We start from the raw sequence: 114792 nt of genomic DNA, 5'->3' as shown, positions 1-114792 counted from the left end.
GTATGTCACTTTCACAGAGGAAAGTGTTGTTGTTTGGCATTAATATAAGCGACTTTGTTGCCGGTTGTCGCGCGCCTGCCACCAAATTCATCAAAGAGTTACTGAAAAATTACGTTTCATGAAAAACGGATCGTCTGTGCGGCGCAAGGTCGCCAATAGATTCATCGTATTGGTCCGGGCGTTGGTATCGATATCAACCTTGGCAAAGCGATCAGTCATTCCTGTTTAAAATCGAAAAAATCGATACATCGGCGCCGCGTGCCACCGATGTTTCTGCGACCCTGTGCGGCACGGCCGCGGCGATGCCGAGGGTCGCGACGGCGCCACAACCGGCAAGTTTCCAGTCAGACATACGTTGTCGCAGCCATGCCATTGCTGGTATGCTTTTGACGAGGCGCCCCGACCGATGGCGCCAATTCGCGTGCGCTACGAATGAAAACGACGATTCTTGCCGCACTGTTGGCCGCGGCATGCCTGCATGCGCAGGCGGCGCCGGCGCTGTACATCACGACCGAGATCTCGGCACCCTTCGCCATGTACGAAGCCGGCCGGGTCGTCGGCATCGGGACCGACACCGTCCGCGAGATCATGGCCCGCACGGGCACCGCCTACACCATCGACCTGCTTCCCTGGAAGCGCGCCTACATGGCGGCGCTGGACCGCCCCAACGGCTGCGTCTACTCGACCACCCGCACGCCCGAGCGCGAAGCCACCTTCAAGTGGATCGGCCCGATCGGCGAGGCCGACTGGATCCTGGTGGGGCGCGCCGACCGCAGTTTTTCCTTGCGCACGCTGGAAGACGCGCGCGGCTACCGCATCGGCACCTACAACGGCGACGCGCGCGACCAGTACCTGCGCGCACGCGGCTTCGACGTCGACCCTGCCACGGACGACCAGGCCAACCCGCGCAAGCTGATCATGAACCGCGTCGACCTGTGGGCCGCCAGCATCATCCGCGGCCTGCCGCTGGACCGCCTGGGTTACGGCAACAAGCTGGCGCCGGTGCTGACCTTCAACACCATCCGCGTCTACCTGGCCTGCAACCGCGCCATGCCCGACGCCATGGTGGCGCGCATGAACGAGGCGCTGGCGACGATGGAGCGCGACGGCAGCCTGCGCGCCATCCAGCTCAAGTACGACGACTGGGGTCGCGGGCGCTAGCGCCACGGCCCGCGCACGCCGATACCGGTTGACGCCGGGCGTGCCGGATGGCTATCGTGGCATTTTCGTCCACCACAGGCTGCCCCATGTCCACCCGTTTCCTCGGCGTTTCCCCCCTGATCCCGGCCCGCGACGTCGAGGAGGCGGTCGCCTTCTACCGCGACAGCCTCGGCTTTGCGCTGGACTACCGCGACGCCGAACCGGCGCAGTTCGCCATCGTCAGCCGCGACGCGGCCCGGCTGCACCTGTTTTCCAGCCAGGACAAGCACCTGGCCGACTGGACCAGCCTGCGCATCGGCGTGGACGGCATCGAAGCGTTGTACGAACGCTGCCGCGCGGCAGGATGCGTGCATCCGAACGGCGCACTGGGCAACCGGCCATGGGGAACGCTGGAATTTTCGGTCCTCGATCCGTCGGGAGTGTGCATCGCGTTCGTGCAGGACACGCAATGACGAGGTGAAGCGTGGGACGGGTGAGGTGCTTGCGAATGGTGCCTCCGGCCGGAATCGAACAATGGTCTGAAACCCGCATGAATGCTGAGTTTCTTCTTTTCATCCGGCAGAGATACCGCCAAAAATACCGTCAAATCTTCGCGTAGCTACCCGCTCTTACCTCGTGTCATCGAGCCTCATCTGGCGCGACGACCGGAGTTTACCATGCTGAAAGTGGCCAGCATATAGCCGATCACCGCCGCAGTATTCTGGCGATGCAAGTGGCTTGCACAGCCATGGACCTACGCCATCTACTACTTAGATAGCATTGGGGAAGGTGCCTGGCTAGTGCGCCCGTCGTGAAGCCATACACAGCCTCTTGTTTTACAGGTCCGCTGCGGCGAAAAGGTCAGCCGTGGTCACGCCCAGGGCGGCAGAGATCTTGATGATCGTCAGCGCGGCCGGGTTGTTGTCCCCACGTTCGACTCGGCCCAAGTAACTGCGATCCACACCGGCCAACAGGGCAAGCTGCTCCTGTGAAACGTCGCGCTCCATGCGCAAGCGCCTGATCGCACCTCCCAGTGCGAGTAGTTCGGCCGACTGTCGATTTTGTGAAAGGTTGGGCACATGGCAATCATCCAGATATAATTTCGTCCAGACGACGGTACATGTACCGCAATGATGGTTCACCTCTGTTCCATTCAACTAGCAAAGGACTGCAATTGAAGCGCCTGATTCTCGCCCCCGTTTTTATGCTGACTGCCTGCGCCAGCAACACCGGCATCGTCCCCATCGGCCAGGACACCTACATGGTAAGCCGGCAAGCCGCCACCGGCTTCAGTGGCTCTGGCAGCCTGAAGGCCGAAGCGTTCCAGGAAGCGAACGCCTATTGCATGGGCCAAGGAAAATCGCTCCAAGTCGTTAACGCGGTTGAAGCGCAGCCGCCATTTGTACTCGGCAATTATCCGAAGGCGGAAGTTCAGTTCACATGCTTGAAGGCTGATGACAAGGGGATGTCACGTCCTTGACTAACGGTATGACGGAATAGTGCTTCTAATTTGAGAGTGTGGTGCGGTATGCAATCTGCTTCGGAGCAGGGTTAATTTTGTGAGGACGTAATGGACATCAAGGTAAAAGGATTATTGACGGCGGAACGGCTTAGAGAAGTCTTGGCATTGGTAGAGGCCGGCGCCGGTATTAACTGCTACTTTGAAGGCCGCTTGCGTCTTCAAGCCACAGGCAAAGTTGTTGGCTGCAGTACAGACACTAGCGACACTGACCTTGACGATGTGGAAGACGTTGGCCCGACCACAGATCACGAAGACGAAGAGGATCGGTGGGAAGGACCATTGCCAGCGTATATGAGTGGGATTGAAGATAACAGTCCTGAGGCGGTGGAAAGGCGGCGTTTGCACACGGAGCGACAGCAGAGCGAAGCAATCCGAACCGTACAAGCAAGGGAGATGAGGGAGCGGCTGTCCCGCGAACATAAGATGAGCAGAGAGCTGTTTGGACGTTTGCGGTTGCAATATGGTCAGATGTTCATCGACTCCATCAATGCGGGGATTGCGGCTGTCTGGGACGAGGTAAAGCCAGTGTTCTCGGCCAACAGCAAGGACGGCAAGGCCGGCCAACCACGCCTCATGCCGCAACTGGAAATGCGTGGTAATACAGTTTACTTCCATGGTTTTAATTTGAACGGCACGACCAAGAGCATCACCACGCCTGTCTCGACGACGGACACGCTGCTGGGTGCACGCCCGATTTGGAAGTATAAAGAATGGGTTGAGTATGCGGTGCCGCGAATCATTGCAATCATTGACGAGTATGCAGAAAAAGCTCATTTGGTGAGAGTCGGCCTCGCCAGCGCCAGCGGTCGCGTAGAGTGACGGCGAATGTTGGCACAACGAGGTAGACACGACCCATATGGATAACCCCGCGAACCTCGCTCAATGGCGTATCCGACTCGACCGCGTACTTTTTAATATCCGCTGGAAGCTGTTCGGCAGTGGCGAGAGTAGTTATCGCTGCTTGACTGTTCGGATGCCAGTCGACGGTGACATCCCAAACGACGGTCAGCACCTCACGCTTCGTCAAGTTCTTCGCGCCCGGCGTGGCCGCTGAACGCTTGAACATTCGCGTGTCGCCCTATGTCGAATGCTATGCTTGTTGCACAAGCATCAGGACTTTTGGAAACACGGCCGCGATATTAGCTGCCGAAGCACGGTTCTGTACGTCCGCTATCGACCCTTTGCGGACGTTCGTCTTGAACAATTCACCGAGGAAGAGGGGTCATATCGAAAGCCCAATCGACTATTTGCTCTGGGCTCGGATCGTAGTCGCTCATCGGTTTGCCGCCGCCCCAGGTGCCGCTACTGTGGTCGTAGTCTGCTGGCCAGAAAATGAGATTCGAAGCATGAGGTCGCGGTACGTTGCAATCAAAGATAGCCATATACGACTCATTTAACCCAGCCTTGTCGGGTTTCATCGCACGCCGGACAATTTCGACTAGCTCATCTCGGGTGACATCAGGTACGGGCTTAATACGTTGTTCGCGCAGGACCCTCCGCACAAAGTTCGCATGATCTTCGCTCTCGTACACCCCTTGAAAAAGAATCATCGGAACGTCCGTGCCCGCGAGTTTATTGAACTCAGCCCGCAACGTCTCGCTCGGGTTGCCGTCAAGAGCATTTGCTAGCTCAGCGAGACGAGCAATTAGTCGCTCGTCGACAGATGGAGGAGTTAGTTCTTGCCGCAGGTTCATATTACGATTCTTGAAGCCGACGTTTAAGGAAGTCCGCTTTTGGCCGAAAGCGGACTGTCGGGTCAGAATAGCAGGTTGCTGAGCTGGAAAAGAGCGCGGATTCGTTTTCTATTGTGATGCCTTTTTGGGGATTGTATCGACGGCATCGATTCTAGCCCGTTCGCGACCTTGGGTGCGCGCCAGAAATGCCGTATCAGGTAACGCCTACCTCACCCGCATAGGAGGGCGTCGCCAGAACGGCGCGCATGGCGCCCGCCAGTTCTACCCGGCCATAAGGCTTGCTCAGTAAGTTAATGCCCTCGTCGAGTCGACCGTTGTGGATCACCGCGTTTTCGGTGTAGCCCGAGGTGAACAGCACACGAATGTTAGGATGCCGCCGGCGCGTGCGCTCGGCTAGGCTAGTGGCGCTAACGCTGCCTGGCATTATCACGTCGGTGAACAGTACGTCGATCCGCTCCTGACTCTCCATCACTTCGAGCGCGGCATCAGCGCTGCCAGCCGTCAGCACTCGATAGCCGAGGTCGCGCAACATGGCGGCGACATTATCGAGAATGTCCTGCTCATCGTCGACGGCTAATACCGTTTCGGTACCGCCCCGGATAGCTAGACTGGGCGCCGCCGTCTTTTCCGGCGCGCGCTTGTCGGTGCGCGGCAAAAGGATATCGATCGTCGTTCCCTTCCCCACATCGCTGTCGATATCGATATGGCCGCCGCTTTGCTTGACGAAGCCGTATGCCATGCTCAAGCCTAGTCCGGTGCCCTTGCCGACGCCCTTGGTCGAGAAGAAGGGTTCGAATGCTCTTGCCTTCACCTCGGCGGACATGCCGTGGCCAGTGTCGGTGAATGCCAGGCGCACGAATTCGATGTCATCCCTGCAGACATTGTCGACCCGGATAGCCAGTGCACCTCCCGAGGGCATTGCGTCACTTGCATTTAAGCACAGATTGAGGATGACGTTTTCCAATTGCTGCGGATCGACCAACACGTTCCACACCCCAAGGCAGGCAACGAAGCTCACCTCGATCTTCTCGCCAACGGCGCGCTTGAGAAGCAGATCGATGGCGTTGAATACGTCGGGAAGGTTGACGGCGTCCGGCTGTAGCGGCTGCTTGCGAGCGAAGGCCAGCAACTGCGACGACAGCTTCGCGCCGCGCCGGATAGCGGTTCGTGCAGATTCGCAGCGCAGGCTCACCTTCTCGTTGCCCGGCGTGCACATTTTGATGAGATCGATGTTGCCGTTGATTATGTGAAGGACGTTGTTGAAGTCGTGCGCCACGCCACCGGTCAGCTTGCCAATCGCTTCAAGTTTTTGGGCGTGCAGCAAGGCGGTTTGCGTGTCTTCCAGCTTCTGCGTGCGTTCGCGAACCAGTTGCTCGAGATACTTCTGCTGCCGATTGACCTCCTGGCGTGCCTGCCACTGTTCGCTGACGTCGTTGCCCTGGATGAAGATACTGCCGGCCTCGCCATGAAGGCCGCCATTGGGCTGGAACAGTACGTCAATATACAGGTCCTCCAAAGCAGCATGCTCGTCGCGCCGCAGAGACAGCTTCAGGCCGGCGCCAACGTAGGCCCTTCCTTGAAGGCGTACACCTTCGATCAGGTCGAGATACCCTTGTTCCGCCAGTTCAGGCAGCGCTTCGCCGATTGGCAAGCCGATTACGGCGCGGTCGCCGACCAAGCGCTGGAATGCCGCATTCGCGATCTGGACGCGATACTCGTGTCCGGTTAGAACCGCCATGAATCCGGGCGCCTGCTCGAACAGGCTGAGCATGCGTGCATGTTCGCCCTCAAGACGCTGGTTGGCAAGGGCCAACTCATCCGCCATGGACGCCGCGCGCAGGTAGACGCGGTTAACTTCCTTTAGGTATAGCACCAGCATGACTAGCCCAGACACGAGGGCATTGATGCGGCCAACGTACCAGCCCGCCGTCAAGCGCGCTCCGCCAGCCATGGTGATTGCATTGTCGAACGCCATGGCAACGATCGCCACGCCGAGCCAAGCGCTCATCGGCGTGGCAAAGCGCGTCGCGCGCCACAGCATGAACAGCGCCAGCACGATGATGACCTGGATCAAGGGCGCGTAACCGGAACTCGTGATACGGCTGAAGTCGCCCGCGACATCAACTACGGGCAGCCTGTCGTGGAACAACGTCACCGCGAGCACGCTCAGCGCTAGCGCGCCGGCAGTCAGTATGGCGCAGGTGCGGAACGCGGCGATAGGGTCCGGTGCCAGGCGACCTCGCACGCGCCATTCCGACCAGGCATAGCCGAACAGCATGCCCGTCGAGCCGAGGTGCCAGAAGAACCAGAGCCAGCTAGGCGTTTGCGTCCCGCCTACTAGGCGTACGTCGTTAACGAACGCGGAAGGAAAAGAGAAAAATTGTATTAACAGGACAGCGGAGGTGTACACGCAACCACCCCACAAGTAAAGCAAGGCATGCAGCCGAGTCTGTCTGAAGTAACCATAAATCAAGTAAGCCACGGTGGCATAGCTGACGACCGTCGTCGCCTGGTAGACCGGCAGGAAAGAGGCTACGCTCGGCCATTTGACAGACGCGATCGGCATGAGCGCCAGAGTGAATACGGCAATTGCTAGCGCTGTCATCAAAGCGGTGCGCTGGAAGGGCGCCATGCGCGCGGCGATATGGCTTTCGGTGGCCGCAGCCGGGAATATCCTGTTGTTCATGAGCGCATCTTTCGTAAGCGGAGGCGTACGCATGTCATGCGTACAGCTGATGAACAACTAGAATACCCTAGTTCACTGCCGTCAGACCGAGCGACTACCGTACCAGAACCCAAGCTTGCAAGCTTATCAACGTTGCATATCATGCTGGCTCGGAGATGGCATTCTGGACTTCCCCCACTCCGGTAGACGTTTCTGGCCAATGATTGAACCGTTCACTATTTGGCTCAGTCGTAGCGTCATTGCCATTACTTGGGTCTCCCCAGAACGACTGCTTCTGGCCGGGTGCGGACCTAATGTTACGTCTGCTTCCGACCCATTGCGGACACTCACAGGTGTAGGTCCTGGTCTCTTCGCCAAATCCCATGCCCAATGTCTCGAGCTACGGACATCTCGAGGTCGAAAACACCCATTATCAAAAGGAGACACTCGTGTCGTTTGAATCCGTCCTCCCGAGCCTGCCGATATACCTCCTCGGCGGATGCGCCGCGCTGCTTCATTGCCAGGTAGGGGGATGGATCTTGGTCCATGTCACGAGTTCATCCTGAGGGAAAGTGAGTATAAGCGGGACGTCTGCTCATGGCCGAGCTCGGTCATTCGAACCAGCATACCAGCTTGTTAAGTTGCGTAGTTCACGGACTGTCACGGTAGGCCGGACTCGACCTGAAACGCGCGCTTAACAACGTAGGTATTACGTATGCCCCACACTTTGCTGAGTGATCAGTCTACAGACTATTGCCTCGTAGAACTTTTATCAATCAGTTTTTGTGCCATTTGTGCAATGAGCGGAGTTTTGCTGGGTGGCGGATAGACCAATTCCAGAGCATGCTCCAAGATTTCGTAGCAAGAAAGAATATCCTCGCGGGGAACTTGGCCTAAATCATGTGATCCGTCATTGCCGACGAGCTTGATTGCCTCCAACATCTGTTGGACATGGGGATATTGCACGCTATCGATCCGTTCGATGCGCTGATGCAAGGTCAGCTCCTTCGTTACGTTTGGATTTACTTTCCGGACAACAGCCATGCTGTCGAGGAGCAACTCGATTGCTGTTCTTAGTCGATTGGCACAGGAGTCTAGATTGCTCCAAAACACCGAAAAAGATGCTGAGATCGCTTTTTCCATATCTTTTGGTATGGATGCGTGTTCTGGCATACCAATTATTTTCAGCGCTGGATAAAAGAAACGAGGTACGTAATAGTTGACCCATTCGTAGTCATCATTTTCGTGAGAATATTCGCGTTCTACGCCGCCGCTGCCAGAGAATACAACTGTTTCCCCGCAATTAGCGCAGCATAGGGCACCGGTAAAAACCCGACTGATCTGTTCAGCGTCGAAATAGTCCTCATTAATATCTCTGCGCGTTGCAGCATTGTCAGCTACAAAAAGCTTTTCATGTAAAGTTAGTCTTCCTGTTAAGCAGGTTGGGCAGCGCCACTTTGGGATTTCCCCCTCATTGAAATACGTGCGCTTATAAAGCTCTCGTTGCATAAGCGTTTGCCTCTCGTTATTGTGCTTAAACAATATTGTCATCCAGTTATTAATGGCGGAACTCGGTCGTTGAGCAAGGATCACTTGTTGCCATGGGTTTGGCTCGGCCATTCACGTTTGGAACTGAAGGTTTGCTCCTGGCCAGTTGCAGTCGTCCAATGCGTGCCGCTTTCGACCCATTACAGGCGTTCACAGGCGACGTAAACCGGGCCAAAGGGACGGACGGAATATAAATTTGTCCCCTTCTTGGTTGATGTTCAGTTACTCGGTAATCAAACCGCGCGTTCTCCAACGCGCACGGACGAAGTCCTCGAAGACATAGTTGCCCTGCATCGGCAGGCCATCTGCGTGATCACAAACAATGATCTGCGGGTTGACGCCGGTTTCCCTGAACGTCGTGTCGCAGAAGTTAGCCAGGTTAGTAAACATCTTCGATACAGCGTCTACGTCTTCATCGACCGTCTTGGTGGTACTCCGATCCCCGCGTAGCTCATCGGCCTTGAAGGCTTCAGCATTGTCGGTGGAAGGGAAGTAGACTTGCGTCGGCTGATCCAAGAAAAGGATTGGCGGCACCTTGCACTTGGGATGCGCAGCGAACTGGTAATGCAGTGCCATGAACAGCGTCAGGTGCGAGTACAGCCAGTTTGCACCGCTGCCCATGGAGCGCAGAAACACCTTTTTCACATGCCCCCCAGCAATGGGCTTTTCATGCCAGAGATCGAAGGTATCGACATCAAACTTCAGAGAGCCATTTTTGTATGTCTCTTCGAAGTCGAAGTGCTTGCCGAACGCCTTCATTTTCTGGTTGATGTCGTTTCCCAGCGCCCACAGCTTCGACTCCACATCGAACTGGGCCATCTGCAGATCGTACTTTTCAACCTCCTTTTCCCAGAAGTCGACCATCGCCTTGGCTTCTGACGGTGGGTTCGCAATCCGCTTCTCAATGGTGAGCTCCAACTTGATCTTGGTCTTCTGAGCAGCACCATCCACGGACTTAGACTTCTCAAGCCGGTCAGCTTCCTGATCAAGCGGCTTCAGTGCCTGCTCAACCAGTGCCAATTCCTTGCGAAGTTTTTTGAGTTCCGCATCGACTGCCCGGCGCTCCTCTCCAAAACCTTCGCGAGCATAGGTGGACACCTTGAGCTCGTCGTTCAGCCAGTGAATCGCTGCCGACAGCTTGTTCGCTTCATCCTCAGCCACATCCGACTGCGCCGCGCAAACGGGGCAGACCGCATGTTCAAGGTTGGCGGCCTTAGGTATTGGTAGCGTGGTTACCGAGTTGGCAAAGCCTGTAGCCTGCTCAGTAGAGACGTTCAGCAGGTAGCGGGTATTGAGCGCTTTCTGAATGCTGGCCATCAATTCAGCTTTGCGGTCGTGCAGTTCGTTGCGTCGAGTTTCAAATGCATTGGACAGGCCATCTACCCGGACCGAAGCACCAGTGAGGCGCTCCAGTGCTGGCTTAGGCTTCGTCCAGATTTCCTCAGCCGTGAGCTCCGTTAACGGCAGGCCGGCCAAAGCCTGATACTCCTTCAGCAGGGTGTCGATCTCGGTGATGTAATCAGCCTTAATCTTGTCCTGCTTTGGGATCTGCGCCTTGGCACGCTTGAATTCATACATGGCCTCGGTGCGCAGCTTCGCAAGGTCGAAGTAGTCCTCACCAACGATGTCCATGAAGATCTTGAAGTGATCGATGGCTTGGTCGCGTTTGCGCTTTTCTTCAAAGCGGTAAAAGACCGCATGCCGGTTAGCCACCAAGTTCTGATGCTGCAGCATGAAGGATGGGAAACTCCGAACGGAGGGCGTCGGACTCCATTTGCCAGTCATTTCCTGCTGCAAAGGATCGGTGTCGATGTTCTCTAGAGTAACACCGAAATACCGACCCAAGCTCTTCAGAAAATCGGCCTTTGGCTGAAAGAAATTCGAGGCAAAAAAGGTGTCTACGTCCTCAACCAGAGGAAGAACGTTGTCCACTGCTGGCCCGGAAATCTCGCGCAGAAAGCACCGGTTGCTGGCCGCTACCCGCCCTACGACAACGGCCATGGTCGCAAAGCGCAGCACGGTGAAGAAGTACTTGGCGCGATCCGTGATGATGCCCTCAGGGATCGTGTCCTCCGAGCTGCCCAGGCAGTAATCGAAGATATCGAGGATGGCACTCTTACCTTTAGAGGACTTACCGGTGATGATATTGAGACCTGGAGCGAGAAGTACGTAGTGAACGTCATTATCCTTGTCCACGACACCGAGGTAGCTTACGTAACACTTCATAGCGATTTAACTCCCAACATCCTGTAGATAGAAACAACGTTTTCACCAGAAAGCACCATGGCCAGCTTCTGGCTGTACTTCAACAACGATTTGTCCGAATTGATGGATTGCGGCTTCTGGAGCGACCGTACCGACAGCTCGGGGGTGATCTCCAAACTGTTCTCAGCAGTCAGAATCAGCATGGCAGCGTTGGTGATGGGTTTAAACTCCTCCACACGCATCGCCAGGCCGATAAGCCTCTCAGCATCTGAAGCCATGGTTCGAATCGAGCTGTCACGCCGAGCCCTGTTCAAGAAGGCATGCATTGGCTTGTAGGTGACGATGGGAAGGATCAGATAGCTGAGCAAAATATCCTTCTCAACCGGTTCCCAGTGCTGATAGAAACTCTGGATGACGGGTGCCAGTGCGAAAGGCGTTCTGTGCAGGGTGTACAGGTGGTCAGAGACTTGCGTGGTCATCACCAGAGCCTCCAGTGAAACTCATCATCCTCATCCTCAGGTTGTTCTCCTGCAAGCATGTGATAAATGCCATTACGGAATTCGGGCATCGTGTGTTCCAGGCCGCAAAACGAATCGGTAGGCAAGCCGTTGCGCATAAGAAAAAACTTCATGGATCTGGTGCTTAGCTCGGTCGAACAGGTGATTCCAGCACAATCCACCATGGCTAGCTCACGCCCATACTTGTGTTGAGTTAGATGATTGCTGAGGTAGAGATCCATCATAGGTTTGAACAGCACACCGTCGGTGTACAGATCGGAGATCGTGGTCTGGGCGACTACCCTGTGCAGCGCTGCCCTCTTCAACTGCTGTTCGCCGCCGATTTCCAGAATTTTATGCGCAAATCGCATGGGCCGAATTTCCTCGATGTCGATGCTCTTCTTGAGCGCCGCCATGTCCACTGAAGGAAAGGTTTTTGGGTGTTTCATGTACCGGTGCGTTAGCTCTGACAATTTGTCAGTAAATGCTTGGTACGTGATCTGCCATCCATTGATCACAAGATCTGGGCTGCACATGAATCCCAACAACTCGTGGATGAGGGGCCGGTATTTAGACGGTCGGATAGGCTTGAGGTGGCGGGTCTCATAGCTCTTCAGGCGTTGCTCCAGTGATTCTGCACCGGTCGTGATCTGCATCCGCTCCAACACTTCCATCAATGCATCCCGGCGCTTAGGATCCATTACGTACTGTTGAAGCTTCTGAGATTTCGAGGGCTTATTGGCCCCCTCGTCTACCTCCGGCTCGTTTGATGCCTGATTGCCGGCATTGGCCTGCGAGCCCGCAACGATGTGCTCCATGATCGACAGCCGTTCTGCTGCTGAAGCCGCGTTCCATCCCTTAAGCAAGGTTTGTGCACCGAATTCCTGCGTCGTCAGCAGCACCAGCGTCTTGAAGGACGTACGATCAAAATTCTCATGGAGCCAGTTTTTCAGGGTGTTCCAGAAATTGGCGTGACTGTCAGTGAGATTGTCAGAGTAGAGCTTGACCTCGGTCTGTGTTTTGCCAGGAACCGTGACATCACCCATAACTTCAAGCCACAGAGACTCATCGGGCGCTAGGTCGTAGCAGTACTCTACGGCGACGAGCAGCTGGTACTGGAGCGCCTTGAATAGCAAAGTTGCGTCGAACGGCAAGGGAGCGGCGCCAGGTAGCGTAGTATTCAGGGATTGTGTCGTATCCATACATATTTTAATGATGGGCATGCTTCCACGACCAACGACTTGATAGCAGACTGAGCACGCGCATCGCCTCGTGACACATCAGCAAATCAATTAGATACCACTTGGCGTGAAGGGTACATACCGTTATTTATTTACTGTATATAAATACAGTATTTAATCAATATTCGATATATGCTAACAGCACTTGCATTATGTAGTCGATAAAAACCATTACTCCTACCCAAGGAATTCAAGCGAGTTTTGTAGACGCGCGCCAAAGAAATTTTTCGACTTTTCTATGGCCGAAAAATTTTTGACGGGAGCGTCGATAAATGTTCACGAGGCCGGGGGGGGCTCGAGCCTCCCCCCTCGGGGGTGGGGGTCGTCCGCCACGCTGCCTCGACGGCCGCGAGGGCGTCGGGCGGGTGGGCGGCCGGCTGGCCGGCGAGCGCCACACGGCGCTGTACTTGCGGCCGAAGCGCACGACGAGGCCGGCGTCGATAATGCGGCCAAGGGTGTCGATGGCGGGCTTGTAGGCCACGCCGGCCCGTTGGGCTACGTCGCGGCCTGCGATGCGCATGGCGAGGCCTTGGCGATGGCGTCGGATTCATGCCGGCACCTCGAACAGGGCGAAACCTCGATTAATAGGTGTAGTGCACTCGGTTTGATGCCTGGAGTGCATCCGGTCGTTTTTTCAAGCTATTCGGCATAACGCATTGCCCAATTCCTAAATTAGGAAGCCGGCAGTTCAGCATTCATGAGGGTTTCACACTGACTTGTGTAAAAATCTGTGTGAACTGGCAGAGTTATGGGGGAATCAGCAGCTCGCGGCCAAGACAATAAGCGGGCACGTCTGCCTGAGCAAATTGAAAACGAAGACACAGGCGGTCAGGACACAGAGGCTACAGATTGTAGGCACACGGGGGCAGGTCGCCGCGCGCGCGCGTGAGGCACATCGTGGGCCGCATCAGTCCTCCACCCCCCAAATTCACCGCCGCGCTACAGGCACGAGAACGCAACCCTCTCCAGCATTCTCATAACCTTCTGAGAATGCAATTAGCGGGGGCTGTCATAGGGGAAATGAGGTAAATAATACGTAAAAAACCTCTGAATTCTCTAATTCTCCCACCCCCATCTTTTCCACATCGCCGCCGTTTCCCCCTTGTCTTTGACCCTGATGCTGGATTCTTGCCCAAGAAAAAATTCGTCGTGATTGTGGCAGCCTGCTCGACTTTTCCTTGGCCGCGCTGCTACTGCTATTCCTGCGATTCTGCGACGACGATTCAGGTTGTAGATGCTTCCTTTAGCAGAATCGCAGGAATCGCTGTAGCAGCGGCTCGCGTCGCGTGGATCTATTTGTTCGGCGGGCCTTCCTTCAGCAATGCCGGGTTGACGTGCACCATGCGGGGTGCACCAACCGTCATCTTGACGCGGCCCAGTTCAACCAGGATATCGAGGACCGGATTCAAGTCTTCCTTTTTGCGCATCCCGGCGGGACCATTGTGCTGGATGTCCGTGAACGACATTTTCACGATATCTTGTTGTTTGAACTTGGTCACGAGCCAGTCGTTCAAGCGCTTTGCTTTGCTTGCCGCAGGAGTGGCTGGGGTGTTGAGCAGGCGTCGCGACTCGTTCAGGTGCCAACGTGCGATGCGGCAGGCATTCCTCATGGTGTTGTCATCGATATCGCCCGTGGCTCCTGCAACAACGTGGAAGAGCGCAGCCAATCGAGCGGCGTTGTCCGCGATTTTGCTGGCGACGTCACGGACGTCACGCAGCTCGCCGTCGTCATCCAGTTGCACTTCGATCTCGTCATGGAAAGTGATCCATACGCGTTTCGCTTCTTGCGTCAGATGCAAGAGGGCAGGATTCACGCGGCAATCCTCGATATATTGCGGCAGGTTCAGCAGCTCGGTGATACGTGCGCGATAGCGCTCCAGCATCGGCCAGTGCTCCGGGGCTTCGGTGAACATGCGCTTACCTTGGGTCGACTCGGGAGCCGCGACCAAGAATCGTGCGAGAAAGCCGCTGCCACGTGCTTGCTGGGCGCTCGCATCAAGGAATGCATTCAGCACGGAGTGCTGGACTTGAATGGCGACAGTCAGGCGGCCATGAGCGCTATACGACGAGTCGGCAGCACGACGGTCCGTGCGAATCGTCTTGCCGTCCCACAGCTCATTGATAGTGGCGAGGTTGCGCATCATGCTTTCCTTGCTCATGCCGTGACCACCGAACACAATGCCGCCTTCAGACGACATCAGGGCAGCCGACGGCCATTCCTTGGCGATGCAGTGGAGCAATGCTTCAGGCGTGGCGTCGCGATAGATGAGACGAGGAATGACGGGCGCAGCGGGTTTTTGCTGCTCATGCTCACGGAGCCGTTGCCGCAAATCTTTCTCGCTGCTTTTCCCTTTGTCGGAGTGTTCTGCCCCCTTGGTCGCCGCCTGCTCAAGCCCTTTCTTCACGCTCGTCCAGTGGGCCAAGTCCGCCGTGTATTCCTTCATGTTAGCTTCGGCCTCCTTCGCTTGCCGTTGTTCGTAATCGCGAATCGGCTTCGAAAAATGGCCGTCCAGCGTGCTTTTACGTTCGCCCGAGTCAGCCACCGACAAGAAGTACAGGCTGCTCGGTCCATCCAGCCCACGAGCACGCTCGACGTCATTTCGAGCTTGGCACGCTGCCGAGACCGAGGCCATCGCCGAGCAGGCCACCATTGCCATAGGAGCTTGGACGAACTGCTGCACTTCGATCGCGGCGTCAGCGACAATCGCCGGCAAAGCGTCGATGGGATACGGAATGTTCTCGACTTCCAGCGTGAGAGGCTCAGGGGGAAGCCATGCGATCACGCCGTCCAGGCTTTTCAGCAGGAACGAGAGATCCACCTTTTTGGCCTCGTCTGCATAGGCTTTGCGGCCCATGTCGATGAGCGTACCGAGCGTGATACCGCCTTCCGGCTTGATCTGTTGCCACTTTTGGCGCATGCCTTCGACGGTGTACTTCGGGCTACGGCGGCTCCATTGATCTGCAATTGCAAATCCCTGGACTTCGTCGCCCGTGCTTTTCAAGGCCATCAGCACACGCATCCAATCGTAGTAGTCATCGGCTTTGATGTACACCAGCGCACACCGAATCTCGATCAAGTCCTTGTCCGACAGCGTGTTGGTTCCGACAGCGACGGCGAAGCGGTCATCGCGCAGCCCTTTTGCAAACTTGTCGACGATCCATTGCGGGAGGTCTGCGATCTCTTGGTTGTCGAACAGGTCGCTGGATGCCTCCCATTCGTAGCGTTTGCCGGACACATGCAGCGAGCCAGGACCAACGACATAGCCATTGACCTTGAACTCGATATTACGGCCGAGCTTGCCTGCAAAGGCCAGCTTTTTATCTGCCCAGAAGTACAAGTGACGGCCGCCGCCGCCCGTCAATACTTCAGCGGTTTCAGGCAGGACGCTATTCTCGGCAATCAACGCATCGAAGTCATCGGTGCCGCTTTCCTTGTAGTCATCCATGTCGGCAACCACAAGCATTTTGCCGCTGTCGAGAATTTCAACACCGGTGCGTACGCCGACATTGAGATTAGGTGCCCTGAACCAGATGTTGATGACGGTCGGATCGGTAGTCGCTTCCTTGAACGAAGCGGTGCGGTGCGGGTGTTTGGCCGGGTGAGGGCAGCTTGCCTCACCGCACGCGCATTTGCCATCGATGGCACCCCACAAAGGAAATACCGGGATCCCCAAGGAAGCCATTTGGAGCGCAGACTGGTGTGCCGGCGACATGGTGGCGTTGGTTGCAAAGGTGCCGTTCACTTCGACGACTCCTTGCGGCACGCTGCGACGAATGCCTCGATTTCATCGGAGTGCCAGCCGGTCACGCTGGCACCGAGTTTGAAGGGCTGGGGGAACTTGCCATCACGGACCCAGCGCCAGATGGTGGCCGGGCTGACAGGCAGGATGCCGGATTTTTTCGGGGTGGTAGCGAGCTGTGCGATGCGGATGATACGGGGGGACATTTGATGCTCCTTTGTAATAGAACAACGAGGAGTATTTCAGTCCCGCCGTTTAAAGGCACTGGCAAGTCGTGTCACGACTTGCCATGACTGATGAGCCGGCTCACCGTTCGGTCATCAACATTCAGATCGTCCGCCACTGCGCCCACCGCCTCCTCGAAGCTCAAGCCGTTTTTGCGCAGGCGGCTCACCTCGCTGCGAATGACCATTCGGTTGATGTCCCAGTCTGCGCGAAAATGATCGCCGTGCTTGCCGAATCTTTCCAACGCACGCAGCGCATATTCCAGTACCTCATCAGCGTGTATATAGGCACGCTCCTCTAGGGGCGCCTCAGGATTCACACAGGCACGCCTTTCTGGACTGCTCAATGCCTCACGGCAGACGGCAGCAAAATCTGCGACCTCTCGGCGAACCTCTGGCTTCGGTAGACGACCGATTTTTCTCTCTGGTAGCATTTTGATTTCTCAAATTTAGTTTTGTTAGGCCCGAAGCTGCACAATGTCAGCGCCAACGCGCAGACCACCCAGGTAGTCCGCCCAACGCTGCATCATTGCCCGACGCGCAGGCAGGTGCGCCGTACGGTTATACGCTCGTCCGTTCGCATCCTTGACGGTATGCGCTAGTTGATGCTCGATGTAGTCGACGCGCTCTTCTAGCACCTCGTCGAGGATAGTGCGCGCCATGGCACGGAAACCATGGCCGGTCATGACATCCTTTCCGAAACCGAGGCAGCGCAAGGCCGCATTAATTGTGTTTTCGCTCATGCAGCGGTCTCCAGTGCGGATACTCGGGAAGACATACTTTCCGTGCCCCGTCATGCGGTGCATGGCGCGCAGGATGTCGACGGCCTGTGTGGCCAACGGAACGACATGGTCGTTCCGCATTTTCATTTTGTGTCCAGGAATGCGCCATTCGGCCGCGTCCAGATCGATCTCGACCCACTCCGCGCTACGCAGCTCTCCGGGGCGGACGAACACCAGCGGCGCCAGCTTCAGCGCGGCAGCAGCATAGGGATGGCCGCTATAGCCGTGGATCGCCTTGAGCAGCTTGGCTACCTCATGAGGCTCTGTAATCGCGGCGAAATGGTTTGCTTTCACCGATGCCAGCGCGCCTTTGAGGTCGGCCGTCACATCGCGCTCCGCCAAGCCAGTGGCCACCGCGAAGCGAAACACCTGCCCACATAGCGATTTGACGCGATGTGCGGATTCATTGGCGCCGCGCGCCTCGATCCTTTGGACTGCGACCAGCACATCGCGAGGCTTGATGGTGGAAATTGGTAGCGCCCCGATGGCAGGGAAGAGGTCCTTGGCCAGCCAGTTCTGCACCTTCTCCTGCGTCGTCGCGGCGCGTTCGGACTTGGTCTTTTCGAGCCATCGACGGGCCACTGCCTCGAACGTGTGTTCGCCGGCGATCAGTTTGGCATTCTTGGCATCGCGCTTGGCGGCACCGGGATCGATGCCGTCTGCAAGCAGCTCGCGCGCCTCTTGGCGCCGTGCACGCGCCTTGGCGAGACTGACGTCGGGGTAGACCCCCAATGCCAACGTCTTGCGCTTCCCAAGGAAGCGATAGTCGAGGCGCCAGTATTTGCCGGCAGCGTTAACGAGCAAGTACATGCCTTGCCCATCACTATGCTTATCCCCAGCCGGTTTAAGTTGTTTGACTTGTCGTACGAAGGTATCGCTCAATCCCATAGTTCATCTCACCGTGACGGTATGTGTTTATCGGTAGCCAGAGATACCGCCAAAAATGACGGTATCTTGTCGCGATGAGATGAGAGGAGATGAGACGAGGAGAGATAGCAAAAAACCCGCTCTCCCTAGGAAGGATGCGGGTTTTGAGCTGGGATGAGACGGTGTGCGTCATGCTAGTGGTGCCTCCGGCCGGAATCGAACCGGCACGCCTTTCGGCGCTTGATTTTGAGTCAAGTGCGTCTACCAATTCCGCCACAGAGGCGCAAGCGCAGGCGCGCATCTTAGCATATGTCATGCCAAACTGACCAGTCCATGCGTGGCGTCCGTGGCGCGCCCCGCGCTGGCGGTTCAGGCATCCATGCGCGCGCGCAGCGCCCGCAGCGCCGGCATCGGGCCGGTGACTTCGAGCGCGTGCTCGTGCACGGCCACGGTGACTTCGGCGGCACGACGCCGTGGCCAGCGCGCGCCGCGCGTGCGATACCGGACCGTGCCCGGGCCGCGTTCGGTCGGGACGTAGCCGAGCCGGTCCATTTCCTCGTCCAGCGTCCCGACCAGGTGGCAGGCCGAGAAGCGCGTGCTCACTTCGAGGCGTCCCGGCAGCACCCGCGCCAGCGGCAGCAGGCCGCCCAGCAGCAGCGGCAGCACGATATAGCCCAGCGGCGTGGCCGGCGCGCCCAGGTGGACGACGGTGGCCAGCGCGCCCAGTCCCAGCGCCAGCGTCAGCGCGAGCGCCGCCAGGCGCGGCGCGGGCAGGGCGGCCGGCAGGCGCCGCGCCCGTTCCTGGATGTGCTGGATGTCGGAAAACGTCACGCTCTTCATGGTGGGGCTCCCGGAATCGGATAGCGGCCTCGACTGGCCGCACCTGCCATTGTCGGCAAGCGCCCCGTTTCGGATTTGATCATTCTCAAAGCTGCTTTTTCTTGAATGAACTGTTTTGAGAGCAAGAGTTCATGGGGAAACCCGCCGATGAATGTGCGAAAAATGGCTGAGATTTGTGCGCAATCTAACGGTGGGTGTGGTGGGTCGAACTTAAGCTGTGACCAAGAATCGGTATAAGGACGTCATCGCCGGTTCCCCGGAAAGTGAGTCCCTGATAACTTATCAACGGAACTATCATGAAACTGACATCTCTCGTTCTGAGCTCGCTGCTGGCCGGCGCGGCCCTCGTTACGCAAGGCGCGTACGCCCAGGCCATCGACCGCAGCGCGCCGCTCGTGACGGTGGACGACGGCGTGGGCGGCTTCAACGCGCATTTCGGCGACAGCTTTGCCGCTTCCACCACGGGCAGCACCTTCACCGATATCTTCACCTTCAACGTGGGCACGCCGTTCGACGCGGCCGGGTCCGTGACCTCGTCCTACCTGAACACCCCGCTCACCAAGGACCTCCTGATCACGGGCCTGAACCTGTACCGCTACGACCCGCTCACCAACGCCATCCTCGGCAGCGCCATTTCCGGCATCAACAATACCGGCTTCGGCGAGCATCCGACGGATTCCTGGTCGCTGGAAGCGTTCGGCCTGCAGGCCGGCTACTACGCCGTGCGCGTCGACGGCCAGGTGCTGGGCGCCGGCGGCGGTGCGTTCGGCGCCGACTTCACCATCTCGCCGGTACCGGAACCGCAGACCTGGGGCATGCTGCTGGCCGGCCTGGGCCTGCTGGGCACGACGGCGCTGCGGCGCCGGGCGCTCGTCCGCGACAGGGCCTGAACGGCGTCGCAGCGGAAAGAAAAAAGCCACCCGGACCCGGGTGGCTCGTGTCGTGGCGCGCCCGCTCAGCGGGCCCGGCGGTACAGGCGGAAGCGCTCGTCGCGGTCGGACGGCCGCCGGCCTTCCCACAGCAGCGTCCAGTCGCGTGCGCGGAACGGTTGCGCCGCGCCGCCGCGTACCAGGGCGCCGTTCTGCATCGGTCCCGGCAGCGTCGGCGCCTTGATGCTGTCCTGCAGCAGCAGGTAGCTGCAGGTGCCGCCGTCGACCGGGGCGAACGGCAGGTGGCCGAAGTAGGCGAACGAGGCGCGCTGGGCCGTGCCGACGTTGGTGTCGATGCAGTCGGCGTCGGCCGGCAGGCGCGCGGCGATCTGCTGGGCCACGCTGGCGTAGCTGCGGGCATAGTTCAGGTCCGGCAGGAATAGGGTCATCAGGAGTACCCACAGCAGGATCAGGCCGCTCGAGGACAGCACCACGGCGCGCCACAGCACCGAGGGCTGGCGCGACAGGCGCCAGTGCACCAGGAAGAACCAGCCGATGGTGGCGGCGGCGGCGACGGTGACGGCCACGATGCCCACTTCCGGCCTGAAGCCCGGCACCAGCTTGAGGGCGTTCTTGGCGAGCTGGGCGGGCCAGCCGGTCAGCTTGGCGACCCAGAACAGCCAGATGATGCCGCCCAGCAGGGTCAGCACCATCACCGAGAACCAGTCGATCGCATTGATCGCGCCGCGCTTCATGGTCGGCAGGCCGAACGCGGCCATCAGCGCCAGCGGCGGCAGCAGCTTGAGCAGGTCGCCGCTTTCCGGCACCGGATCGCACAGGATCAACAAGGCCAGCGCGCCGACGAAGCCGGTCGGCAGGATGATGTGCAGCAGCCCGTGCTGGCGCCGCCAGGCCCAGGCGGCCCAGGCGGCGAACGGCCAGGCCGGCCAGAAGTACCAGATGCCGACGCGGAAGAAGGCCTTCAGCGATTGCCAGCCCGGGATGCTCAGCTGGCTCGCGTTCCAGGCCAGCCATTCGCCGACCGGCGACACGCCGTAGGGCTGGACGACGGCCGACGGCAGCACCCAGACCATGGTGACCAGCAGCCCCACGCAGGCGGCCTGGCCCAGGTGGCGCAGCACGGGCGCCGACGGCATCTTGAGCAGGCGGGTGCACAGGTACAGCGCCGCGATCACCACCAGCGGCGGGGCGAAGCCGCGCGTCAGCGACAGCAGGCCGAGCGCCAGGCCGGCCAGCAGCGCGTTACGGGTGGTCATGTCCTCGATCAGGCGCACCGAGCGGAACAGGAACCACGACAGCAGGGCGCCCTGCAGCGTGACGGCCAGCGTCTCGTGGCTGTGCAGCAGCAGGCCCAGGGAACCCAGGTAGATCAGGACCGCGGTGTCGGCCAGCGTGCGGCCGTAGTCGTCCGGTTCGGGCTGGCCGCCGAAGGCGAGGCGCAGCGGCTGGGCCTCGGCGCGCCGGCCCAGGTGGAAGGCGGTCTTCCATAGCGACAGGGTGCCGATCACGAAGATGCCGATGGTGGACATGCGCGCGCCCATCACGTCGCCGACCAGCCAGCCGAACAGCTTGATGCACAGCGCGCCGAGCCAGAACGCCAGCGGTCCTTCGTCCGGCATCGGCAGGCCGGCCACGTGCGGCAGCAGCCAGTCCTGGAAGCCGCCGTGCGCCATCGTCCACATGATGCCGAAGCTGGCGGCGTCATCCTTCCACGGATCGCGCCCGATCAGGCCCGGCAGGATATAGAGCAGGCCGAGTCCGTAGAGCGCCCAGCGGGGCAGGGCGAGGGTGGCGGCGGCGGGAAGGCGGACTGGTTTCATCGATAACTGATCCCGTAATAAGTGATGCAGGGAATGAGTCGCGTAGTATAAGGGACATCGGCATGCTGCCGCCGGCGGGCGCGGCGCCGGTGGGCGGCGCGCCGGCGCCGGCGAAAACGCGGCAAAAAAAAAGGAAGCCCCTGGGCTTCCTTCTTGGAAGCCCGCAGGCTTCCTTGGCGATCGCTCGTCGGGACTTAGCCGTTGGCGACGGAAGTCTTCGAACCGACCGAACCGAACTTCTGGCGGAACTTCTCGACGCGGCCAGCGGTGTCGACGATCTTGTGCTTGCCGGTGAAGAACGGGTGCGACTCGGCCGAGACTTCGATCTTGACCAGCGGGTAGTCCTTGCCTTCGAAGTTGATGGTCTCGCGGGTAGCGATGGTCGAACGGGTGATGAACTTGAAATCGCACGACAGGTCGTGGAAGACGACTTCGCGGTAATCCGGATGGGTATTAGCTTTCATGATGCGCCTTGATTAAGTTGGTAGCCAAACGGCACTTCGTCGGTCGACCTGCTTCTTGACCCGATTGCCGATCACTTGCCAGGGTTGGATACGGAACCGGAGATTATAAGGCAGGCTGGTTCGCGAGGCAACCGATGGCGCCCGGATACCGGCGCGGCGCGTTCAGCCGGCGTGCAGGCGCGACAGCATGGCGACGATCATGCCGGCAAAACCGATGGCCATGGTGATGGTGGTGGCCGCGATCCATTTGCTCAGGTGCGCGGATTCGCCGTGGATGTCGGCCTTCAGTTCGGCTTTCAGTTCCGCCAGGTCGGATTTGTTCGGCAACATGGTGAGGGTGGTGTCGAAACGGGTTTCGAGGACCGTCAGGCGCCGCTCGATCTGGTGGTTGCCATGGCGCTGGGCGGACAGGTCGTGCACGGCGTCGGTGGTCATCGTGGTCTCCTTGGTGGCATCGGGAAGGATTGTCTCCCCTTGACCGTCGCAAGAAGTTGACCTGCATGAAGCGTCGTGCATAAAAAAGAAAAGGGCGAGATCGACTCGCCCTTTCCTGGATGCCAACGGCTGGGATCAGCCGCCGCGACGCATCAGGTCGAAGAATTCGACGTTGTTCTTGGTCGCGCGCATCTTGTCGAGGATGAACTCCATCGCCTCGATCTCGTCCATCGAGTACAGCAGCTTGCGCAGGATCCAGATCTTCTGCAACTGGTCCGGCTTGATCAGCAGTTCTTCACGGCGGGTACCCGACTTGTTCAGGTTGATCGCCGGGTAGACGCGCTTCTCGGCCAGGCGGCGCTCCAGGTGCACTTCCATGTTGCCGGTGCCCTTGAACTCCTCGTAGATCACGTCGTCCATGCGCGAGCCGGTCTCGATCAGCGCGGTGGCGACGATGGTCAGCGAGCCGCCTTCCTCGACGTTGCGGGCGGCGCCGAAGAAACGCTTCGGACGCTGCAGCGCGTTGGCGTCGACACCGCCGGTCAGCACCTTGCCCGAGGCCGGGATCACGGTGTTGTAGGCGCGCGCCAGGCGGGTGATCGAGTCCAGCAGGATCACGACGTCCTTCTTCATCTCGACCAGGCGCTTGGCCTTTTCCAGCACCATCTCGGCGACCTGCACGTGGCGGGTGGCCGGTTCGTCGAAGGTCGAGGCGACCACTTCGCCGCGCACCGAACGCTGCATCTCCGTCACTTCTTCGGGACGTTCGTCGATCAGCAGGACGATCAGGGTGACGTCGGGGTGGTTGGCGGTGATCGCGTGGGCGATGTGCTGCAGCATGACCGACTTGCCGGACTTCGGCGAGGCCACCAGCAGGCCGCGCTGGCCCTTGCCGATCGGCGAGATCAGGTCGACGATGCGGCCGGTGATGTTTTCCGCGCCGTTCATGTCGCGCTCCAGGCGCAGCGGGACCGACGGGTGCAGCGGGGTCAGGTTCTCGAACAGGATGCGGTGCTTCGAGGCTTCGGGCGATTCGCCGTTCACCTTGTCCACCTTCACCAGCGCGAAGTAGCGCTCGCCGTCCTTCGGCGTGCGCACTTCGCCTTCGATCGAGTCACCCGTATGCAGGTTGAAGCGGCGGATCTGGGACGGCGAGATGTAGATGTCGTCCGTCGAGGCCATGTAGCTCGCATCCGGCGAACGCAGGAAACCGAACCCGTCCGGCAACACCTCGAGCGCGCCGTCGCCGAAAATCTGCTCGCCTTGTTTCGCGCGCTTCTTGAGGATCGCGAACATCAGTTCTTGTTTGCGCAGGCGGGCTGCGTTGTCGATATCCAGGCTGATCGCCATCTCCAGAAGGGCGGAGACGTGCATTGCCTTCAGTTCAGATAAGTGCATGTGTCGGGTGTCCCGTGACGGGAAAGTAAAGGTAGGGGAGGGAACTGCGTGGGTTAATCAAGTGGATGGGACCGGTCGATCGCCTATCCGTTCCGGACAAGGCGGCAGTGCGGGCGCGCTGCCGCCACCTGTGACTAGTGTATCAGATGTTGCTATCGATGAAAGCCGTCAGTTGACCCTTGGCCAGGGCGCCGACCTTCTGCGCAGCCACTTGGCCGTTCTTGAACAGGATCAGGGTCGGGATGCCGCGAATGCCGAACTGGGCCGGCACGGCCTGGTTCGCGTCGACGTCCATCTTGGCGATCTGGATCTTGCCGCCATATTCCTTCGCCACTTCTTCCAGGATCGGGGCGATCATCTTGCAGGGGCCGCACCACTCGGCCCAGAAATCGACCAGCACCGGCAGGTCGGCCTTCAGCACGTCGGTTTCGAAAGATGCATCGCTGATGTGTTTGATGTTTTCGCTCATGTTTTCCTCAATGTGAGGTAGGTCAGTTAATGCCTGAAAGGGTATCGAAAATCTCGATGCTTCCGAGATCCCTGTCGCCGGTCCCGCTCGGCAGATCCGGCCGATCCCATGCTTGTCAGACTGGTTTGCCTCACAATGGTGGAGACATTGTGCGCAAGATCAATAGTGGAAGAGCTGCAAGAGAATATCAGGCGGGGATTAGTCGGAATAATAACCGATTTTTTTCGAACGTGTTCGTGAGCGTTGTGCAAAATCCCGGCGGCCTGGCGAACGGGCCTGGACGGGGAGCACGGCGGGCGGGAAACGGGGGCGAACGTCGCATTATCCCGCAAAACGCCGGCCCGTGCCTGCGCCGGACGGAAAGATGTGGCGGCATGGTCGAAACGCCATCGCCATGCGCGCCGTCCACGCCGTTCAGCCGACGCTGCCCGTGAACTTGTACAGGTCGCCGGGATGCCACATCGTCACCACCGAGGCCACCCGGCCCTGCGAGGTCGTGCGGCGCTTGAGCACCAGGCAGGACGTGCCCACGGCGATGCCGAGCATTTCGGCCACTTCGCGCGGGGCCGGCAGCGCCTCGATGCTGTAGGTGGCGCCCTGCAGCGGCGCGGCGACCATCAGGTGCTCGTTCGGCGTGATGCGGCTGAAATCCTGCTCCAGGTAGGCCGGCGCGCAGGCCGGGTTGACCCAGCGGTCCTCGACCTGGATCGGCTGGCCGTTCTCGTCGTGCACGATCAGCGAGTGGAACAGCGGCGCGCCGGGCGCCAGTTCGAACTGCAGCGCCAGCGCCTCGCTCGCCGCGCCCTGTTCCAGCAGGCGCGGATGGCTGGCGTGGGCGTGGCCGCGCGCGTGCACCTCGTCGGCGATGTTGCGGATCTCGACCAGCGTGGCCTGGTACTTCTGCGGCGCGACGTAGGTGCCGGACCCCTGGCGGCGCGTGAGCACCTGTTCCGCGGTGAGTTCGCGCACGGCGCGGTTGACCGTCATGCGCGACACCCCGAACTGGCGCACCAGGGCCTGCTCGGACGGTACCAGGTCGCCCTCCTTCCAGCGGCCGGCGGCGATTTCGCCGACCAGGTAATCCTTGATGCGCTGGAAAATCGGTGTGCTGTCTTGCGCGATCTGTTCGTCCAAACTACTCTCCGGGATTCAGGGATGTCATTGCGGCACTGACGGGACATTCTAGCATCGCGCACCGCGCGAATTCGAAAGCAAGACCCGAAGTGTTCGCCGCGCCGCCGGCGCGTACGATGGCGTCATCGCGAACCTGGAGACCGAGATGCCTACCGCCACCCGCCATCCCGCAGCGCCCGCCTACGCCACCGACGACGAACGCTGGGCCGCCGTCTGTGCCCGCGCCGCCGACGCCGACGGGGTGTTCTACTATTCCGTGCGCAGCACCGGCGTGTTCTGCCGGCCTTCGTGCCCGTCGCGCACGCCGCGCCGCGCCAACGTCGCCTTCCATGCCAGCACCGGCGCTGCCGAGGCGGCGGGCTTTCGCGCCTGCCTGCGCTGCCGTCCGCGCGAGGCGCCGCTGGCCGTGCGCCAGGCCGAGGCGGTGGCGCAGGCCTGCCGCCTGATCGACGCCGCCGAGGACGCGCCGGACCTGGCCAGCCTGGCCGCGGCCTGCGGCATGAGCCGCTTCCACTTCCACCGCGTCTTCAAGGCGCACACCGGGATCACGCCCAGGGCCTATGCCGCCGCGCGCCGCGCCGAGCGCCTCAAGCGGGGACTGGCGCAGGCCCCCAGCGTCACCGTCGCCGCCTACGACGCCGGCTTCCATTCCAGCGGCCGCTTCTACGCCGCCACGCCGGGCGTGCTGGGCATGACGCCGCGCCGCTACCGCACGGGCGGCGCCGGCGAGGCGATCCGCTTCGCGGTGGCCCAGTGCTCGCTGGGCGCGCTGCTGGTGGCCGCCACCGGCAAGGGCATCTGCAGCATCCTGCTGGGCGACGATCCCGACGCGCTGGTGCGCGACCTGCAGGACCGCTTCCCGCGCGCCGACCTGGCCGGCGCCGAGCTGGACTTCGAGCGCACCGTGGCCCAGGTGGTCGCCTTCGTCGAAGCGCCGCGCATCGGCCTGGACCTGCCACTGGACGTGCGCGGCACCGCCTTCCAGCAGCGCGTGTGGCAGGCCCTGCGCCAGATCCCGGCGGGCAGCACCGTCGGCTACGCCGAACTGGCGGCGCGCCTGGGCATGCCGCAAGGCGCCCGCGCCATCGCCGGCGCCTGCGCCGCCAACCCGGTCGCCGTCGCCATCCCCTGCCACCGCGTGGTGCGCAACGACGGCGCGCTCGCCGGCTATCGCTGGGGCGTGGAACGCAAGCAAGCGCTGCTGGACCGCGAACTTGAGCAAAACTAAACCGGGGTCAGAGCCGGGGTCAGAGCCCGGTTTTTGGAAATGGTCCTAGGTCAATGGACGGCCAAGGATGAGCGCGGGCTGGTGCGGCGGCGCCGTGCCGAGCGGGCGGCTGCTGTTGCTCGCATAGCGAATTTGCTCCAGCATGTCGGCCGCCAGATCCTGCTCGAAGAACTTGCGGTATGTCGCCTGGCGTGCCGGTGGGTCGGCCGCCATGTCGCTGTACACCGGGTGCGGCGTGATGATGTCGCTGTCGTCGCCCAGGGCATTGATCCGGTAGCTCGACCAGGGATAGTCGGACGGCGTTGCGACCATGCCCGCGCGCACAGGGTTGAGCTCGATATAGCGATGGCATGCCATCAGGTAGTGCGCATCCATCACCAGGCAGGAACGGAAGCGTCCTTCCCACAGGGTGCCGGTACGCGCATGGCGGCGATTGAAATACTGGACGTAGCGTTGGCCGAGCCGTTGCATCAACCTGCTGGGCCCGTCGGTGTCGCCCGGCGACATCAATAGATGGACATGGTTGGTCATCAGGACGTAAGCGTGGACCGCGCAATCGCAATCCTGTGCGCATTCGCGCAACACGTCGAGGTAGACCAGGTAATCGGAAGGATGCCCGAAGCACGGTATCCGGTTGTTGCCGCGCTGGATGATATGCAAAGGGACGTCGGGCATCACGGTGCGGGTCGGGCGTGGCATGGTGCGTCGGGATCGTGGGGTGGGAGCGACACCGTATAACGCCGGGCGAATCGGTGCGCGAGGAATGTCAAGCTTGCGAGACATTTCCAAAAACCGGGCTCTGACCCCGGCTCTGACCCCGGTTTGATGTGGATTGACCAATGTGCAGATTTCGCTACACTCGGCGTTTGCTGATCTTTACTGGAGACCCCGATGCGCCTGCGCCAGCTTTCCCTGCAGTGTTCCCTGTTCGTCCTCGCTTCCTGCGGGACGCTGTCCGCGGCCCTGGCCGATACCGTGATCGACAACGCCAACGGCTATACGCTGAACGCCAGGGGGGACATCGTCCAGTTTTCCTCGCTGGCCTTCGGCGACGACGGCAGGATCATCGCGGTCGGCGCGGCCAAGGAGGTCGCGGCGAAGGCGCCGCGGGCGCGCCATGTCGACATGAAGGGCCGCACCGTGCTGCCGGGGCTGATCGATGCGCACGGCCACGTGTTCGGGCTGGGCGAGATGCTGATGCAGCTCGACCTGTCCGCCACCACCTCGCTGCCGCAGGCGCTCAAGGCCATCGGCGACTACGCGAAGGCCACGCCGAAGGCGGCCTGGCTGCGTGGGCGCGGCTGGAACCAGGAGAACTGGAAGCTGGGCCGCTTCCCGACCGCGCAGGAACTCGATGGCGTCAGCGGCGACCGCCCGGCCTGGCTGGAGCGCGTCGACGGCCACGCCGGCTGGGCCAACAGCCGCGCGCTGGCGCTGGCCGGCATCACGAAGGACACGCCGGACCCGGTCGGCGGCAAGATCGTGCGCGACGCGAGCGGCGCCGCCACCGGCGTGCTGGTCGACGCGGCGCAGGACCTGATGCGCAACGTGCTGCCGCAGCCCACCGAGCAGGACGGCCGCGCGATGCTCGACAAGGCGCTGCAGAAGATGGCCAGCGTCGGCCTCACCAGCGCCCACGACGCCGGCATCGGCGTCGCCCAGGACCGCCTGTACCGCGACTACGCCGACCACGGCAAGCTGACCGCGCGCATCTACGCGATGATCGGCGGCACCGGCGCCGACTTCGACCAGCTCGCGCAGAACGGCCCGCTCGACAGCTACGGCCACGACATGTACGCGCTGCGCGCCGTCAAACTGTACTCGGACGGCGCGCTGGGCAGCCGCGGCGCCGCGCTGCTGGCGCCCTATACCGACGATCCGCACTCGCACGGCCTGCTGTTCAATACCAACGAGCAGATCGACGCGATGATCGCCAAGGCGATGCGCAAGGGCTACCAGGTCAACGTCCACGCCATCGGCGACGCCGGCAACAAGCAGATCCTCGACACCTTCGCCAAGGAGATCCCGGCCCTGCAGGGCGCGCTGCTGCGCCACCGCATCGAGCACGCCCAGATCGTCGCGCCCGAGGACATCCCGCGTTTCCGCGCCATCGGCATCATCCCGTCGATGCAGCCGACCCACGCCACGTCGGACAAGAACATGGCCGAGCAGCGCGTCGGCCCGAACCGCATCAAGGGCGCCTACGCCTGGCGCAGCTTCCTGGCCCAGGGCTCGCGCATCGCCTGCGGCTCCGACTTCCCGGTCGAGGCGCCGAACCCGTTCTTCGGCATCCACGCCGCCGTCACGCGCCAGGACGCCGGCGGCCAGCCGGTCGCCGGCTGGTATCCGGAGCAGGAGATGTCGTTGAAGGAGGCGTTCCGCTGCTTCACGCTCGATGCCGCCTGGGCCGGCCACCAGGAACGGGACCTGGGCAGCCTCGAGACCGGCAAGTACGCCGACTTCATCGTCATCGACCGCGACCTGTTCAAGATGTCGCCGTACGACATCGCCAGGACCGCCGTGCTGGAAACCTGGGTCGGCGGCCGCCAGGTCTACAAGAAGCGATGAGCGCAGGTGCGCCCCCGTGCGCACCGAACGAGCCGGTGCGCTGGCCGGGCGCGGGACGGCCACGAAAAATGGATTGACGAGGTTGTATAGACAACCTAGACTGATTCCTGGTCGGGGTGCCGCCGCACCCCGCGCGTCCATTTTCGAGGAATCGCCATGACCCACGCCACGCCGCCCCAGCAGGACCCGCGCTTCGATCCCACCCGCGTCATCCGCGCCCCGCGCGGCAGCGAGCTCGCCTGCAAGAGCTGGCTGACCGAGGCGGCCTACCGCATGCTGCAGAACAACCTCGATGCCGAGGTGGCGGAGGATCCGCAGCGCCTGGTCGTCTACGGCGGCATCGGCCGCGCCGCGCGCGACTGGGCCTGCTTCGACCAGATCCTGGCCTCGCTGCGCGCGCTGGAAGACGACCAGACCCTGCTGGTCCAGTCGGGCAAGCCGGTCGGCGTGTTCCAGACCCATCCGGACGCGCCGCGCGTGCTGCTGGCGAACTCGAACCTGGTGCCGAAGTGGGCGGACTGGGAACACTTCAACGAGCTCGATCGCAAGGGCCTGTTCATGTACGGCCAGATGACGGCCGGCAGCTGGATCTACATCGGCACCCAGGGCATCGTGCAGGGAACCTACGAAACCTTCGCCGAAGCCGGGCGCCAGCACTTCGGCGGCGACCTGCGCGGCCGCTGGATCCTGACGGCCGGCCTGGGCGGCATGGGCGGCGCCCAGCCGCTGGCGGCGACCTTCGCCGGCGCCGTGTCCTTGACCGTCGAGTGCCGCCAGAGCAGCATCGACTTCCGCCTGCGCACGCGCTACCTCGACAAGCAGGCGCGCGACATCGACGAGGCGCTGGCCATGGTCCGCGACCACAAGGAACGCGGCGAGGCGGTGTCGATCGGCCTGCTCGGCAACGCCGCCGAGGTGCTGCCCGAACTGGTGCGCCGCGCCCGCCGCGAGGGCGGCCTGGTGCCGGACCTGGTCACCGACCAGACCTCGGCGCACGACCTGGTGCACGGCTACCTGCCGTGCGGCTGGACCGTCGAGGAGTGGCTGGACGCCCAGCGCGACCCGGCGCGCCACGCCGAGCTGCGCCATGCCGCGGGCGAATCCTGCGCCGCCCACGTGCGCGCGATCCTCGACTTCAAGGACCTGGGCGCCCGGGCCGTCGACTACGGCAACAACATCCGCCAGGTCGCGCTCGACCACGGCGTGGCCGACGCCTTCGACTTCCCCGGCTTCGTGCCGGCCTACATCCGCCCGCAGTTCTGCGAGGGCCGCGGCCCGTTCCGCTGGGTGGCGCTGTCCGGCGACCCGGACGACATCCGCAAGACCGACGACAAGATCAAGGAACTGTTCCCGCAGCACGCGCGCGTGCACCGCTGGCTCGACATGGCGCGCGAGCGCATCGCCTTCCAGGGCCTGCCGGCGCGCATCTGCTGGCTGGGCCTGGGCGAGCGCCACCTGGCCGGCCTGGCGTTCAACGAGATGGTGCGCAACGGCGAACTGAAGGCGCCGATCGTGATCGGCCGCGACCACCTCGACACCGGCTCCGTCGCCAGCCCGAACCGCGAGACGGAAGCCATGCGCGACGGCACCGACGCCGTGTCCGACTGGCCGCTGCTGAACGCGATGCTGAACACGGCCGGCGGCGCCACCTGGGTGTCGCTGCACCACGGCGGCGGCGTCGGCATGGGATACTCGCAGCACGCGGGCGTGGTCATCGTCGCGGACGGCAGCGCGGCGGCCGACAAGCGCCTGGCGCGCGTACTGGTCAACGATTGCGCCTCGGGCGTGATGCGCCATGCCGATGCCGGCTACGAGCTGGCGATCGCCACCGCGAAGCGCTTCGGCCTCACCCTTCCCATGATCCAGCAACACGACGAGTAATATGAACCATCAACTGACCCTGGAACCCGGCTCGCTGAGCCTGGCCGACCTGCGCGCCGCCTGGAGCGCGCACGGCACGCTGGCGCTGGCCGCCAGCGCACGCGCGCCCATCGAGGCGTCCGCCGCCGCCGTCCAGGCCATCGTCGCCAAGGGCGACCCGGCCTACGGCATCAACACCGGCTTCGGCCTGCTGGCCAAGCGCCACATCCCGCCCGAGCAGCTCGAGCGGCTGCAGCAGAACCTGATCCTGTCGCATGCCGTCGGCACCGGCGAATTGCTCGCCGACGACGTGGTGCGCCTGGTCCTCCTGACCAAGATCGGCAGCCTGGCGCGCGGCTATTCCGGCGTGCGCCCGCTGATCGTCGACACCCTGGTCGCGCTGTATAACGCCGGCATCATGCCGGCGATCCCGTCCCAGGGCTCGGTCGGCGCGTCCGGCGACCTGGCGCCGCTGGCGCACATGACCCTGGCCATCCTGGGCGTGGGCCAGGTGCGCGTGCACGGCGAGCTGCAGCCGGCCGCCGCCGCCCTGCGCGCGGCCGGCATCGCGCCGGTGACGCTGGCGGCCAAGGAAGGGCTGGCCCTGATCAACGGCACCCAGGTGTCGACGGCGCTGGCGCTGCACGGCCTGTTCCTGGCCGAGCGCCTGCTGGAGGCGGCGATGGTGGCCGGCGCGCTGTCGCTGGACGCCGCGCGCGGCAGCGACGCCCCGTTCGACCCGCGCGTGCACGCCGTGCGCGGCCAGCCGGGCCAGATCGCGGCCGCGCGGATCTACCGCGAACTGGTGGCCGGCAGCGCGATCCGCGCCTCGCACCTGGTCGGCGACGAGCGCGTGCAGGACCCGTACAGCCTGCGCTGCCAGCCGCAGGTGATGGGCGCCGTGATGGACCTGGTCGGCCAGGCCGGCCGCACCCTGCTGATCGAAGCGAACGCCGTCACCGACAATCCGCTGGTGTTCCTCGGCGACGACGGCCAGGCGCGCTGCGAGGTCGTCTCGGGCGGCAACTTCCACGCCGAGCCGGTGGCCTTCGCGGCCGACACGCTGGCGCTGGCCATCGCCGAGATCGGCGCGCTGGCCGAGCGCCGCATCGCGCTGCTGATCGACGCCACGCTGTCCGGCCTGCCGCCGTTCCTGGTGCGCGAGCCGGGCGTGAATTCCGGCTTCATGATCGCCCACGTGACGGCCGCCGCGCTGGCTTCGGAAAACAAGTCGCTGGCGCATCCGGCCAGCGTCGACAGCCTGCCGACGTCGGCCAACCAGGAAGACCACGTCAGCATGGCCACGTTCGCGGCGCGGCGCCTGGGCCAGATGGCGCAGAATACCGGCGTCATCGTCGGCATCGAACTGCTGGCGGCGGCGCAGGGCATCGAGTTCCACCGCCCGCTGACGAGTTCCGCGCACCTGGAGCACGTGCACGCGCGGCTGCGCGATCGCGTGCCGGCCTTCGACGCCGACCGCTTCTTCGCGCCGGACATCGAGGCCGCGCGCGCGATGGTGATGGACGGCGAGCTGTCGGCGGCGTGCAAGGACCTGTTCGCGGTGCTGCATCCATGAATGGCAGGGTGGGCATGCGAGGCCCCCGGCCTCAGATGCCCACCCTGCGCCTGGCGACATGAATCACAGGAGGGACGATGGATTACACGTTCAAGGCGGGATCGGTCCCGCTGCTGCTGTCGATGCCGCATGCCGGCACCGACATTCCCGACGAGATCGCGGCGCGCATGGCGCCCTGCGCCCTGGCGCGCGCCGACACCGACTGGCACCTGCCCGCGCTGTACGCCTTCGCCGAGGAGATGGGCGCCTCGACGCTGGCGGCGCGCTGGTCGCGCTATGCGATCGACCTCAATCGCCCGCCCGAGGACACCAACCTGTACCCCGGCCAGGACACCACCGGCCTGTGCCCGGTCGACACCTTCGGGCGCGAACGCCTGTACCGGGAAGGCATGGAGCCCGACGCCGACGAGGTCGCGCGGCGCCTGCAACGCTACTGGCGTCCGTACCATGCGCAGCTGGGCGCGGAACTGGAACGCCTGCTGGCGCTGCACGGCAGGGTGGTGCTGTGGGATGCCCATTCGATCGCGTCGCGCGTGCCGCGCTTCTTCGAGGGGCGCCTGCCCGACCTGAACTTCGGCACCGCCGACGGCAGGTCCTGCTCGCTGCAGCTGGAAGGCGCGATGATCCAGGCCGCCAACGCCCAGGACCGCTTCTCCTTCGTGTTCAACGGCCGCTTCAAGGGCGGCCACATCACGCGCTTCTACGGCGATCCGGCGCGCGGGGTGCACGCGATCCAGCTCGAGATGTGCCAGTGCCTGTACATGGACGAGACGCCGCCGTTCGCCTGGCGTCCGGACGTCGCCGCCGAGGTGCAGCCGCTGCTGCGGCGCCTGCTCGGCACGGCGCTGGAGTGGGTGCGCGCATGAACGCCGCCGGTGCCCTGTTCGCGCGCCACGCGCTGCTGCCCGAAGGCTGGCGCCACGACGTGCTGCTGGAATGGGACGCGCACGGCGACCTGGCCGCCGCGACGCCGGACGCGCCCGCGCCCGCGGGCGTGGAACGGGCCACGTACGTCGTGCCCGGCATGGTCAACCTGCATTCGCACGCCTTCCAGCGCGCGCTGGGCGGCCTGACCGAGCGCGCCGGCGACGGCCAGGACAGCTTCTGGACCTGGCGCGCGCTGATGTACCGCTTCGCCAACCGGATCTCCCCGGACCAGGTCGAGGCCATCGCCGCCCAGCTGTATGCCGAGTGCCTGCGCCATGGCTACACGGCGGTGTGCGAATTCCACTACCTGCACCGCGCCCCGGACGGCGCGCCGTACGCGGCGCCGGCCGAGATGGCGCTGCGCATCGCCCGGGCGGCGCAGGCCGGCGGCATCGGCCTGACGCTGCTGCCGGTGCTGTACGCCTGGGCGGGGTTCCAGGACATGCCCTTGCGGCCGGAGCAGCGGCGTTTTCGCAGCGACCCCGACCAGGTGCTGGACATCGTCGCGGCGCTGGAACCGCTGCGCGGTCCGCAGCTGGAGGCGGGCGCGGCGCCGCATTCGCTGCGCGCCGCCTCGTCGGCCCAGCTGCGCGCGCTGGCGCAGGGGCTGCCGGCTGGCCGGCCGCTGCACATCCACGTCGCCGAGCAGCAGGCCGAGGTGGCGCAATGCCTGGACGCCACCGGCCGCCGCCCGGTCGAATACCTGATGGAGCAGGTGGCGGTCGATGCGCGCTGGTGCCTGGTGCATGCGACCCACCTGGCCGACCATGAAGTCGGCATGCTGGCCGCCAGCGGCGCCGTCGCCGGCCTGTGCCCGACCACCGAGGCCAACCTGGGCGACGGCCTGTTCCCGCTGGAACCCTATCTCCAGGCGGGCGGGCGCTTCGGCATCGGCAGCGACAGCCACGTGTCGCACAGCCCGGTCGAGGAATTGCGCTGGCTGGAGTACGGACAGCGCCTGGTCCTGCAGCGCCGCAACATCGCCGTGGACGGCAGGCAACGCGACGTCGCCGCCTTCCTGTGGACGCAGGCCCTGGCGGGCGGCGCCCAGGCGGCCGGGCGCCGCGTCGGACAGTTGCGCGTCGGACACCGCGCCGACCTGCTGGTGCTGGATGACCTGCACCCGAACCTGGACGGGGCGGACACTGGCGAAGTGCTGGGCCGGTTCCTGTTCTGCGGCAACGACAATCTCGTGCGCGACGTGCTCGCCGGCGGGCGCTGGGCCGTGCGCGGCGGGCGCCACGTGGACCAGGACGGGATCGCGCGGCGCTACGCCGCCGCCATGCGTGAGCTGCGCGCGGCGTGATCGGGTTATGCTGTCGGCGACATGCTGGATGACCGAAAGGGGATGACCATGACGATGCTGATTCCGTTTGCCGGCCTGGCGCCGGTGTCCTGGAAGAATGGCGGCGGCAGCACGACGTCGATCGCCGTCTTTCCGCCCGATGCCGGCTTCGAGGACTTCGACTGGCGCGTGAGCCTGGCCACCATCGCCGCCGACGGCCCGTTCTCGACCTTTCCCGGCGTCGAGCGCACGCTGGCGCTGGTCGACGGCCCCGGCATGACGCTCGACATCGACGGCGACCCGGCCATGGTGTCGGACGCCCAGCCCGTGATCGCCTTCGACGGCGATGCGCAGGTTTCCGCCCGGCTGAGCCGCGGCCCCAGCACGGACTTCAACGTGATGACGCGCACCGACCGCTGCTGGCACCGCTTCGGCCGGCGCATGCTCGACGGCGCCTCGACCTTCGTCGCGCGCGCCGACGTCACGCTGCTGTTCCTGGCCGAGGGCGAAAGCCTGGAGCTGTGCAGCGACGACCAGCGCATCAACCTGGTGCGCTACGACGCCGTGCTGCTCGACCCGGACACGACCTGGAAGCTGCAGGCCGACCAGGGCACGATCTTCATCGCCGACATCCATTACTACGACGACGAGGACGACCTCGCCGCCGCCGAGGGCGACTATGACTGAGGCGGACGGTCTTCTGCTGGTCAACGCCCGCCTGGCGACCATGGCGGCCGCGGACGGCGGCTACGGCATCGTCGAGGACGGCGCGCTGGCGCTGCAGGGCGGCCGCATCGCCTGGGTCGGCCGGCGCGCGGACGCGCCCGCAGCGGCGCGGGCGTTGCCCGTGCACGATTGCGGCGGCCTGTGGATCACGCCCGGCCTGGTGGACTGCCACACCCACGTGGTCCACGCCGGCAACCGCAGCGACGAATGGGAAGCGCGCCTGAACGGCGCCAGCTACGAGGACATCGCGCGCGCCGGCGGCGGCATCATGGCCACGGTGCGCGCCACCCGCGCCGCGTCCGAAGACGCGCTGCTGCGCCAGAGCGCCCTGCGCATCGCGGCGCTGCTGGCCGAGGGCGTGACGACGCTGGAGATCAAGTCCGGCTACGGCCTCGACCTGGAGAACGAGGCGAAGATGCTGCGCGCGGCGCGCCGCGCGGGAGAATTGCTGCCGGTGCGCGTGGCCACCACCTTCCTGGGCGCGCATGCGCTGGCGCCGGAATACGCGGGCCGCGCCGACGACTACATCGACGAAGTCTGCGCGCGCATGCTGCCGGCGCTGGCGCGGGAGGGACTGGTCGATGCCGTCGACGCCTTCTGCGAGCGCATCGGCTTCACCCATGCGCAGACGGCGCGCGTGTTCGCGGCCGCGCGCGGCCTCGGCCTGCCCGTCAAGCTGCACGCCGAGCAGCTGTCCGACCAGGGCGGGGCGGCGCTGGTGGCCGAATACGGCGGCTTGTCGGCCGACCACCTCGAATGGCTGTCGGACGCCGGCATCGCGGCCATGGCGCGCGCCGGCACCGTGGCCGTGCTGCTGCCGGGCGCCTACTACTTCCTGCGCGAGACGCGCATGCCGCCCATCGACGCGCTGCGCGCCGCCGGCGTGCCGCTGGCCGTCGCCACCGACTGCAATCCGGGCACCTCGCCGATGACCTCGCTGTTGCTGGCGCTGAACATGGCCTGCACGCTGTGGCGCCTGACGCCGCTGGAGGCGCTGCGCGGCTGCACCGTCAACGCCGCGCGCGCGCTGGGCCGCGCCGACATCGGCACGCTGGCGCCGGGCCAGCGCGCCGACCTGGCGATGTGGGACATCGCGCGCCCGGCCGACCTGGCGTATGCGATCGGGGCGAATCCGTGCCGCGCCGTGGTCAACGGCGGCGTGCTGCGCGCACCGCGGGTCGGCTTGCCCCCGGCCTGAGCATCGCCGCCGCCGCGCGGCCATGCGGCGCAATCGGTTATCCTCATGCGCATCCCGATCCCCCGATGGAGTCGTATGACCAGGTTCGCCGTGCTGCTGCTCGCTTGGGCCAGCCTCCTGCTTTCCGTGCCGGCCGCCGCCGCCGACCCGCTGCGCGTCGGCTCCAAGCGTTTTACCGAATCCTACGTGCTGGGCGAGATCCTGACCCAGGCCGCCCGGCGCGCCGGCCCGGCCGAGCACAGGCAGGGCCTGGGCAACACCGCCATCGTGCTGGGCGCGCTGCGCTCGGGCGCGATCGACGTGTATCCGGAATACCTGGGCACGATCGACCTGGAGATCCTCAAGAACCCGCAGCCGACCACGCTCGCGCAGATGCGCGCGGCCCTGCGTCCGCTGGGCCTGGGCGTCGCGGTGCCGCTCGGCTTTTCCAACGGCTATGCGCTGGCCGTGCGTGGCGACGCCGGCATCGCGCGCCTGTCCGCGCTGGCGCAGCAGCCCGGCTGGAAGATCGGCCTGTCGCACGAATTCCTGGGGCGCGCCGACGGCTGGCCGGGCCTGGCGCGGCGCTACGGCCTGCCGCAACGGCCGCGCGGCCTGGACCACGGCATCGCCTACGAGGCGCTGGCGCGGCGCCAGGTCGACGTCATCGACATCTATTCGACCGACGCCAAGATCCGCCAGTACGGCCTGCGCGTGCTGGACGACGACCGGGCCTATTTCCCGCGCTACGACGCGGTGCTGCTGTACCGGCTCGACCTGCCGCGGCGCCTGCCGGCGGCCTGGCGCGCCCTCGCGGCGCTGGAAGGCACGATCAAGGCGGACGACATGATCGGCATGAATGCGCAGGCGGAAATCGACCGCCGGCCGTTCGCCGACATCGCGCGCGACTGGCTGGCCTGCGCCGATCGCAGGGTGGACGGCGCCGCCGTCCACGCGTCCAGCACGCGCGTGAACTGCCAGGACAAGACTGCGAAGCCCGATCCAGGCGCCGCGCCGGCGCCCGCTGGGCGCACCGACGCAGCCCCCGGCCTGCTGGCCAAGACCTTCGGCGACGGCTTCGGCGCGCTGGCGCGCCAGCACCTGCTGCTGGTGGGACTGGCGGTGCTGCTGGGCTGCGCCGCCGGCATCCCGCTGGGCATCGTGGCCGCGCTGGCGCCGCGCCTGCGCCAGGCCGTGCTGGCCGTCGCCGGCGTGCTGCAGACGGTGCCGTCGCTGGCGCTGCTGGCGATGCTGATCCCGCTGCTGGGCCGCATCGGCACGGTGCCGGCGCTGGTGGCGCTGTGCGCCTATGCGCTGCTGCCGATCGTGCGCAATACCTGCACCGGCCTGCTGCAGGTGCCGGCCGGCCTGCGCACGGCGGCGCTGGCGCTGGGCATGACGCGCGCGCAGGCGCTGGCCCAGGTGGAGCTGCCGCTGGCGGCGCCGGTGATCCTGGCCGGCGTCAAGACCGCCGCCGTGATGAGCGTGGGCACGGCCACCATCGCCGCCTTCATCGGCGCCGGCGGCTTCGGCGAGCGCATCACGACCGGACTGGCGCTGAACGACAACGACATGATGCTGGCCGGCGCGATCCCCGCGGCCCTGCTGGCGGTGCTGACCCAGGCGGGCTTCGAGGCGGCCGAACGCCTGCTGGCGCGCCGCCGCGCCTGAGGGCGACGTGCGGGCATAACAGGGTCTACAGGGCCTACAGCGACTGCAGCTTGGAACGCGTGGTGGAAATGGCCCGGTGCAGCAGGCGCTCCGCGTGGAAGTCGTTCTCGCGCTGCGCCGCGATGGCGTGCAGGCTGCGCGTGTAGTTGTCGATGCGGGAACGCAGCCAGGCCCGGTAGGCCCAGCGGCAGATCGTTCGCGCGAGTGGCACGTCGCTCGGTTTCATGTGATATCCCCCTTGAGGCCACATTGTCTTGGCGCCCCGGGGCCTTGCATTTGTGATCACGCAACCGGATGCTGCGCGCACGGCGGCTTGGAGATCGCGCAAGATGCCGTGATCCTGCAAGGATTTGGCTTTCTGTTACCGACGTAAGCATTTGTAAGGAATCTGCACGCGCCGCAACCGGGAGACTATATTGAAACCGTTGGATTCAAGTCTCCCCTCCCCATCCTGAATGGGTTCACCCGCGGCGCTGCAGGCAGCAGCCCGCGGGTTTTTTCTGTGGGCCGCGCTCAGTCGCCGGCCAGCGCCGCCAGCGACGGTCCGGTGACGCGGCAGGTGCGCCAGTCCGGCAGGATTTCCGCGCCCATGGCCTTGTAGAAATCGATGGCCGGGGTATTCCAGTCGAGCACCGACCATTCGAAGCGGCCGCACTGGCGTTCGACGGCCAGGCGCGCCAGGTGGCGCAGCATGCGGCTGCCGTAGCCCTTGCCGCGATGCGCCTGGCGCACGTACAGGTCTTCCAGGTACAGGCCTTTCTTCGTCAGGAAGGTCGAGAAATTGTGGAAGAACAGGGCGAAGCACACGACCTCGCCGTCCGCTTCGCCGATCACGGCCTCGCAGGCCGGCCGCGCGCCGAACAGGCCTTCGTGCAGCAGGGCCTCGGTGGCCACGACCAGGTGCTCGAGTTTTTCGAACACGGCCAGTTCGACGATCATGGCGTGGATGTGGGCGACGTCGGCGGGCGTGGCGGGGCGGATGGCGAAAGTGGTAGCAGTGGTCATGGTGTTTCGATGGGATCGTTCAGTTGGACGGAAACGGGTTGCGTGGCCGGGCCGCGCATGGCCCAGGCCACGCTGCCCAGGCAGACGGCCATGCCCAGCCATTCGGCCGGGCCGGGGCGGTAGCCTTCGAGCTTGATCGATAGCAGGACCGACAGCACGGGCGTGATCACGCCGATGTACACGGCCCTGTTCGAGCCGATGCGGTTGATCAGCGTGAAGTAGCAGATGAAGGCCACGACCGAGCCGAAGATGGCCAGGTGCAGCAGGCCGAAGACGTAGCCGGGCGCGCGCGGGATCGCGAATTCCTGGCCGGTCGCGAGGCACCAGGCGGCCACCATGGCCGTGCCCCAGAACATCGACCAGCCCGTGGTCAGGAGCAGGTTGCCCGACTGCGCGCGCACCTTGCCGACGACGATGGACCCGGCCGAGCTGGCGATCGAGGCGCCGATGCCGAGCAGCAGGCCGAGCAGGAAATGGCCCTGGCCGCCCTGCCTGACGTCGTGCAGCGCGTTCCAGATCGGATGCCAGAACAGCAGCAGCACGCCGGCCATGGCGGCCGCGCCGGCGCCCCAGGTGCGGCGCGGGATCGGCGTGCCGAAGGCGATGCGCGCGCAGATCGGCGTCCAGAACACCATCAGCGCGAACAGCACCGCCACCAGGGCGGACACTACGTATTGTTCGGCATTGTAGGTGCAGACGTAGGACAGGCCGAAGGTGAAGAAGCCTTGCAGCAGCGTCCAGCGCTGCACGCGCCAGGGCAGCCACAGGCGGTCGCCGCGCAGCAGGCACCAGGCGAACAGCGCCATCGAGGCCAGCGCGAAACGATAGACGACCGATACCGCGGGCGCGATCTCGCCCAGTTGCAGCGTGATGGCCCAGAAGGTGGATCCCCAGATCAGGGAGGCGATGGTGAAGAGGGCGTAGGAGGGCATCGCGAAAGTATACGTGCTTTCGCGATGCCGCTGTGACATTAGATGGCGACAGTTTGCAATCGGATCGCCAGCCTTAGACCGTCGTCCCGGCGCAGGCCGGGACCCAATTTTCTGGCGCTGCCGGGATGCATGCAAATTGGACCCCGGCCTGCGCCGGGGCGACGGCGTTGCTGCCAGCGATTCCGGTTCAGCTAGTGCACGACTAGTGCGTCACCCGGGTCGCGTACCCATTGCTCAGCAGGCGCACGCGCTCGCCCGGCCGGAACGCCTCGTCCGCCAGCTGGGTGACGGCGCGCAGTTCGCCGTTGTCCAGCCGCACCGTGATCTCCAGGCCCGGCTTGCGGTTGACCTGGCCTTCGACCCGGTTGCCGACGATGCCGCCGGCCACGGCGCCGAGGATGCCCATCGCGGCCTCGCCGCGGCCGCTGCCGGCCGCCGAGCCGGCCAGTCCGCCCAGGGCGGCGCCGGACATCGTGCCCACGCCCGAGTCGGGATTGGCGATGACGACGTTGCGCACCGATTCCACGGTGCCCATGCGTACCACCTGTTCGTTCATGGTCTGGTAGCTGCCGTAGACGCTGCCGGAGGTCCCGGGGTCGGCGCAGGCGCCGAGCAGGACGGCGGGAAGCGACAGCAGGAGGATGGGAAGGTGCAAGGGAAGGCGCAAGGGAAGGCGAAAGGGGAGTTTCATGGTCGTCTCCGGCAGGTGGATGCAGGACCCGGCCAGCTTACTCCCGCCGCGCGCCGCGGCCCGGACCTGCGTCAATAGGCCAGGTGCAGGCGCCGGTACAGGAAGCCGAGCACGAACAGCGGACCGACCAGCAGGAAACGCAGGTCGTCGAAGAACGACGGTTTCTTGCCTTCGATCTTGTGGCCGATGAACTGGCCGATCCAGGCGGCGACGAAGACGGCGAGCGACAGCGGCAGCACCGTCGCGGGCGGCATCAGCGCCAGCACGGCCAGCATCGCCAGCGCCAGCGCCAGCATGCCCAGCGCGAACGGGCGCGACAATCCGAGGTAGTAGCACAGCGCCCCCGCGCAGGCGGCGACCGCGAGCGACGGATGCAGGCTCCACAGCATGCCCAGCAGCGTGAACATGATCAGCGGCACGCAGACGAAGTGGATGCGTTCGTTGGCCGGATGGCGGTGGCTGTCGGCATACTGCGCCAGCAGCACGTCGATGGTGCGGGTGGGGGTCATGCGCTGTCTCCTGTCCGGCGTCGCGGCCTGTGCGATCGATTCTACACCCGCGGTTCAGGCCGCGGCCGGGGTGCGCCGCGGCACCGCGTCGACGTTCATGTACGGGTTGGCGGCGAACAGTTCGGCCACCCATTCGACGAACACGCGCACCTTGGCCGACAGGTGGCGGTTCTGCGGATACACGATGTGGAGCGGCAGCGGGTCGCTGCGCCAGTCGGCCAGCACCTGCACCATGCGCCCGCTGGCGACGTGGCGCTCGACCAGGTAGTCGGTCATCTGGATCACCCCCAGGCCGGCCAGCCCCGCCTCGATGTAGGCGTTCGAATCGTTCAGGGCGATCACGCCGCGCATCGGTATCTCGATGCGTTCGCCGTCGCGGTGGAAGTCCCAGTCGAACAGCTTGCCCGTCTTGGCGGAGAAATAATTCACGCAGCGGTGCCGCGCGAGGTCGCGCGGGTGCTGGGGCACGCCGTGGCGCGCCAGGTAGGAGGGCGCGGCGGCGGTGAGGAAGTTGACGACGCCGACGCGGCGCGCGATCAGGCTGGTGTCGCCCAGCGCGCCGCCGCGCACGGCGCAGTCGACGCCTTCCTCGACCAGGTCGACGATGCGGTCGGAACTGCCCAGTTCGAGCATGATGTCCGGATAGCGCTCGAAGAAGGCGGGCAGGGCCGGCACCAGGATCTCGCTCGACACGCCGGTGGGCACGTCCACGCGCAGCCGGCCGCTGGGCGAGAGCCGCGTGCGAGACAGCGATTCCTCGGCGTCGCGCACGTCGGACAGGATGCGCAGGCAGCGCTCGTAATAGGCGGCGCCGTCGGTGGTGACGGTGACCTGGCGCGTGGTGCGGTGCAGCAGCTTGGTCGACAGCGCCGTTTCCAGCGACTGCACCAGGGTGGAGACGGTGGCCTTCGGCATCTGCAGCATCTCGGCGGCGCGCGTGAAGCTGCCCGCGTCGACCACCTGCACGAAGACTTCCATGGCCTGTAGTTTGTTCATCACACAACCTTTTGAAAGGGCGTCAACCCGTGACGTCCGGAAAACTGAGCGATTGTTCAAAAATATGAACAATCGATTCGTAATTGGGCTATTTATTAGATTGTAGTTGAAGACTATAGTGTCGGAACGGTAGATGATTCAATGTGAAACGATTCAGCCAGCAGCAGATTGTCAGGAACACGGGAGATGGTCATGAACACGCAACGGGATACAGTCGCAGCAACACTCGGGCTCGTGCTCGGCGTGGTCGCCATGGTCGGCTTGCTCTTTACCGACGAGTTCGCCCATGCCGCCAGCGCCGAGGCGCGCGGCTATGACGCCCTGTTCCACGTGGTGGCATCGGAACCGCGCGTGGTGGGAGACTTGCCCGCCACGGCGGGTCCGGCCACGCTGCTGGCATGCAGCGAGGTGAAGCAATGAGCGCGATGCAGCAGGCCGGCCTGGCCGTGCGCGAGCTGGACGTCGGCGGCGCCGAGGGTCCGCTGGCCGCGCGCCTGTACAAGGCCGGCAGCGACGGCAAGCGCGACGTCCTGATCGTGTTCTTCCACGGCGGCGGCTTCGTCGACGGCGACCTGGAGTGCGGGGACGAGTTCCTGCGCCACCTGGCCGACGCCAGCGGCTATCCGGTGGTGCTGTCCTCCACCTACACGCTGGCCACGGTGCGGCCGTTCCCGGCGGCGGTCGAGGATGCGCACGCGGTGCTGCTGTGGGCCAAGAAGAACAAGACCAAGCTCGGCTGGACCGGCAAGCGCATGCTGGTGGCCGGCATCGAGGCCGGCGCCAACCTCGCCGCCGTATGCGCCCTGATGGCGCGCGACCGCGGCGCGCCCAAGCTGGCCGGCCAGATCCTGATCATGCCGATGCTCGATCCGGGCCTGTCGACCTGCTCGATGCGCGAGATGCCGACCTGCTCCGACCAGGCCAAGGCCGTCGGCGAGTGCGAGGCGGCCTACCGCGGCTACCTGCCGAACGCGGCCGACCGCAGCCATCCGTATGCGTCGCCGCTGCAGTCGAGCCGCCTGAAGAGCCTGCCGCCGGCATTGATCATCTCGGCCGAGGACGATCCGCTGCGCGACGAGGCGCAGGCCTATGGCGACAAGCTGGTGCAGTCCGGCGTGACCGTCATGCTGCGCCGCGTGACCGCCGCCAAGCTGCGCGATCCGAACGGGCGCACCGAATGCGCCTGCCGGGTCCCGGTGCTCGAGGCCATCGCCGGCTTCATCGCCAGCCTCGAGGTGGAACAAGCCGACACCCCCGTCAGTTGATCCCGCACGCCGTGCACTAAATCCGCAACCCCCAAGTCACGTGCCCGCAGAGGCACGGGAGACCTGTCTTTTCCAAAAAAAGCCTGGGAAGGACCGTGCTCGTCTTTTAATTAATAAATTATCAACATTCTCGAAACCGGAGGGCATACAACATGAAAGCGATTCAACAACTCCACACCGCGGCGCGGCCGTTGGTACTGGCCCTGGGCGCGGCCGGCGTGGCCGCCCTGATCGCGGGCTGCTCGGACGCCACCGGCAAGGCCGCCGACGCGGCGGCGGCACCGGCCGGGCCGCCGGTGTCGGCCGCCGCCGTGGTGGAAAAGCCGGTCGCCGAGACCCAGGAATTCTCGGGCCGCCTGGAAGCCGTCGACCGCGTCGAGATCCGCCCGCGCGTGTCCGGCTTCATCACCGCCGTCAACTTCAAGCCGGGCGCCGAAGTCAAGAAGGGCGACGTGCTGTTCGTGATCGACCAGCGTCCCTACCAGGCCGAGTACGACCGCGCCGAGGCGGCCGCGAAATCGGCGCGCGCCAAGGCCGACCTGGCCAAGATCGAACTGGCCCGCGCCGAGCGCCTGCTGGGCGACAAGGCGATCGCGCAGCGCGAGTACGACGAGCGCGCCGCCGGCCTGAAGGAACTGGACGCCACCGCGCGCGCCGCCGAAGCCCAGGCCGACAGCGCCCGCCTGAACCTGACCTATACCCGCGTGACCTCGCCGATCGACGGCCGCGTGTCGAAGGCCGAGATCACGCTGGGCAACCTGGTCGACGCGTCGGCCGTGCTGACCTCGGTGGTGTCGCTGGACCGCATCTACGCCAGCTTCGACGGCGACGAGGAAACTTACCTGCGCGTGAGCGGCCAGGCGCACGGCGGCCAGGCGGTCGCGGTGAAGGTGGGCCTGGTCAACGAGGAAGGCTTCCCGCACGAGGGCAAGCTGGAATTCGTCGACAACCAGCTCGACACCCGTACCGGTAGCGTGCGCATGCGCGCCACCTTCGACAACAAGGACCGCAGCATGGCCCCCGGCCTGTTCGCCCGCGTGCAGATCGGCGGCGGCGCCGAGAAGAACGCCATCCTGATCACCGACCGCGCCGTCGGCACCGACCAGAGCCGCAAGTTCGTGTTCGTGGTCGACAAGGAAGGCAAGGCCGAATACCGCGCCGTCACCCTCGGCCCCGTCGTCGACGGTCTGCGCGTCGTGCGCACCGGCCTGAAGCCGGGCGAGAAGATCGTCGTCAACGGCCTGCAGCGCGTGCGCCCGGGCGCCCCGATCACGGCCAACACGGTGCCGATGGTGGCCAGCGCCGGTACCAGCCCGGTGGCCAAGGACGGCGCCAAGCTGGCCATGGCCGAGTCCAAGTAAGCCGGACCCTCCGCAGGGAACCAAGCAAGGAACAATAACAAATGAATATTTCACGCTTTTTCGTCGACAAGCCGATCTTCGCGGCCGTGCTGTCGGTCATCGTGTTCGTGGCCGGCCTGATCTCGATCTTCCAGCTGCCGATCTCGGAATACCCCGAGGTCGTGCCGCCGTCCGTCGTGGTGCGCGCCCAGTATCCGGGCGCGAACCCGAAGGTGATCGCGGAAACCGTCGCCACGCCGATCGAACAGGAAATCATCGGCGTCGAGGACATGCTCTACATGACCTCGCAGAACACCTCGGACGGCGCGCTGCAGCTGACCGTGACCTTCAAGATCGGCACCAACGTCGAGCAGGCCGAGACCGCGGTGCAGAACCGGGTCCAGCGCGCGCTGCCGCGCCTGCCGGAAGAGGTGCGCCAGATCGGCGTCACCACGGTCAAGAGCTCGCCCAACATCACGATGGTGGTCCACCTGAATTCGCCGGACGGCCGCTATGACGACCTGTACCTGCGCAACTACGCGACGCTGAACGTCAAGGACCAGCTGGCCCGCATCAACGGCATGGGCGACGTCCAGGTGTTCGGCTCGGGCGACTATTCGATGCGCGTCTGGCTCGATCCGCAGAAGGTCGCCGCGCGCAACCTGACCGCCAGCGACGTCGTCAACGCCATCCGCGAACAGAACGTGCAGGTCGCGGCCGGCGTCGTCGGCCAGGGCCCGTCCAAGGGCGCCGACTTCCAGCTGACCGTCAACACCCAGGGCCGCCTGGCCAGCGTCGAGGAATTCGGCGACATCGTCGTCAAGACCAACGCCGACGGCGCCACCACGCTGCTCAAGGACGTGGCGCGCCTGGAGATGGGCTCGAACTCGTACGCCCTGCGCTCGCTGCTGGACAACAAGTCGGCCGTCGCGCTGCCGCTGTTCCAGTCGCCGACCGCCAACGCGCTGCAACTGTCGACCGACGTGCGCGCCAAGATGGAAGAACTGTCGAAGGACTTCCCCCAAGGCATGACCTACAGCATCGTCTACGACCCGACCCAGTTCGTGCGCGAGTCGATCGACTCCGTCATCCACACCCTGATCGAGGCGATCGTGCTGGTGGCCATCGTCGTGATCGTGTTCCTGCAGACCTGGCGCGCTTCCGTGATCCCGCTGCTGGCCGTGCCGGTGTCGGTGGTCGGCACCTTCGCGGTGATGCTGGCCTTCGGCTTCTCGATCAACACGCTGTCGCTGTTCGGCCTCGTGCTGGCGATCGGCATCGTGGTCGACGACGCCATCGTGGTCGTCGAGAACGTCGAGCGCAACATCGAGAACGGCCTGAACCCGCACGACGCGACCGTGCAGGCCATGAAGGAAGTGTCGGGCCCGATCATCGCGATCGCCCTGGTGCTGTGCGCCGTGTTCGTGCCGATCGCCTTCGTGTCCGGCCTGACCGGCCAGTTCTACCGCCAGTTCGCGCTGACCATCGCCATCTCGACCGTGATCTCGGCATTCAGCTCGCTGACGCTGGCCCCGGCCCTGTCGGCCGTGCTGCTGCAGCCGCACGGCGCCAAGAAGGACTGGCTGACGCGCGGCATGGACGTCGTGTTCGGCCGCTTCTTCAAGGGCTTCAACAACTTCTTCAACCGTTCGGCCCACAAGTACGAGGGTGGCGTGCAGGGCGTCCTGAAGCGCAAGAGCCTGTCGCTGGGCGTGTACGCGATCCTGGGCATCGCCGGCGTGTTCATGTTCAAGGCCGTGCCGCCGGGCTTCGTGCCGGCGCAGGACAAGGCCTACCTGATCGGCTTCGCGCAACTGCCGGACGCCGCCTCGCTGGACCGCACGGACGAAGTGATCCGCAAGATGTCGGACGTCGCCAAGCAGATCCCGGGCGTGGAATCGTCGGTCGCCTTCCCGGGCCTGTCGATCAACGGCTTCACCAACGCGCCGAACGCCGGCATCGTGTTCACCACCCTGAAGCCGTTCGACGAGCGCAAGGGCAAGGAGCAGAGCGCCGACGCCATCGCGGCCGAGATCAACAAGCGCATGGGCGCCATCGAGGACGCCTTCGTGATGGTGCTGCCGCCCCCGCCGGTCAACGGCCTGGGCACCACCGGCGGCTTCAAGATGATGATCGAGGACCGCGGCAACCTGGGCTACGACGAGTTGAACAAGGCCGTCCAGGCGTTCATGGCCAAGGCCGCCGCCGACAAGCGCCTGCAGGGCGTGTTCTCGGGCTACCAGATCAACGTGCCGCAGCTGTTCGCCGACGTCGACCGCGTCAAGGCCAAGCAGCTGGGCGTGCCGCTGGCCGAGATCAACCAGACGCTGCAGATCAACCTCGGTTCGCTGTACGTGAACGACTTCAACCAGTTCGGCCGTACCTACCAGGTGCGCGTGCAGGCCGATGCGCCGTTCCGTTCGCAGCGCGAGCAGATCGCCCAGCTGAAGGTCCGCAACGACAAGGGCGAGATGATCCCGCTGTCGTCGATCATGAAGATCAAGGACACCTATGGCCCGGACCGCGTCCAGCGCTACAACAACTACGTCGCCGCCGAGATGAACGGCGGCCCGGCCCCGGGCGTCTCGTCGGGCCAGGCCCAGGCCGCGATGGAAGAGATCGCGCGTGAAGTGCTGCCGAAGGGCATCGCCTACGAGTGGACCGACCTGACCTACCAGGACATCCTGGCCGGCAACACCATGATCTACGTGTTCCCGCTGTGCGTGCTGCTGGTGTTCCTGGTGCTGGCCGCGCAGTACGAGAGCTGGACCCTGCCGCTGGCCGTGATCCTGATCGTGCCGATGTCGATCCTGTGCGCGCTGATCGGCGTGAAGCTCACCGGCGGCGACAACAACGTGTTCACCCAGATCGCGCTGTTCGTGCTGGTCGGCCTGGCCTCGAAGAACGCCATCCTGATCGTGGAATTCGCGGTCGAGCTGGAACACCACGGCCGCAGCATCGTGCAGGCCGCGCTGGAAGCCTGCCGCCTGCGCCTGCGTCCGATCCTGATGACGTCGATCGCGTTCATCATGGGCGTCGTGCCCCTGGTGTTCTCGCACGGCGCCGGCGCCGAGATGCGCCACGCGATGGGCGTCGCCGTGTTCGCCGGCATGCTGGGCGTGACGTTCTTCGGCCTGTTCCTGACGCCGGTGTTCTACGTCCTGCTGCGCACGCTGGCCAAGCGATTCGACAAGCCGAAGCATGCACCTGCCCACGGCACTACCCCGGCTTCGGGCGTGGTTCCGGGCGACGACGTGCCGGCACTGGAAGGAAACTGAAATGACATCGATGATTGCACGGGGCGTGGCCCCGAAGTTGGCTCCGCTGTTGGCGGCGCTGCTGCTGACCGCCTGCGCGGCGCCCAGGTTCGAGCAGCCGAGCGTCGCCACCCCGGCGGCGTTCAAGGAAACCCAGGCCGCGCCGGGCGCCAATGCGGTGCGTAGCGCCGCCGACGGCACCACCTGGAAGGTCGGCCAGCCGGCCGAAAGCCAGCCGCGCGGCGAATGGTGGCGCGCCTTCCACGACGGTTCGCTCGATGCCTTGATTGCCGAGGCGACCGCCAACAACCAGAGCCTGACGGTGGCCGCGGCCCGCGTGAAGCAGGCGCGGGCGATCGCCGGCATCGCGGAAAGCGACCGCATCCCGCAGGTCGGCGTCGGCATCGGCGCCCAGCGCGCCCGCCTGTCGCCGCTGGAAGCGCAGCTGCCGGCGGGGTCGCCGGTGGCCGCGACCAACACCTACCAGGCGCAGCTCTCGGCCAGCTACGAGGTCGACCTGTTCGGCCGCGTCTCGTCCAACGTGGCGGCGGCGCGCGGCGACGCCGGCGCGGTGGAAGCGACCTACCGCTCGGTGCTGCTGTCGCTGCAGGCCGACGTAGCCCAGACCTACTTCCGCCTGCGTGCCCTGGACGCCGAGCTGGACACGGTGAACCAGACGGTGAAACTGCGCGAGGAAAGCGTGCGCGTCACCGGCCGCCGCTTCGAGCTGGGCGACATCGGCGAGTTCGACCTGTCGCGGGCGAAGACGGAACTGTCGACGGCGCGCGCCGAGGCCATCGGCCTGCAGCGCCAGCGCGCCACCGCGGAACACGCGCTGGCGGTCCTGCTGGGCAAGCCGGCGTCCAGCTTCAGCGCGCCGGCCGCCCCGCTGGTCGACGCGGCGGCGCTGCCGGTGATCCCGGCCGGCCTGCCGTCGGCGCTGCTGGAACGCCGTCCCGACATCGCCAGCGCCCAGCGCACGATGGAAGCGGCCAATGCCCGCATCGGCGTCGCCCGCTCCGCCATGTTCCCGGCGCTGAACATCAGCGCCGCGGGCGGCGGCGTCGGCACCAGCATGGCCGAGGTGTTCAAGTGGAGCAGCCGTTCCTGGCTGCTGGGCGCGGCGCTGTCGATGCCCCTGATCGACGGCGGCCGCAACCGCAACAACGTCGTGCGCAGCGAAGCGGCGCTGGAAGAGGCGGTGGGTTCCTACCGCCAGAGCGTCCTGACGGCATTCGCCGAGGTCGAGGACAACCTGGCCGGCCTGCGCATCCTGGCCGGGCAGAGCGCCGAGATCGAGGCGGCCGTGGTGTCGGCGCGCCGCTCGGCGGACCTGGCGCAGAAGCTGTACGACGCCGGCCGCGGCAGCTACCTCGAACTGCTGGACGCCCAGCGCAACCTGGCGGTGGTGGAACGCAACGCCGTGCAACTGCGCGGCGACCGCGCCATCACCACGGTGGCGCTGATCCGCGCGCTGGGCGGCGGCTGGGATGCCGGTGGCACCGCAAGCCGCGCCGACGATACGGCGCAGGCGCGCAACTGATGGCGTGATCGATTCGAGCGTGGACTTGGACGAAGTCCCTGGCTAGCCGATGCTGGACCGGTAATGCCCTTTGCGGCGGTACGTGCAAGCGTACCGCCGCTTTTTTTTGACGGTCCCGGCCACGGTGCTGTCGGAAAAATTGACAGGAATCGTTCGCTGGAAGCCAGGAATCCCCGGAATCGACAGCGATTTTTCGTATTGGGCGAGCACGCGGCGGTCTTTGCATGGTGCAACTTATGCATTTCGACAATTTAATGTCGGAAAATTTTACATGGTATGGCGACGTACCAGCCGTGAGATGGATAAGTTGATGATTATCAAGGAGATGTTATGCCTGGCACTGGAATTGCTTTAAAAAGTGCATTGAGGTAATAATCATTAATAATTGGAAATGAAATGCGCACTCTTCTCCTGACCGCCGCCACCGCTGCCATCCTCGCCGCCGGCAGCGCCCAAGCCCACTATATCCCGGTTGCTACGGGCAAGAGCGACATCGGCTCCGACGCCACCAGCGTCGTCTCGGACGGCCAAGGCTACAGCAAGACCTGGGGCCTGGGCAGTGCCCAGTACAGCGACGTGACGCTGACGATCTGGGCAAAGGGCGACTACGACAATATCTTCAGCAGCAACGAATACCTGAACCTGTTCATCGACGGCACCCAGTACGCGCACTGGAGCCTGACCAGCAACCAGGGCGTCAGCTGGAGCGGCCTCAGCTACACCATGGTGGGTACGGTATCCCTGAGCGCCGACCAGTGGGCGACGATCGCGGCGGACAAGTTCATGACGGTGTCGTGGGCCAACACGCCCAACGTGCAGGCGTCGAGCGGCGACTACGTGAGCTACAGCGTGCAGGGCACCCTGAAGCCGGTCACCGCGCCGACGACGCCGGGCACGGGCACGGGTTCCGGCTCGGGTTCGAACGCGAACACCGGCACCGCCGTCCCGGAACCGGGCACGCTGGCCCTGTTCGGTCTGGGCCTGGCCGGCCTGGGGCTGCTGCGTCGCCGCAAGGGCTGAGGCGGCACGACGCGGTGGACGGTATGCCGTCTGCCGCGTCCGGCGTATCCGGACTATGATCTCGATCATGTCCGATTCGCTCCTCACCGGGCTCGCGCCCGTCATCGATCCCGCCACCCGCATCCTCATCCTGGGCAGCTTCCCGGGCGCCGCGTCGCTGGCGGCGGGACAGTACTACGCCCATCCGCGCAACCAGTTCTGGAAACTGGTCGGCGCGCTGGTCGGCGAAGACCTGTATTCCCTGCCGTACGCAGAACGCCTGCCGCGCCTGCTGGCGCACCGTTTCGGCCTGTGGGACGTGCTGGCCGCCTGCGAGCGCGCAGGCAGCCTCGATGCCGCCATCCGCAAGCCGGCCGCCAACGACTTCGCACGCTTGCGCCTGCTGTGTCCGGCGCTGGAGACGGTGGGATTCAATGGCCGGACGTCGGGAAAATTCGCGCCGCAGTTCGCAGCGCACGGTTATCGCACGGTGGTGCTGCCGTCGTCGTCGCCGGCCAATGCCGCCATGTCCTTCGACGGAAAGCTCCAGTACTGGCGGCAGCTGATGGAGAACGGCCAGGAGCCTGCCTCGCGGCCACGCTCAGTCCTGCGGCTCGACCAGGGCGCGGATGCGTGAAGCCAGGGCCTGCATGTCGAATGGCTTGGTCATCACCTGCATGCCGGGCATCAGGTGCCCGTTGCCGACGGCCGCATTCTCGGCGTAGCCGGTGATGAACAGTACCTTCAGTTCGGGGCGCACCTGGCGGCCGGCGTCGGCCATCTGCCGGCCATTGAGGCCTCCCGGCAGGCCCACGTCCGACACCAGCAGGTCGATCGGCACGTCCGATTGCAGGATCTTCAATCCCGTCGCGCTGTCGCCCGCTTCCAGCGCGGTATATCCCAGGTCGCCGATCGTTTCCATGACGAGCATGCGGATCATCGGCTCGTCGTCGACGATCAGCACACTGCGCGGCTTCTCCACGGCGGCGGGCAAGGCCGTGACGGCGCTTTCCTGCTCGGCCTGCACGTCGCCGACATGCCGCGGGAGATACAGGCACACGGTCGTGCCCACGCCGGGTGCGGAGTCGATGCGGGCCTGGCCGCCGGACTGCCTGGCGAATCCGTACACCATGGACAAGCCGAGTCCCGTACCCTCGCCGACGGGTTTCGTGGTGAAAAACGGTTCGAACGCCTTGTCGAGGATGTCCGGCGCCATGCCCACGCCCGAGTCGCTGACGCTGAGAGAAAGATAGGGGCCCGAGGGAATATCGTGCAGGTGCGCAGTGTGCTCGTCCAGCCAGCGGTTGCCGGTCTCGATCGTGATGTGGCCGCCGTCGGGCATGGCATCGCGCGCGTTGATGCAGAGATTCAGGAGCGCGTTTTCGAGCTGGGATGGATCGACGAGCGTGTGCCACAAGTCCGGCGCACTGATCACGTTCACGGCAATGCCGGGGCCGACCGTGCGCTGGACCAGTTCCAGCATGTCGGCGACGAGCCGGTTGACGTCGGCCGGCCGCGGGTCCAGCGTCTGGCGGCGGGAAAAGGCCAGCAGCCGGTGGGTCAGGGCGGCAGCGCGCTTGACGCCGCTTTGCGCGGTCAGGATGTAGCGCTCGACATCCTTGAACTGGCCGTTCAACGCGCGCAATTGCATCAGCTGCAAGGCGCCCGAGATGCCTGCCAGCAGATTGTTGAAATCATGCGCCAGGCCGCCGGTCAACTGGCCGACCGCTTCCATCTTTTGCGACTGGCGTAATGCCTCCTGGGTCTCGACGAGCTTCGCGGTACGTTCCTCCACACGCTGCTCGAGGGTGGCGTTCAGGTCGCGCAGCTGGGCGGTGACCCTGTCACGCTCCGCTTCCACCCCGCGCCGCGCAGTGATGTCGATCAATACGCCGGGGAACCGGTCCGGATTGCCGTCGTCGTCCAGCTCGACCCGGCCGTTGGCCTCCACCCAGTAATAGGCACGATCGTGGCGGCGTACCCGGTATTGATGCATGTAGGCGCCGCCTTCCTTCACCGCCTGGGTGACGGCCTCGATGAGTCCGGCCTTGTCGTCCGGGTGGACGGTGCCGATCACCTGTTCCAGGCTGATGCCTTGATGGCCCAGCGCCGGGTCCAGCCCGAAAGCGTTGGCGAAACCCGCATCGACGGTGAACTGGTTGGTCTTGATATCCCAGACCCACGTGCCCACGATGGCGCCGGCGGCCAGGGCGAGCTGCACGCGTTCCGCGTTCGCGCGTGCGGCGATGGCATGCAAGCGCGTTGCGTTGTCCGCTTGCTTGCGCGTGGTGATGTCGACGGCGGTGCCGGAAAACCGCACGGGCCTGCCATGGGCGTCATCGATGAGCTTGCCTTTGCACTCGACCCAGCGCAATGGCTCGCCAGGAATGGCCAGGCGATACTCCACCAAAAAGTCGGTGCCCCGCATGAAGGTGTCGCGAATGTCTTCGCGCAGCCTCGGCAGGTCGTCGACCACCACGAACGCCTGATAGTCTTCCATGGTCAGGCCTGCGGCCGTCTTTTCCGGGTCGAGCCCGTACAGCCGCGCGAAGTTGACGTCCCCATGCAGCAGGTTGCTGTCGAGCATCCAGTCCCACAGGCCGACGACGCCCGACGCCGATAGCGCGAGTTCCAATCGTTCATTGACGGCGCACAGGCGGGCTTGTTCCCGATGAAGCCGTTCGATGTCCGCTTGCAGGGAGGCGACGGTAGGGGGAGCGGCAGGAATCGGTCGGGAGGGCATGACAGGCAGGAAAGGGGAACAAGCGCGTACTCTACACTGCCTGCAGCGCCTGGCGCGGACGCATTGCCCCATCCCCTTGGGGGTTACCCGTGGTATAGTGGGGACGTGCATGCGAGCATGCATGAAGAAATGACAAGCTTGCCGACAACGTCCGGCCTGGTGCGATCCACCGCCAAGAAGAATAATTCGAAGACATTTTCGATTTCCCCTTTTTTTCTGGCGCAACGTCCCCATCTCGGATGCATCCCCAAGTTCACGGCGCCACGAACCCGCTGGCGCCGTCCTTTTTTCCCCCGTTTCGACGATGACGATGCATGGCCGGCGCCCCGAGGATGGCGCTGCGATCGGTATTTCCCGATCGCGGGCATTGCCATTGGCGCTGTGGAAAAAGCTTGGTCTGTAACACTTATGAAAGGACACGCACCATGAAAGAAGATCTGATCGAAATGATGGGCAAGGTCACCGAGGTACTGCCGGAAATGCGTTTCCGCGTCGACCTCGAGAATGGTCATCAACTGGTCGCTTACACGTCCGGCCGCATGAAGAAGAACCATATCCGCATCATCGCCGGCGACCGCGTCAGCCTGGAGATGTCGCCGTACGACCTGAACAAGGGCCGTATCGTGTTCCGTCACCTGGAAACGCGCGGTTCCCCGCCGCCGGCAGGCGCGCGCCAGCGCCGCCGCTGATCCGGCGCCACGCTGGCAGGTAGGGCAGGCACGGCCGCGCCGTCCGCATCCATGGGTGCGGACGGCGCGGCCGTTTTCGTTGGCGCCGTCAGTGGATGCGCAGGATACCCGCGTCCTGGCGCCGCAGGGTGGCCAGCTTGGCCGCGTAGCGCTCGCGCGTGTCGCCGCGCACGCTGTGCTGCACGGCCAGCGCCAGCTCGGCCTGGGCCTTGCGGGTCTCGCCCAGGCGCAGGTAGGCCATCGCCAGCCAGAAGTGGAATTCGTCGGAATAGGGCGCGCGCCGCACCTCGCGCGCGAACAGGTCGCGCGCGGCGGCGTAGTCGCCGCGTTCCAGTGCGTCCATGCCCAGGTTGAAATCATGGAAGGGCGGCACCGGCTGCAGCAGCGCCAGGCGCCGCGCGATGGCGCGCGCCTCGGCGTCGCGGCCCAGCGAGGCCAGCAGCGGGCCGAGGTTCTGCAGCACCGGCAGGTTTTCCGGCGCGCGCGCCAGGGCGGCGCGCAAGGCCCGTTCGGCCAGCAGCGCGTCGCCGTGGCGCTGGTAGATCACGCCCAGCGTGTTGTAGGCGGTGGCGTCGCCGGGGGCCGCCATGATCGCGGCGCGCGCCCACCAGTAGGCGTCGTCGACGTTGCCGCCCATGAGCGTCTCGACGGCGCGGTTGTTCAGGTACAGGGCCTCGATGTCCCGTTGCGCCAGCGGGTACGCGTGCAGGCGGCTGGCTTCGGGCGGGGAGAGGAAGTCGACCACCAGCATGGTGTCGGGATCGGCGCCGTTGGTCGTGTTGCGGTTGCCGAGCGCGATGTTGACGTGGGTGGACAGCACGTACAGGCCGTTCTCGCGGGTCCAGGTCTCGTCCGTCGTCTGGATGCCCTGGTAGCGCACCACCATGCCGAGTTCCCTGGCGAAGGCCGCCGTCATGATCACCAGCGACAGGCAGTTGCCGGAGCGCGCCGCATAGGTCTCGGCCGCGGTGCGCGTCACGCGCGCGTCGTATTCGAGCAGCAGGTCGCTCTTGCTGTACAGGGCGTCGAGCAGGCCCTGCTTGGGATCCCGGTTGCGCAGGTGGCGCGCGAAGGCGGCACTGCGCAGGTAGGTCCGCATGGCGGGGCTGAGGGCGAACAGGCCGTCGGTGCCGATCGCCTGCGACGGCGGCGCGAACGACGCGTCGGCGAACAGGGCGGGAGGAACGGACGGCGGCGGCGCCGTCGCGGCGCAGCCGCACAGCAGCAGTGCCTGGATCAGGATGGGCAGCAGCAACAGCTGCCGGAACGCGCGTTCCACGGTCTCCTCCTTGGCGTCGGGCGCCTCGGTAGCTTATGACCGCAGTATCCGCCGCCGGCCGGCGGATGTAAAGACGCGTTCAGTCCTCGTGGAAGGCTTCCAGCAGCTCGTCGAGCAGTTCGGCGGTTTCCTCGTCGGACAGGCCGAGGTAGGCGAGGGCGCGCGCGCCGCCCTTGTTCCATTCGAGCGATTCGACGTGGCCCTGGTACTTGCAGATCGCGCTTTCGGCCAGCAGCGACAGCGCCACCAGCGAGCGCACCGTGGAGGCGGTGTCGGCGTCGTCCAGCACCGCGTAGTCGTGGTGGTGCAGGATGGCCCAGGCGACGTCGCCGGCCAGGCCCCAGTTGCGCGCCAGCAAGGTGCCGACGGCGGCGTGGCTGGTGCTGTGGCGCTCGTCTTCCAGCGCCGTGAACGGGCGATCGGCTTCCAGCGAGGCCGCCGCGTAGGTGGCGCCGTAGTCGGCGAAGCGGTCCATCAGCAGCGGCACGCCGGTGTCGCAGAACAGGCCGAAGGTGTGCGCCACGTCCGGCTCGCCGATGCGCAGGCGGCGCGACAGGAACACCATCGCCTGGGCGCGCCGGCTCGACAGGTCCCAGAAGCTCGCCAGCGCCGCGCTGTTGGCGGGAATCGCGCGGCGCGCCAGCAGGCCGGTCATCAGGGCGGCGACCTGGTTAATGCCGAGGAACAGGATCGCCTGCTCGATCGACTTGGCCTTGCGTCCGCCGAACACGGCGGAATTGGCCAGCTTCAGCAGGGCGCCCGACATGCCGACGTCGCTGGCGACGATGCGGCCGATCGTTTCCGGGCTCGGGTCGGGCGACGCCAGTTCGCGTTGCAGGTCGGCCAGCAGGCTCGGACGCGGCGGGATGCGGATCGACTTGATCAGGGTATCGACGGGATCTTCGGCGGCGCTCGGTCGCGCCAGGGCGGCTGCTGTGGTCATGGCTTGGCGGGAAAACAATGCTGCGACGATGCCGCACGGAAATATCTACAAAGCTCGTCACTATAAACCAGTACCGTCAAAGTTGCAGCAACGTATTGCTTTTATGTAGCAAATCCGACAGTGCGACCGGGCGTGGTTGTCGCCGCTACAATGCGGGCCATGTCTTCTTCCATTCTTGCCGGTATTGACTTCCTGGCACCATCGCACGTGGTGGCCCGCCAGCTGATCGGCGTGACCGTGCTGGTCGACGGCGTGGGCGGGCGCATCGTCGAGACCGAGGCCTACGACGGCGAGGATCCGGCCTCGCACACCTACGGCGGGCGCACCGACCGCAATTTCGCGATGTTCGGTCCGCCCGCGCACGCCTACGTCTACCGATCCTATGGCATCCACTGGTGCCTGAACTTCGTCTGCCGCGAGGAAGGGCACGGCGCCGGGGTGCTGATCCGCGCGCTCGAGCCGCTGGCCGGCCTGGACGCGATGCGCGCACGGCGCGCCAGCGGCGATGCGTGGACGCTTTGTTCCGGTCCCGGCAAGCTGTGCCAGGCCCTCGGCGTGACGCGCGCGCTGAACGCGCTGCCGCTGGACGGGGCGCCGTTCGCCCTGCTGCCGGCCCAGCCGGGGATCGCGGTGGTGGAAGGGCCGCGCATCGGCATCTCGAAGGCGGTCGACGTGCCGTGGCGCTTCGGCGAGGCCGGCTCGCGCTGGGTCAGCAAGCCGTTCCGCTGACCCGCACCCGGCTCAGGCCGCGCGGCGCGGCCGTTCCTGGCGCGCCGGCTGGCGCTGCGGCCGGTGCTGCAGCGCCGGGCGCGCCCGCAGCGGGCTGTCCGGCGCGCGCCGCTCGGGCCGGGCTTGCGGTGCCGGCGCCGCGGCATCTGCGTTGGCGCCGGCGTCGGGCAGGATCGCCTCGACCCCGTCGACCTGGAACACCGACACGGCCTGCGCCAGCCTGACGGTCTGCTCGTGCAGGCTGGCCGCCGCCGCCGCGGCCTGCTCGACCAGGGCCGCGTTCTGCTGGGTCATGTCGTCCATGTGGCCGACGGCGAGGTTGACCTCGGCGATGCCCTGGGCCTGCTCGCTGCTGGCGGCGCTGATGCGCTGGATGATCTCGTCCACCTGGCGCACCGAGGCCACCACGCTGCCCATGCTGGCGCCGGCTTCGTCCACCGAGGCGCTGCCGCTGTCGATGATCGCCACCGAGTCGGCGATCAGCGCCTTGATCTCCTTCGCGGCCGAGGCCGAGCGCTGGGCCAGCGTGCGCACCTCGGCCGCCACCACGGCGAAGCCGCGCCCCTGTTCGCCGGCGCGCGCCGCCTCCACCGCCGCGTTCAGCGCCAGCAGGTTGGTCTGGAACGAGATGCCGTCGATGACGCCGATGATCTCGACGATCTTGCGCGAGCTGGCGCGGATCGATTCCATGGTCTGCACCGCGCGGTCGACCGCCTGGCCGCCGCCGCCGGCCAGGCGCACCGCCTCGGAGGCCAGCGCGGCGGCCTCGCGCGCGCTGTCGGCATTGCCCTTGACGGCCTGCGTCAGCGTCGCCATCGCGCTCGCCGTTTCTTCCAGCGAGCCGGCCTGCATCTCGGTGCGCGTCGACAGGTCGAGGTTGCCGCTCGCGATCTCGCGCGAGGCCGTGTCGATCGAGCGCACCGCGTCGAGCACGCTGCGCAGCGTGCGGTTCAGGTTCGCGATGGTGCGGTCGAGGGCGCGCGCGGTGTCCCCGATCTCGTCCCTTCCGGCGTTGCCGGCGCTGCCCTCCAGCCGTCCCTGGGCCAGTTCGTGCACGACGCCGGAAATGGCGCCGATGTCGCGCAGCATGGCGCGGCGCACGCGCACCGTCACCACCAGCGACAGCACGATCGACAGCACCACCAGCGCCGTCATCGCGCGGCCCAGCCCGAGGAACTCGGCGCGCGCCGCGGCCATGGCCTGTTCGCTGAGCGTCTTTTCCAGCGCCGCCAGCCGGGCCAGCTGCGTATTCAGGACGCCGAATTCCTTTTCCGCCTTCTGCATCGCGTTGGTGGCGATCGACTGGTCGACCTGGGCCAGCTCGATGGTCTCCTGCACGGCCTTGCGGTAGGCCGCCAGCGCGGCCAGCGAGGCATCGACGGGCTGGCGTTCGGCGCCGTCCGTCACGCGCGCCAGCGCGTCCAGCCGGCTCTTGACGCCGGCATGGCGCGCATGGATGTCGGCCACCAGGCCGTCCAGCCGATTGCGGGCGAAACTGCCGCTGACCCAGGCCAGCAGCTGGTAGGCATTGGCATGCACGTACTTGGCGTCGCCGGCGACGTCGGCCACGTCCTTCAGGCGCGCCGCGCGCACCTGCACCATGTTTTCCAGCGATGCGTTCTGGCGCACCATCCCGTAATACGCGGCGCCCGACAGCGTCAACAGCAACACCAGCACCATGCCGGGCGCCAGCAGCAGCTTCGGACCGATTCGCAGTTTGTTCAGCATGCTTCGCTCCCGCAGGACAAGACGACGGACGCCGGAAGCGTCCGCGATGGCGATCGCCGGCAGGCGCCGGCAGGCGCGACGTTATTTTTTATACAGGCCGGCCTCGAGGACGACGCCATCGACCAGCAGGATGTAGGTGGTCTTCGGCTCGATCTTGCCGGTGGTCGGGTTCTTGTACTGGTAGTCGACCCAGCCCTTGCCCTTGGCGGCGGCCAGCTCGATGATCTCGCGGCGGTACTTCTTGCCGTTCGCGTCCGGCACGTCGGTCAGGTCCTTGCCGACGATAGACGGGTTGTACGGGTGGGCCAGCACGATGCCGGTCTTGACGTCGCGCATGTCGACGTACAGCGAGCCCTGGACGAAATCCGGATCCTTGGCGTTGATGCGCTTCATCATCTCGTCCTTGCCCTTGGCCTTGATCAGCGCCGCGCCGCGCTCGGCCATGGCGATGGCGTCCTTTTCGGTCGGGTCGGCGAAGGCGGGGCTGGCGGCGAGGCACAGGGCGATGGCGGCGGTGGTGACGAACGGTTTCATGGGAGGTCCTTTCAGGAAATGTTGCCTATTTGCATTGCCTACTCTACGTCGCGTGGCGCTACCTGCTGTTGCGCTCGCACAAGCGCTATCCGGTGGCTGCTGTGCCAGCGCAAGCACGATGCTGATCTTGCGCATTGCATGTGAGGATTGGTGAGAAAGCGCGGAAGTACTTGATTCGTGGCAACTCGCGGCATGGCGTGCCGACTACTATTGGTTCCTGAAGGAAACAGTTTTCGTACATCAACCCATGACCATCCTGGAGAACCCCGTGAGCCTTGACGCGACGCCAGCGAAGTTCAAGCCCTATACCCGCCAGTCGATCTCCACCGCGCGCCAGTGGCAGTGGCTGAGTCCCGAACTGCAGGAAGCGGTGCAAGTGGTTTCCCATGTGCTGCCGTTCCGCACCAACGAATACGTGATGGAACAGCTGATCGACTGGAGCCGCGTGCCGGACGATCCGATCTACCGCCTGACCTTCCCGCACCGCGACATGCTGCCCGCGCAGGAGTACGCGGCCCTGCGCGAGCTGGTGCTGTACAAGAAGGACGACGCCGCCACGGCGCGCCTGGTGCGCGAGATCCGCATGCGCATGAACCCGCACCCGGCCGGCCAGATGACGCACAACGTGCCGCGCGTGAACGACGCGCCGCTCAAGGGCCTGCAGCACAAGTACAAGGAGACGGTGCTGTTCTTCCCGAGCGCGGGCCAGACCTGCCACGCCTACTGCACCTTCTGCTTCCGCTGGCCGCAGTTCGTCGGCATGGACGAGATGAAGTTCGACGCGCGCGAGTGCACCGAGCTGGTGTCCTACCTGGCCACGCATCCGGACGTCACCGACGTCCTGATCACCGGCGGCGACCCCATGATCATGAACACGCGCTCGCTGGCCGGCTTCATCGAGCCGCTGCTGGCGCCGGAGCTGGCGCACATCCAGAACATCCGCATCGGCACCAAGTCGGTGGCGTACTGGCCGCAGCGCTTCGTGTCGGACAAGGACGCGGACGACCTGATGCGCCTGTTCGAGAAGGTCGTCGGGGCCGGCAAGAACCTGGCGCTGATGGGCCACTACAACCACGCGGTCGAGCTGCGTTCGCCCATCGCCCGGCAGGCCGTCAAGCGCATCGTCGGCACCGGCGCCACGCTGCGCATGCAGGCCCCGCTGATCCGCCACATCAACGAGGACCCGGCCAGCTGGGCCGAGCTGTGGACCACCGGCGTGCGCCTGGGCGCCATCCCGTACTACATGTTCGTCGAGCGCGACACCGGCCCGCGCGACTACTTCGCGCTGCCGCTGGCGCGCGCCCACGAGATCTTCCAGGCCGCCTACAGCATGGTCTCGGGCCTGTCGCGCACCGTGCGCGGGCCGTCGATGAGCGCCTTCCCCGGCAAGGTCGTGATCGACGGCGTGGTCACGATCAACGGCGAGAAGCTGTTCGCCCTGCAGTTCCTGCAGGCGCGCAATCCCGACTGGGTGCGCCGGCCGTTCTTCGCCAGGTACGACGCCGAAGCGACCTGGCTCGACCACCTGAAGCCGGCGTTCGGCCGCAAGCGGTTCTTCTTCGAGGGCGACGAGGCCCAGGACCACGACCACGTGCCGCCCGGGCGCGTGATTCCGATCCTGCCGGCGGCGCAGCCGTTCGACCGCCGCGCCAGCGACAGCCAGCCCAGCGCCGCCTGACCCGCCGGGCCGGAGACTCCCATGGACGCCGATCGTGCCACCGCGCGCCTGGGCGGCGCGGCGGTGTTCTTCTACGTATTCCTGCCGTTCGCGCTGGGCCACTACCTGTCCTCGCTGCTGCGCAACGTGAACGCCGTGCTGGCGCCCGACCTGGTCGGCGCGCTGGCGCTCGGTCCGGGCCAGCTGGGGCTGCTCACCAGCGCCTTCTTCTGCGCCTTCGCCCTGGCCCAGCTGCCGGTCGGGATCGCGCTCGACCGCTACGGGCCGCGCCGCGTGCAGCTGGTGCTGATGCTGCTGGCGGCGCTGGGCGCGCTGCTGTTCGCGTGCGGGCGCAGCTTCGAGCAGCTGGTGCTGGCGCGCGCCGTCATCGGCTGCGGCCTGGGCGGCTGCTTCATGTCGGCCGTGAAGGCGGTGGCGACCTGGGTCGAACCGAAGCGCCTGCCGTCGGTGCAGGGCTACCTGATCGCGGTGGGCGGCCTGGGCGCGGCGTCCGCCACGCTGCCGGTGCGCGCGCTGCTGCACCATACCGACTGGCGCGGCCTGTTCGTCCTGTTCGCGCTGCTGAGCGCCTGCGCCGGCATCCTGATCTGGCTCGTCACCCCGCGCAGCGGCGGCGACGGCGGCAAGGGCGGGGCGGCGCCCACGGTGCGCTCGGTGCTGGACGTCTACCGCGCGCCGGCGTTCCGCGCCACGGTCGCGCTGGTGCTGGTCCCGCATGCCGTGTTCTTCGGCCTGCAGGGCCTGTGGATCGGGCGCTGGCTGTCCGACGTGGCGCGCTTTTCCGACGCCGCCGTGGCCTACCTGCTGTACCTGGGCATGGCCTCGGTGATCTTCGGCGCCATCGCGGTCGGCATGATCACCGAGTGGGCGGGACGGCGCGGCATCGCGGCGCTGGACGTGGCCGCCGCCGGGGTGCTGGTGTTCGTGCTGGTGCAGGCGGCCATGGTGTGCGACTGGCGTCCCAGCCTGCAGACGCTGTCGGTGCTGTTCACGCTGGTGGGCACCATCACCGGCATCGAGTACGCGATCGTCGCGCAAAGCCTGCCGCGCGCGCTGACGGGACGCGCGGCGACCTGCCTGAACCTCCTGATCTTCGTCGGCGCCTTCCTGGTGCAGGCCGGCTTCGGCCAGGTCGTCGGCCTGTGGCCCGCCGACGCGGCCGGCCATTATCCGGCGACGGCCTACCGGGTGGCGTTCGGCGCGCTGGCGGCGCTGCAGGTGCCGGGGCTGGTCCGCCACTACCTGCGGCGCCGTCCGGTAGAATGCGGAATCGCTATGATCACCCAGAAGGAAGACTATGAGATTGGTTCGTTACGGTCGCCCCGGTAAGGAAAAGCCTGGCCTGTTCGACGAAGAGGGCCGCCTGCGCGACCTGTCCGGCATCGTCGCCGACATCGATGGCGCGGTGATGTCGGAAAAGGCCTTGCGCAAGCTGGCCAAGGTCGACTGGAAGACCCTGCCGCTGGTGCGCGGCAATCCGCGCCTCGGCGTGCCGGTCAAGGGCGTCGGCAAGTTCATCGGCATCGGCATGAACTACGCCGACCACGCGCGCGAAACGGGCGCGCCGGTCCCGAAGGAACCGATCCTGTTCATGAAGGCGACCAGCAGCCTGTCCGGCCCGGACGATCCGGTGCAGCTGCCGAAGGGCTCGAAGAAGACCGACTGGGAAGTCGAGCTGGGCGTCGTGATCGGCACCCGCGCGCAGTACGTGAGCGAAGCCGACGCGCTGGCCTGCGTGGCCGGCTACTGCGTCGTCAACGACCTGTCCGAGCGCGCCTTCCAGTTCGAGATGGGCTCGCAGTGGGACAAGGGCAAGGGCTGCGACACCTTCGGCCCGGTCGGCCCGTTCCTGGTGACCAAGGACGAGATCTACGACGTGCAGGACCTCGACCTGTACCTGGAGCTGAACGGCAAGCGCATGCAGACGGGGAACACCTCGACGATGATCTTCACGGTGGCCCAGATCGTCAGCTACGTGTCGCGCTTCATGACGCTGGAGCCGGGCGACATCATCACCACCGGCACGCCGCCGGGCGTCGGCCTGGGCCGCAGCCCGCAGCGCTTCCTCAAGAAGGGCGACAAGCTGCGCCTGGGCATCGCGGGGCTGGGCGAGCAGCAGCAGGAAGTGGTGGCGTTCCCGAAGGCGTAACGCCGGCGATACGTCGTCCCCGCGCAGGCGGGGACCCAATTTTCACGCATCCCGACGGCGCCTGCACATTGGATCCCCGCCTGCGCGGGGATGACGCCGGTCGATGTCACCGTGCCGTCCCGTTCACGGCCGCATCCACCGATTGCCGCAACCTCTCCACGATTTCCGCCAGCTCCGCCTCGCTGGCGATGAACGGCGGCGCCAGCAGCACGTGGTCGCCCTGGCGGCCGTCGATCGTGCCGCCCATCGGATACACCAGCAGCCCGTTGCGCAGCGCCTGTTCCTTGATGGCGGCGTGCAGCTTGCGTTCCGGCGCGAACGGCGCCTTGCCGGCCCGGTCGCGCACCAGCTCCAGCGCCAGGAACAGCCCGCGCCCGCGGATGTCGCCCACGTGCGGATGGTCGCCGAAGGCCTCGCCCAGCATGCGCCACAGCGCGGCGCCGCGGCGGCGCACCTGGGCCAGCAGGTCGTCGCGCTCGATGACCTGCTGCACCGCCAGCGCGGCCGCCGCCGCCACCGGATGGCCGATGTAGGTGTGCCCATGCAGGAAGGTGCCGCTGCCGGCGCGCAGGCAGTCGACGATGGCGGCGCCGGCCAGCACGGCGCCGATCGGCTGGTAGCCGGCGCCCAGCCCCTTGGCCACCGTGACGATGTCCGGCGCCACGCCGTCCTGCTCGATCGCGTACATGGTGCCGGTGCGGCCCATCCCGCACATCACCTCGTCGGCGATGAACAGGATGCCGTACTTGTCGCACAGCGCGCGCACGCCGCGGAAGTAGCCGGGCGTGGGCGGGATCGCGCCGCCGGTCGCGCCCACCACCGGTTCGGCGACGAAGGCGATCACCTGGTCCGGTCCCGCGCGCAGGAACGCCGTCTCCAGTTCGTCCAGCAGCATCGCGGTGTAGGCGTCCACGCCCTGGCCGGGGGCGCGGCCGCGGTATTCGTAGCAGGCCGACACGCGCTCGACGTCGGCCAGCAGCGGCGCGAACGGCGCACGGCGCCACTCGTTGCCGCCCACGGCCAGCGCGCCGAGCGTGTTGCCGTGGTAGCTCTGGCGCCGCGCGACGAAGCGGGTGCGGCGCGGCTGGCCGGCCTCGACGAAGTACTGGCGCGCCAGCTTCAGCGCCGTCTCCATCGCCTCCGAGCCGCCCGACACCAGGTACACGCCGGCGATGCCGTCCGGGGCGCCAGCCACCAGGCGGTCGGCCAGCTCCTCGGCCACGTCGGTGGTGAAGAAGGCCGTGTGCGCGTAGGCGCAGCGGTCGATCTGGCGGTGCATGGCGGCGATCACGTCCGGGTGGCCGTGCCCCAGCGAGGAAACGGCCGCGCCGCCGCTGGCATCGAGGTAGCTGCGTCCGCCGGCGTCGCGCAGGTGGATGCCGTTGCCGCCGGCCGCGACGGGCGGCGTGTGGCGCAGGCTGCGGTGCAGGATATGGCTCATGGCGGGTCTCCCTGGGATCGAAACGCTTGACGATAGGCGCGAACCGGCCGGATTCCTTTGATTTTTGCCTTGAGTCATGCGAGTATTTTTCGCCCAGACAACTTTTACCCGCCATGACCGAGCGCCTGCGCCCCCTCCCGCCAGAAGACTGGACCGACGCCCAGCGCGCCGCCGCCCAGGACATCGTCGACGGCCCGCGCGGCGGCCTGTACGGCCCCTTCATCCCGCTGCTGCGCAGCCCCGAGCTGATGGGCCATGCGCAGCGGCTGGGCGAATACCTGCGCTACCGCAGCGCCATCGGCACGCGGCTGTCGGAACTGGCGATCCTGGTCACGGCGCGCGAATGGGACCAGCAGGTGGAATGGGCGATCCATGCGCCGATCGCGCTGCAGGTCGGCATCACCCAGGACGTCATCGACGCCATCGCGCGGCGCGAGCGGCCGGCGGCCCTGCTGGTGGACGAGGGCGTGGTCTACGATTTCTGCATCGAGCTGCAGCGCGCCAGGCGGGTGTCGGACCGCGTCTACGGCGACGCCCTGGCGCTGTTCGGCGAGCAGGGCGTCGTGGACCTGATGGGGGTCAACGGTTACTACACGTTCCTGGCGATGGTGATGAACACCGCCAGGACCGCGGCGCCGCCGTCGTCCGCGGCGCCGCTGCCGGACTAGGCGCCTGGCTCAGTCCAGCGTCGCCATCGCGCTCGCCTCGAAGGGCTTGAGCGCGGCCTGGTCGCCGGCCTTGACCTTGCTGGCCCACTGCGCATCCGACAGCAGCGCGCGGCCCACGGCGATCAGGTCGAACTCGTCGCGCTCCATGCGCGCCACCAGCTTGTCCAGGCTGGCCGGGGCCGCGCCCTTGCCGCCGAAGCTGGACAGGAATTCGCCGTCCAGGCCCACCGAACCCACGCTGATGGTGGCCGCGCCGGTCAGCTTCTTGGCCCAGCCGGCGAAGTTCAGGCCGTCCTCGCCGTCGATGTCCGGGAACTCGGGCTCCCAGAAGCGGCGCTGCGAGCAGTGCAGGACGTCGACGCCGGCTTCCACCAGCGGCAGCAGCCAGTCCGTCATCTCGTCCGGCGTCGTCGCCAGGCGCGCCTTGTAGTCCTGCTGCTTCCACTGGCTCACGCGCAGGATGATCGGGTAGTCGGCGCCGACCGCGCCGCGCATTGCCTTGACCACCTCGGCGGCGAAGCGGCTGCGTTCCCTGATGGTGGCGCCGTTCCAGGCGTCCGCGCGCTGGTTGGTGCCGCTCCAGAAGAACTGGTCGATCAGGTAGCCGTGGGCGCCGTGGATCTCGAACGTGTCGAAGCCGAGTGCCCGGGCGCTGGCAGCGGCGGATGCGAACGCGGCGATGGCGTCGGCGATGTCTTCCTCGCTCATCGCGCGGCCGCGCGGCGTGCCGGGGGCGGCCAGGCCGGACGGGCCTTCCGGCGTGCCGTCCGGCTGCCAGTCGGTCATGCCGCTGGAGACGGCGCCCACGTGCCAGATCTGCGGCCCCATCTTGCCGCCGGCGTCGTGCACGGCGTCGATCACGCGCTTCCAGCCGTCCAGCGCGGCGCCGTGGAAGTCGGGAATCCGCGGCATGTTCTTCGAGGCCGGGCGGGCGATGGTCGTGCCCTCCGACAGGATCAGGCCGACGTCCGCGGCCGCGCGGCGGCGGTAGTAGTCGGCGACGGCGGCGTCGGGGATGCCGTTCGGCGAGAAGTTGCGCGTCATCGGGGCCATCACGATGCGGTTCTTCAGGGCGAGGTTCTTGATGCGGCGCGGCTGGAACAGCACGTCGGTCGGGGAATGCGTCATGGCGAAGCTCCTGTTGGGATATACGGCAATGGTATCTCGGATATACTTGGTGTCAAGAAGGCACTTTGGCGCGACCAGGTAGGCGCGCGGATACCGCGAGGGAGACGACGATGGAAAAGGACGTGGGCAGCTGCAGCGAAGGACGCGCGCTGCTGGACCAGCTGCTGGACAAATGGACGATGCTGGTGCTCAAGACCCTGTGGCACGGGCCGCTGCGCTTCAACGCGCTGAAGCACCGCCTGGACGGGGTGACGCAGAAGACGCTGACGCAATGCCTGCGCCGGCTGGAGCGCAACGGCATGGTCGAGCGCACGGTGATCCCGGTATCGCCGGTGGCGGTCGAGTACCGGATCACGGAGCTGGGCCGCAGCCTGGGCAAGCTGTTCGCGTCGGTCTACACGTGGACGCAGGACCACCGCGTGGAGATCGGCGCGGCGCGGCAGGCCTACGATGCGAGGAATGGGCAGGCGGAACCTGCGTGAATGGCGGCTGCGAACCGTCGCCCCGGCGCAGGCCGGGGCCCAATGCTTGCGCGTTCCGGCTGCGCCAGGAAATTAGGCCCCGGCCTTCGCCGGGGCGACGTGCCGATGCTGCGTGTACCGGGAGACTAGGCCAGCGCTTCCTTGGCCGCTTGCTCCGGCGTCAGTCCATCGTAGAACAGGTCGGTGAACCACTCGACCTGTTCCTCGATGTGTTCCTGCGCCTGCGCCTGGGTGGCGCCGCCGGCGACCAGGTGCTGTTCGACCTCGATGCACCAGTGGATCAGCGCCATGGTCTCGTCGTCGAGTTTTTCCGGTTTCTTCGCCATCTCAGGCCAGCACTTTCTTGAGCCATGCCGAGATGTCCTGCACCTCTTCCAGGCACAGCGTGTGTTGCATCGCGTATTCGTGCCACTCGACCCGGCAGCCCAGCGACTGCAGCAGGTCGCGCGAGGCCTGGGCGCGCGCGAAGGGCACCACGTTGTCGTATTGGCCGTGCGCCATGAAGACGGGCGTGGCCAGGCTGGCCTCGCTGCGCTCCTGCGCCAGCGTGTCGGCCAGCGGCGCATAGCCGGACAGGCACAGCAGGCCGCCCAGCGTTTCCGGATGGCGCAGGCCGGCCTGGATCGTCATCGCGCAGCCCTGCGAGAAGCCGGCCAGGATGATGCGCCTGGCCGGGACGCCGCGCGCCTTCTCGCGCGCGATGAAGGCTTCGATGTCGGCCTGGGACGCGCGCAGGCCCTTCTCGTCCTCGCGGCGGGTCAGGTCGGCGTTGCTGATGTCGTACCAGGCGCGCATCACGTAGCCGTTGTTGATCGTGATCGGCATCGTGCGCGCGTTCGGGAAGACGAAGCGGATGGCGGGCAGGCCGGCCAGGTCCAGTTCGCGCACCAGCGGCACGAAATCGTTGGCGTCGGCGCCCAGGCCGTGCATCCAGATGATGCTGACCTGCGGGTCGGCGCCGGTATCGACGTGAAGATGGTCGAGCAGTTCGCTCATGCGGTGTCCTCGGGGTGGGGCAGAGCGGGACGCTGTGCCGATTTCGGCCGGAAGGCCTTGCATACGTCGGGGTTGGTGTCGCTGTACGGCCCGCCGATCAGGTCGATGCAGTAGGGCACGGCCGCGAAGATGCCGCCGACGACGGTCCTGCCGTCCGCATCCTTCAGGCCCTCCAGCGTTTCCCTGATCGACTTCGGCTGGCCCGGCAGGTTCATGACCAGCGCCGCGTGGTCGGGCGTCTCGCGGATCACGGCGGTCTGGCGCGACAGGATCGCGGTCGGCACGAAGCGCAGGCTGATCTGGCGCATTTGTTCGCCGAAGCCCGGCATTTCCTTCGTGCCGATGGCGAGCGTCGCCTCGGGCGTGACGTCGCGCCGCGCCGGGCCGGTGCCGCCGGTGGTCAGCACCAGGTGGCAGCGCACGGTGTCGACCAGCTCGACCAGCGTGGCCTCGATGGCGGCGCGCTCGTCGGGAATCAGGCGCGTCTCGACGCGAAACGGCGTGGCCAGCGCGCCCTGCAGCCACTCGCGCAGCGCCGGGATGCCCTTGTCCTCGTAGACGCCGCCGCTGGCGCGGTCGGAGACCGACACCAGGCCGATGACGAGTTCGTCGTTATTCGCCGGACTCATCGTCTTCGCCTTCCTCGTCGTCCTGCGCGGCCGCCTTCGGCTTCTTGCCCAGGTCCTTCAGGATCTGGAAGATCTCGCGGTAGGCCTTCGGCGGCTTGTTCTCGGCCTGTTCCTTGCGCGCGTTGCGGATCAGGGTGCGCAGGTGCTGCACGTCCAGTTCCGGGTTCTCTTCCAGCAGCTGGGTCAGCGCCTTGTCGTCGGCCAGCAGCTTCTCGCGGCGGCGCTCGAGCGCGTGCAGGGCCGCGGTCTCGGCCTTGGACATGCCCTTCCAGCTTTCGATGGTGCGCTGGATGACGGCGACTTCCTCCTCGTCCAGCTTGCGCATCATCTTGCCGACGAATTGCAGCTGGCGGCGGCGGCCGCCGTGGTCGGTGATCGACTGGCACATCAGGATGGCGTCGCGCAGTTCTTCCGGCATCGGCACGCGCTTGACGCGGTCGCGCGGCTCGTCGACGAGCTGCTCGCCGAGCTTTTGCAGGTCGTTCATCTGGCGTTTGAGTTCGGACTTGGACGGACGGTCGTATTCCTGGTCGAACTCGTCGGAGCGGAAGCCGACGGAGCCGCGGTTTGCATTTGGCATGGTGATCTTGGTCGGGCAGGGCGCACGGCCCGCCGGTGAAAACAGTAAACGGCTGCTATGATAACTGTTTTAGGGCTCGCCACAGAAAAACGCACATGAACGACTCCGTCTTCACCCATACGCAAGACCAGCTCAAGCAGCTCGCACAGGACGTGCTGGCCATCGCCAGGGAAACCGGCGCCAGCAATGCCGCCGTCGAGATCAGCGAGGGTGGCGGCCTGGCGGTGACGGTGCGCAAGGGACAGGTCGAGACCATCGAGCAGAACAAGGACAAGGGCATCGGCGTGACGGTCTACAGCGGCCAGCGCCGCGGCCATGCGAGCACGTCCGATTTCTCCGCGGCATCATTGCGCGCCACCGTCGAAGCGGCCTGGAACATCGCCCGCTTCACGGCCGAGGACCCGGCCGCCGGCCTGCCCGATCCCGAGCTGCTGGAACAGAACCCGCGCGACCTGCGCCTGTGCTATCCGTGGCAGATCGGCGCCGAAGAGGCGGTCGAGATCGCCCAGCGCTGCGAGGCCGCCGCGTTCGCCGTCGACAAGCGCGTCACCAACAGCGAAGGCGCCAGCGTCTACGTGCAGCAGTCGCACTTCGTCGCCGCCAACAGCCACGGCTTCTGCGCCGGCTACCCGTTCTCGCGCCACACGCTGTCGGTCGCCCCGATCGCCGGCAAGGGCGCCCACATGCAGCGCGACGACTGGTATTCGTCGGCGCGCGATCCGAAGAAACTGGCCGACCCCGAAAAAGTGGGCCGCTACGCCGCCGAGCGCGCGCTGGCGCGCCTGAACGCGCGCAAGCTCGACACCCGCACCTGCCCGGTGCTGTTCGAGGCCCCGCTGGCCGCCGGCCTGCTCGGCGCCTTCGTCCAGGCCACGTCCGGCGGCGCGCTGTACCGCAAGTCGAGCTTCCTGCTCGATTCGCTCGGCCAATCGGTCTTCCCGGCGCACGTCCAGGTCGTCGAGGACCCGCACCTGGTCGGCGGCGTCGGCTCCGCGCCCTTCGACGAAGAGGGCGTGCGCACGCAGCGCCGCAAGGTCGTCAGCGACGGCGTCCTGCAGGGCTACTTCCTGTCCACCTACACGGCGCGCAAGCTGGGCATGCAGACCACCGGCAATGCCGGCGGCTCGCACAACCTGGAGCTGACCTCGACGCAGACGAAGATCGCCGACACCTTCGAAGGCATGCTGCGCAAGATGGGCACCGGCCTGCTGGTCACCGAGCTGATGGGCCAGGGCACCAACTACGTGACCGGCGACTATTCGCGCGGCGCGTCCGGCTACTGGGTCGAGAACGGCGTCATCCAGTACCCGGTCGAGGAAATCACCATCGCCGGCAACATGAAGGACATGTTCCAGGCCATCGTCGGCATCGGCAATGACGTGCTGACGCGCGGCAACAAGTCGACCGGGTCGATCCTGATCGAGAAGATGGTCGTGGCGGGAAATTGAAGCGTTTGCGTATCCGGTGAGGGTAGGCAATTGACCCCGCAATCGTGCGGGGTTAGATTGAAGTTTTTGACAACATTGTTAAAGACGTCATGGCCTCCTTTACCCTGTACCAGCCGTACGACCTCGCCGCCACCGTCAAGGACTGGACGCCGCCCGCCGACGTCCACGACGTCAAGAAGCTCAGCTTCACGAGCGGCGGCCTGCGCCTCGACCTCTACGCGTCGCCCGCGGGCGTCCTCTCCTACCAGGACGGCCGGATCGTCGGCGCCGTCAGCGAGATCTCCCTGTTCAATGCCGCCGGCGAAATCTACCGGATCGGCAAGGATGCGGGCGACCCCAACCTGGTCTTCAATCTCGCGCCGGACAAGCCGCTGTCCCAGTGGGCGTTCCCGTACGACATGCTGCGCGGAAACGACCTGATCGCGGGCAGCGGCGGCAACGACATCCTCTACGGCCACGACGGCGACGACGTGTTCATCGCCAGCGCCGGCAGCGACCGCATCGACGGCGGCGCCGGCTTCGACCACGTGCGCTTTTCCGGCAACCTGGGCGACTACACGGTGGTGCGCACCGGCGGCGGCTTTTCCATCACGAACCTCGTGGACGGCAGCATCGACACGGTGAACAACATCGAGCGCCTCGACTTCGCCGACAAGTTCATCGCGGCCGACGTCGCCGTCGACACGCCCGCCGGCCAGGTGGTGCGCCTGTACCAGGCCGCCTTCGACCGCCTGCCGGACGCGGACGGCCTGCTGTTCTGGACCAGGCAGGCCGCCAACGGCCTGGGCCTGGAAGCGATGGCGCAGGGCTTCATCGATTCGAAGGAATACCAGCAGCTGTATCCGCCGATCCTGAGCAACCGCGCGCTGGTGGCCGAGTTCTACCAGAACATCCTGCACCGCTCGCCGGACCCGGGCGGCCTGACGTTCTGGACCGACGTGCTCGAGAGCGGCGCGGCCACCGACGCCCAGGTGCTGGTGGGGATCAGCGAAAGCGTGGAAAACGTGGCCGGCACGGCGACGCTGATCGGCAACGGCCTGGTGCTCGACTACGCGCTCATGACCTGAGCCGGCAGCGGGCCGAAGCGTTCCTCGTACAGGCCAGCGAGCCAGTCGACGAACACGCGCACGCGCGGCGAGAGCTGGCGCCGCTGCGGATACAGCGCCGACAGGCGCATGTCCGGGCTGCGCCATTCCCCCAGCACTTCCACCAGGCGCCCGTCGCGCAATTCCTGCTCGACGTGGAAGCGCGGCAGCTGGATCAGCCCGCAGCCGCGCAGCGCGCCCTGCATGTAGTTCTCGGCATCGTTGACGGCCAGCCAGCCGCCGACGTCGTAGCGGCGCCACTGGCCGTCCACCAGCGCCTCGAACGGATAGTCGCGCGCGCCGCTGCTGGCGAAGAAGCGCACGGCGCGGTGCGCCGCGAGCTCGTCGGGATGGCGCGGCACGCCGCAGCGCGCCAGGTAGTCGGGACTGGCGCAGATCACCTGCGGCATCAGCGCCAGGCGCCGCGCCACCAGGTTGGTGTCGGCCAGGTCGCCGGCCCGGATCACGCAATCGACGCCTTCGCGCACCAGGTCCACCAGGCGGTCGCCGCTGCTGAGCACGACCTCGATGTCCGGATACCTGGCGTGGAATTCGCCGATGCGCGGCAGCACCATGCGCGCCGCCTGGGTGCCGGACATGTCCACGCGCAGCACGCCGCGCGGATTGGCCGCGACGTGGCGGAAGGCCGCTTCCGCATCGTCCAGGTCGCTCAAGACCTGCACGCAGCGCTCGTAATACGCCTGGCCGTCGAGCGTCGGCCGCACGTGGCGCGTGGTGCGCTCCAGCAGGCGCGTGCCGAGCCGCGTTTCCAGTTCCTTGATCGCGTGGGTGGCGCTGGCGCGCGGGATGCCCAGCATGTCGGCGGCGCGGGTGAAGCTGCCCTGTTCGACGATGCGGGTGAAGAGCTGGAGGGTGTCGAGGCGGTCCATGGACCGATTATATTGTTGTCCCGGCTTGAATGGTGTTGTGCAAAACCGTGGATTTATCTTCCGCGGTGAAATGATGAAAATGGCTGCACCGATTCTTCATTTCACAGCAGGAGGAAACCATGGACATGTCATCCCACCGCATCGTCGTCGTCACCGGCGCTTCCAGCGGCTTCGGCGCGATGAGCGCCCGCGCGCTGGCGCTGGCCGGCCACGTCGTCTATGCCGGCATGCGCGACCTGGGCGGCCGCAACGCCCCGCAGGGGGACGCCGCCCGCGCGTTCGGCCGCGACCACGGCGTGCAACTGCACGCCATCGAACTCGACGTGCAATCGCAGGCGTCCGCCGACGCCGCGGTGGCGCGCATCCTGGACGAGCAGGGGCGCCTCGACGTCGTCGTGCACAACGCCGGCCACATGGTGTTCGGCGCGGCCGAGGCCTTCCTGCCCGAACAGCTCGCCGCGCTGTACGACGTCAACGTGCTGGGCACCCAGCGCGTCAACCGCGCGGCGCTGCCGGCGCTGCGCCGGCAGGGACAGGGCCTGCTGCTGTGGGTGGGCAGCAGCAGCCACCGGGGCGGCACGCCGCCCTTCCTGGGGCCGTACTTCGCCGCCAAGGCGGCGATGGATGCGCTGGCCGTGAGCTATGCGGGCGAACTGGCGCGCTGGGGCATCGAGACCAGCATCGTCGTGCCGGGCGCCTTCACCCAGGGCACCAACCACTTCGCCCACGCCGGCAAGCCAGCCGACGCGGCGCGCCAGGCCGAGTACGACGACGGCCCCACGCAGGGCCTGGCGCAGCAGGCGCTGGCGCGGCTGGCGGCGCTGGAGCCGGCCGATGCCGACCCGGCCGCGGTGGCGCGCGCCATCGTCGACATCGTCGCGGCCCCGCACGGGCGCCGGCCGTTCCGCGTGCACGTGGATCCGTCCGACGACGGCTGCGCCGTCGTCGGCGCGGTGGCGGACCGCATCCGTACCGAATTCCTGCGCCGCATCGGCCTGGACGACCTGCTGGCGCCGCGCACCGGCGCGGTGGCGGGCGCGCGCTGAGCCGCCTCGCCGGCGGCGCCGGGGCGGCCCGGGGGAGGCCGCACGTCCATGGCGGGTTCCTGCAATAATGTCGGTCCGGTCGCGCGGATGCGCCCATGCGTCGCGCGCCACCTCACCGAACGAAAGGACACCATGGATATTCTCGCCGCCGCCAAGCAACGCTATACCGCCAAAGCCTACGACCCGACCCGCAAGGTCCCGGAGGAGACGATGCGCCAGATCTACGACCTGATGCGCAACAGCCCTTCCTCGGTGAACTCGCAGCCCTGGCACTTCATCGTCGCCAGCACGCCGGAAGCCAAGGCGCGCATGGCCAAGGGCACGCCGGCCGCTTTCGCCTACAACGAACCGAAGGTGCTGAACGCCTCGCACGTGGTGCTGTTCTGCGCCCGCGTCGACGCCGACGCCGCGCACCTGGACAAGCTGCTGGCGCAGGAACAGGCCGACGGACGCTTCCGCGACGACGCCGCCAAGGCCGGCCAGGCCAAGGGCCGCCTGGGCTACGTGAACCTGCACCGCTACACGCAGAAGGACTTGCCGCAGTGGCTGGAAAAGCAGGTCTACATCGCGCTGGGGACCGCGATGCTGGGCGCGAGCGCGCTGGGCGTGGACACCACGCCGATGGAAGGCATCGACACGCGCGCGCTGGACGCGGAATTCGACCTGCACGCGCAGGGCCTGAGCAGCCTGGTGATGCTGAGCTTCGGCTACCGCGCCGGCGACGACTTCAATGCGGCGCTGCCGAAGTCGCGCCTGAAGGAAGAGCAGGTGTTCACGTTCCTGTAAGCGCATCAACCTGTCGCCCCGGCGGCATCCCCCGTCGCCCCGGCGCAGGCCGGGGTCCCAATATTTCAGCACAGCCGCGGCGCATGCAGAATTGGGCCCCGGCCTGCGCCGGGGCGACGGTAGCGATTACTTGTCCAGCGCGCGGATCGCCCGCAGCACCGGCTGCAGCACCGCGCCGCCCAGCCGGCTGCTGCGCGCGCCGTCCCAGCCCACCTGCGGGTCCGGGTCGTTGGCGTTGTCCTTGAACGGCAGTTCCAGCGTCAGCGACAGGCAGCCGAAGGCGTGGGTCACGTACGGCGAACCCATGGTCAGCACCTCGTCGGTGTACGGTTCCTTCGGATAGCCGTGGACGTCCTGGAAGTCCGGGCTCGCGGTCATGAAGTCGTCCGAGAACGCCTTCTGCGCGGCGGCCTGCTCGGCCGTGAAGGTCGGCAGGGCGTCGCTGCCGGCGATGAAGACGTAGGGCAGGCCCTCGTCGCCGTGCACGTCGAGCAGCAGGTCGACGCCGGTCTGGTGCATCTTCTGGCGCACCAGGAAGACTTCCGGGCTGCGCTCCATCGACGGGGCGAACCACTCGCGGTTCAGGTTGGCGCCGGCGGCATTGGTGCGCAGGTTGCCGCGCACGGAACCGTCCGGGTTCATGTTCGGCACCACGTAGAACACCGCTTCCTTCAGCAGCTGGCGGCCGAACGGGTGGGCCGGGTCGAGCAGGGCGTCGAGCATGCCCTCGACGAACCACTCGGCCATCGTCTCGCCCGGGTGCTGGCGCGCGATGACCCAGACCTTCTTCTTGCCCGCATCCGGCTCGCCGATCACCAGCATGTTCAGGTCGCGGCCGTCGATGGTCGAACCCAGGTCCAGCATGCGCACGTGTTCCGACAGCTGCGCGCGGTCCAGCAGCTCCAGGTGGCGTTCCCACGAGTACGGCTCGAAATAGGCGTAGTAGACGCTGTCCATGGCCGGGGTGTGCTCGATGGTGAGCACCTGGCCGTCGTAGCCGGTCGGCACGCGGAACCAGTTCACGCGGTCGTAGCTGGCCATGGCGTTGTAGTCTTCCCAGCCCGCCGGATAGGCCGACTTGCCGGCGTTGAGCAGGCGGATCGTGCACGGTTCGCCCTGCGCGCCCTGCAGGCGGAAGTAGAACCACTGGGTGATGTCGGCGTGCGAGTCCTTGCGGATGTTCAGGTCGATGGCGTTCGCGCTCGTGGCGTTCACGACCTCGATGGCGCCAGCGTCGAACTGGCTGCTGATCTTGATAGACATGGTGCGTCCCGTTGTTGTCGAAATGTCGAGGCCAGCATGATACCCCTTTCGTCGTCCGCGGCGGCGGGTCTGCCCTGCGTCAACGCCCGGCCTTGCGGCTTTTGCTATGTTCATTGCTTTGCCGAACGAAACGGGAGGGGACATGAAGGCGATCGCATGGGAGCAGGTCGAGATCACGGGCCTGAACCGGCTGGGTTTCTGGCTGCGCCGGCAGGACGAGGAACTGTACCTGCCGTTCGCGCTGTTTCCCTGGTTCGAGCACGCGACGGTGGCGCAGCTGTGCCGCGTCGACTGCCTGGGCGGCGCCATCCTGGTCTGGCCGGCGCTGGACCTCGAACTGCCGCTGGAGCGGGTGCGCAATCCAATGGCGGCGGCGCAGCTGGCGCTGGATGGCTGATCCTGCTGCAGCTTACTCCAGCCCCCCGAACCGCGCGTAAAACGCCGCATCCGCGGCCGGCGCGCCGGCATCCTCGCGCCGCAGCACGGCCATCAGGTGTGCCTCGGCGCGTTCCCACACCAGGTGGTAGATGGCGCGCGCCAGCGCATACGCCTCCGATCCCGGCCACGGCCGCGGCAGCAGCGCCAGCGGCAGCATCGGGTCGTGCAGCTGGACGCGGCGGTAGGCGTGGATCAGCAGGCTGCGCATCGCGAACGCCGCCGGCGGATCGACGGCGGCGCCCGATTCCAGCAGGGCCAGCAGCGGCGTGAAGTCGGCGAGGAAGCGCCGGTACGCCGCCATCACGGCCGACAGGTCCCAGCCTTCGCCCACCAGCTCGCCCAGCGGGCGCGCGCCCACGCCGTCCAGTTCGGCCGCGCGCACCACGAACACCTTGCCGGTGGCGCCGACGCGCTCCAGCACTTCGGCCACGCCGGCCGGATCGGCCGCCGGATGCGCCAGCAGGCCAGGCGCCGGCATCGCGAAACCTTCCCACTCCAGTTCCTTGCGCACCTGGGCGCGCAGCGCCGCGTCGATGCTGCCGTTGGGCGCCAGCAGCAGCGTCCAGCGGCCGTCCCAGTCGAGGCCGGGCGGCGCGTAGATGCGCCGGTTGGCGCGCTCGAAGCGCGGCCGCGCCTGCGCTTCCAGCGCGTAGCTGCTGCGCCGGCCCTCGCGGCTGGCCACCAGCCAGCCTTCCTGCGCCAGGCGGAACACGCTGGTGCGCACCAGCCGGTCGGTGGCGCCCATCGGCTGCACCAGCTCGATCAGGCTGCCCAGCCACAGGCGCGCGCCGTGCGGGGCGATGGCGTCGCCGAAGATGGTCATCACCAGCGACTTGGAGCGGGGCGGGTCGCTGGTCAGGAAACGGTCGATCCACTCGGGACCGCTGGTTGGGGTCATGGCGTGTGCGGCGCGCGGCCGTCGATATGATTCAAAATTTCGCTATACATCGTGTTTTTTGTATCGTATTATGGGTTCAAACAAAACACAACCGGAGACCGGCCATGTATGCACAAATGGTGGACACGGGCCTCAAGCAGGTCCGGTCGCAGGACGACATGGGCGCCGAGGAGCAGGCGTTCCAGGCGCGCATCGACGCCGGCGTCAAGATCGAGCCGAAGGACTGGATGCCCGAGGCCTACCGCAAGACCCTGGTGCGCCAGATTTCCCAGCACGCGCATTCGGAGATCGTCGGCCAGCTCCCGGAAGGGAACTGGGTCACGCGCGCGCCCACGCTCGAGCGCAAGGCGATCCTGCTGGCCAAGATCCAGGACGAGGCCGGCCACGGCCTGTACCTGTACAGCGCCGCCGAGACGCTGGGCGTGTCGCGCGACGAGCTGCTCGACGCGCTGCACGCGGGCAAGGCCAAGTATTCGAGCATCTTCAATTATCCCACCCTGACCTGGGCCGACATCGGCGCCATCGGCTGGCTGGTGGACGGCTCGGCCATCATCAACCAGATCCCGCTGTGCCGCTGCTCCTACGGCCCGTACGCGCGCGCCATGATCCGCGTGTGCAAGGAAGAGTCCTTCCACGCGCGCCAGGGCTACGACATCATGATGAAGCTGGCCCAGGGTACGCCCGAGCAGAAGGCGATGGCGCAGGATGCCCTGGACCGCTGGTGGTGGCCCGCGCTGATGATGTTCGGCCCGTCCGACGCGGAATCCGTCAACAGCGCGCAATCGAGCAAGTGGCGCATCAAGCTGTTCTCGAACGACGAGCTGCGCCAGCGCATGGTCGACCAGACCGTGCCGCAGGCCGAGTTCCTGGGCCTGACCATCCCCGACCCGGACCTGAAGTGGAACGCTGAGCGCGGCAGCTACGACTTCGGCGCGATCGACTGGAGCGAGTTCCACGAGGTCCTGAAGGGCAACGGACCGTGCAACAAGGAGCGCCTGCGCACGCGCGTGACGGCGTGGGAAGAGGGGGCGTGGTTCCGCGAGGCGTTGAATGCCTACGCGGACAAGCAGGCCCAGGGGTCAGAGCCCGGTGTTGCCGTTCAGGGGCTCTGACCCCGGTTTGACCACGCGCCGCAAAAAAGATACGGAGCCGTAGGGTGCGCACCCCGTGCGCACCACCGCGTCGCCAAGAACACGGAGACAACAATGAGCAAAGAATGGCCCCTGTGGGAGGTCTTCATCCGCAGCCAGCACGGCCTCGCCCACAAGCACGTGGGCAGCCTGCACGCCCCCGACGCCGCGATGGCGATCAACAACGCGCGCGACGTCTACACGCGCCGCAACGAAGGCGTCTCGATCTGGGTCGTGAAGGCGGCCGACATCGTCGCCTCCAGCCCTGCCGACAAGGACGCGCTGTTCGAGCCGTCCAACAGCAAGGTCTACCGCCACCCCACCTTCTTCCCGATGCCGGAAGACGTCAAGAACCTGTGAGGCGGCGATGGATGCGAACCCGTTCGACGAATTCAAGTTCGACTACCTGCTGCGCCAGGGCGACAACGCCCTGATCCTGTCGCAGCAACTGTCGCAGCTGTGCGGCAAGGGCCCGGCGCTGGAAGAAGACATGGCGCTGACCAACGTCGCCCTCGACCTGCTCGGCCAGACGCGCCTGTGGCTCGCCTACGCCGGCGAGATCGAGGGCCGCGGGCGCGACGAGGACCAGCTGGCCTACCTGCGCGACAGCCGCGCGTTCCGCAACGCGCTGCTGGTCGAGCAGCCCAACGGCGACTATGCGCACGTCATGGTGCGCCAGTTCTTCTTCGACACCTGGCACTACTACCTGATGCGCGAACTGCTGGCCTCCAGCGACCGCCGCATCGCCGACATCGCGGAAAAGTCGCTCAAGGAAGTCACCTACCACCTGCGCCGCAGCGGCGACCTGGTGGTGCGCCTGGGCGACGGCACCGAACTCAGCCACCGCAAGATGCAGGACGCCGTCGACGCGCTGTGGACCTATGTCGGCGAGCCGTTCGCCTACGACGCCGTCGACCTGGCCATGGTGGAGCGGGGCGTCGCCCCGCCGGCCGACACGCTGCGCGCCGCCTTCCTCGGCCACGTGGCCGAGGTGCTGGACGAGGCGACGCTGCGCATGCCGGCGCCGGACGCCTTCATGCAGCGCGGCGGCAAGCAGGGCCGCCATTCCGAACGCCTCGGCTACCTGCTGGCCGAGATGCAGTTCCTGCAGCGCGCCTACCCGGGCGCCGAGTGGTAAGCGCCGTGGCCGCGCCCGTCTTCACCGCCGCCCAGGTCTGGGCCTGGCTCGGCGAGGTGCCGGACCCCGAGATCCCGGTGATCTCGGTGGTGGACCTGGGCATCGTGCGCGACGTCGCCGTCGACGCGGACGGCGGCGCCTGCACGGTGACGATCACCCCGACCTATTCCGGCTGCCCGGCGATGCAGGTGATCGCCGCGGACGTCGCGCAGGCGCTGCGCGCGCGCGGCGTCGCCGACGTGCGCATCGCCACCCGCCTGTCGCCGGCCTGGACCACCGACTGGATGAGCGAGGCCGGCAAGGCCGCGCTCAAGGGCTACGGCATCGCGCCGCCGGCGCAGCAGGTGATCGACATCAGCGGCCTGGCGCACGGCGTGAAGCGCCACGCGATCCGCCAGCCGGACGTCGCCTGCCCGCACTGCGGCTCGGCGCGCACGCGCCTGACCAGCCAGTTCGGCTCGACGCCGTGCAAGGCGCTGTACCAGTGCCAGGACTGCCGCGAGCCCTTCGACTACTTCAAATGCCATTGAGGCCGACATGAGCCAATTCCATCGCCTGCAGGTGGCGCACGTCCGGCACGAGACGCGCGACGCCATCGCCGTCACCTTCGACGTGCCGCCGCCACTGCAAGAGACGTTCCGCTACCGCCAGGGCCAGCACCTGACGCTGCGCGCCACCATCGACGGCGAGGAGGTGCGCCGTTCCTACTCGATCTGCGCCGCCGTGCAGGACGAGCGCCTGCGCGTCGCCATCAAGCGCGTGCCCGGCGGCCTGTTCTCGACCTGGGCCAACGAGGCGATCAAGCCCGGCGTCGCGCTGGACGTGATGCCGCCGGAAGGCCGCTTCAACCTGCCGCTCGACCCGGACAGCCGGCGCCACTACCTGGCGTTCGCGGCCGGCAGCGGCATCACGCCGATCCTGTCGATCGTCAAGACCACGCTGCTGGCCGAGCCGCACAGCCGCTTCACCGTCCTGTACGGCAACCGCGCCTCCTCGTCCGTGCTCTTCCGCGACGAACTGGCCGAGCTGAAGGACCAGTACCTGGAGCGCCTGAACCTGGTGTACGTGATGAGCCGCGAGCAGCAGGATATCGAGCTGTTCAACGGCCGCATCACCGAGGACAAGTGCCGCCAGTTGTTCCAGCGCTGGCTGCGCGTCGAAGACGTCGACTACGCCTTCGTCTGCGGCCCGGAAGACATGATGCACGGCGTCTCGGCGGCGCTGCAGGAAGCCGGCATGCCGAAGGACCGGATCCGCATCGAGCTGTTCGCCGCCGGCGCCGCGCAGGCGCCGCGCGGGCCGCGCCGCCAGGCCGGCGCCGGCGCCGGCGCCGGCGCAGCGCAGCGCAGCACCGAGGTCACCGTGATCATGGACGGCAACCACGCCAGCTTCACGATGGAGCGCGACAAGGAGTCGCTGCTGGACGCCGGCCTGCGCGCCGGGATCGACATGCGCTATTCCTGCAAGGGCGGCGTGTGCTCGACCTGCCGCTGCAAGGTGCTGGACGGGACCGTGGACATGGACGTCAACTACGCGCTCGAGGACTACGAGGTGGCGCGCGGCTTCGTGCTCAGCTGCCAGAGCTTCCCGGTGACGGACAAGGTCGTGGTCGATTTCGACGTGGCCGAATAAGCGTACGTCGCCCCGGCGCAGGCCGGGGTCCAATTTCGCATGCGGCCACCGAAAAGACATTAGGCCCCGGCCTGCGCCGGGGCGACGTAGCCGATCGAACAAGAACACACGGAGACACCATGACCTACGCATCCATCGACTTCACCATCGCATCCGGCATCGCCACCCTGGTCCTGAACCGCCCGGACCGCCTGAACAGCTTCACCCGCGCGATGCACGAGGAAGTGCGCCACGCCCTCGACCGCGTGCAGGAAGACCGCAGCGTGCGCGTGCTGCTGCTCACCGGCGCCGGGCGCGGCTTCTGCGCCGGCCAGGACCTGAACGACCGCGCCGTCGCCCCCGGCGCGCCCAGCGTGGACCTGGGCGAATCGGTCGAGAAATACTATGCGCCGCTGGTGACCACGCTGCGCACGCTGCCGCTGCCCGTGATCTGCGCCGTCAACGGCGTGGCCGCCGGCGCCGGCGCCAACCTGGCGCTGGCCTGCGACATCGTGCTGGCCGCGCAGTCCGCCAGCTTCATCGAAGCCTTCTGCAAGCTGGGCCTGATCCCCGACACCGGCGGCACCTGGGCGCTGCCGCGCCTGGTCGGCCCGGCGCGGGCGATGGGCATGGCGCTGCTGGGCGAGCGCATCTCCGCCGAGCAGGCCGAGACCTGGGGCCTGATCTGGCGCTGCGTGCCGGACGAGGCGCTGCTGCCGCAGGCGCGCGCCATGGCCGCGCACTTCGCCGCCGCGCCCACCAAGGGGCTGGCCTTCACCAAGCAGGCCATGCTGGCCAGCTGGGGCAACACGCTGGAACAGCAGCTGGCGCTGGAGGCGCGCATGATGCGCGAGCTGGGCCACAGCCACGACTACCGCGAAGGCGTGTCCGCCTTCATCGAGAAACGCCAGCCTCACTTCAAGGGAGAGTAAGCCATGGCCAATGCATTGGAAAAGGGCAGCGTCGTCGCCGTCATCGGCAGCGGCGCCATGGGCAGCGGCATCGCCCAGGTCGCGGCCGCGGCCGGCCACCAGGTGCGCCTGTTCGACACCAGCCAGGACGCCGTCGCGCGCGCCATCGCCGGCATCGGCAAGGCCTACGCCAGGCTGGTCGAGAAGGGCCGCATGGGCGCGGCCGAGGCCGACCTGGCGCGCGAGCGCCTGCGTCCGATGGCCGCGCTGCAGGACGCCGCCGGCGCCGCGCTGGCGGTCGAGGCCATCGTCGAGGACCTGGACGCCAAGCGCGCGCTGTTCGCCGCGCTGGAAGCCGTCGTCGGCCCGGACTGCATCCTGGCCACCAATACCTCGTCGATCTCCGTCACCGCCATCGCGGCCGGGCTGCAGCGTCCGCAGCGCCTGGTGGGCATGCACTTCTTCAATCCGGTGCCGCTGATGGCGCTGGTGGAAGTGGTCGCAGGCGTGGCCACCGACAAGGCCGTGGCCGACGTCGTCGCCGCCACCGCCGCGGCCTGGGGCAAGAGCCCGGTGCACGCGAAGTCCACGCCCGGCTTCATCGTCAACCGGGTGGCGCGTCCCTACTATGCGGAGGCGCTGCGCCTGCTGCAGGAAGGCGCGGCCGACGCCGCCACGCTGGACGCCGTGATGCGCGACGCGGGGGGCTTTCGCATGGGCCCCTTCGAGCTGATGGACCTGATCGGCCACGACGTCAATTTCTCCGTCACGCGCTCCGTGTTCGACGCGTATTTCGGCGACCCGCGCTACACGCCGTCGACGCTGCAGCAGGAACTCGTGAACGCGGGCTTCCTGGGCCGCAAGAGCGGGCGCGGCTTCTACCGCTACGGCGCCGACGTGCCCGCGCCGCAGGCCGCGCAGGAGGCGCCGCAACCGTGTCCGAAGACGGTGCGCGTGACCCACGCGCAGGACGCGCGCGCGCCCGCCTTCGACGCGTTGCACGACGTGCTGGCCGCGCGCCTGCAGGCATCCGGCGTGGACGTCGGCCATCCGGGCCTGCTCGACGGCGCCGAGGCGCGCGAGGCGCCGGCCCTGCATGCGGGCGGCGCCGCCATCTACCTGACCGACGGACGCAGCGCGACGCAGCGCGCGGCCGACGACGGCTGGCGCGACACGGTGCTGTTCGACCTCGTGCTGGACCCGGCCAGGGCTGCGCGCATCGCGCTGGCGAAGGCCGACGGTTGTTCCGACGCCGCCTGGCATGCCGCCGTCGGCCTGTTCCAGGAAGCGGGCTTCGCCGTCACGCGCCTGGACGACGTGCCGGGCATGGCCGTGATGCGCACCGTCGCCATGCTGGCCAACGAGGCGGCCGACGCCGTCAACCAGGGCGTGTGCAGCGCCGCCGCGGTGGACGTGGCGATGCAGAAGGGCGTGAACTATCCGCGCGGCCCGCTGGCCTGGGCCGATGCGGTCGGCCTGCGCCAGGTGGTGGCGGTGCTGTCCAACCTGGGCGCGGCCTACGGCGAGGACCGCTACCGCGTGTCGCCGCTGCTGCGCCGCCGGCTCGCCGCCGGCGTCTTCGACACGCAAGGAGGCCGCTTCCATGCCGCGTGATCCGCAAGCACTGGCCGAACTGGCCGGCAGGACCATGTACGAACGCGATCCGGCCAGCCAGGCGCTGGGCATGGCGCTCGAGGCAATCCGTCCCGGCTATGCGCGCATGCGCATGGCCGTGCGTCCCGACATGCTGAACGGTCATGCCACCTGCCATGGCGGCTACATCTTCATGCTGGCCGACAGCGCCTTCGCGTTCGCCTGCAATTCGCACAACTTCAACACCGTCGGCGCCGGCTGCACGATCGACTACCTGGCGCCGGGCCGGGCGGGCGACGTGCTGGTGGCCGAGGCGGTCGAGCAGGCGCTGGCCGGCAAGACCGGAGTCTACGACGTGGCCGTGTCGAACCAGGAAGGGCGCCGGATCGCGCTGTTCCGCGGCAAGTCGCACCGCATCGCCGGCCATATCGTGGAACCGGATGCGTGACAACGCGCCTGCGCCCCCAACAGGAGTCAACAATGGTCCAACGCATTCCCCAACCCGGCGAACTCGACCCGATCGAGCGCGCCAGCCGCGACGAACTGCAGGCGCTGCAGCTGGAACGCCTGCAGTGGAGCCTGCGGCACGCCTACGACAACGTGCCCCACTACCGCCGCGCCTTCGATGAGGCCGGCGTCCATCCGGACGATTTGGCCACCCTGGCCGACCTGGCGAAATTCCCGTTCACCGACAAGGCGACGCTGCGCGACAACTACCCGTTCGGCATGTTCGCCGTGCCGCGCGAACGGGTGGTGCGCGTGCATGCCTCGTCCGGCACCACCGGCAAGCCGACCGTGGTCGGCTACACGCAACGCGACATCGACACCTGGGCCGGCGTGGTCGCGCGCTCGATCCGCGCGGCGGGCGGTCGGCCCGGCGACATGGTGCACGTCGCCTACGGCTACGGCCTGTTCACCGGCGGCCTGGGCGCCCACTACGGCGCCGAGCGCCTTGGCTGCACCGTCGTGCCGATGTCGGGCGGGCAGACCGAGAAGCAGGTCCAGCTGATCCAGGACTTCCAGCCCTCGATCATCATGGTCACGCCCTCGTACATGCTGAACATCGTCGAGGAATTCCGGCGCCAGGGCATCGACCCGGCCACGTCCTCGCTGCGGGTCGGCATCTTCGGCGCCGAGCCCTGGACCGACGCCATGCGCCGCGAGATCGAGGAACGCGCCGGCATCGACGCCGTCGACATCTACGGCCTGTCCGAGGTGATGGGGCCGGGCGTGGCCAGCGAGTGCATCGAGAGCAAGGACGGCCCGGTGGTCTGGGAAGACCATTTCTATCCCGAGATCATCGACCCCGATACCGGCGAGGTGCTGCCGGACGGCGCCGAGGGCGAACTGGTGTTCACCTCGCTCACCAAGGAAGCGCTGCCCATCGTCCGCTACCGCACGCGCGACCTGACCCGCCTGCTGCCGCCGACCTCGCGCGCGATGCGCCGCATGGGCCGCATCAACGGCCGCTCGGACGACATGCTGATCATCCGCGGCGTGAACGTCTTCCCCAGCCAGGTCGAGGAACTCGTGCTGCAGCTGCCCGCGCTGGCCCCGCACTACCAGCTGGTGGTGACGCGCGACGGCCACCTCGACGCGCTCGAGGTGCGCTGCGAACTGCGCGAAGGCGAGGTGGCGCAGGAGACGATCGAGGCCATCGGGCGCGAACTGCAGCACCGCATCAAGACCCATATCGGCGTGACGACGCGCGTGCAGCTGCTGCCGTCGCAAGGCATCGAACGCTCGCTGACCGGCAAGGCGCGCCGCGTGCTCGACCAGCGCCCCCGCAACCCATGAAGCAAGGACAAGGATACGACATGAACGAAGCCTATATCTGCGACGCCGTGCGCACGCCTTTCGGCCGCTTCGGCGGCGCGCTCGCCGGCGTGCGCGCCGACGACCTGGCCGCGCTGCCGATCGCCGCCCTCGTCGCGCGCAATCCCGGCGTCGACTGGTCGCGCGTGGACGACGTGCTGCTCGGCTGCGCCAACCAGGCCGGCGAGGACAACCGCAACGTGGCGCGCATGGCGCTGCTGCTGGCCGGCCTGCCGGACAGCGTCCCCGGCAGCACCATCAACCGCCTGTGCGGCTCCAGCCTGGATGCCGTGGGCACGGCCGCGCGCGCGATCCGCGCCGGCGAGGCCGACCTGGTCGTCGCCGGCGGCGTCGAGAGCATGACGCGCGCGCCCTTCGTGATGGGCAAGGCCGACAGCGCCTTCTCGCGCAGCGCGAAGATCGAGGACACCACCATCGGCTGGCGCTTCGTCAACCCGAGGATGAAGGCGCAGTACGGCATCGACTCGATGCCCGAGACGGCGGAAAACGTGGCGCGCGAGTTCGGCGTCGATCGTGCCGACCAGGACGCGTTCGCGCTGCGCAGCCACCAGAAGTGGGCGCGCGCGCAGGCCGCCGGCGTGTTCGCCGGCGAGATCGTGCCGGTCGCCATCCCGCAGAAGAAAGGCGATCCCAGGGTCGTGGATACCGACGAGCATCCGCGCCCGGACACCAGCCTGGATGCGCTGGCCAGGCTGAAAGGCGTGGTGACGCCGGACGGCAGCGTCACCGCCGGCAATGCCGCCGGCGTGAACGACGGCGCCTGCGCGATCCTGCTGGCCTCCGGCGCGGCGGTGGACAACCATGGCTTGACGCCGCGCGCCCGCGTGGTCGGCATGACGACGGTGGGCCTGGCCCCGCGCATCATGGGCTTCGGCCCGGCGCCGGCCACCAGGAAACTGCTGGCCATGACCGGCCTGACGCTGGCGCAGATGGACGTGATCGAGCTGAACGAAGCGTTCGCCGCCCAGGGCCTGGCCGTGCTGCGCGACCTCGGCCTGGCCGACGACGATGCGCGCGTGAACCCGAACGGCGGCGCGATCTCGATCGGCCATCCGCTGGGCGCATCCGGCGCGCGCCTGGTGATGGCGGCCGTGAACCAGCTGCAGCGCACGGGCGGGCGCTATGCGCTGTGCACGATGTGCATCGGCGTCGGCCAGGGCATCGCCCTGATCGTCGAAAGGGTCTGACATGCCGGTCTACGAGATCGACGGCATCCGCCCGGTCGTGCACCCGAGCGCCTACGTGCATCCGACGGCGGTGCTGGTCGGCGACGTGATCGTCGGCCCGCGCTGCTACGTCGGGCCGCTGGCCTCGCTGCGCGGCGACTTCGGCCGCCTGGTGCTGGAAGAGGGGGCCAACGTGCAGGACACCTGCGTGATGCACGGTTTTCCCGAGGACGACACGGTGGTCGAGGTCGACGGCCACATCGGCCACGGCGCCGTGCTGCACGGCTGCCGCGTGGGCCGCAACGCCATGGTCGGCATGAACGCGGTGGTGATGGACAAGGCGGTCGTCGGCTGCGAATCCATCGTCGGCGCCGCCGCCTTCGTCAAGGCCGGCATGGTGATCGCGCCGCGCAGCCTGGTGCTGGGCGCGCCGGCGCGGGTGGTGCGCGCGGTCACGGACGAGGAGGTCGCGTGGAAGAGCTACGGGACGCGGCAGTACCACGACCTGAACCTGCGCTCGATGGACACGATGCGCGAGGTGGAGGCGTTGACGGAACCGGAAGCAGGGCGGCGCAGGCTGGTGTTCGACGAGCCGCACAAGCCCAAAAAATAGCTGCGTGCGTGCACGCAAAATTGGGCCCCGGCCTGCGCCGGGGCGACGGTCCTCGATACGTCGCCCCGGCGCAGGCCGGGGCCCAATTTCCCATGAACTGAGGAGACACAAAATGCACACCCCATCCACCCTGCAAAGCCTGATCGCCGGCCGCTGGCTCGGCAGCGAACCGCACCAGCCCCTGCACGGCGCGCTGGACAACCGGCTGATCTACCATACCCACGCCGATAAGATCGACTTCGACGAAGCCGTCACCTACGCCCGCAGGACCGGCGTGCCGGCGCTGATGCGGCTCGACTTCCAGAAGCGCGCGCAGGTGCTCAAGGCCCTGGCCCTGTACCTGATGGAGCGCAAGGAAGAGCTGTATGCGATCTCGCACCTGACCGGCGCCACGCGGCCCGATAGCTGGGTCGACGTCGAGGGCGGCATCGGCACGCTGTTCGCCTACGCCAGCATGGGCGGGCGCGAACTGCCGTCGTCGAACGTGCTGCACGAGGGACCGGCCATGGCGCTGGGCAAGCGCGGCGGCTTCGCCGGCACGCACATCCTGGTGCCGCGCGGCGGGGTCGCCGTGCACATCAACGCCTTCAATTTCCCGATCTGGGGCCTGCTGGAAAAATTCGCGCCGAGCTTCCTGGCCGCCATGCCCTGCATCGCCAAGCCGGCCACCGCGACCAGCTACCTCACCCACGCCGTCGTCAAGCTGATGATGGCGTCGAACCTGCTGCCGGAAGGCTGCCTGCAACTGGTCATCGGCGGCACCGGCGACCTGCTGGACCGCCTGGGCGGCTTCGACGCGGTCACCTTCACCGGCTCGGCCGATACCGCCGCGAAGCTGCGCGCCAATCCCAACCTGATCCGCGAATCGGTGCCGTTCACCGCCGAGGCGGACTCGCTCAACGCCGCCATCCTGGCGCCGGACGTGACCCCGGATGACGAGGAATTCGACCTGTTCGTCAAGGAAGTGGCGCGCGAGATGACCGGCAAGGCGGGGCAGAAGTGCACGGCGATCCGCCGCGTGATCGTGCCGGAGCACCTCGTCGACGCCGTCGGCGAGCGCCTGCGCGCACGGCTGGCGAAGATCGTGGTCGGCAATCCGCAGGTCGAGGGCGTGCGCATGGGCGCGCTGGCATCGAAGGACCAGCAGCGCGACGTCGCCGAGCGCGTCGAGATGCTCGCGCGCGGCAACGAGGTGCTGTTCTCCGCCCGCGACGGCTTCCAGCCGGTCGGCGCCGGTTGCGCCGACGGCGCCTTCTTCGCGCCCACGCTGATCCTGGCGCGCCATGGCGCCGCCAACGCCGCGGTCCACGACGTCGAAGCCTTCGGTCCGGTCAGCACCATCGTGCCCTACCGGGGCATCGACGAGGCGCTGGCGCTGGCCGCGCGCGGCCGCGGCAGCCTGGTGACGACGCTGGTGACGAAGGATCCGGCCATCGCCGCGCAGGCGGTGCCGGTCGCGGCGGCCTCGCACGGCCGCGTGCACATCCTGGACCGCGAGGCGGCGGTGGATTCGACCGGCCACGGCTCGCCGCTGCCGCAGCTCAAGCACGGCGGCCCGGGCCGCGCCGGCGGCGGCGAGGAACTGGGCGGCATCCGCGCCGTCAAGCACTTCCTGCAGCGCGCCGCGGTGCAGGGTTCGCCGACGATGCTGGCGGCCGTCACCGGCGAGTACGTGCGCGGCGCCGCCGTCAAGGAATCGGAAGTCCACCCGTTCCGCCGCCACTTCGAGGACCTGGAAGTGGGCCACTCGCTGCTCACGCACCGCCGCACCGTCGCCGAGGCGGACATCGTGAACTTCGGCGGCGTCTCGGGCGACTACTTCTACATGCACTTCGACGAGATCGCGGCGAAGGATACCCAGTTCGGCCAGCGCATCGCCCACGGCTACTTCGTGCTGTCGGCGGCGGCCGGGCTGTTCGTCTCGCCGGCGCCGGGACCGGTGCTGGCCAACTATGGCCTGGACAACCTGCGCTTCGTGGCGCCGGTGGCGATCGGCGACACCATCCGCGCGCGCCTGACCTGCAAGCGCAAGGTCGACCGCAACCGCACCGACGAGGCCGGGCGCGGCCAGGGCGTGGTGGCCTGGGACGTGCAGGTCACCAACCAGCGCGACGAGCTGGTGGCCAGCTACGACATCCTGACGCTGGTGCAGAAGCGCGCCTGATCAGCACTCGACGCGGCGCGGCGGCGACCAGCCGCGCCGGCGCTTGCGGTACACCCGCGCGCCGGAGGGCCGGGCGATTTGTTCGCGCACCGTGGCGCGCAGCAGGGGATCGGGGATCGCGGCGATGGCCTGCGCTGCCAGGCGGCCGGCCGCGGCGGGGCCACCGACGGCCGCGGTGATCGCCACGTGCATTCGCACGAGGGCCGCATGGCCCTCGATGAAGGACCAGCGCAGCGGCATGGGCGCATAGGGCTGCCGCCGGGCCCAGCGCAGGTGGCGCGCCAGCAGGTTGGCGTGCTCGCGGAGCGCTTGCGCCGGTTCGGGCCGCATACGGTCGGCCAGGACGTAATCTCCGGCCTGCACCAGGAGTGGCAGCGCAACGCCGGCGACCGCGCGCGCGAACGCCGGCGCGCGTTCGGCCAGCGCCGCGTACAGCGTGCCGGTGGCCTGCGGCATGCCCAGCATCTCGTCGATCGACGCGACGTCGTGGAACAGCGAAAAATCGGCGGCGCCGTCCAGCAGCGCCTGCGCCTTGCGCGCGCGGACGGCGTCGAGCGCCTGGCGCGCCGGCGGATAGGCCTCGCCGAGCCGGACCCAGTCGTGCAGCGCGAACGACAGGCGCACGCCGTACAGCGACGGCGTGTCGTCCAGCGCGTGGTCGTGGAACCAGGCGAATTCGCGCAGCGCTTCCTCGTGCCTGCCCGCGCGCGCGGCCGCGCGTCCCGCCTGCAGTCGCTGCTTCGCCCCCGCCGTCGCCGTCATCCCGCCCTCCTCGAAAGATGGCCACGATAGCACGGCGCCGACGGCGCAACATGCGCACATTGTCACGCCTGCGGGACAAGGGTCGCGCCGCCGTTTGCGCTATGCTAGCCGCCAGCAGTCCGTCCAGCACTGCGTCCAAACCAACAAGGAGCGTCGCCATGTCCAGGCTCGACCTGAGCGTCATCCCGGTGCTGACCGGCACCGGTTACCCCGATCCCTTTGCCGAGGCCGTCAACGGCCGCAGCCGCCAGGCATTGGCCGCGGCCGGCGGCCTGACCCAGTTCGGCGCCAACCTGGTCGAGCTCCAGCCGGGCGCGGCCTCGTCGCAGCGCCACTGGCACACGCACGAGGACGAGTTCGTCATGGTGGTGTCGGGCGAACTGACGCTCGTCACCGACGAAGGCGAGACCCTGATGCGCGCCGGCGACTGCGCGGCCTTCCCGGCCGGCCGTCCGAACGCCCACCACTTCGTCAACCGCGGCTGGGGCAATGCGCTGTTCCTGGCGGTGGGGCCGAACGATCCGGACGACCGGGCCTACTATCCCGACATCGACCTCGTCTACGACGCGGCCAGCAACGGCTACACGCACCGCGACGGCACGCCCTACCCGAAGCGCGCCGCCACGCCGGCACCGACGGCCAGCGCGCAGCCGCCGGTGCCGCCGGTCGAGGAACACGTGCTGGAGCCGCGCGTCTACCGCGCGGAATGACGCCGCCGCTGCCGCCGCCGCCGCGCCGCGGGCGTCACGCGCCGGCGGACGCCTGCAGGTGCCGCTGCAGGAACGCGACGCAGGCGCGCAGCTTGGCCGAGCCGGCCAGGCGTTGCGGGTACACGGCCCACACGTTCGCCTCCTGCGTGTAGTCCGGCAGCACCTGCACCAGGCGGCCGGCGTCGATCCAGGCCTGCGCGTCCCAGCGCGAACGCAGCACGATGCCCGCGCCCTCGACGGCCCAGCGCAGCGCGATCTCGCCGTGGTTGGTCGACAGCGGGCCGGAAACCTTGACGGTTTCCTGGCCATGCCTGCCGCGCAAGCGCCAGACCCCGAATGGATGGTCGCGTTCCTTGATGGCGAGGCAGTCGTGGCCGGCCAGCTCGCGCAGCGTCGCGGGCGTGCCGCGCCGTTCCAGGTAGGACGGGGCGGCGCACAGGATGCGGTGGTTGGCCATCAGCTTGCGCGCCACCAGGTGCGGGGCGATGTCGTCGCCGACGCGCACGTCGAGGTCGAAGCCTTCGGCGCCGTCCACCAGGCGGTCGAGCACCTCGAAGCGGATCTGCAGGCGCGGATAGGCCGCGGCCAGCCGGGCCACGGCGGGCGCCACCACGTTGCGGCCGAAGCCGAAGCTGGCGCAGATGCGCAGCCGGCCGCGCGGCTCGCCTCCGCTCGCCGCCACGTCGTCCATCAGCGCGTCGAGCCCGTCGAGGATGGCCTGGGTGCGTTCCAGCACGCGTTCGCCTTCCTCGGTCAGCAGCACGCGCCGCGTGGTGCGCGCGAACAGCTTGACGGCGAGCGTCTCCTCGAGGATGCCGATGCGCTTGCTGACGTAGGCCGGCGACATGCCCAGTTCTCCCGCCGCCGCCGCGAAGCCGCCCTTGCGCACCACGGCGACGAACACGCGCAGGTCTTCGTTCTCCAGGGAACGCGCTGGAAGATTATTCACGATTCATGTCCTTTGACATCACATTTGGCGGGATTATAAACATGGCGTGATGGTTTATCCTTGACCCGTTGACGCACCCACAGGAGACATGATGGACAAGCACAGGATCGCCGTGATCGCCGGCGACGGCATCGGCAAGGAAGTGATGCCGGAAGGCTTGCGCGCGCTGGAGGCGGCGGCGCGGCGTTTCGGCATCGCGCTGGAATTCGCCACCTTCGAATGGGCCAGCTGCGACTACTACCTGGAGCACGGCAAGATGATGCCGGACGACTGGAAGCAGCAGCTGGACGGCTGCGAGGCGATCTATTTCGGCGCCGTCGGCTGGCCGGACGCGGTGCCCGACCACATCTCGCTGTGGGGGTCGCTGCTCAAGTTCCGGCGCGAGTTCGACCAGTACGTGAACCTGCGTCCGGTGCGCCTGATGCCGGGCGTGCCGTGTCCGCTGGCGAACAAGCGGCCGGGCGACATCGACTTCTACGTGGTGCGCGAGAACACCGAGGGCGAATACTCGGCGGTGGGCGGGCGCATGTTCGAGGGCACCGAGCGCGAGTTCGTGCTGCAGGAAGCGGTGTTCACGCGCCACGGTACCGACCGCATCCTCAAGTATGCGTTCGAACTGGCCCGGCGGCGCCCGAAGAAGCACCTGACGGCGGCCACCAAGTCGAACGGCATCGCGATCTCGATGCCGTACTGGGACGAGCGCGTGGCCGCGATGGGCGAGCGCTACGCCGACGTCAAGTGGGACAAGTACCACGTCGACATCCTGGCCGCCAGGTTCGTGCTGTCGCCGGAGCGCTTCGACGTGGTGGTGGCGTCGAACCTGTTCGGCGACATCCTGTCCGACCTGGGCCCGGCCTGCACCGGCACGATCGGCATCGCGCCCTCGGCCAACCTGGACCCGGAGCGCCGCTTCCCCTCGCTGTTCGAACCGGTGCACGGCTCCGCGCCGGACATCTACGGCAGGAACATCGCCAACCCGATCGCGATGATCTGGTCGGGCGCGATGATGCTGGAATTCCTGGGACGGGGAGAGGAGCGCTACACGCAGGCGCACGACGCGATCGTGCGGGCGATGGAGCGCGTGCTGGTCGACGGGCCGCGCACGCCCGACATGGGCGGGACGGCCAGCACGACCGCAGTGGGGGAGGCGGTGGCGGCCTGCCTGGCCACGGTATAAATGCCGTCGTCCCGGACCTCGCCGGCCGCCTTGGCCGGGACCCAATTCCCGGGCGCCGTCGTGACGCTTGCAAATCGGATCCCGGCCTGCGCCGGGATGACGTGTCGGTGCTGCGTCAGCGCCGCTCCAGCCGCAGCAAGCCATCCTCCGCACGGCCCGCCCGCAGGTCGGCATAATCCAGCACCGCCGCCACGTCCGTTTCCAGCGGATGCGCGTGCGTCACCGTCACCACCACGCTGTCCATGCCCGCGCTCGCGGCCGAGCGCAGGCCGGCCAGCGTGTCCTCGAACACCAGGCAGTCGGCGGGCGCCACGCCCAGTTTTTCGGCGCCCAGCAGGAACGGGTCAGGCGCCGGCTTGCCGCGCAGGACGTCCTCGGCCGCCACCATCACCTCGGGCAGCGGCAGGCCGGCCGCCGCGATGCGCGCCTCGGCCAGCCTGCGCGGCGCCGAGGTGACGATGGCCCAGCGCCCGCGCGGCAGGCTGGCCAGGAAGTCGGCCACGCCGGCGATCGCCTCGACCCCCAGCGTGTCCTCGATCTCGGCCGCGGTGATGCGCGCGGCTTCGGCGACCGGATCGATGCCGGGCAGTGCGAGGCCGCGCACCGTGTCTTCGGTGCGCTTGCCGTGGATCGTCGGCAGGAAGGCTTCGACGTCGAGGCCGTGGCCGGCGGCCCACCGGCCCCAGACGCGCTCGGCGGCCTTGATCGAGGTGAGGATGGTGCCGTCCATGTCGAACAGGAAGGCGGCGTAGTCGCGCGAAGGCAAGGTGATTGGCGTCATTGGTCGGTATCGGTGATGCGAAAGAGCCCGATAGTGTAGCGCGGCGTCGCAGGGTGCGCACGGGGTGCGCACCCTACGGCAAACGATGCGTCCTCGTCGCGCCGCTTACGATCGCTTCGCCGCGATCTTGTCCGCCGCCTCGACCAGTCGCACTTTCTCGTTCTGGCGGAAGCGCACCGTCTCCATCGAGTCCGCCAGCGTGTCCAGCATGCCCGCTTCCACGTGCGCGCGGATCCAGGCCTGCAGCGTGTCGGCCGGGATGCTGTTCCAGAACACGTCCGGCGCCGTCTTGGCCAGCACGTTCGGGCGGTTGCCCGGATTGGCGGCCGTCAGCTTGTCGAACTGCTGGGTGAAGGTGGTCCAGGACAGTTGCGGATGCTCGGCCGCCAGCGCCAGCACGAGGCCGAGCCGCAGCACATCGGCCTGCGGCGGGATCTCCGGCGACAGCGCGATGGCGGCGGCCTGCGCGGCCAGCTGCGGGTCGCGCACGCGCATCAGGATCGGATAGAAGCGCCGCACCTCGGTTTCGTTGCGGGCGCCGCGCGCCACCGCGTGCAATTGCTCGAAGGTGGCGGCGTCGGCGTTCTGGGCGACGATGGTGAGGATGGTCGCCTGGTCGTCCGGCGCCAGGCTGTCCCTGGCGGCGACGAAGGCAGCGAAGCGGCGGCGCGCCTCGGCCACGACGTCCTGGTCGCCCCAGGCGCCCAGGCGCGCGAGCAGGCTGCGGCGCAGGCGCTGCATGCCGGCGGTCTCGCCGGCCGCGGGCGCCCAGCCCATGCGCGTGGCCACCGGCTTGAGCAGCGCGCGCGCGTGGGCGACGAAGGTGTCGTGGCCGGGCGTGCCGCGCTCGGCGCGCTCGATCGTGTCGAGGGCGCCCAGGATCTGGTTCCAGGCGCGTTCGTTCAGGCTGTCGCCCATCGCGTCGACCAGCGCCAGGTAGCCCGCCAGCGGCCGCGTGCCGTTTTCCACCAGCGCCCACTGGTCGTCCAGCAGGGCGATGCGGTCGCCGTCCGGCAGGGTGGCGAACGCCTTCGTGTTCACGGCCAGCACGGCGTCGTCGTAGGCCACGCGGTAGAAGCCGTCGGCATCGGCGTTGAGCGACAGCGGCTGGTCGCAGCGGCCGGCCGCGATGCGGTCGCCATCCTTTTCCAGCAGCACCGATTGCGCCGCGCCGTCGGCGCCCACGCGCATGCGCAGCGGGATCGACCAGTGCGGCCGCTCCTTGTTGCCGTCCCTGTCGTAGAGCAGGAAGCGCGACTGGTCCAGCGCCAGCACGCGCGTGCCGTTGGCGTCGCATTCGCTGCGCACCGCCACCACCGGGAAGCCGGGCTGCTCGATCCAGTCGCGCGCCAGCCCCGCGATGTTGCGGCCGCTGGCGGCGCCGAGCGCGTTCCACAGGTCGGTGCTGGTGGTGTTCGCGTACTGGTGCTTCTTCATGTAGGCGCGGATGCCGTCGCGGAACACGTCCGGGCCGACGTGGGCCTCGAGCATGCGCAGCACGGCCTGGCCCTTGTTGTAGATGATCAGCGGGTCGGCATTGTTCTGCGGTTCCAGCTCGTTCTCGACCGGGTAGTGCACGGCGCGCGAGCCGACGCGGGCGTCGACGCGCATCGCCGCTTCCTTGCCCGCGTCCTCGGCCTCGCGCACGCGCCAGCCCGGGTTGCGCTTGTCGGTCTCCTTGGCCGCGCCCCAGGAGGCGAAGCTTTCGTTGAGCCAGATGTCGTCCCACCAGCCCATCGTGACGAGGTCGCCGAACCACTGGTGCGCCATCTCGTGCGCCGAGATGCCGAACACCAGCTGGCGGTTGTCGATGGTGGACGTGGGCGTGAGCAGCAGCGTCTGGTCGTTGTAGGTGATCGCGCCCCAGTTCTCCATCGCGCCCTGGAAGCCGCCCGGCACGGCGATCGCGTCCAGTTTGGGCAGCGGGTAGGGCACGCCGAAGTAGTCGTTGTAGTCGAGCAGGATCTGGCGCGCGTCCTCGAGCGCCACCTTGCCGTTCTGTTCCTGGCCGCGCACGGCCCAGACGTTGATCTCGGTGGCGCCGGCGCGCGTGCCGATCTTTGCCATGTCGCCGCCGGTGAATTCGACCAGGTAGGACGCCATCGACGGCGAGCGCGCGAAGGTGGTGGTGGCCAGGTCGCCCTTCACCACGCGCTTTTCCACCGGCATGTTGGAGATGGCCGCCCATTTCGCCGGCACCGTGGCGGTGAGCTGGAAGCGCGCGCGGAAGGCCGGCTCGTCCCAGCAGGGGAACATGCGGCGCGCGTCGGTCGCTTCGAACTGCGTCGACAGCAGCACGTCGCGGCTGCCGTCCGGCTTCTGGAAGGGCTGGGCGAACAGGCCGCGCGGACCGGTCTCGATCTGCGCGGTGTAGGCCAGGTCCAGCACGTGGCGGCCCGGCCCGGCCTTGGCCGCGAGCGTCACGGTGACGATCTGGCGCTTGGCGTCGATGGCCACGCTCCTGACCGGCTTGCCGTCCAGGCGCACGCGCTCGAACGTCATGTTCAGCGCGTTGAACTGGATGGTGTCGGTGGCTTCCTTGAACTGCAGCGTTACCTGCTCGGTACCGCGCAGCGTGCGCTTGTCGACGTCGGGGACGATGGCGATCGCGTAGTCGGTGGGCACCACGTTCTTCGGCAGGTGGCCCGGCGCTTGCTCGAACGAGAAGGGCGCCTGCGCGGGACCGGGCGCCGCGGCGGCGGGCGTGACTGCGGCGGGTGTCAATACCAGGGCCAGCGCCGAGCACAGGGCGGCGGGCAGGAACGGGATGCTGCGCATGGACGAAACCTCTCCTTCGTTGATGACGATCGGAAAAACCTACGCGTGCCGTCCGGACGTGTCAAGCGTATTTGCGTGCGCCGTCGCTGTTGCGTAACTCGGCGGTGAACACGGGCCGCATTTCAAAATCCGTTTGACACCTGAAATTTGTGCTCACTATATTGATTAGAACGATATAAACCATTCCGTTGCGCGAACGCCGCATCGTTCCCCCTGCACCCGCCGCCGCCGGCCCCGCCGGCACGGAATGGCCTCGTCTTGCCCGGCGTTTCGCGCGCCGGGTCCATAACAAGAAGTCAGCAGCGCCACCCCCAAGGAGAGTATCCATGAGCAGCAACCTGAAAGTCCTGCCGCGCACGATCCGCCAGCTGGCGGCCGCGGGCGCATTCGCGGCCACCAGCATGTCCGCACTGGCGCAGCAGGCGCCGGCGCAGCCGCCGGCCGCCGGCGCGGACGCGCCGGTGCAGCGCGTCGAAGTCACCGGCTCCTTCATCCGCCGCGCCGATGCCGAGACCCCGAGCCCGGTCCAGGTGATCAATGCCAAGGACCTGAAGAATTCCGGCTACACCTCGGTGGGCGAAGTCCTGCAGAACATCACGGCCAACGGCGCCGGCACGCTGAGCCAGAACTTCTCGGCCGGCTTCGCGGCGGGCGGCAGCGGCATCTCGCTGCGCGGCCTGAACAACAACGCCACGCTGGTGCTGATCGACGGCCACCGCATGGCGTCGTACCCGCTGGCGGACGACGGCTCGCGCTCCTTCGTCGACATCTCCAACATCCCGTTCGAGGCGGTCGAGCGCATCGAGATCCTGAAGGACGGCGCCTCCGCCGTCTACGGTTCGGACGCGATGGCCGGCGTCGTCAACGTGATCCTCAAGAGGAACTTCAACGGCCTCACCCTCTCGGCCGAGAAGGGCATCGCCACCGAAGGCGGCGGCAAGACCGAGCACTTCACGGGGACCTGGGGCAAGGGCGACCTCGACGTCGACGGCCACAACGGCTACGTCAGCGTCGAATACCGCCGCCAGGAACCGATCTTCTACGACCAGCGCAAGGGCAAGGGTATCTGGAACGAGCTGGACATGTCGCGCTTCGGCGGCAACAACAAGGCGCTGGGCGTCGTCACGCCGCAGAACACGGCGCCGCTCACGCTGTCGCCCTACCTGCTGAACCCGAACGTGACGCGCGTCTACGGCGCCGACAACAGCGCCGCGTTCTCCTTCTTCCCGGGCACCGCCTGCGGCAGCTATGCCCAGATGGCGTCGGGCGGCTGCGCCTACAGCGATCCGACCAAGCAGATCCAGCCCCTGACCGAGAACGTCAACATCCTGGCCAGCTACACGCAGAAGCTGGGCGGCGACTGGCGCGCCGACTTCAAGGCCTCGATGTTCGAAAGCCGCGTCAAGATCAACCAGGGCCTCACCAACTTCCCCTCGTCCTACGGCAGCCAACTGGAGCTGATGTCGGGCGTGCCGCCGCACTACATCCCGAATTCGGCGATCCCGGCGATCCGCATCCCGGCCAGCTACCCGGGCAATCCGTTCGGCGTGGCCGCCATCGTGCGCGGCCCGGTGCCGGGCGCCCCCGACAGCTACATCACCACCGACTCGCGCGCCTACCGCCTGGCCGCCGACTTCGCCGGCAGCTGGAACGACTGGGACCTCGACCTGTCGCTGGGCTATACCCGCAACAACCTGGAGCGCAAGCGCTACGGCGCCCTGAACGTGCCGGCGATGAACGCGGCGCTGAACCGCGCCGTCAACCCGTACCGGATCTACGGCGCCAACTCGGCCGAGGACATGGCCGCGATCTTCAAGACTCTGCGCTCGTTCGACACCTCGGAACTGGACTACGCCGAAGCCCGCGCCGGCCGCTCCCTGGCCAAGCTGGCGGGCGGCGACCTGCAGGTCAGCGCGGGCCTGAGCGCCTTCCACACCAAGCTGTCCGCGCCGGCCATGCCGAACGCCGACGGCATCACCAACGGCGCCTATGCCTTCGGTTCGGAGACGGTCAAGTCGGCGTACGCGGAATTCAGCGCGCCGGTGCTCAAGTCCCTGGAAATCGACGGCGCCGTCCGCTACGACGACTACAGCCTGGCCGGCAGCTCGACCACGCCGAAGATCGCCTTCAAGTTCACCCCGAACGAGACGATCGCGGTGCGCGGCACGCTGGCGAAAGGCTTCCGCGCGCCGGGTCCGGCCGAGAACGGCAATTCGGCCAGCGCCGGCGGCGTCGGCACCAATGCCGACCCGGTCCTGTGCGCCGGCGGCTACCGTGCCGACGGCCTGTACCCGGCCGGCACCGTGATCGCGTCGTGCAACGAGTCGCTGATCGGCCTGACCACCACCAACCCGGACCTCAAGCCCGAGCACTCGGTATCGGCCACGTTCGGCGTGATCCTGGAGCCGGTGCGCGGCTGGAGCACGACGGTCGACCTGTACCAGATCCGCGTGAGCGACCAGATCGTCGGCGGTCCGCGCGCCGACGTCCCGGTGCGCATCGCGCCCGTGCCGAGCGACTGCGCCGACGGCAAGGGCGGCACCATCACCTGCACCCCGAGCGTCGGCCGCATCGCCTACTACCCGACGACCCCGATCAATGCCAACAGCACGCGCACGCGCGGCGTCGAATTCGGCACCCGCTACCGCTGGAACCTGGGCGGCTACGGCCGCCTGCGCACCGAGTTCCAGTACACGCACGCGTTCAGCTACAACATGAACATCGGCGGCATCGACTACCAGCTGGCCGGCGGCCACGGCCCGGCCGGCATCGGCGCCGACACGGCCAACCCGAAGGACCGCGCCCAGTTCGACCTGGGCTGGGAGCGCGGCCAGTTCGAGGCCACCACCTCGCTGCACTGGGTGAAGGGCTACGACCTGACCGACCCGACCAGCGGCCAGACCACCTGCGAGGAGGGCGCGGCGATGAATGGCGTGTTCCCGAACGGGAACGTGCCGGCGAACTTTTGCCGTGTCGGTTCCTTCATGCAGACCGACCTGACGCTGAACTACAAGATGAGCAAGCAGTGGACGCTGCACGCCTCGGTGCGCAATCTGTTCAACCGCCAGCCGCCGGCCGACGTCAGCACCTACGGCAGCGGCTATCCGTACAACCTGTCGCTGCACTCGGCGGGGGCGGTGGGGCGCTTCGTGAACGTGGGGGCCGAGTACCGCTTCTGACGACTGCCGGCCCAAACACCGTCGCCCCCGCGAAGGCGGGGTCCAATCTGCACGCGTTTCGATAGCGCTTGCAGAACTTGGACCCCCGCCTTCGCGGGGGCGACGTCATTTGTCGCGGGGGCGACGGTTTGCTGCTGTGGGTTTATTCGGCCAGCTGCCCGCGCACGCGTTCGATCGCCTTGCGCACCTGCGCCGGCGCGGTGCCGCCGACGTGGTCGCGCGCCGCCACCGAGCCTTCCAGCGTCAGCACCGCGAACACGTCCTCCTCGATCAGCGTGGAGAACGCGCGCAGGCGCTCCAGCGACATCTCGGCCAGGTCGCAGCCGGCATCGTCGCAGGCGCGCACCGCATGCGCCACGGCCTCGTGGGCGTCGCGGAACGGCAGGCCCTTCTTGACCAGGTAGTCGGCCAGGTCGGTCGCGGTGGCATAGCCCTGCAGCGCGGCGGCGCGCATGTTGCCTTCCTTGACCGTGATACCGGCCGCCATGTCGGTGAAGATGCGCAGCGTGTCGAGCACCGTGTCGACGGTGTCGAACAGCGGTTCCTTGTCTTCCTGGTTGTCCTTGTTGTAGGCCAGCGGCTGGCCCTTCATCAGCGTGAGCAGGCCCATCAGGTGGCCGTAGACGCGGCCGGTCTTGCCGCGCGCCAGTTCCGGCACGTCCGGGTTTTTCTTTTGCGGCATGATCGACGAGCCGGTGCAGAAGCGGTCGGCGATGTCGATGAAGCCGACGCGCGGGCTCATCCAGGTCACCAGTTCTTCCGACATGCGCGAGATGTGCATCATCAATACCGATGCGGCCGCCGTGAACTCGATCGCGAAGTCGCGGTCAGACACGGCATCCAGCGAGTTGTGGCAGACGTCCTCGAAGCCGAGGGTCCTGGCCACGCGCAGGCGGTCGATGGGGAAGGTGGTGCCCGCCAGGGCGGCGGCACCCAGCGGCAGGCGGTTCACGCGGCGGCGCGTATCCGCCATGCGTTCGGCGTCGCGGCCGAACATCTCCACGTAGGCCAGCAGGTGGTGGCCAAAGGTCACCGGCTGCGCCACCTGCAGGTGCGTAAAGCCCGGCATGATGGTGCCGGCGTGCTGCTCGGCCAGGTCGGTCAGGGCGCCGCGCAGGCCCTTCAGCAGGGCGAGGATGTCGTCGATGGCGGCGCGCATGTACAGGCGGATGTCGGTCGCCACCTGGTCGTTGCGCGAGCGGCCGGTGTGCAGGCGCTTGCCGGCGTCGCCGACCAGTTCGGTCAGGCGCTTCTCGATGTTCAGGTGCACGTCTTCCAGGTCGAGCAGCCACTCGAACTGGCCGGCCTCGATCTCGCCGCGGATCTGCGCCATGCCGCGCTCGATCTCGGCGCGGTCCTCTGCGCTGATGATGCCTTGCGCGGCCAGCATCTCGGCGTGGGCGAGCGAACCCTGGATGTCGAACAGGGCCAGGCGCTTGTCGAAGAAGACCGAGGCGGTGTAGCGCTTGACCAGGTCGGACACGGGTTCGGAGAAGCGGGCCGACCAGGCTTCCGCTTTTTTGGACAGTTGTGCAGTCATGATGGGAAGTGATGAGGGATTGCGTGGATTTTCCTGATTATAAACTGTGCAGGCCCCATGCCGGCCAGCGGCCCCGGTGACATCGACGCCGAAATGCGTGATGATGTGTCGTCATGACAATAAGAAGGGGGACGACATGGAATGGATGACGCGCAGGGCCCGGGTGCTGATGACGGGACTGGCGGCGGTGGCGGCCACGGCATCGCCGGCCGCGCTGGCGCACGATGCCGCGCCCGCGGCGCAGGCGGCGCCGCAAGCCGCGCCGCAAGCCGCGCCGGCCCAGGCGGCCGCCGCCGACGTCGGCACCATCGACGGCATCGTCGCCGCGCTGTACGACGTGATCTCCGGCCCTGCCGGACAGCCCCGCGACTGGAACCGCATGCGCTCGCTGTTCGCGGCCGATGCCCGGATGGTGGTCGTGGGGCCGCGTCCGGACGGCACGGTGGCGCTGCGTACCCTCACGGTGGAGGACTACATCGCGCGCAACGGCAAGGCATTCGCGACCACGGGTTTCTTCGAGCGCGAAGTCGCGCGCACGGCCGAGGTGTTCGGCCAGGTCGCCCACGTGTTCAGCACCTACGAATCGCGCCACGCGGCCGGGGACGCCCAGCCGTTCCAGCGCGGCATCAACAGTATCCAGCTCGTCAACGACGGCGAGCGCTGGTGGGTCGTGAACCTGGTCTGGCGCGCCGAGGACGCGCGCCTGCCGCTGCCCGAACGCTATCTGCCCAGGCGCTGAGCGGGGTGCCGAGCCGGGCACCGTGCCGAGTGTGCGCACGATTGACGCGATCGGCCGCGCCGCTCGGATCGGCGCTAGAATTGGTTTTTTTACCAGATTTGACGCTGTGCCGTTCTTATGATCCCCACTACCAACGACTCCAGTTTTCAAGTCAGCACCGACCGCACGCGCCTCGACCTGCCGATGATCTACCGCTTCCTCAGCGAGCACTCGACCTGGGCCGTGGGGGTGACGCAGACGGTCGTCGAGCGGTCCATCGAGAATTCGCTGTGCTTCGGGGGCTATCTCGATGGGCGCCAAGTGGCGTTCGCGCGCGTTGTCACTGATTACGCAACCTTTGCAAACTTGTGCGATGTATTTGTCGTCCCCGAGTATCGTGGTCGCGGTTATGCAAAACAGTTGATTCGTATGGTGATGGAGCATCCCAGCCTGCAGGGCTTGCGACGCTTTACGCTCTACACTACCGACTCGCACAGTTTGTATGCGCGCTTCGGTTTTGCCCCTCTTCAACGACCAAATAGTGCCATGGAGCGCTATTCTCCTAACATCTATTTGTCCTGACTTCCCTCAACACGGCGACACTTCTCTACAATCAGGCTTACGATGGACATACAGTTTCTGATTTGAAAGAGTAGAAGAAGGGGAACCATGTTTTTGGTGATTCGGCTGGTACTGGCCCTGATGTTTTTGGCGGGCGCGCCAATGTGCGTCGCCGCAACTGATGCCCAAGGCGCTCTGCCGCCCAAGGGTTCGTTGGTCATTATCGGCGGCAATCTGCGTCCAAGTAATGCTCCGGTATGGGAACGCATCATCCAATTGGCTGGCGGGAAGGGGGCACGCATTGCTGTGTTTGCCTCCGCATCTGGCTATCCTGAACGGTTTGGCAAGAGCCTAGTAGAACGATTGAACGCCTATGGCGCTCGTGCGTTTTTCGTGCCGGTTGCGATGCATTTGGCGGGCAGCGATTACAAGACAGCTGCGGACGATGCCGGGGTCGCAGAATCCATTCGTAACGCGGGAGGCGTATTTTTTGCCGGCGGCGATCAGACCCGCATCGTACGTGCGTTACGACACGAGGACGGCAGTAATACCCGCGTGCTGGATGCTGTCTGGGACCTGTATCGGCGTGGCGGCGTGATCGCGGGGTCGAGTGCTGGTGCTGCAATTATGAGCAGCACGATGTTCGGCAGGCCTCGGACGGTGCTGGCAAGTCTCAAATTGGGCATGGACGACGGCAAGGAAATTACTGAAGGACTTGGGTTCGTGGGCGATGATGTGTTCATTGACCAGCATTTGCTGGTACGAGGGCGGTTTGCTCGCATGCTGCCGGCTATGCTCAAAAAAGGCTATAAGCTGGGGCTGGGGATCGATGAAGATACCGCGATGGTCGTGGCGCCTAACCGGGATGTCGAAATCGTGGGGTATAAGGGAGCACTGGTACTCGATCTTGGCAATGCGACTTCGCACGATGGCGCTTTCAATGTCAGCAATGTACGCGTCAGCTATCTCGATAACGGCGATCGATTCAATATTGCTACTCACGAATTTTTTCCGTCCGAAGATAGGGTAGACAATCGTCTCGATCCATCACGTCCCTATTATCGGGAACCGTTATTTTCAGCTGACATCCTTGGAAATAGTACGGTAGTCGATCTGATGACAAAACTGATCGACAGCGACCAGCCTGAAGCAATTGGCATCACACTCGGGAGTCCTAATGGTGTGCAGCCGGATCTCGGGTTCGAATTCCGCTTTGCGCGTACTGATGACAGTGTCGGCTATCAATCGGGGTCGGGGGAGTCGTATTCGATTTACAATATACGGCTCGATATTCGGCCAATTTTGATTCGAAGGCCGTTATATCAGTATCAGTAGTTGCGTGGATAAGCGGCAGCGGAGGCAACCGATGTGTTCGGACGCCTGCATTGCAGTGAACCCGGCCGTCGGGACGATCAGGCTGTTGGCTTATTTCTGAGCTGCCTACACGGCAGTGAACGTAGACCGAATAAGATTCGCCGGATCCCGACTTTTCTAAGCTGCCTACGCGGCAGTGAACAATTACTAGCAGACCCCACCAACCACAAATATTTCTGAGCTGTCTACGCGGCAGTGAACTCGGCACTGCGTCGCGCACTCACGCACGGCAATTTCTGAGCTGCCTACATGGCAGTTAACACTGCTGAATCTGGCCTTCGATGCTTGGGAGCCTTTCTAAGCTGCCTACACGGCAGTGAACTCGTCCGACGTTGCTTCGGGCGTCACAGGATATTTCTGAGCTGCCTACACGGCAGTGAACGCAGCCATGAACGTCATCTATGCCCGTCTCAATTTCTGAGCTGCCTACACGGCAGTGAACGCCAGGCCACGGCGAGCTCACCAGCGCGACCATTTCTGAGCTGCCTACACGGCAGTGAACATCCGCATCGGCTGGCGCACTGGATGCGCGCTTTTCTGAGCTGCCTACACGGCAGTGAACGCGCAAAAAAGCCGGCTCATGGCCGGCGTGGATTTCTGAGCTGCCTACACGGCAGTGAACGTAGATGAAAACCTGCATGTCCAGGCGCTGCTTTTCTGAGCTGCCTACACGGCAGTGAACAAAACGCCGATCACTCGTCGCAAGCCATTGCATTTCTGAGCTGCCTACACGGCAGTGAACGTCGATCTGCCACGTCTGGTGGCGAAAGATGATTTTCTGAGCTGCCTACACGGCAGTGAACGACGGTGAACGATTTGCGTGCGGCGGCGATGTTTTCTGAGCTGCCTACACGGCAGTGAACGATCTTGCCGCGCACGCCCTTGTTGGCTTGCTTTTCTGAGCTGCCTACACGGCAGTGAACGCCGAGCAAGCACGCCTCGCACAGATTCTTGATTTCTGAGCTGCCTACACGGCAGTGAACCCGGTCACCTGCGGATTGGTGTTGATGGCCATTTTCTGAGCTGCCTACACGGCAGTGAACAGGCCAGCTGTTGCCGGTGCCCGGCGCGTCTTTTTCTGAGCTGCCTACACGGCAGTGAACGCGCTTCGTCGATAACGACAATCGCACCTGGTTTTCTGAGCTGCCTACATGGCAGTGAACGACGCGCTGCACGACATCATTAAGTCCGCCAATTTCTGAGCTGCCTACACGGCAGTGAACCTCCGGATTGCGAATTGGCGGCGAATTAGTCTTTTCTGAGCTGCCTACACGGCAGTGAACTGCGATTGCGAGACAACCTTTGCCTCTCGCATTTTCTGAGCTGCCTACACGGCAGTGAACATCACGCTGCAGGAACCGACGGGTGGCCAGAATTTCTGAGCTGCCTACACGGCAGTGAACGCTTCGGGCGTGACCTCAAGTTCTTCCTCGTATTTCTGAGCTGCCTACATCGCAGTGAACCAAGCGGAAGAAATATCGTCTCGTCCAATTGTTTTCTGAGCTGCCTACACGGCAGTGAACGTCGGCCGTCCTTGGTTTTGCTGGCGGTAACTTTTCTGAGCTGCCTACACGGCAGTGAACGCAACCGCCTACATCAGTGCCGCCTTCGCCGTTTTCTGAGCTGCCTACACGGCAGTGAACTAAACAAAATCCAACATAACCCTTTGAAAACCCAACAAATTCCCTCGAAAAGCCTCTCTACACCCAAATAAAGAGGCCTTTCGTAACTCATTGATTTTTAAAGAACAAAATCCGCCCCAGAAAAAAGGGTCAGAAAAAGGGTACCGTCGCCCCACGCCCCAAGCCAAACGTATTGAATACCCCTACAACCGGCTCCAACTGCGGCCCACTTTGGTCAATGAACAGCTTGAATGACTGCCCAGTACTGGCACTGCGCCACTGCACGAACGGCAGCGCCAACCGCCGCGCAACGTGATCGGGTATGCGAGCAAACGCTTCCTGCTCATCGATCTCATGACGCCGCATGAGGCGGCGACGCAGGCGCTCTGGGCTGCTCTTGACTTGGGCTCGCCTGACGACGCAGTGCCTGGCTGTTTCCGGTACCCGCGACGGTGCCGTGATCGTGACGTGGTCCCGCATCCCGGTCAGCCAGCTACTTTCCATCAGCGTCGACAGCACCGCCAGTTCACCATGCAGTCGCAGGCGCTTGCCCAGGTCGGCCGGCTGGCGCTTCGCTTCCGGAAAGCTGACGCCAATGTTCGTGCTGTCCAGGGCCACCAGCGCCCGATGCAGCTTCGAGTACAAGGCGCTCATGAGCTGGTGGGACGGAAATTCCGGATCCGGCCTCACATCGATATCGACATAATGATCCATCGTCAGTCCTTGCCCGCGTCACCGAACACGCCGCCGCGGATCAGGTTGGCCATGACGAAGTGCTGCTGCTCGGGTGCCGGTACCTTGTCCTTGATGATCCAGCCGTCGAGCAGGGTATAGAAGTCCAGCTTTTCGCCCGGCTTGCGGTAGGCCTTGCCCTGCGTCGTCACGGCGCCGTACGGCTCGACCGAGATCGGTCCGTTGTCGGCTGCATCCGGGTACCAGGTATCGATCGAACGCACCGCATTGCCGATTTTCTGGGAGTGCATACCAGCGATCTCGGAGACCGCATACAGGGTCTTGCTTTTTCCTGCCTTGCCCTTGTCGAGAATGAGTTCCTGTGACGGAAACACTTCCTGGCCGGCACCCAAGCGCACGAAGGCGGTGACTTGCAGGAGGACGTAATGCTTGCCGGCCAATCCGTCCGCGATGACGGCGCCCAATTCGGTCAGCGTGGTCGCGGTGTCCTGCGTTGGCTCGAAATGGCGTGTGGAGAGCGACAGTGCATCGAAGTCCCAGGTGTTCACGGGTTGGCCATTGGTCATTTGCGCGACCTGCACGGCGATCTGTTCGGCGCCCAGGCGGTTACGCCAGAGGAATCGTCCGTTCGCCAAATTGTAGGCATAGCGCCGGCCCAGTTCACCGAAGCCGATGGCGTCGACATAGCCTTGCACGGTGCCCAGCAGCTTGCGCTGGTAATCGGCATTGTTGCAGGCCGACGGCGTTCCCGCGCCGCCCAGCACGCGCAGTGTGAAACTGACCTTGAGCGTGTCGGCGTCGGCGGGAAGGGCCGCCACGTCGACGGTTTGCAGGTTCGGGTTTTCGATTGCCGCATCCAGCTTTGCCGGATCCTGGTCTTTCGTCTTGAGCCTGTTTGAGATCGTTCCGCGCACGGATTTTTCTTTTACGCGGACGGCCTGCCAGTTGCCGCTTGTATCCCGCTGGTCCCAGGAGCCGGCGAAGAACAGGGCATCGGACGGATCGAGTTTGCGTTCGAACGCAAGTACCGATGCGGTTTTGAGTGCAGCAGTTGCCATGATTGATCTCCTTGGATTCAGTAGGTGGAAACAGCGGTGGTAGGCGTGGCACGGAAGCCGTTGATGCAGCGGTAAAGCCCGTTCTCCTTGTCGTTATAGGGCTGCCAGAACAGATGATCGATATCGACGAGGCGATGTGGACTGATCCACTGGCCCACTGAGTACACGCTTTCGACGAAGGCAACCGGCAGGGATGGATCGCGCACACGAGCGACGCTGCCGGGTGCTTGCAGCGGCGCGATGCGCGCGAAGCCGACCGGCATCGGCACGATCCAGCCTGCACGTGCATCGGTGCGCCATTCCACGGCATTGCTCGTCGGCGCGTCGTCTTCATCTGCGCTATTTTTCAGGACGGCGCGATGCGTCAGGCTGGATAGGTCGAGAAATGCATCCAGCAGGGTGGCCGCGGGTGCGTCGAGGCGCAGGTCCGCAAACCGTTGTTGCAGCAAATCGTCGCGAGATACCAGCGCGAAGCCGGGAAGCCATTGGCGGGTCAGCTTGCGCAGTATCCGGCTTGCCTCGTGCGGATCGCTTTCCTTCACGAACAACTGTGGTGTCGGCGGACGGCGGAACCGGCCAGGAAGGGGCGGCACCACGGATCCTCCAGCGATGCGCATGCCGGCCACGATGGTCCCGATCCGCTGTGCCAGATGCTGAAGTGCATCCGTGCCGGGCAGCGATGGTGCAACATCGACGTCGATGACCAGAGTCAGGTCGAGGTGAGCGCGGCCTTCCTCGACGATGGCCGCGGTCTCGCCGTCGGGCAGGATGGGGTTGCGCGTGAGGTGGAAGTTGCGGGTGTAGCCGTTGCGCGTGACTTGCGGTTCGATGCCGTGGCAGATCACGCCGATACCGTGCATGGTGATGCTGGCATCGCGTCCGAGCTTGCGCTCCAGGGCCGTCATGAGGCCGGTAAATGCGGTGATGGCCGGGAAGCCCCAGGTCAGCGGGCTCGAAATGGCGTTCGCGTTCTGTATGCGCAGGCGCGGCAGGACAAGCACGGACGGGATTGTTGGCGTTTCAAAGCTCATGGTCGATCTCCCAGTCTTCCAGTTGGATATGCTCATGCAGGCGCTTGCGCCACTCTTGGAATTCCGCGTCGCCGACGTCGAGCGCAGTTTGCAGCCGTGCGTTCAGCCAGCGCCCGAACGCAGCGCTAATCTGCTCGGCCGTATCGGTCGGCACGGGACGTCCATCGGCGGCTCTTGCTTGCTGCACGCCTGCCGGGTCGAGCCAGTGTTGTTCCGATGGCGGCAACTTGCATGCCGGAAGCTGGCTCCAGCCGGGAGAAAGCGACCTGAATTCGGCTGAAAGCTGTTGGAAAATGTCGATCAGTTCACTCAACAAGGCGGCGACGCGCAAACGGGTTTTTTCGTTTGGTTTAGGATTCTTTTTCAAGAAAAGCTGCAGTGTTGTAATGATGCGTTTGACATCCGTCCGGAAGCCGTATCGTACGAACAGCGAATCGACATTCCATAGTGGCTTGAGTTCGCTCGTTCGCCAGACGGGAGGAAGGGATGCCAGCAACAGGTTTTCGCCGCGTCGGTCACTGTTGAGCTGGCTTATATTGTGGGGCTTCGTCCCTCCTACCTTCCTGATTGCCAGATTCGGATACTCGCGTACGTAGCGATCGCTGAATTCATTCTTCTTGCGCGCCTCCCTCGCCGCCGTTGCGGCTTCCCCGAAACGGTCATCCTGGATTTGCAGGTGAATGCGGTGCGCCAACGAGCTTGCGTGCAATGGCACTAGCAAGTCGAACCCATGGTCGTCGTGCGGATCGTCGCCGACCGGCCAGAATAGCTGTTTTGCCAATGTGTGCGAATGCATGCGATCGCGCGGCTTTGCCAGTCCGGCAAAGGCCTCAAGCCATTCCTGCGCCTGCTCGGGGTCGTCGTGCAGGGCCATCTTGAAATGGGCATCGCCCCGCAGCGACAGGTCGAGCAAGGTACTGCCGTCGTGCTCCAGCTTGAGAAATTTGTAGACATTGAGTGCCGCTGCATTTCCCACGACGTCGATCTCGAAATCGTCGCCGAGGCAATGACTACCGACGACATCCAGGATCGATTGGCTGGATGGGGCACTGTACAGGCTCGATCCCTTGGCATCCGGATGGATGGGTTTGATGGAGTGAGTGACGGCCTGGATTTGCTCTACGCGCCGGGCCGCGTCATCGAGCCATGTGGCCGGTACAAACTGCTGCGCTAGCTCAATACGCTTGGGATCGTCGATAGCCAGCTTGTCGAGTTTATCTTCCAAGCGCTTTGCCAGGAAGGTATGGATCAGACTTCGAAGTTCGGTAACGCGTTGTGGATCGGTCACTATCATTTCGTCCTCCTTGCTTAGGTGCGGAGAAATGATCTGCCACTATAGAAATCCTGTCACCTAGCTATTATGTGAGTATTTTTCATTTCGTTATAATCAGATCCACTGCAGCGCATGCAGCTCAGCAAACTATGGAAGTGCTGTCTCTCTACTGCCGAACAGGCAGCTCGTTGTGCTCTATGGCATGTATGCCGAAAACCCCAGCGCCACATGGAAGCGCCAGCCTTGATCGCGCCTTGGCAGGGTCACGGTGCTATAGCGGCGAGCACAATCCGCGATAGTCATGTCAAGTTCTTGCGCCAACTGATGCAGTGCTTGCATGTAGTCGACTTGCCCCCACGGAGCGATTCCATCACCCAGAACCATCGCGTCGTCGATGCGATGGTTCATCGATGTATCCACTTCGACGATCACCTCGCCGGTACGTGTCCGGCGTCTTTTCTCTGCAATCTCGACGAGTTCGTAGTCGGAACCGTCTTCGAGCGGGCGCAGGAACAGGTCGACTTGCGGCGCGCCGTCCTTGCGGAACGGCTGGCGCCGTTGCAGGACAGCAGTGAGCAAGGCATCGGCGGGCGGCAGGCTCCACCACGTGGCTGCATTGTCGATCGGCTTTCCGGCCAGGATAGATCCGCGCTTTCGTAGTCCGGTAGAAGCAGGTGCCGGTTTGCCGCTATCGGCCGACATCGTTTGCCGGATGCGCACATGCTCCAGGTCGACCAGTCGGGTCGTCGGCTCCAATTGATGGGCTGGCCGGCTGACGATCCGCGGACGTGCATCGATGACATTGCGTTCTGACTCCGACAGCAGCTGCGCCAGCGAGTGCGTGGACAGGGGGAATGTCGTGCTCTCGAAACCCGGTTTGCAGAAGGCGATTTCTTCGCGGAAGTGGCGTAGGTTCGTATCGAATACCAGGATATTGGGCGACGTGCATTCTTCGCCCCGATGGCGGCGCACCCGGCCCGCCAGCTGGATCAGCGAGCGCATGGACGACGGCTCCACCACGGCCCAGTCGTAGTCGTGGTCGCGCCCGACTTCCGTGACGGGCGAGCCGAGTACGATGAAGACGTGATCCGATTCCGTGAAGCGGTCGAGGCGTTGGCGAATATCGGGGAGGGAAAATACGGGTTCGAGCTGGCTGCGGTCCGGCCAGCGCCGATTGAGTGCCTGGTCCAGACGCCGTTCGATGTCGGAACGGAGTAGCAGAGGATATTGCGAGTGGTACGTGCACAGGTGGATGCGTACGCCGTCCGGCGCGCCCTGCCGGTAAAGGGCCAGTGCCACATCGACGAGCGGCTGGATGTTCGCCATGCGCACCAGGCCGAAGCTGACGCGCTTGCTGCCATGCGGATCGATACTGTGGTGCTGTGCATGCAGGCGCATGGCGGCGTCCAACACGTGGCGGGCGAATTCTTCGGCGTGCCGCTCGCGCCGTATGCCGGCAAGGGGAAGCGGCAGCAGGGCTGCGCGCCGGCGTACCGGACTTTCGGCCAGCCGCGCATGTCGCTGCGCGACGAAGGCGTCATGGGCGTCGCTGAAGGTCTTGGCATCCGTGCAGTCGGCCTGCGACTGCCGGAATTCGTCGACCCATGCGCAGCAGATTTCCGGCTGCGGGTGAGCGGCATCCGGCCGCACACCGCGGTTGCGGTGGAAATGACGTCGACCGTCGCGGTAGGCTTCGAACAGGCCCTGTACAAGGGCTGGCGGCAAGGTGGCCGATGACAACAGTACGCGTGCGCCCAGCATGCCGGCCCAGTGCACGAGCCGCGTCAGCGCGGGCAGGTCGCCGATATCGAAGTCGTCGGGTTCGTCCAGCACCAGGTCGCTGCTCATGAGCCTGAGCATCGGTGCGATCTGGCGGCCGCCGCGTTCGCTCTCGGTGGCGGGCATCAAGTGATCGATGGTGGATACCAGCACTGGTGCCGCCAGCAGAGAACGTACCTGCGGATCGTGCATGATCCTGCGGAGCAGGGGATCGGAATCGTGGTTGCCTTCGAACAGAACGTGCGTGGTTTCGTCGATCAGATCCTGGCGCGACGCCGATCCGGTCTTTTCGGCCTCGGCCTCGTAATGTTCGAAGAGTTCGCGCGTGGCCGTGCCGCCGACCTTGATAGCCAGCTCGTCGTCACGTAGCCCCAGCAGGTCGCGGAAGGCACGCCCGGTTTGCAGGGTCAGCGTACGCAGGCCCATCGCGAACGCACAGCGCATACCGCGTTCCGGATCGGCCAGGCCGTACATGATGCGGGCGTTCCCCAGGGTCTTGCCGCAGCCGGTGGACGCCATGTTGACGACGAAGGCGCCGTGCATGCCGGCCCGTTCGCGCATGGCGGCCGCCATATCCGCGGCCTTGTCCTGCCAGCGGAAGCGTTCGTCTTGGGCGCGCTTGCGTAGTCCCTTGTGTCGTGCCAGTCGAGGCAGGTGCTCGTTGAAGCGTGGCAGGGCGCGCGTTACTTCGGCGCCATGGCTGGCGACGCCGAGCAGGTGCTCGTCCAGCGCCTGGTTGAAGTCCCTGGGGCTGCCGAGCGTGTTTGCATACAAGGGATAGCCCTCTGCCCCCTTGACGCGTCCCGGGTTGTTGCCGCTCAGGCTGGAGTAATGGTGGTCGGCCAGCATGAGGCTCAGGCGCGACACGTGCATGACGTAGGGATTGGACAGCCAGTTCCCCTTGCCGGCTTGCGCGCGCAACGTCGACAGGCGTCTTGCCAGGCGCGCAGCACGCTTGCGCCATGCGTCGGTCGTCACCGGCAGGCCGTGTTCGAATTCCCAGTACAGGGGGAGGGTAGTGGCGTTGCGCTCAGCGGTTCCTTCGTTCCAGCCGGCATCGATATGCTCCAGGACGTTATTGAGCAAATGGACCGAAAATCCTTGCGTGCCGTCGCGATCGTGAGGAAGCGTCGGCAAGCGGTGGTGGGTTACCACCAGCCAGCCGATCGCTTGTGCCAGCGGCGCATGCGACAGTTTGGCGAAAGTACGTGAGACATTCGGATCGCGCCCGTCCCGCTGCAGTCTGTCGGGTGCCAGCCAACTGGAGTCGTCGTCGGACGTTGGCGCTGCCAGGCGCGCTAGCCAGCGTTCGTCGTCGTCCGTTCCGACAAAGGCCTCGAACAGGCGTAACGACACCCATTCGTGCCGGTACTGGTTTTTTTCCTCGAGCTCTCCGCGCAAGCGCCGTTGGAAGGCGACGCTTGCCTTGCCGAGATCGTGCAGCAGGGCCGCCATGCCGGTCAGCAGTTGGATGTCCTGGCCGGTATGCCACTCGTTCTCGTCGGCGCTGCGTAGGATGTTTCGGGTAGTGACATTCGTCGGGACGGCGCCGCGGTTGTTGAATTGCGCGGCATCGCCGACCACCCACAGCAGTTCGCTATGGTCGCGTCCCCATATCCAGTGGCAGGCGACGGCTGTATTGCGCCGCGCGCTCTTCTTGAGAAGGCGACGTAGCGTATCGAGTCCCGCCTGGGTGATCGGCGTCTGCCATGTGCGATCGCCGCGCCGTTCGGCGAACTGGTCGAGGATCCGGCGGGTTTCTATCAGCGCCCGCTTGGTACACTGGGAAACGAACAGGACGTTCATGAGACCATCCTTGCGGTGCTGGTGGCGATGTCCTTGAGTGTATCGATCATGAAATCGAGTGCTTCGGCCCGGGTCAGGCTGTCGACGCAGGCATTGCGGAACTCCTGCTCGCTCTCGCCCCGCATGGCACACACGAAGGCTTGCGGGAGGATGACCGCGTCCTTGACCAGATCCGCCGCATCGAATACCAAGCCACCGCGCCGGGTCTTCCCGTGCAGGATTGCCAGACCATGCGGCAGTCCCAGCACCCAGGTCGCCGTTGCGCCGAGTCCGTATGCCAGATAGTTGCCGTGGTCGAGCAGGCGATTGGCGGGATCTTGCCGCTGCCTCGCTTCGAGCGCACGAAGTCGCCGTAATCGACAGCGCCGGCGGCCATCTTGTAGAGCTGCTTGGTCAGCCGGGCTTCATGGGTGAGCAGGAAGGCCAGGTCCGGGGAGTTTTCGATCGATTTGCGTGCGGTGGCCAGCACCTCGTCCAGTATGCTGGCATTGATATCGAAACCCTGTTCTTTCAATGAGCGTTGTCCGGTCCAGTGCGTACGAATGTAGCCCAAGCGGGCCAATTGCAGGGACTTTGCCGCGGCAAGGCGCAATTCGTCGTCGAACCAGAAGCGAACCCAATGCTGCAGGTATTCGGTTGGACGATATTCGCTTTGCGGCGAAAACCAGGCCACTTCGATATCGATTTCGTTGGCGCTGAACAGCGGCGTGCCGCCACCGCCACAAAATCCGACCAGTACGCCGGCCTTGGCCAATTCACGCATGGCGGCCTGGGTGACCGACGTGCCAGTTCCCAGCAGGACGGTCGTGGTATTGGCGATCGGGATATTCCAGTACAGCGAGCGCTTTCCTTCATCCGTGATGTATTCGACGCGGCCGCCGTTGACCAGTAATCGGCAGTGCTCCAGGTAGTAGATATTTGCGCGTTTGGAGTGGAGGATCGATTTGAGGTCGCTGAAGGCGATATGGTCTGACATGGGAGTAATCCAATGACATGGGGCGGTGGTGACTATGAAGGAGTTGACGCCGTGAAATTTTCAATGAATGAAGAATTTAACTTATCGTTATTTTATTTTCCTGGCAACAATAATTTCGATTGGTTGGGCCTCCAGTGGTTGATTGGGAATGCATTCCTTGAGTCTGGGTTGTGATGGTGGTGACCGAGGATCTTGCGAAGGGTGCACGTCAATCCAGAAGACATGGGTGTCGTCGGTGCAGGAAGTCTGATCGCGTTCAGTATCAGTTTTTTTGCGGAACCAAGTGGTGGGCTACAATCGGCAGGTGCTACGCAGCGTAGTGCCAGACCCTTTTTTGTGAGGGTATAGATCGATCTTGAATCGCCACGACTACCGTAGACACTCCTGAGCCATAATGTTGGGCACAAGGAGAAGGTATGAGCGGAAAGCGGTACACAGAGGAATTCAAGATCGCGGCGGTCAAGCAGGTGGCGGAGCGCGGTC

At 66.0% G+C, this 114792-nt stretch carries 100 protein-coding genes, 1 tRNA gene, 1 pseudogene and 1 CRISPR repeat array; of the genes and pseudogenes, 51 read left to right on the top strand and 51 right to left on the bottom strand.

The window, feature by feature from the left end; genetic code table 11:
• The first annotated feature begins 432 nt into the window (after positions 1 to 432).
• Positions 433 to 1161, top strand: a complete 729-nt coding sequence (locus QZ749_RS00890; protein WP_296942279.1) for an ABC transporter substrate-binding protein — start codon at positions 433 to 435, stop codon at positions 1159 to 1161.
• Between the two features lie 86 nt (positions 1162 to 1247).
• Complete coding sequence (locus QZ749_RS00885) at positions 1248 to 1613, top strand: VOC family protein (RefSeq protein ID WP_296942278.1); 366 nt, start codon at positions 1248 to 1250, stop codon at positions 1611 to 1613.
• A 363-nt stretch (positions 1614 to 1976) separates the two neighbouring features.
• Here the strand turns inward: QZ749_RS00885 and QZ749_RS00880 are convergent, their stop codons facing one another.
• Positions 1977 to 2219 (bottom strand): helix-turn-helix domain-containing protein, encoded by a 243-nt coding sequence (locus tag QZ749_RS00880; RefSeq protein WP_296942401.1) that lies wholly within the window; start codon positions 2217 to 2219, stop codon positions 1977 to 1979.
• Positions 2220 to 2260: 41 nt separating this feature from the next.
• Between QZ749_RS00880 and QZ749_RS00875 the strand changes: the two genes are divergently transcribed.
• Together QZ749_RS00875 and QZ749_RS00870 are read left to right on the top strand one after the other, a co-directional pair.
• Positions 2261 to 2620: a hypothetical protein gene (locus tag QZ749_RS00875; RefSeq protein ID WP_296942414.1), complete on the top strand. Its 360-nt coding sequence runs from the start codon at positions 2261 to 2263 to the stop codon at positions 2618 to 2620.
• Positions 2621 to 2710: 90 nt separating this feature from the next.
• Positions 2711 to 3481 (top strand): hypothetical protein, encoded by a 771-nt coding sequence (locus QZ749_RS00870; protein ID WP_296942276.1) that lies wholly within the window; start codon positions 2711 to 2713, stop codon positions 3479 to 3481.
• A gap of 386 nt (positions 3482 to 3867) precedes the next feature.
• Here QZ749_RS00870 and QZ749_RS00865 read toward each other — a convergent pair whose 3' ends face one another.
• From QZ749_RS00865 to QZ749_RS00810, 12 genes are all read right to left on the bottom strand, one after another.
• A complete protein-coding gene (locus tag QZ749_RS00865) occupies positions 3868 to 4356 on the bottom strand; it encodes a hypothetical protein (protein ID WP_296942275.1) in 489 nt (162 codons plus the stop codon).
• Between the two features lie 193 nt (positions 4357 to 4549).
• Complete coding sequence (locus tag QZ749_RS00860; protein WP_296942273.1) at positions 4550 to 7042, bottom strand: MASE4 domain-containing protein; 2493 nt, start codon at positions 7040 to 7042, stop codon at positions 4550 to 4552.
• Positions 7043 to 7771: 729 nt separating this feature from the next.
• Positions 7772 to 8641, bottom strand: coding sequence for a DUF4145 domain-containing protein (locus QZ749_RS00855; RefSeq protein WP_296942270.1), 870 nt, complete (start codon positions 8639 to 8641; stop codon positions 7772 to 7774).
• Between the two features lie 150 nt (positions 8642 to 8791).
• Complete coding sequence (locus QZ749_RS00850; RefSeq protein ID WP_296942269.1) at positions 8792 to 10795, bottom strand: DUF3732 domain-containing protein; 2004 nt, start codon at positions 10793 to 10795, stop codon at positions 8792 to 8794.
• Positions 10792 to 11253, bottom strand: coding sequence for a three component ABC system middle component (locus tag QZ749_RS00845; RefSeq protein ID WP_296942267.1), 462 nt, complete (start codon positions 11251 to 11253; stop codon positions 10792 to 10794). Before QZ749_RS00845 ends, QZ749_RS00850 begins: the two co-directional genes overlap by 4 nt.
• Positions 11253 to 12473, bottom strand: a complete 1221-nt coding sequence (locus QZ749_RS00840; RefSeq protein ID WP_296942265.1) for a hypothetical protein — start codon at positions 12471 to 12473, stop codon at positions 11253 to 11255. The genes QZ749_RS00845 and QZ749_RS00840 overlap by 1 nt, the downstream gene beginning before the upstream one ends.
• A gap of 1331 nt (positions 12474 to 13804) precedes the next feature.
• Positions 13805 to 16255: a DUF3987 domain-containing protein gene (locus QZ749_RS00835; protein WP_296942263.1), complete on the bottom strand. Its 2451-nt coding sequence runs from the start codon at positions 16253 to 16255 to the stop codon at positions 13805 to 13807.
• Entirely contained in the window at positions 16252 to 16458 is a 207-nt protein-coding gene (locus QZ749_RS00830; RefSeq protein ID WP_296942261.1) for an AlpA family transcriptional regulator, read from the bottom strand. Before QZ749_RS00830 ends, QZ749_RS00835 begins: the two co-directional genes overlap by 4 nt.
• A gap of 71 nt (positions 16459 to 16529) precedes the next feature.
• On the bottom strand, positions 16530 to 16796 hold the full coding sequence (locus QZ749_RS00825; RefSeq protein ID WP_296942259.1) for a hypothetical protein: 267 nt from the start codon (positions 16794 to 16796) through the stop codon (positions 16530 to 16532).
• A 138-nt stretch (positions 16797 to 16934) separates the two neighbouring features.
• The gene (locus QZ749_RS00820) at positions 16935 to 18146 is read right to left on the bottom strand and encodes an integrase arm-type DNA-binding domain-containing protein (protein WP_296942257.1); all 1212 of its coding nucleotides are present in this window, start codon (positions 18144 to 18146) and stop codon (positions 16935 to 16937) included.
• Positions 18147 to 18323: 177 nt separating this feature from the next.
• Positions 18324 to 18408: transfer RNA gene (locus QZ749_RS00815), tRNA-Leu, on the bottom strand.
• An 86-nt stretch (positions 18409 to 18494) separates the two neighbouring features.
• Complete coding sequence (locus QZ749_RS00810; RefSeq protein ID WP_296942255.1) at positions 18495 to 18965, bottom strand: hypothetical protein; 471 nt, start codon at positions 18963 to 18965, stop codon at positions 18495 to 18497.
• 296 nt (positions 18966 to 19261) lie between these two features.
• Here QZ749_RS00810 and QZ749_RS00805 point away from each other — a divergent pair, with 296 nt between their 5' ends.
• Positions 19262 to 19855, top strand: a complete 594-nt coding sequence (locus QZ749_RS00805) for an FxDxF family PEP-CTERM protein (RefSeq protein ID WP_296942253.1) — start codon at positions 19262 to 19264, stop codon at positions 19853 to 19855.
• Positions 19856 to 19920: 65 nt separating this feature from the next.
• Here QZ749_RS00805 and QZ749_RS00800 read toward each other — a convergent pair whose 3' ends face one another.
• The 6 genes from QZ749_RS00800 to hutC all read right to left on the bottom strand — a co-directional run bounded on the left by QZ749_RS00800 (position 19921) and on the right by hutC (position 25575).
• Positions 19921 to 21675 (bottom strand): glycosyltransferase, encoded by a 1755-nt coding sequence (locus QZ749_RS00800; protein ID WP_296942251.1) that lies wholly within the window; start codon positions 21673 to 21675, stop codon positions 19921 to 19923.
• A 194-nt stretch (positions 21676 to 21869) separates the two neighbouring features.
• Positions 21870 to 22139, bottom strand: a complete 270-nt coding sequence (locus QZ749_RS00795; protein WP_296942250.1) for a type B 50S ribosomal protein L31 — start codon at positions 22137 to 22139, stop codon at positions 21870 to 21872.
• Between the two features lie 162 nt (positions 22140 to 22301).
• Positions 22302 to 22574 carry a hypothetical protein gene (locus QZ749_RS00790; RefSeq protein WP_296942248.1) on the bottom strand — a complete coding sequence of 91 codons (273 nt, stop codon included), beginning with the start codon at positions 22572 to 22574 and terminating at the stop codon, positions 22302 to 22304.
• A gap of 135 nt (positions 22575 to 22709) precedes the next feature.
• Positions 22710 to 23972, bottom strand: a complete 1263-nt coding sequence (gene rho, locus QZ749_RS00785) for a transcription termination factor Rho (protein ID WP_290414478.1) — start codon at positions 23970 to 23972, stop codon at positions 22710 to 22712.
• 142 nt (positions 23973 to 24114) lie between these two features.
• Positions 24115 to 24441, bottom strand: coding sequence for a thioredoxin TrxA (gene trxA / locus QZ749_RS00780; protein WP_296942243.1), 327 nt, complete (start codon positions 24439 to 24441; stop codon positions 24115 to 24117).
• 414 nt (positions 24442 to 24855) lie between these two features.
• Positions 24856 to 25575 carry a histidine utilization repressor gene (gene hutC, locus QZ749_RS00775; RefSeq protein ID WP_296942241.1) on the bottom strand — a complete coding sequence of 240 codons (720 nt, stop codon included), beginning with the start codon at positions 25573 to 25575 and terminating at the stop codon, positions 24856 to 24858.
• Between the two features lie 145 nt (positions 25576 to 25720).
• On the opposite strand from hutC, the gene ada reads away from it, so the two are divergent.
• On the top strand, positions 25721 to 26803 hold the full coding sequence (ada, locus tag QZ749_RS00770; protein WP_296942239.1) for a bifunctional DNA-binding transcriptional regulator/O6-methylguanine-DNA methyltransferase Ada: 1083 nt from the start codon (positions 25721 to 25723) through the stop codon (positions 26801 to 26803).
• Positions 26804 to 26848: 45 nt separating this feature from the next.
• On the opposite strand, the gene QZ749_RS00765 is transcribed toward ada, so the two are convergent.
• Entirely contained in the window at positions 26849 to 27502 is a 654-nt protein-coding gene (locus QZ749_RS00765) for a transposase (RefSeq protein WP_296942237.1), read from the bottom strand.
• Positions 27503 to 27694: 192 nt separating this feature from the next.
• Between QZ749_RS00765 and QZ749_RS00760 the strand changes: the two genes are divergently transcribed.
• From QZ749_RS00760 to QZ749_RS00725, 8 genes are all read left to right on the top strand, one after another.
• A complete protein-coding gene (locus QZ749_RS00760; protein WP_296942235.1) occupies positions 27695 to 29371 on the top strand; it encodes an amidohydrolase in 1677 nt (558 codons plus the stop codon).
• 156 nt (positions 29372 to 29527) lie between these two features.
• Complete coding sequence (hutU, locus tag QZ749_RS00755; protein WP_296942233.1) at positions 29528 to 31252, top strand: urocanate hydratase; 1725 nt, start codon at positions 29528 to 29530, stop codon at positions 31250 to 31252.
• Between the two features lies 1 nt (position 31253).
• On the top strand, positions 31254 to 32807 hold the full coding sequence (hutH, locus tag QZ749_RS00750) for a histidine ammonia-lyase (RefSeq protein WP_296942231.1): 1554 nt from the start codon (positions 31254 to 31256) through the stop codon (positions 32805 to 32807).
• Positions 32808 to 32884: 77 nt separating this feature from the next.
• Positions 32885 to 33673: an N-formylglutamate deformylase gene (gene hutG, locus QZ749_RS00745; protein ID WP_296942229.1), complete on the top strand. Its 789-nt coding sequence runs from the start codon at positions 32885 to 32887 to the stop codon at positions 33671 to 33673.
• Positions 33670 to 35040, top strand: a complete 1371-nt coding sequence (locus tag QZ749_RS00740) for a formimidoylglutamate deiminase (protein WP_296942227.1) — start codon at positions 33670 to 33672, stop codon at positions 35038 to 35040. The genes hutG and QZ749_RS00740 overlap by 4 nt, the downstream gene beginning before the upstream one ends.
• Positions 35041 to 35088: 48 nt before the next feature.
• On the top strand, positions 35089 to 35706 hold the full coding sequence (locus QZ749_RS00735; protein WP_296942225.1) for a HutD family protein: 618 nt from the start codon (positions 35089 to 35091) through the stop codon (positions 35704 to 35706).
• The gene (gene hutI, locus QZ749_RS00730) at positions 35699 to 36943 is read left to right on the top strand and encodes an imidazolonepropionase (protein ID WP_296942223.1); all 1245 of its coding nucleotides are present in this window, start codon (positions 35699 to 35701) and stop codon (positions 36941 to 36943) included. Before QZ749_RS00735 ends, hutI begins: the two co-directional genes overlap by 8 nt.
• Before the next feature lie 75 nt (positions 36944 to 37018).
• Positions 37019 to 38593 (top strand): glycine betaine ABC transporter substrate-binding protein, encoded by a 1575-nt coding sequence (locus tag QZ749_RS00725; RefSeq protein WP_296942222.1) that lies wholly within the window; start codon positions 37019 to 37021, stop codon positions 38591 to 38593.
• A gap of 34 nt (positions 38594 to 38627) precedes the next feature.
• Here the strand turns inward: QZ749_RS00725 and QZ749_RS00720 are convergent, their stop codons facing one another.
• The 6 genes from QZ749_RS00720 to QZ749_RS00695 form a co-directional block, all read right to left on the bottom strand.
• Positions 38628 to 38819, bottom strand: a complete 192-nt coding sequence (locus tag QZ749_RS00720) for a hypothetical protein (RefSeq protein ID WP_296942220.1) — start codon at positions 38817 to 38819, stop codon at positions 38628 to 38630.
• Between the two features lie 287 nt (positions 38820 to 39106).
• A complete protein-coding gene (locus QZ749_RS00715) occupies positions 39107 to 39598 on the bottom strand; it encodes a GNAT family N-acetyltransferase (protein WP_296942218.1) in 492 nt (163 codons plus the stop codon).
• Complete coding sequence (locus tag QZ749_RS00710; protein WP_296942217.1) at positions 39595 to 40530, bottom strand: DMT family transporter; 936 nt, start codon at positions 40528 to 40530, stop codon at positions 39595 to 39597. The genes QZ749_RS00715 and QZ749_RS00710 overlap by 4 nt, the downstream gene beginning before the upstream one ends.
• Before the next feature lie 202 nt (positions 40531 to 40732).
• Positions 40733 to 41221 carry a hypothetical protein gene (locus tag QZ749_RS00705; RefSeq protein ID WP_296942216.1) on the bottom strand — a complete coding sequence of 163 codons (489 nt, stop codon included), beginning with the start codon at positions 41219 to 41221 and terminating at the stop codon, positions 40733 to 40735.
• Between the two features lie 71 nt (positions 41222 to 41292).
• The gene (locus QZ749_RS00700; RefSeq protein WP_296942214.1) at positions 41293 to 41730 is read right to left on the bottom strand and encodes a DUF962 domain-containing protein; all 438 of its coding nucleotides are present in this window, start codon (positions 41728 to 41730) and stop codon (positions 41293 to 41295) included.
• 54 nt (positions 41731 to 41784) lie between these two features.
• Positions 41785 to 42726, bottom strand: a complete 942-nt coding sequence (locus tag QZ749_RS00695) for a LysR family transcriptional regulator (protein WP_296942212.1) — start codon at positions 42724 to 42726, stop codon at positions 41785 to 41787.
• A 192-nt stretch (positions 42727 to 42918) separates the two neighbouring features.
• Between QZ749_RS00695 and QZ749_RS00690 the strand changes: the two genes are divergently transcribed.
• The 7 genes from QZ749_RS00690 (at position 42919) to QZ749_RS00660 (ending at position 51767) form a co-directional block, all read left to right on the top strand.
• Positions 42919 to 43146 (top strand): hypothetical protein, encoded by a 228-nt coding sequence (locus QZ749_RS00690; RefSeq protein WP_296942209.1) that lies wholly within the window; start codon positions 42919 to 42921, stop codon positions 43144 to 43146.
• Positions 43143 to 43991 (top strand): alpha/beta hydrolase, encoded by an 849-nt coding sequence (locus tag QZ749_RS00685; RefSeq protein ID WP_296942207.1) that lies wholly within the window; start codon positions 43143 to 43145, stop codon positions 43989 to 43991. Before QZ749_RS00690 ends, QZ749_RS00685 begins: the two co-directional genes overlap by 4 nt.
• Positions 43992 to 44143: 152 nt before the next feature.
• Positions 44144 to 45352 (top strand): efflux RND transporter periplasmic adaptor subunit, encoded by a 1209-nt coding sequence (locus tag QZ749_RS00680; RefSeq protein WP_296942205.1) that lies wholly within the window; start codon positions 44144 to 44146, stop codon positions 45350 to 45352.
• Positions 45353 to 45393: 41 nt separating this feature from the next.
• Complete coding sequence (locus QZ749_RS00675; RefSeq protein WP_296942204.1) at positions 45394 to 48609, top strand: efflux RND transporter permease subunit; 3216 nt, start codon at positions 45394 to 45396, stop codon at positions 48607 to 48609.
• Between the two features lies 1 nt (position 48610).
• Positions 48611 to 50131 carry an efflux transporter outer membrane subunit gene (locus QZ749_RS00670; protein ID WP_296942202.1) on the top strand — a complete coding sequence of 507 codons (1521 nt, stop codon included), beginning with the start codon at positions 48611 to 48613 and terminating at the stop codon, positions 50129 to 50131.
• A gap of 396 nt (positions 50132 to 50527) precedes the next feature.
• Positions 50528 to 51151 (top strand): PEP-CTERM sorting domain-containing protein, encoded by a 624-nt coding sequence (locus QZ749_RS00665; RefSeq protein WP_296942200.1) that lies wholly within the window; start codon positions 50528 to 50530, stop codon positions 51149 to 51151.
• Positions 51152 to 51218: 67 nt separating this feature from the next.
• The gene (locus QZ749_RS00660; RefSeq protein ID WP_296942198.1) at positions 51219 to 51767 is read left to right on the top strand and encodes a DNA-deoxyinosine glycosylase; all 549 of its coding nucleotides are present in this window, start codon (positions 51219 to 51221) and stop codon (positions 51765 to 51767) included.
• On the opposite strand, the gene QZ749_RS00655 is transcribed toward QZ749_RS00660, so the two are convergent.
• A complete protein-coding gene (locus tag QZ749_RS00655; RefSeq protein WP_296942197.1) occupies positions 51732 to 53765 on the bottom strand; it encodes a PAS domain-containing protein in 2034 nt (677 codons plus the stop codon). The genes QZ749_RS00660 and QZ749_RS00655 overlap by 36 nt on opposite strands.
• Before the next feature lie 533 nt (positions 53766 to 54298).
• Between QZ749_RS00655 and infA the strand changes: the two genes are divergently transcribed.
• Positions 54299 to 54562 (top strand): translation initiation factor IF-1, encoded by a 264-nt coding sequence (gene infA / locus QZ749_RS00650; RefSeq protein ID WP_296942196.1) that lies wholly within the window; start codon positions 54299 to 54301, stop codon positions 54560 to 54562.
• 88 nt (positions 54563 to 54650) lie between these two features.
• Here the strand turns inward: infA and QZ749_RS00645 are convergent, their stop codons facing one another.
• Entirely contained in the window at positions 54651 to 55841 is a 1191-nt protein-coding gene (locus QZ749_RS00645; protein ID WP_296942195.1) for a tetratricopeptide repeat protein, read from the bottom strand.
• A 79-nt stretch (positions 55842 to 55920) separates the two neighbouring features.
• Complete coding sequence (locus QZ749_RS00640) at positions 55921 to 56784, bottom strand: HDOD domain-containing protein (protein WP_296942194.1); 864 nt, start codon at positions 56782 to 56784, stop codon at positions 55921 to 55923.
• Between the two features lie 159 nt (positions 56785 to 56943).
• Between QZ749_RS00640 and QZ749_RS00635 the strand changes: the two genes are divergently transcribed.
• A complete protein-coding gene (locus QZ749_RS00635; RefSeq protein WP_296942193.1) occupies positions 56944 to 57513 on the top strand; it encodes a DNA-3-methyladenine glycosylase in 570 nt (189 codons plus the stop codon).
• 12 nt (positions 57514 to 57525) lie between these two features.
• Here the strand turns inward: QZ749_RS00635 and QZ749_RS00630 are convergent, their stop codons facing one another.
• Positions 57526 to 59241 carry a methyl-accepting chemotaxis protein gene (locus tag QZ749_RS00630; protein ID WP_296942192.1) on the bottom strand — a complete coding sequence of 572 codons (1716 nt, stop codon included), beginning with the start codon at positions 59239 to 59241 and terminating at the stop codon, positions 57526 to 57528.
• A gap of 81 nt (positions 59242 to 59322) precedes the next feature.
• Positions 59323 to 59775 carry a cache domain-containing protein gene (locus tag QZ749_RS00625; RefSeq protein ID WP_296942191.1) on the bottom strand — a complete coding sequence of 151 codons (453 nt, stop codon included), beginning with the start codon at positions 59773 to 59775 and terminating at the stop codon, positions 59323 to 59325.
• 268 nt (positions 59776 to 60043) lie between these two features.
• Between QZ749_RS00625 and QZ749_RS00620 the strand changes: the two genes are divergently transcribed.
• Genes QZ749_RS00620 through QZ749_RS00610 form a run of 3 tightly spaced genes read left to right on the top strand, consistent with a single transcriptional unit; the run spans position 60044 to position 63602 of the window.
• Complete coding sequence (locus QZ749_RS00620) at positions 60044 to 61453, top strand: KamA family radical SAM protein (protein ID WP_296942190.1); 1410 nt, start codon at positions 60044 to 60046, stop codon at positions 61451 to 61453.
• A 21-nt stretch (positions 61454 to 61474) separates the two neighbouring features.
• A complete protein-coding gene (locus tag QZ749_RS00615) occupies positions 61475 to 62782 on the top strand; it encodes an MFS transporter (protein ID WP_296942189.1) in 1308 nt (435 codons plus the stop codon).
• Complete coding sequence (locus tag QZ749_RS00610) at positions 62751 to 63602, top strand: fumarylacetoacetate hydrolase family protein (RefSeq protein ID WP_296942188.1); 852 nt, start codon at positions 62751 to 62753, stop codon at positions 63600 to 63602. The genes QZ749_RS00615 and QZ749_RS00610 overlap by 32 nt, the downstream gene beginning before the upstream one ends.
• Before the next feature lie 106 nt (positions 63603 to 63708).
• Here QZ749_RS00610 and QZ749_RS00605 read toward each other — a convergent pair whose 3' ends face one another.
• Complete coding sequence (locus tag QZ749_RS00605) at positions 63709 to 65043, bottom strand: aspartate aminotransferase family protein (RefSeq protein ID WP_296942187.1); 1335 nt, start codon at positions 65041 to 65043, stop codon at positions 63709 to 63711.
• A 113-nt stretch (positions 65044 to 65156) separates the two neighbouring features.
• Here QZ749_RS00605 and QZ749_RS00600 point away from each other — a divergent pair, with 113 nt between their 5' ends.
• Positions 65157 to 65711: a carboxymuconolactone decarboxylase family protein gene (locus tag QZ749_RS00600; RefSeq protein ID WP_296942186.1), complete on the top strand. Its 555-nt coding sequence runs from the start codon at positions 65157 to 65159 to the stop codon at positions 65709 to 65711.
• A gap of 9 nt (positions 65712 to 65720) precedes the next feature.
• Here the strand turns inward: QZ749_RS00600 and QZ749_RS00595 are convergent, their stop codons facing one another.
• Positions 65721 to 66839, bottom strand: coding sequence for an NADH:flavin oxidoreductase (locus QZ749_RS00595; protein ID WP_296942185.1), 1119 nt, complete (start codon positions 66837 to 66839; stop codon positions 65721 to 65723).
• 110 nt (positions 66840 to 66949) lie between these two features.
• Between QZ749_RS00595 and QZ749_RS00590 the strand changes: the two genes are divergently transcribed.
• A complete protein-coding gene (locus tag QZ749_RS00590; RefSeq protein WP_296942184.1) occupies positions 66950 to 67321 on the top strand; it encodes a helix-turn-helix domain-containing protein in 372 nt (123 codons plus the stop codon).
• 125 nt (positions 67322 to 67446) lie between these two features.
• Here the strand turns inward: QZ749_RS00590 and QZ749_RS00585 are convergent, their stop codons facing one another.
• From QZ749_RS00585 to yjgA, 4 genes are read right to left on the bottom strand one after another with little or no spacing between them, the layout of a single operon-like run.
• The gene (locus QZ749_RS00585) at positions 67447 to 67647 is read right to left on the bottom strand and encodes a hypothetical protein (protein ID WP_296942183.1); all 201 of its coding nucleotides are present in this window, start codon (positions 67645 to 67647) and stop codon (positions 67447 to 67449) included.
• Between the two features lies 1 nt (position 67648).
• Positions 67649 to 68317 (bottom strand): alpha/beta hydrolase, encoded by a 669-nt coding sequence (locus QZ749_RS00580; RefSeq protein ID WP_296942181.1) that lies wholly within the window; start codon positions 68315 to 68317, stop codon positions 67649 to 67651.
• Positions 68314 to 68946: a molybdopterin adenylyltransferase gene (mog, locus tag QZ749_RS00575; RefSeq protein ID WP_296942179.1), complete on the bottom strand. Its 633-nt coding sequence runs from the start codon at positions 68944 to 68946 to the stop codon at positions 68314 to 68316. Before mog ends, QZ749_RS00580 begins: the two co-directional genes overlap by 4 nt.
• Positions 68930 to 69526 carry a ribosome biogenesis factor YjgA gene (gene yjgA, locus QZ749_RS00570; RefSeq protein ID WP_296942177.1) on the bottom strand — a complete coding sequence of 199 codons (597 nt, stop codon included), beginning with the start codon at positions 69524 to 69526 and terminating at the stop codon, positions 68930 to 68932. The genes mog and yjgA overlap by 17 nt, the downstream gene beginning before the upstream one ends.
• A 95-nt stretch (positions 69527 to 69621) precedes the next feature.
• Here yjgA and pmbA point away from each other — a divergent pair, with 95 nt between their 5' ends.
• Together pmbA and QZ749_RS00560 are read left to right on the top strand one after the other, a co-directional pair.
• On the top strand, positions 69622 to 70974 hold the full coding sequence (gene pmbA, locus QZ749_RS00565) for a metalloprotease PmbA (RefSeq protein WP_296942175.1): 1353 nt from the start codon (positions 69622 to 69624) through the stop codon (positions 70972 to 70974).
• 89 nt (positions 70975 to 71063) lie between these two features.
• Positions 71064 to 72041 (top strand): DUF4214 domain-containing protein, encoded by a 978-nt coding sequence (locus tag QZ749_RS00560; protein ID WP_296942174.1) that lies wholly within the window; start codon positions 71064 to 71066, stop codon positions 72039 to 72041.
• Here the strand turns inward: QZ749_RS00560 and QZ749_RS00555 are convergent.
• Positions 72023 to 72949, bottom strand: a complete 927-nt coding sequence (locus tag QZ749_RS00555) for a LysR family transcriptional regulator (protein WP_296942172.1) — start codon at positions 72947 to 72949, stop codon at positions 72023 to 72025. The genes QZ749_RS00560 and QZ749_RS00555 overlap by 19 nt on opposite strands.
• Positions 72950 to 73074: 125 nt before the next feature.
• Between QZ749_RS00555 and QZ749_RS00550 the strand changes: the two genes are divergently transcribed.
• Both QZ749_RS00550 and nfsB read left to right on the top strand, forming a co-directional pair.
• Complete coding sequence (locus QZ749_RS00550; protein ID WP_296942399.1) at positions 73075 to 73995, top strand: SDR family NAD(P)-dependent oxidoreductase; 921 nt, start codon at positions 73075 to 73077, stop codon at positions 73993 to 73995.
• Between the two features lie 132 nt (positions 73996 to 74127).
• Entirely contained in the window at positions 74128 to 74781 is a 654-nt protein-coding gene (nfsB, locus tag QZ749_RS00545; RefSeq protein WP_296942170.1) for an oxygen-insensitive NAD(P)H nitroreductase, read from the top strand.
• A gap of 126 nt (positions 74782 to 74907) precedes the next feature.
• Here the strand turns inward: nfsB and QZ749_RS00540 are convergent, their stop codons facing one another.
• Positions 74908 to 76044: a M14-type cytosolic carboxypeptidase gene (locus QZ749_RS00540; protein ID WP_296942168.1), complete on the bottom strand. Its 1137-nt coding sequence runs from the start codon at positions 76042 to 76044 to the stop codon at positions 74908 to 74910.
• A 142-nt stretch (positions 76045 to 76186) separates the two neighbouring features.
• Here QZ749_RS00540 and QZ749_RS00535 point away from each other — a divergent pair, with 142 nt between their 5' ends.
• On the top strand, positions 76187 to 76441 hold the full coding sequence (locus tag QZ749_RS00535; protein WP_296942166.1) for a DUF2442 domain-containing protein: 255 nt from the start codon (positions 76187 to 76189) through the stop codon (positions 76439 to 76441).
• 12 nt (positions 76442 to 76453) lie between these two features.
• Here the strand turns inward: QZ749_RS00535 and paaX are convergent, their stop codons facing one another.
• Entirely contained in the window at positions 76454 to 77380 is a 927-nt protein-coding gene (gene paaX, locus QZ749_RS00530; protein WP_296942164.1) for a phenylacetic acid degradation operon negative regulatory protein PaaX, read from the bottom strand.
• A 104-nt stretch (positions 77381 to 77484) separates the two neighbouring features.
• Here paaX and paaA point away from each other — a divergent pair, with 104 nt between their 5' ends.
• The 12 genes from paaA to paaZ all read left to right on the top strand — a co-directional run bounded on the left by paaA (position 77485) and on the right by paaZ (position 89542).
• Positions 77485 to 78492, top strand: coding sequence for a 1,2-phenylacetyl-CoA epoxidase subunit PaaA (gene paaA / locus QZ749_RS00525; protein ID WP_296942162.1), 1008 nt, complete (start codon positions 77485 to 77487; stop codon positions 78490 to 78492).
• Between the two features lie 93 nt (positions 78493 to 78585).
• On the top strand, positions 78586 to 78870 hold the full coding sequence (paaB, locus tag QZ749_RS00520) for a 1,2-phenylacetyl-CoA epoxidase subunit PaaB (protein ID WP_296942160.1): 285 nt from the start codon (positions 78586 to 78588) through the stop codon (positions 78868 to 78870).
• A gap of 7 nt (positions 78871 to 78877) precedes the next feature.
• Positions 78878 to 79648, top strand: a complete 771-nt coding sequence (gene paaC, locus QZ749_RS00515; RefSeq protein WP_296942158.1) for a 1,2-phenylacetyl-CoA epoxidase subunit PaaC — start codon at positions 78878 to 78880, stop codon at positions 79646 to 79648.
• Complete coding sequence (paaD, locus tag QZ749_RS00510) at positions 79642 to 80178, top strand: 1,2-phenylacetyl-CoA epoxidase subunit PaaD (RefSeq protein WP_373896762.1); 537 nt, start codon at positions 79642 to 79644, stop codon at positions 80176 to 80178. Before paaC ends, paaD begins: the two co-directional genes overlap by 7 nt.
• A gap of 7 nt (positions 80179 to 80185) precedes the next feature.
• Positions 80186 to 81280 carry a 1,2-phenylacetyl-CoA epoxidase subunit PaaE gene (gene paaE / locus QZ749_RS00505; RefSeq protein ID WP_296942154.1) on the top strand — a complete coding sequence of 365 codons (1095 nt, stop codon included), beginning with the start codon at positions 80186 to 80188 and terminating at the stop codon, positions 81278 to 81280.
• A 119-nt stretch (positions 81281 to 81399) separates the two neighbouring features.
• Positions 81400 to 82191 (top strand): 2-(1,2-epoxy-1,2-dihydrophenyl)acetyl-CoA isomerase PaaG, encoded by a 792-nt coding sequence (paaG, locus tag QZ749_RS00500; RefSeq protein ID WP_296942152.1) that lies wholly within the window; start codon positions 81400 to 81402, stop codon positions 82189 to 82191.
• Positions 82192 to 82194: 3 nt separating this feature from the next.
• Positions 82195 to 83784, top strand: a complete 1590-nt coding sequence (gene paaH / locus QZ749_RS00495) for a 3-hydroxyacyl-CoA dehydrogenase PaaH (RefSeq protein ID WP_296942150.1) — start codon at positions 82195 to 82197, stop codon at positions 83782 to 83784.
• Positions 83774 to 84211: a hydroxyphenylacetyl-CoA thioesterase PaaI gene (gene paaI, locus QZ749_RS00490; protein ID WP_296942148.1), complete on the top strand. Its 438-nt coding sequence runs from the start codon at positions 83774 to 83776 to the stop codon at positions 84209 to 84211. The genes paaH and paaI overlap by 11 nt, the downstream gene beginning before the upstream one ends.
• Before the next feature lie 32 nt (positions 84212 to 84243).
• On the top strand, positions 84244 to 85560 hold the full coding sequence (gene paaK / locus QZ749_RS00485; protein WP_296942146.1) for a phenylacetate--CoA ligase PaaK: 1317 nt from the start codon (positions 84244 to 84246) through the stop codon (positions 85558 to 85560).
• Positions 85561 to 85580: 20 nt separating this feature from the next.
• Positions 85581 to 86786 (top strand): 3-oxoadipyl-CoA thiolase, encoded by a 1206-nt coding sequence (gene pcaF, locus QZ749_RS00480; protein ID WP_296942144.1) that lies wholly within the window; start codon positions 85581 to 85583, stop codon positions 86784 to 86786.
• Position 86787: 1 nt separating this feature from the next.
• Entirely contained in the window at positions 86788 to 87378 is a 591-nt protein-coding gene (gene paaY, locus QZ749_RS00475; RefSeq protein ID WP_296942143.1) for a phenylacetic acid degradation protein PaaY, read from the top strand.
• A gap of 112 nt (positions 87379 to 87490) precedes the next feature.
• On the top strand, positions 87491 to 89542 hold the full coding sequence (gene paaZ, locus QZ749_RS00470) for a phenylacetic acid degradation bifunctional protein PaaZ (protein WP_296942141.1): 2052 nt from the start codon (positions 87491 to 87493) through the stop codon (positions 89540 to 89542).
• Here paaZ and QZ749_RS00465 read toward each other — a convergent pair whose 3' ends face one another.
• Positions 89543 to 90304 (bottom strand): hypothetical protein, encoded by a 762-nt coding sequence (locus QZ749_RS00465; protein WP_296942139.1) that lies wholly within the window; start codon positions 90302 to 90304, stop codon positions 89543 to 89545.
• Positions 90305 to 90462: 158 nt separating this feature from the next.
• Here QZ749_RS00465 and QZ749_RS00460 point away from each other — a divergent pair, with 158 nt between their 5' ends.
• Positions 90463 to 91014 carry a cupin domain-containing protein gene (locus QZ749_RS00460; RefSeq protein ID WP_296942137.1) on the top strand — a complete coding sequence of 184 codons (552 nt, stop codon included), beginning with the start codon at positions 90463 to 90465 and terminating at the stop codon, positions 91012 to 91014.
• 34 nt (positions 91015 to 91048) lie between these two features.
• On the opposite strand, the gene QZ749_RS00455 is transcribed toward QZ749_RS00460, so the two are convergent.
• The gene (locus QZ749_RS00455) at positions 91049 to 91963 is read right to left on the bottom strand and encodes a LysR substrate-binding domain-containing protein (protein WP_296942136.1); all 915 of its coding nucleotides are present in this window, start codon (positions 91961 to 91963) and stop codon (positions 91049 to 91051) included.
• A 91-nt stretch (positions 91964 to 92054) separates the two neighbouring features.
• Between QZ749_RS00455 and QZ749_RS00450 the strand changes: the two genes are divergently transcribed.
• Positions 92055 to 93140, top strand: a complete 1086-nt coding sequence (locus QZ749_RS00450; RefSeq protein ID WP_296942397.1) for a tartrate dehydrogenase — start codon at positions 92055 to 92057, stop codon at positions 93138 to 93140.
• Positions 93141 to 93255: 115 nt separating this feature from the next.
• Here QZ749_RS00450 and QZ749_RS00445 read toward each other — a convergent pair whose 3' ends face one another.
• Together QZ749_RS00445 and QZ749_RS00440 are read right to left on the bottom strand one after the other, a co-directional pair.
• Positions 93256 to 93921: an HAD-IA family hydrolase gene (locus tag QZ749_RS00445; RefSeq protein ID WP_296942134.1), complete on the bottom strand. Its 666-nt coding sequence runs from the start codon at positions 93919 to 93921 to the stop codon at positions 93256 to 93258.
• A gap of 105 nt (positions 93922 to 94026) precedes the next feature.
• Positions 94027 to 96699: a M1 family metallopeptidase gene (locus tag QZ749_RS00440; RefSeq protein WP_296942132.1), complete on the bottom strand. Its 2673-nt coding sequence runs from the start codon at positions 96697 to 96699 to the stop codon at positions 94027 to 94029.
• Between the two features lie 326 nt (positions 96700 to 97025).
• Here QZ749_RS00440 and QZ749_RS00435 point away from each other — a divergent pair, with 326 nt between their 5' ends.
• Positions 97026 to 99878, top strand: coding sequence for a TonB-dependent receptor (locus QZ749_RS00435; protein ID WP_296942130.1), 2853 nt, complete (start codon positions 97026 to 97028; stop codon positions 99876 to 99878).
• Positions 99879 to 100020: 142 nt separating this feature from the next.
• Here QZ749_RS00435 and argH read toward each other — a convergent pair whose 3' ends face one another.
• On the bottom strand, positions 100021 to 101418 hold the full coding sequence (gene argH, locus QZ749_RS00430) for an argininosuccinate lyase (RefSeq protein WP_296942128.1): 1398 nt from the start codon (positions 101416 to 101418) through the stop codon (positions 100021 to 100023).
• Between the two features lie 145 nt (positions 101419 to 101563).
• On the opposite strand from argH, the gene QZ749_RS00425 reads away from it, so the two are divergent.
• From QZ749_RS00425 to QZ749_RS00415, 3 genes are all read left to right on the top strand, one after another.
• Positions 101564 to 102157, top strand: coding sequence for a hypothetical protein (locus QZ749_RS00425; RefSeq protein ID WP_296942126.1), 594 nt, complete (start codon positions 101564 to 101566; stop codon positions 102155 to 102157).
• A gap of 117 nt (positions 102158 to 102274) precedes the next feature.
• Positions 102275 to 102718, top strand: coding sequence for a GNAT family N-acetyltransferase (locus QZ749_RS00420; protein ID WP_296942124.1), 444 nt, complete (start codon positions 102275 to 102277; stop codon positions 102716 to 102718).
• An 87-nt stretch (positions 102719 to 102805) separates the two neighbouring features.
• On the top strand, positions 102806 to 104032 hold the full coding sequence (locus QZ749_RS00415) for a cyanophycinase (protein WP_296942122.1): 1227 nt from the start codon (positions 102806 to 102808) through the stop codon (positions 104030 to 104032).
• Between the two features lie 93 nt (positions 104033 to 104125).
• Positions 104126 to 105714: a CRISPR direct-repeat array (repeat unit 28 nt; unit sequence TTTCTGAGCTGCCTACACGGCAGTGAAC).
• Between the two features lie 129 nt (positions 105715 to 105843).
• Here the strand turns inward: QZ749_RS00415 and cas6f are convergent.
• The 6 genes and pseudogenes from cas6f to cas1f all read right to left on the bottom strand — a co-directional run bounded on the left by cas6f (position 105844) and on the right by cas1f (position 114309).
• A complete protein-coding gene (gene cas6f / locus QZ749_RS00410) occupies positions 105844 to 106407 on the bottom strand; it encodes a type I-F CRISPR-associated endoribonuclease Cas6/Csy4 (protein WP_296942120.1) in 564 nt (187 codons plus the stop codon).
• A 2-nt stretch (positions 106408 to 106409) separates the two neighbouring features.
• Complete coding sequence (gene csy3 / locus QZ749_RS00405; protein ID WP_296942118.1) at positions 106410 to 107444, bottom strand: type I-F CRISPR-associated protein Csy3; 1035 nt, start codon at positions 107442 to 107444, stop codon at positions 106410 to 106412.
• Positions 107445 to 107461: 17 nt separating this feature from the next.
• A complete protein-coding gene (csy2, locus tag QZ749_RS00400) occupies positions 107462 to 108475 on the bottom strand; it encodes a type I-F CRISPR-associated protein Csy2 (RefSeq protein ID WP_296942116.1) in 1014 nt (337 codons plus the stop codon).
• Entirely contained in the window at positions 108465 to 109763 is a 1299-nt protein-coding gene (csy1, locus tag QZ749_RS00395; RefSeq protein WP_296942114.1) for a type I-F CRISPR-associated protein Csy1, read from the bottom strand. Before csy1 ends, csy2 begins: the two co-directional genes overlap by 11 nt.
• Positions 109764 to 109943: 180 nt before the next feature.
• Positions 109944 to 113333: a type I-F CRISPR-associated helicase Cas3f gene (gene cas3f / locus QZ749_RS00390; protein WP_296942112.1), complete on the bottom strand. Its 3390-nt coding sequence runs from the start codon at positions 113331 to 113333 to the stop codon at positions 109944 to 109946.
• Positions 113330 to 114309: pseudogene (gene cas1f, locus QZ749_RS00385) on the bottom strand (type I-F CRISPR-associated endonuclease Cas1f). The gene cas3f and the pseudogene cas1f overlap by 4 nt, the downstream one beginning before the upstream one ends.
• Positions 114310 to 114792 lie beyond the last annotated feature (483 nt).

Source organism: uncultured Massilia sp. (assembly GCF_913773735.1).
GTDB lineage: Bacteria > Pseudomonadota > Gammaproteobacteria > Burkholderiales > Burkholderiaceae_D > Telluria.
Note: the sequence above shows the minus strand (reverse complement) of the source record. Positions and strands in the feature narration are given on the sequence as shown.

Bases quoted from the DNA above. Each gene is read 5' to 3' on its own strand.
- QZ749_RS00890 (WP_296942279.1), top strand. From the start codon at position 433: ATGAAAACGACGATTCTTGCCGCACTGTTGGCCGCGGCATGCCTGCAT.
- QZ749_RS00885 (WP_296942278.1), top strand. From the start codon at position 1,248: ATGTCCACCCGTTTCCTCGGCGTTTCCCCCCTGATCCCGGCCCGCGAC.
- QZ749_RS00875 (WP_296942414.1), top strand. From the start codon at position 2,261: ATGTACCGCAATGATGGTTCACCTCTGTTCCATTCAACTAGCAAAGGA.
- QZ749_RS00870 (WP_296942276.1), top strand. From the start codon at position 2,711: ATGGACATCAAGGTAAAAGGATTATTGACGGCGGAACGGCTTAGAGAA.
- QZ749_RS00865 (WP_296942275.1), bottom strand. From the start codon at position 4,356: ATGAACCTGCGGCAAGAACTAACTCCTCCATCTGTCGACGAGCGACTA.
- QZ749_RS00860 (WP_296942273.1), bottom strand. From the start codon at position 7,042: ATGAACAACAGGATATTCCCGGCTGCGGCCACCGAAAGCCATATCGCC.
- QZ749_RS00855 (WP_296942270.1), bottom strand. From the start codon at position 8,641: ATGGCCGAGCCAAACCCATGGCAACAAGTGATCCTTGCTCAACGACCG.
- QZ749_RS00850 (WP_296942269.1), bottom strand. From the start codon at position 10,795: ATGAAGTGTTACGTAAGCTACCTCGGTGTCGTGGACAAGGATAATGAC.
- QZ749_RS00845 (WP_296942267.1), bottom strand. From the start codon at position 11,253: ATGACCACGCAAGTCTCTGACCACCTGTACACCCTGCACAGAACGCCT.
- QZ749_RS00840 (WP_296942265.1), bottom strand. From the start codon at position 12,473: ATGGATACGACACAATCCCTGAATACTACGCTACCTGGCGCCGCTCCC.
- QZ749_RS00830 (WP_296942261.1), bottom strand. From the start codon at position 16,458: ATGTCCCCCCGTATCATCCGCATCGCACAGCTCGCTACCACCCCGAAA.
- QZ749_RS00820 (WP_296942257.1), bottom strand. From the start codon at position 18,146: ATGGGATTGAGCGATACCTTCGTACGACAAGTCAAACAACTTAAACCG.
- QZ749_RS00810 (WP_296942255.1), bottom strand. From the start codon at position 18,965: ATGAAGAGCGTGACGTTTTCCGACATCCAGCACATCCAGGAACGGGCG.
- QZ749_RS00805 (WP_296942253.1), top strand. From the start codon at position 19,262: ATGAAACTGACATCTCTCGTTCTGAGCTCGCTGCTGGCCGGCGCGGCC.
- QZ749_RS00800 (WP_296942251.1), bottom strand. From the start codon at position 21,675: ATGAAACCAGTCCGCCTTCCCGCCGCCGCCACCCTCGCCCTGCCCCGC.
- QZ749_RS00795 (WP_296942250.1), bottom strand. From the start codon at position 22,139: ATGAAAGCTAATACCCATCCGGATTACCGCGAAGTCGTCTTCCACGAC.
- QZ749_RS00790 (WP_296942248.1), bottom strand. From the start codon at position 22,574: ATGACCACCGACGCCGTGCACGACCTGTCCGCCCAGCGCCATGGCAAC.
- rho (WP_290414478.1), bottom strand. From the start codon at position 23,972: ATGCACTTATCTGAACTGAAGGCAATGCACGTCTCCGCCCTTCTGGAG.
- trxA (WP_296942243.1), bottom strand. From the start codon at position 24,441: ATGAGCGAAAACATCAAACACATCAGCGATGCATCTTTCGAAACCGAC.
- ada (WP_296942239.1), top strand. From the start codon at position 25,721: ATGCCTACCGCCACCCGCCATCCCGCAGCGCCCGCCTACGCCACCGAC.
- QZ749_RS00765 (WP_296942237.1), bottom strand. From the start codon at position 27,502: ATGCCACGCCCGACCCGCACCGTGATGCCCGACGTCCCTTTGCATATC.
- QZ749_RS00760 (WP_296942235.1), top strand. From the start codon at position 27,695: ATGCGCCTGCGCCAGCTTTCCCTGCAGTGTTCCCTGTTCGTCCTCGCT.
- hutU (WP_296942233.1), top strand. From the start codon at position 29,528: ATGACCCACGCCACGCCGCCCCAGCAGGACCCGCGCTTCGATCCCACC.
- hutH (WP_296942231.1), top strand. From the start codon at position 31,254: ATGAACCATCAACTGACCCTGGAACCCGGCTCGCTGAGCCTGGCCGAC.
- hutG (WP_296942229.1), top strand. From the start codon at position 32,885: ATGGATTACACGTTCAAGGCGGGATCGGTCCCGCTGCTGCTGTCGATG.
- QZ749_RS00740 (WP_296942227.1), top strand. From the start codon at position 33,670: ATGAACGCCGCCGGTGCCCTGTTCGCGCGCCACGCGCTGCTGCCCGAA.
- QZ749_RS00735 (WP_296942225.1), top strand. From the start codon at position 35,089: ATGACGATGCTGATTCCGTTTGCCGGCCTGGCGCCGGTGTCCTGGAAG.
- hutI (WP_296942223.1), top strand. From the start codon at position 35,699: ATGACTGAGGCGGACGGTCTTCTGCTGGTCAACGCCCGCCTGGCGACC.
- QZ749_RS00725 (WP_296942222.1), top strand. From the start codon at position 37,019: ATGACCAGGTTCGCCGTGCTGCTGCTCGCTTGGGCCAGCCTCCTGCTT.
- QZ749_RS00720 (WP_296942220.1), bottom strand. From the start codon at position 38,819: ATGAAACCGAGCGACGTGCCACTCGCGCGAACGATCTGCCGCTGGGCC.
- QZ749_RS00715 (WP_296942218.1), bottom strand. From the start codon at position 39,598: ATGACCACTGCTACCACTTTCGCCATCCGCCCCGCCACGCCCGCCGAC.
- QZ749_RS00710 (WP_296942217.1), bottom strand. From the start codon at position 40,530: ATGCCCTCCTACGCCCTCTTCACCATCGCCTCCCTGATCTGGGGATCC.
- QZ749_RS00705 (WP_296942216.1), bottom strand. From the start codon at position 41,221: ATGAAACTCCCCTTTCGCCTTCCCTTGCGCCTTCCCTTGCACCTTCCC.
- QZ749_RS00700 (WP_296942214.1), bottom strand. From the start codon at position 41,730: ATGACCCCCACCCGCACCATCGACGTGCTGCTGGCGCAGTATGCCGAC.
- QZ749_RS00695 (WP_296942212.1), bottom strand. From the start codon at position 42,726: ATGAACAAACTACAGGCCATGGAAGTCTTCGTGCAGGTGGTCGACGCG.
- QZ749_RS00690 (WP_296942209.1), top strand. From the start codon at position 42,919: ATGAACACGCAACGGGATACAGTCGCAGCAACACTCGGGCTCGTGCTC.
- QZ749_RS00685 (WP_296942207.1), top strand. From the start codon at position 43,143: ATGAGCGCGATGCAGCAGGCCGGCCTGGCCGTGCGCGAGCTGGACGTC.
- QZ749_RS00680 (WP_296942205.1), top strand. From the start codon at position 44,144: ATGAAAGCGATTCAACAACTCCACACCGCGGCGCGGCCGTTGGTACTG.
- QZ749_RS00675 (WP_296942204.1), top strand. From the start codon at position 45,394: ATGAATATTTCACGCTTTTTCGTCGACAAGCCGATCTTCGCGGCCGTG.
- QZ749_RS00670 (WP_296942202.1), top strand. From the start codon at position 48,611: ATGACATCGATGATTGCACGGGGCGTGGCCCCGAAGTTGGCTCCGCTG.
- QZ749_RS00665 (WP_296942200.1), top strand. From the start codon at position 50,528: ATGCGCACTCTTCTCCTGACCGCCGCCACCGCTGCCATCCTCGCCGCC.
- QZ749_RS00660 (WP_296942198.1), top strand. From the start codon at position 51,219: ATGTCCGATTCGCTCCTCACCGGGCTCGCGCCCGTCATCGATCCCGCC.
- infA (WP_296942196.1), top strand. From the start codon at position 54,299: ATGAAAGAAGATCTGATCGAAATGATGGGCAAGGTCACCGAGGTACTG.
- QZ749_RS00640 (WP_296942194.1), bottom strand. From the start codon at position 56,784: ATGACCACAGCAGCCGCCCTGGCGCGACCGAGCGCCGCCGAAGATCCC.
- QZ749_RS00635 (WP_296942193.1), top strand. From the start codon at position 56,944: ATGTCTTCTTCCATTCTTGCCGGTATTGACTTCCTGGCACCATCGCAC.
- QZ749_RS00630 (WP_296942192.1), bottom strand. From the start codon at position 59,241: ATGCTGAACAAACTGCGAATCGGTCCGAAGCTGCTGCTGGCGCCCGGC.
- QZ749_RS00625 (WP_296942191.1), bottom strand. From the start codon at position 59,775: ATGAAACCGTTCGTCACCACCGCCGCCATCGCCCTGTGCCTCGCCGCC.
- QZ749_RS00615 (WP_296942189.1), top strand. From the start codon at position 61,475: ATGGACGCCGATCGTGCCACCGCGCGCCTGGGCGGCGCGGCGGTGTTC.
- QZ749_RS00610 (WP_296942188.1), top strand. From the start codon at position 62,751: ATGAGATTGGTTCGTTACGGTCGCCCCGGTAAGGAAAAGCCTGGCCTG.
- QZ749_RS00605 (WP_296942187.1), bottom strand. From the start codon at position 65,043: ATGAGCCATATCCTGCACCGCAGCCTGCGCCACACGCCGCCCGTCGCG.
- QZ749_RS00600 (WP_296942186.1), top strand. From the start codon at position 65,157: ATGACCGAGCGCCTGCGCCCCCTCCCGCCAGAAGACTGGACCGACGCC.
- QZ749_RS00595 (WP_296942185.1), bottom strand. From the start codon at position 66,839: ATGACGCATTCCCCGACCGACGTGCTGTTCCAGCCGCGCCGCATCAAG.
- QZ749_RS00590 (WP_296942184.1), top strand. From the start codon at position 66,950: ATGGAAAAGGACGTGGGCAGCTGCAGCGAAGGACGCGCGCTGCTGGAC.
- QZ749_RS00585 (WP_296942183.1), bottom strand. From the start codon at position 67,647: ATGGCGAAGAAACCGGAAAAACTCGACGACGAGACCATGGCGCTGATC.
- QZ749_RS00580 (WP_296942181.1), bottom strand. From the start codon at position 68,317: ATGAGCGAACTGCTCGACCATCTTCACGTCGATACCGGCGCCGACCCG.
- mog (WP_296942179.1), bottom strand. From the start codon at position 68,946: ATGAGTCCGGCGAATAACGACGAACTCGTCATCGGCCTGGTGTCGGTC.
- yjgA (WP_296942177.1), bottom strand. From the start codon at position 69,526: ATGCCAAATGCAAACCGCGGCTCCGTCGGCTTCCGCTCCGACGAGTTC.
- pmbA (WP_296942175.1), top strand. From the start codon at position 69,622: ATGAACGACTCCGTCTTCACCCATACGCAAGACCAGCTCAAGCAGCTC.
- QZ749_RS00560 (WP_296942174.1), top strand. From the start codon at position 71,064: ATGGCCTCCTTTACCCTGTACCAGCCGTACGACCTCGCCGCCACCGTC.
- QZ749_RS00555 (WP_296942172.1), bottom strand. From the start codon at position 72,949: ATGGACCGCCTCGACACCCTCCAGCTCTTCACCCGCATCGTCGAACAG.
- QZ749_RS00550 (WP_296942399.1), top strand. From the start codon at position 73,075: ATGTCATCCCACCGCATCGTCGTCGTCACCGGCGCTTCCAGCGGCTTC.
- nfsB (WP_296942170.1), top strand. From the start codon at position 74,128: ATGGATATTCTCGCCGCCGCCAAGCAACGCTATACCGCCAAAGCCTAC.
- QZ749_RS00540 (WP_296942168.1), bottom strand. From the start codon at position 76,044: ATGTCTATCAAGATCAGCAGCCAGTTCGACGCTGGCGCCATCGAGGTC.
- QZ749_RS00535 (WP_296942166.1), top strand. From the start codon at position 76,187: ATGAAGGCGATCGCATGGGAGCAGGTCGAGATCACGGGCCTGAACCGG.
- paaX (WP_296942164.1), bottom strand. From the start codon at position 77,380: ATGACCCCAACCAGCGGTCCCGAGTGGATCGACCGTTTCCTGACCAGC.
- paaA (WP_296942162.1), top strand. From the start codon at position 77,485: ATGTATGCACAAATGGTGGACACGGGCCTCAAGCAGGTCCGGTCGCAG.
- paaB (WP_296942160.1), top strand. From the start codon at position 78,586: ATGAGCAAAGAATGGCCCCTGTGGGAGGTCTTCATCCGCAGCCAGCAC.
- paaC (WP_296942158.1), top strand. From the start codon at position 78,878: ATGGATGCGAACCCGTTCGACGAATTCAAGTTCGACTACCTGCTGCGC.
- paaE (WP_296942154.1), top strand. From the start codon at position 80,186: ATGAGCCAATTCCATCGCCTGCAGGTGGCGCACGTCCGGCACGAGACG.
- paaG (WP_296942152.1), top strand. From the start codon at position 81,400: ATGACCTACGCATCCATCGACTTCACCATCGCATCCGGCATCGCCACC.
- paaH (WP_296942150.1), top strand. From the start codon at position 82,195: ATGGCCAATGCATTGGAAAAGGGCAGCGTCGTCGCCGTCATCGGCAGC.
- paaI (WP_296942148.1), top strand. From the start codon at position 83,774: ATGCCGCGTGATCCGCAAGCACTGGCCGAACTGGCCGGCAGGACCATG.
- paaK (WP_296942146.1), top strand. From the start codon at position 84,244: ATGGTCCAACGCATTCCCCAACCCGGCGAACTCGACCCGATCGAGCGC.
- pcaF (WP_296942144.1), top strand. From the start codon at position 85,581: ATGAACGAAGCCTATATCTGCGACGCCGTGCGCACGCCTTTCGGCCGC.
- paaY (WP_296942143.1), top strand. From the start codon at position 86,788: ATGCCGGTCTACGAGATCGACGGCATCCGCCCGGTCGTGCACCCGAGC.
- paaZ (WP_296942141.1), top strand. From the start codon at position 87,491: ATGCACACCCCATCCACCCTGCAAAGCCTGATCGCCGGCCGCTGGCTC.
- QZ749_RS00465 (WP_296942139.1), bottom strand. From the start codon at position 90,304: ATGACGGCGACGGCGGGGGCGAAGCAGCGACTGCAGGCGGGACGCGCG.
- QZ749_RS00460 (WP_296942137.1), top strand. From the start codon at position 90,463: ATGTCCAGGCTCGACCTGAGCGTCATCCCGGTGCTGACCGGCACCGGT.
- QZ749_RS00450 (WP_296942397.1), top strand. From the start codon at position 92,055: ATGGACAAGCACAGGATCGCCGTGATCGCCGGCGACGGCATCGGCAAG.
- QZ749_RS00445 (WP_296942134.1), bottom strand. From the start codon at position 93,921: ATGACGCCAATCACCTTGCCTTCGCGCGACTACGCCGCCTTCCTGTTC.
- QZ749_RS00440 (WP_296942132.1), bottom strand. From the start codon at position 96,699: ATGCGCAGCATCCCGTTCCTGCCCGCCGCCCTGTGCTCGGCGCTGGCC.
- QZ749_RS00435 (WP_296942130.1), top strand. From the start codon at position 97,026: ATGAGCAGCAACCTGAAAGTCCTGCCGCGCACGATCCGCCAGCTGGCG.
- argH (WP_296942128.1), bottom strand. From the start codon at position 101,418: ATGACTGCACAACTGTCCAAAAAAGCGGAAGCCTGGTCGGCCCGCTTC.
- QZ749_RS00425 (WP_296942126.1), top strand. From the start codon at position 101,564: ATGACGCGCAGGGCCCGGGTGCTGATGACGGGACTGGCGGCGGTGGCG.
- QZ749_RS00420 (WP_296942124.1), top strand. From the start codon at position 102,275: ATGATCCCCACTACCAACGACTCCAGTTTTCAAGTCAGCACCGACCGC.
- QZ749_RS00415 (WP_296942122.1), top strand. From the start codon at position 102,806: ATGTTTTTGGTGATTCGGCTGGTACTGGCCCTGATGTTTTTGGCGGGC.
- cas6f (WP_296942120.1), bottom strand. From the start codon at position 106,407: ATGGATCATTATGTCGATATCGATGTGAGGCCGGATCCGGAATTTCCG.
- csy3 (WP_296942118.1), bottom strand. From the start codon at position 107,444: ATGGCAACTGCTGCACTCAAAACCGCATCGGTACTTGCGTTCGAACGC.
- csy2 (WP_296942116.1), bottom strand. From the start codon at position 108,475: ATGAGCTTTGAAACGCCAACAATCCCGTCCGTGCTTGTCCTGCCGCGC.
- cas3f (WP_296942112.1), bottom strand. From the start codon at position 113,333: ATGAACGTCCTGTTCGTTTCCCAGTGTACCAAGCGGGCGCTGATAGAA.